Source organism: Bacillus sp. CH_48, assembly GCF_038008465.1.
Lineage (GTDB): Bacteria > Bacillota > Bacilli > Bacillales > Bacillaceae_G > Bacillus_A > Bacillus_A thuringiensis_S.
On sequence record NZ_JBBOZF010000001.1, the window covers coordinates 57,672 to 173,014 of the forward strand.

The window sequence follows — 115,343 nt, forward strand, 5'->3', positions numbered from 1 at the left end:
TATTTCCAACTCCGTTCTTTCTTTAATATTTGTTTATACATTATTAATACAACGAATTCATACCAACCATTGTATTCATTCAGCTGCACAACTGTAACCATTATAGTTACACCTTTACAAAATAGTCAACCTTAAATGCAATTTTGCATGTAAAATCATACATACTTCTACCAACTTACTCCCAATTATTTCAAGAGAAGTTGAACTTCTATCATTTTGAGTAATTGCATATATATAATATAAAACATATAAGGGGGGTTAAAACGTGGTAATCTCAAGACAAGATTCTTGGACTGATGATAACGATTTACTTCTCGCATCAACAGTACTTCAGAATATTCGTAACGGTGGCACACAGTTAGCTGCATTCAAAGAAGTAGCAAAACTACTAGCTAGAACACCCGCAGCTTGTGGATTTCGTTGGAATTCATATGTGAGAAAACAATACCAAGAAGAAATACAACAAGCAAAACAAGACCGAAAAATGGGAAACAACATTCCCCTATCCCCATCAGAAAAAGAAAAAAACTCTTTGTCTATTACATTAGATGATATTATTCTCTTTCTACAAAATTATAAAGATGTGAATGAATTGACAAAATTACAAAATCAAATTGAAGATTTAGAAACAGAGAATCAATCTCTTCTACAACGTATAACTATGTATGAAGAAGAGTATCGTATGTTACTGAACCATATCGATAAGACAAGAAATTTAATTGCAGTGGATTAAATAGCATAACTATAATGACTTTCCAGTAGGATCTTCGCGCGCCAAAACCACCATCAATAAAGAAAATTTAGACTATTATTGGTGATAATAATTAAAAATACACATACATAATGTATGTGTATTTTTAATTTGACTATTATTAAAAGAAATATTTAGTCTATGTTACATCTTTTCTAATATTTCTTGCCTTTCACACCATTTTGTTAGCTTTTCTAATGCTTTTTTAGATAAACGTTTTGTTTTATAATTACAAAACCTAGATAATGTAGACGGAGAAATACTCATTTCATCTGCTATTTCACGAATGCTTACCTTTTTTTCATTGTGTACTTTCAGTATTTGGTCACGGATCTTTTTCTCTATTTGTTCGACTGATTCTACAGTCTTCTTTATCTCTTTAACAACTGTTACTTCGGGTAATTGCTCTTGTGGTTCCTCTACAATCTTCTTTCCTATTACCCTATCCATTGACTGTAGCATTTCTTCAGGTGGCAAAATCGTTATTCCTAAGTTAGTGTAATAATTTTTAAACCAATTACGTTTCCCAATTTGTTGTTCATCCAGTGGGTCACTATACTCCCAATGAGAGATTACTTTTTCATTTTCTAAATCCATTAGAACGTTTTCTAACTGTTCTCTAATACGATTAGGCTTCCAATCTTTCGGGATATCCATTACTGCTAGCAGGCCTTTGTCCCCACCTATAGAATATGGCTTTTTCAATGATGAATACATTTGTCTAATTCTCCATTGCCATGTTAAGTATCGTATTAACCTTTTATGATATTTGTGTCTATAACTATTGTATTCAAGTGCTTTTTTAGACAATAATGCTGTTGTATTATTTGATCCGTATAAATAATTGGTTAAAAAGCTGCCTGGCTTAATACGACAAGATTCAATACCCATATATTCATTTGTAACACTATGTCTCCACAATACAACCGAATCTAATACAAATAATCGTTTAACAACCTCACGCTTTAATTCTAGTCGTTCCCCTTCATCTTCACGGTCATTTAATACTACGACTTCATTCTCATCATTTAAATAGATAAAAATACTTGCTAAAGCTGCAATTCTTTTTGCTATTTTAATTTTATCTTCCGCTCTATAGTATTCCTTATTTTTGACTACTGTTTTTGGAATGTTGCACATCTCTAAAACTTGCTCATAAGAAAAATCAATGAATTCGTCTGGAGATTTTGCTTCGTTTATCCATTGTATTGTAATTGCATCTAAACAATCTGCCGTTAAATCATCCATATTACTCATTACATCATCAACAAGAGTATTCCATCGAGCAGCTTCTTCTATATTAGTAAGTCTTAAATCTTCATCTTTGTGTGAAGAAAGCTGGGCTACACCATTAGAAGATTTTGTTTCAATAGGATATTGTAAAACCTTACTCAGTTCATCTTCTTCAAATTGATTTTTTGCAATCCCATCTCTTAGCTTATAATAAACAGCAGAGTTATTTACCTCATAATAATCCTCATGGTTTACTATACTTGTCTCTTCTATATTTTGATCATTTTCTACTATTATGGAACTTGAAGAAGCTATATTTTGGAATTCTTTGTCTATAAATCCTTCAATTTCTTTATATATTTCTTCCTTATAGGAATCAATTTTGGCATAAATTTGTACTAATGTAGTACCGGATTCTTGTTTTTTCTCTAGCCAAGACACTAATGCAGTAAATGATGGGGAAGCATGAGGTGATGTGAGTACTTTATTATTATTGTTTTCAACATCTTTAAAATATGCATTCCACTTATTCCATACTAGCTCGTTAGTTTTATAAATTGGCTCAGAGATTAACAATGCATCTCGAAACATTTGTAATAAGTTATCCACTTTCTTTTCCTCCCTAAACCATGGATCACAATTAAATAATTCTCAGTATAAAAATCTTAACTACTATTATATTTAATTTATTGTAACAGATATTTACAAATTTTTGTTTCTTTCTTCTCTATTCTGCTTTTCTTGCATTCCTTTTGCAACTTTCTTTCCTGAACTTGCAACATGCTGCTCTTTCTTTTCTCTATTTCTTCTTACTTGCATTTCTTTTGCGCCTTGCTTTCCTTAACTCCTTAACTTGCAACATACTGCTCTTTCTTTTCCCTATTTCTTCTTCCTACATTCCTTTTGCGCTTTGCTTTCCTTAACTCCTTAACTTGCAACATGCTGCTCTTTCTTTTCTCTATTTCTTCTTCCTACATTCCTTTTGCGCTTTGCTTTCCTTAACTCCTTAACTTGCAACAGGTTGCTTTTTTTCTTACCTATTTCCCCTTACTTACATTCCTTTTGCGCTTTGCTTTCCTTATATTTCTCAACTTGCAACATACTGCTCTTTCTTTTCCCTATTTCTTCTTCCTACATTTCTTTTGCGCCTTGCTTTCCTTAACTCTCCAACTTGCAACAGGTTGTTCTTCCTCTTACCTATTTCTCCTTACTTACATTCCTTTTGCGCTTTACTTTCCTTAACTCTTTAACTTGCAACAGGTTGTTCTTCCTCTTACCTATTTTCCTTTACTGACATTCTTTTTGCGCTTTGCTTTCCTTATATTTCTCAACTTGCAACATACTGCTCTTTCTTTTCCCTATTTCTTCTTCCTACATTTCTTTTGCGCCTTGCTTTCCTTAACTCTCCAACTTGCAACAGGTTATTCTTCCTCTTACCTATTTCTCCTTACTTACATTCCTTTTGCGCTTTACTTTCCTTAACTTTTTAACTTGCAACATACTGCTCTTTCTTTTCCCTATTTCTTCTTCCTACATTTCTTTTGCGCCTTGCTTTCCTTAACTCCTCAACTTGCAACAGGTTGCTTTTTTTCTTACCTATTTCTCCTTACTTACATTCTTTTTGCGCTTTGTTTGCCTTATATTTCTCAACTTGCAACACGTTTGCTCTTTCTCTTACCTATTTCTAATCAACTTGCAACACGTTTGCGGTATCCTTTCCCTATCTCTTTCAACTTGCAACAGTATAATTTTTTTCTCAACTAAGTAATTCTAAAAAAAATCATGTCATTTTAAAGTTTTTAAGCTATTTATCTCATATTTTTAATAAGTTACATACATAATATGCAACATGTTTGCGGTATCCTTTCCCTAACTTTCCTACCATTTTCACTCTAATCCTTTATATACCAAGGGTTTAGGTGCTTTTCTATTTACTTTTATACATATTACCCAACTTGCAACACGTTTGCGGTATGCATGCCCTTATTTCCCTCACAAGATGCAACACTGTTTGCGGTATCCTTTCCCTACTTTCATTCTATAAATGCCCACCAATCCTTTTATATCAAGGGTATTTATTACAATTCATTTTTAATGATTGCGTTCACTAACTTGCAACATGTTTGCGGTATCCTTTCCCTAACTTTCCTACCATTTTCACTCTAATCCTTTATATACCAAGGGTTTAGGTGCTTTTTCGCTTACTTTTATACATACCACACAACTTGCAACACGTTTGCGGTATCCTTAACACAAAAAAAAATCATGAAATTCTCTTATCCCTTGATACAACTAGCTTCATAAGCTGTTGCAAGTTGCTAATTTTCTTCTTAAAGGAGCACCTTTCATCATTTTTCGATTTGCTATAATCAAAATTGGTATATTTTATAGTATTTTGACATATATTTCTGAATTTGTAGAACGGAGGTGAAAAAGATGGGAAAATCATTTGTGATACGTAATCAACGTAGCTTAAATGCGAAAACAACAAACGCAGTTTTAGTAACACTAAAGTCTTGGCAAAAGTTTGTGGAAACATTTGAGGAGAAATACTACAGCTATAAAGATACATATTTAGAAGATATTTTGCAGCATATGACATACGAAGAGCGTATTGCGGATGTAGAAGGTTTTGTTGAAAAAGCCAAACCATCTTTTTCACGTCGGGCAATGTCTACACTTGCAGAAAAAGCAGGACGAAAACATAAATTATACGGTATTACGAATGCTGATCTTGAAGTGTTCTTGTACTTACATAAAAAATGCTATACAAACGGCGTCATTCCAAATGTAACCATACATATGATGTGGGAAGATTACAAGCAATATAAAGAAGAATTTGCTTATATCCAACACTCTCAATTCTATATCGCATTAAAGAAATTAAACTTACATAACATTATCTCCATCGAAAATGGAGTAGATGGCCGTTATACAATCAAACTCACTCATTTTATGAATGAGGAAACAGAAAAAGCAAATCCGTACGTATATATTAGTCCTGTTGTATTTACAAAGGATTTCTTTAAGCTATCTGTAGCAGCTAAGAAACTATTCTTAGACATCGCAATGCAACAACATACGGAAACAACATTAAAGCGTTCTTTAGACAAGCAGGACGAAAGAGGAAACAAAACTCACTTCGGTGGGATGTATCGTTTCTTACATAAAAAATATCCGCATCAGATCCGTGCGGTTATCGAGGAATTAACAACTGCATTACCATGTACGGGGAATCCCCTATTCAAAATTTGCAAAATGCAAAAAGGTGTAAAGCATACAAAACGATATACGACATTATATCTGTCTATCCATTCAGACTTCTTATGTTCGAAAGAAGCTGGAGAAGAACAACATAGGGATCCATTTACACCAAAAGCTACCTATGCTCGAAAAGCGAAATTTATCGAATCACTTCTACAAGAGATGAATATCGGTGAATTGTCTGCAGACATGAATAAATTCATTCATGTACTAAAGCATACTTGTCATCGTCAAATTCGCAGTGTAATTCACGGACTACGTGACATGGTTGATCGAAAAGAAGGATATCCAACGAAAATTGTATATACATTGAAGAAACTATTACATCAGACATCTCAATATCAAATTCTCGATACAGCAGCAAAAGAAGGTATCTACCCTCTTATTGCGCAGCATATACCAAAAGAGAGAAATAGCGAACGTGAGCAAGCTATCTTTAATTTCGGCCTACATTATTCTATGTACTCTCTTCGTAACATTAAAAAGATGTTTAAAAATGTGCATGCATTATTGAAGCAGAAGTTTGCGGTACCAGTAACAGAAGAGTCTTATCACCGTAATTATCTAAAATACCAGGAAGAAACGTTATTTAGAAAATATGCATATGATCAGGGAGTGAATCTCCATGCATATATCGCTTTAGAAATTGAAATGCGTGAAAAACTAAAAGTTCGTGGCCATAAAGAACGCACAATTCCAAGTGATGTGCGCGAATGGTTTATCGAGGCAATTGATAAGCTGCCACAAGAAAAACTTCGTGTGATTGAGCTACCAAAGCAGTTTAATTTACTAGAGTTTATGCGTACCTTCGAACGTTTAGTACGTGCTGGTGTAACAATAACAGCTCCAGATCAGGTGCTACACGCAATGGAAATAAAATAATAGTAACGAGCTCTCTATTTTTGAAAAAATCGAAATTAGAGGGCTATTCGTAGTTGTTTCATTCATACTCTTTTTCTACTACTCTATTTATAAATACAAAATCAGAAGGACTTCATGTAAAATGAAGTCTTTTTTTATGCACTTCTATACAAATTCTCTTCTAGCACTATATAACTCTCCACATAGTGCCAGGGAGTATTCTTCTAATGTAATAAAACATACCTCATAATACCTACAAAAAATCAAAAATAAAATTATAAAAACAGTGGATATGAGGACAAATATACTCGAATGTGAATAGTATTTTTCTGACATCATTGTAACTACTAGTATTGTTGTATATATCTAATAAAAATCATCAATAATAATGTGAGTTATGTGTAAATACTGAGTAATGTTAACAAATAACTACATTTTCTGAACAAAATGTGGATAATTGAACGTTAAATACTGCTTATTTACCAAAATAAAGTAAATGAAGCTTATTTCCATAGTTGAATAAATATAAAGTAATTTGTATCAATTTCTTTCCGATTTCATGTAGAAACATATGATTTTCTTTCTGCTTTTTTGTAGAATTGAAAGTCTTATAATTATTGAATCTACGGATACATTTTTTACTATTTATGATTTTTTACGTGCTAACATCAAATTTTCCCTTGTGGGAGTAGAGTTTCCCCCTATTTTTGATAACCTATAATAGTTTTATCTTTATTTCTTTTTAATATATAAGATATATATTTATAATAGATTTTATTATTAGTAGTATGAGTGTTAATAAAATGTCAGATCTAATCAAAAAAATTTAATAATGTCCATAGTATTTTTCTAAATGAAAAAAGCCTAATAGCTGTGCTAGTTATTCACATTATTTTTTAGTTGTAATATCTAAATATAAGCCCTCGTGCCTATTTATTTTAATATCTTTACTACAGTACAAGCGATGATAGTAAATTTTCTCTCATTACATATGTCTTGTAATGTTCTTAATACCATTTGTCCATTATGCATAAATTTAATTTGTTCGGATATATTTAACTTTTGAATGTTTAGATATTCCATACAATTGCAATCATAGATCGTTTCCTTTAAATAAACCCCTATTGTTTCATGAGAAAAACGAGCACAAATTATGTGCTTTTTCATTTAGTGTACTATTAGCCTCCGATGTTCTATATACAAGTGATTCCTAACTTGAATGCAACACAAAAAGAACTTCTTCAAGTCGATTAAATATGTGCATAGCAAAATAAGCTATATATACACTAATCGGCTCAAAGAACTCCTTTCACAATTGAAACAAGATGAAACTTGCTTATACAACTCAACTACAATAAAAAAAGGTGAAGCTTTTGATACAACTCCACCTTTTTAGTATACTTCCCTATTTTTTCGAAGAAACAGGATCCATTTTTAATGTTTTTATTCCTTCTTTTAATGTAAATGCATCTGCTCTTAATGTTTTCCAACTATCTTTTGCTGCATTCAGGTTAGGTTTTAAAAATTTAAATTTATTTTGATCTGCCTTTTGGGATGCTTTATCAATATGATTAAGTACTCCTGAATATTGAGAATCTAAATCATGCCATTGTGCTGACATATAGGTAAGAGCATTAATAGCTGATCCAATTGCATTTTGCATTTCAGCAATATTATTATACGCAACCCCAACTACACGATTTAATGTTATTTTATAGTCTACCGTTTGCCGTAATTGCGCTAATAACGGCTCTAACGTACCTAAATTATTTCTTGCTACCCCTATCATTACACCTCCAGCAATCCATGTAGGGATTGAGGGATATGATACAGTTATTATTCCATCCGATTCTACTTGTTTAAAATGTCTTATTTGCTCTAAAACATCATTTAGGCGTTTTTCATCTTCATCTATTCCAGATGCTTGATTTTTTAAAATCGATTGCAAGATATCTTTATGACCTCCAAATGCTCGGACATCTTCTCCAATACTATCTCTTAACTTAGCTAGTTCTTGTATTAAATTCTGTGTATATGCTTGGTTTTGTTTAATCTCACCTTGTAAATCTGTAATGCCTTCTTTTAATGTATCTGCATCTCCTTCATTAATTGCTTCTACTAATGTATCGTAATAATTGTCAAATGTGGTATCATACTCTACAATTCCTGTAAGGGTATCTAAAAGTTGTTTTTTTATGTGCGCATCCCATTTTGTAGCATGCTCTCTTGCATTCTTTTGATCTTGTGCAATTTGACTAGGTAGATTTGTATATCCTTTAATATCAATTCCTTCAAAGTTAACATCTGGATTATTAATTAACAAATAAGAGTAATCATTCATGGATTTTGCAAATACCCCAGCATCTTGCAAAGCTTTTTTCATCTTTTCACTGTTTACAGAAAGAGATATATCTTCCGTACTGGTTTGTTCTATTTTACTTTCACTTGCAAAAGCAGCTACTGGTGAAACTACAGTAGTTGTTGTCAGGGTTAAAAACGTCGATACAGCAAGTAGTTTATAAGGAAAATTATTATTCACTTTAATTCCTCCTATGAATATATATTAATTTTTAGTTTGTTTTTTCTTGTTTAAAAGCAATGTCTTTTGAAATGAATTCTGCGTCCTTATGAATGTCATTCCAACTTTGTTTAGCAGCTTTTAAATCGTCAGGTATTAACGAAAGTTTATGTTCTTGCATTTGATCGATATTATCATATAAATCTTTATAATTAGCCCCCATTTTATTCCATTGTTGCTGAATACTTGTTAGAGACATTATTGCTTGATCCACTGTCTGATACAAATATGTTAGAGTGTCTTTCGTATTAGTAAGTGAAATAACCGCTTGATTAGCCAGATCAGCTTTCATACTTAATTCTCCGATTTTATTCGAAATTTCATTATAAGAATTCATATGATTAGATGCCTCGACACCAGCTGCTGTTCCTAAACCGATACCAGCTGCTCCTAGAGCTGTAAGACCGCCAACAACAGCTGGTGTAGCTGTACCACCCGTCACAACAATTACTACCGCTCCTGCAATCGTTCCAATAACTAAAATAGCAGCTCCTAATCCACCACCAATTGACCAGGCTAATACATTATCAAAATGTGATTTCTGTGTAGAACGTAAATTCTCAATTTCGGCCTGAAGTTGTGGGACTAGTGCTTGTTTTCCCGCTAATATAGCTGTCAATCCGCCCTGTCCATCTGGACCACCAACATTATTTTTAAAATCTACAGTATTTGTATACAACTTTGTTTTAAAAGCCTCTAACATCTTAATGACTTCCGTAACATCATTTGAATTTGTATGAATTGTATCGATTAAATCCCCTATTCCTTCTTTGAGGCTCACCTTATCTTTCTTTTTTACAGTGTCTACTAATGTGTCGTAATAGTTTTGAAATTGCTCATCATAATTTACAATATTACGTGCTGTTTTTTGAATGTTTGGCTTCGCTGTATCTAACCAGTAATTTGCATTGATTCGTGACAGTTCCTGATTTAGGTGAATATTTTTAATTAATTCTCCTCCTCCGGAACCTAAATCAATGTTGGATAAATTTACATTCGGTTGCTTAATCATAGTTTTTGCGTACAAATCCATTACAAGAATATGAGAGCCTGTTTCAGCCAACGCTTTCTTTAATCCATCAGGTCCTAACGCATAATTTTCTATTTTCTGTTCCTGAGCTGTGTGTTCTTGTGCAAGTGCATGAATAGTACTACCATTCGTAGCAGTTATAACCGTTGCTAAAGTGGCTAAAGTTATAACCTTAAATGGAAATTTCATCATTTGATCTCCTCCTTATTTTCAGTTGCAATATAATCCTTTTGATAAACCTGTGTTCTTAATATTAGAATTTATAAACTTGCTCTTCGAGTTGAGTTGTTACACTTTTTAATCGTCTTAATGTATCTTTTTGAGACTGAGTGTTATTGGCATCAACTTCAGTCGATAATTTTGTAATACTATTATTTATTAGATCCAAATCCTCTTTGTAACGTTTCATTAGCTCAATTTCTCCATCTACTTGGTTAGCAAATGTATGCAAATCATTTTGCATGAAAAGAATCATTGATTTTTGTAAATCCGCTACAGTTAATTTAGTTGTTAAGTCATATAATTTCTGATTTTGTTTCTCTAAATCATTTAAATATGCACGTTGCTCTGCTGTTAGTTTATTAATTTCAGCAAAAGTATTATATGTTTTTTTTATTTTTTCAGGATCAATCACTTTCATAAGATCATACTCTTTCGTTTTTGTAACTGCAGCTGCAGCGATTTCACCTTTTTTACTTTTCTCTATTGCTTCACGTGCTTCTTTTTTGGCAGCCTCAATTTCTATAGCTGATTTTCCCTTTTCTTTTGCTTCTTGCTCTGCTTTCTTCTCTGCGTCTACAATAGCATTGTTTATTTCTTTTCCTTTGTTATACGCTACTACTGCTGTTTGAGCAGCCGGTTCAATGATATCTTTCGATAGACTATAAATTTCTTGGAATACCTTTAGCCCTTGTTCATTTAAGGCTCCTGGTAATAATGCTATTTGCTGTAAATCATTTTGAATTGATTTTTTTGTATCTAGCATTTCATTTTTTAACTTATCTATTTTTCCTGTTCCCTCTGAATTAAGGACACTCTGTGCTTTTGCCACATCAGTATCAAGATTTTTCACCTTTTTATCTAACTGTAGTTTTAGATCTGTTAACTCATTAATTTGACGTTGCACACTTTCTTGGTTTGTTATGGTCATGTCTTGAAGGACTTCCAGTCTATCTGTAAACCCTTCTTTATCTTCCCCATTATCTACAAATCCTTTTAATGTTGGATAATAACTATTAAATTTAGTTACAAATCCTTTACTTTTTGAATTTAATAGAATTAATTTGGGATAAAGTTCGGATGACCACTCTTTCATATCTTGTTTAATTAGAAATTGAGTTGTATTTAAAGATGGAACTTCTACAAGTTGTACATTCGGACTTGCTAAGGCTCCATCGACAAAGGTTTGTGTTAATTTGGAGTGTGCACCTATTTTTCGTAACGCTGAGGAAATATCTATATTATCTTGTTTTGTTTCTGCTTGAACGATTGGCGTTGCGAGAGTATTGATAGGAATAGTCGCCCCGGTAGCAATTGATGTTATTAAAAATCCTGTCATAATTTTATTCTTCATTCCTTACACCTCTTCACTATTGTTTTTTACAAGTTTTGATCGTAAATGTTGTACAACCTAACGTTAGGATTTCTTCACACACACTTGAGGATAAAAAATTTTTCAAAAGAGTAAGTGCATCTCGTTTTTTATTTGTTTTTGATAGAATATAAGGTCCTTACTTCCCCCCCATTTTAATCACTATGTTTTTCATAAGTAAACTAGAAAATTGTGTATCTAATGTTCGATTTTTCTGACATTAAATGTTTTATTTTTTTCTAATTATATTTAAAAAGTTTTTATACTATTATCACTTCATGAAGTGAAATAATTTTACTACTATAATTAAACATAAAATTTGTTGGTATCATTGAATCTTAATAAATATCATATAAAAAAATGTTATTACTATAATTTTATGGGATTTTATGTATTATGTACTTTATATGAATATGTACAATTGCATACTCATATAAAGTACTATCCTTGAATAATATACAAGGCAGTCACCATACATTCCTATCAACTTAAGAGTTTTTACTTCCCCAATTGTAAAAAAGTTGTTATTTCTAAAATTTAACTAGAAAAGATGATGTTTTTTATCCATCTTTCAATTCAAGATGAATTACAACTATTTTTTAAAGTTTGTTCGAACTGGAGAATACAACCAAATTAATCTAGATAATATAGTGACGAAGTTTTTTCTCAGAAAGCAGGAACTGATTCTAAAAATGCAATAACTTTATTGCTACTCAACAATTCCTTAATCGGTCTTTCCGTTCAGATTTTTTGGGAACTATAAGTATATCCCTTAAGATAAACAGATCCCAAGGGACAAAACATCGCAATTTTTTTAAAACGTCGAGACTTTATTTAAAAAACGACATTAAGAATTTTCTTCAAATCCAGGGGCATAACTTTGCAGCAAACAAAAGAACCATAAGTTTGCTGTTCCAGAAAACTTATGGTTCATATTACACTTATTTTGAAAGTTATTCATGCGAATCTTATGTTTATTTTTCTTCAGCCTATATTACCTTTAATTAAATTGGAATAGTTGATAAAATCAATCATTCCAAATGTTCATTTAATGTTGAACCTTTTTTAGTCATGTTAAAAAATCCTCTCCAAGTAATGGTGTAACATCAAAGTGTGTACATGGTCTTTTTTACATTGTCTACCTAAAGAGGATAATATCGATCATTACTTTGATTAAGTCCTTTTGTTTATATATATTTATTTTTAAACCGTCGTTTACAGCAGATTAACTACTACCTGTCTTTCTATCCACTTATCTAGCTTATTTTTCGTATCATCATTTAATCGTTTTCTTTTACCGGATAACATCCTTGAAAGTGTTGAATACGAAATATCTATTTCTTTCGCTAACTCACGAATACTTTTATTATTCTTCTCTTTATACGTGTTCATCTTTTCAATATAAAACTCAATACTATTAGGGGGTTCTTGATTTACTATACTTATTGGCTTCTCTTCAATTACCGGTGGCTTTTCTTCCATCTCAATGACCAAGGGTACTTGCTGCTTACTTTTCTTAGTAATCAACTCTTGTTGTAATTTAACAAGTTCATTTGTAGGAGAAATGCTTACTTTTAATTTTAACCAGTAGTTTTCAAACCAGTTTTTTCCCTTACATTTTTCTTCATCAATTTCGGGAGAGTATTTCCACTCTTGAATTACTTGGTCGCTCATAAGGTCATCTAAAGTCTTTTCAAAAACTTGTCTTATTAGACTTGGTTTTCTATTCATGCTTATCTCCATTACTTGTAATAACCCTTTAGGACCACCAATACTATAAGAATGTGTTAAATGTTGATAGGATTGTTGAATGCGCCAACGCCAACTTAGATATCTGGTTAATCTTTTGTGATATCTCTGTTGCTTGCTGTTATACTCTAGGGCTTTTTTTGATAATAAACCTGTTAGCTTTTCAGATCCATAGAGATATTTTGATAAAAAGCTTCCTGGTGTAACGTTCATACTCTCTATTCCTAATGTTTTATCCGTATCAATATCTTTTGCAATGATAATTTCATCCATTACAAATAACCTTCGAATTCTTTGCTTTTTATAAGTTAGGCTTTCATTTGGATCTTTTTCATTTAATATCACGATCTCATTATCTTCATTGACATAAATAAAAATACTAGCAAGAGCAGCTAATCGCTCCATAATTTTTAATCTGTCTTCTTTTCGATAATAAGACTTACCATTTTTGATTTGTTTCATATTACACATATCTAATATTTGTTCGTAATGTACAGGCACAATAGTCTTATCATTTTCCGCACTCTTTACCCAAAGTTCAGTTACAATATCGAGGCAGTCCGCCGTCAAATCGTCCATTACTCTTGTTAAAAAAGTAGAATCAATCAGTGTATTCCATCTTTTTAATTCTTTTCTTTGTAATTTCATATCACCATCATCGTGTGACGATACTACCACTAGACTATTTTGTTTATCCTGTAATTGAGCAATCCGTACATTCTTATCTTGGTCATCTGTAAACTTATTCTTAGCAATAGTGTCTGATAAATGGTACATAAACCCTGCATTACTTCGTTCTATATAATCACTCTTAGCCTCTGAATGTAAAGGTAATTCTTTTGCGATAATAGGCAGTTTAATTCCAAACTCCATATATAAGTCATCTCTTAGACATTCAAAAATTTCTTCCCTATGATTTTCTAGTTTTGGAAGAATGTCTATCCCTGATAATCCTAAAGCTTCCTTTTTAGAAACCCATTTTACTAGCTTTTCGAAAGTCTGTGATGAATAAGATGAGTTGTAAATTTCCTGTAGATCTCTTTCTACATCTTGATAGAATTGTTGCCATTTATTTAAAACCTTTTCACTTCCCTCAACTCCAGCTAAAAGAGGGTAAGCTATATATAAGGTGTTTTGAAATAGTACTTTTAACTTCTCCACTAATAATCCTCCTAATTGCTTCTAATACAATTATATCAATTGCTACTAATCATTCATACCATGTTAATTCTAATATATTTTAATGTCGTAAAAAGATAGCATACATAGAATACAACCATTAATTATTATGTATGTGACGGTTTTATTTAGTGCTTTTATAGACTCAGCTTTTCTTTCAAAAGAAATGTGGGGATTTGTACTATTAATAATTTTAATTTCAATTTTGTTTCCATATATTTTTAACATTTTAACTTTTGCTAGAAATAGATGGACTAAATTAGTTTGTTTTAAATTTTGTTTTGAGCAGATTTTAGATGAAAGAGAGAGTGAATGATTAAACGTATAAGAGATTGTGAACTCTTTATTTACAGTGTTTTCAATGTATACTTTTATTATATAAATTGAGGATATCAGGGGGTTCGGAGAGAAGTTAATATTTAAGGGGATTTGAAGGTAAACTAATAATAAAAAGTTTACATTGGAAAATAAGAAAAAGAAACTGGTTTTTAAGGTTCTTTTTCTTATTTTGATAATATTTGTATCTTATTGTAGTTAATATATCTTATAATTAGTTTATTGTAATTTATAGTTAAAGAGGGTGATTGAACATGACAGTGCAAAAAGAAAAAGTAACTAGGCGGGTTGTTTGTAGGAAATGTAAATCTGATCAAATAGTTGGTAATAAACGTGGTTATAATTTTAAAAGGATGTTTTTAATTATGTTTCTTATGTTAGCTACACTTATAGCTATTGGAATAGTTCCTCGACATTCTCCACTTCAGGATATGGCTGCATTTGTTGGTTTTTTAATGATGCTCCTAGGGGCACCGATAACTTTATTCAGTGGATTTATTGGTAGAAAAAATATTGTCAATGGTTGTATGAATTGCGGACATACATGGATGCCTAAAAAATAGAATGTCTATAGATCAAAAAAGAAAAGACAGCTGATTGATTGCTGTCTTTTTGCCTATTTTTGAGTAATAAATTAAAGTTTCTTAATTATTACTTGTTCGCCATCCTTCATAATGTCCTGTCCATGAATTTTTACTTACTTCAGTTACTCCTTTTAAATACCAAGTTACTCCATTCCACTCTTTTACAGTGGGTATTTCCCCTTTTGATTTGTAACCAGGAAAGTCTTGTTTTTCTTTTTTCTTAACAAAACTTTTTTTATTATCAATTGTTTTTAATTTTACACTTGTATCAGTAGGTGTTTCCGCAAATACTCCTCCAGCACCAGATAACATAATTCCAGTTGCTAATGTTCCAATTATTACTTTCTTAAACATGAAAAATCCCCCTTTTTTGGAATGAATATTACATAAATAAGAATACCATATTATTTGTATTTCCTAACATTTTAATTTATTTATAAATATTTAGTTGAATATTCAAAATATATAATTATTGTGAAATGTTTTGAAAATAATTAGTCCTATTAGTAGTGGATCTCAAGTGAATAATTGGAAGAAAACTAAATTATTTATAGGGTTAGAAGTATAGAATCCAAGCTTTTCCAATAGTCTCTTTTTGTTTACTTCTTCGTTTTGACGATCATGGAGATTATAGTGTTCAAAATGTGTTTGGATTTACTTTTATAATTATTGTATTTTTAGGATTTCCTGTAACAATATTCAGTGGATTTATTGGTAGAAAGAACATTGTCAATGGTTGCATAAATTGTGGACATACGTGGATGCCTAAAAAATAGAATGTTATAGGTGTCAAGAAAGAAAAGACAGCTGATTTATTGCTGTCTTTTTCCTTTCCTCGAGTGATAATTGAAAGTAAATCTTTATTGATTTTTGGGTTTTGAAATTACTAAAAATAGAATTGTATATAGTACCGTTCCTAGTATTACTATCAATAAGGACATTGAAATATCTGAAAGGATGCTAACCCAATCTTTATTTTAAATATATTTGATAATGTCTTTATAAAATATTAAGTTCATAAAGATAAACATTGGTAGACTCCAAAATAAAAAAATATTAAATAAATGGAAACTAATATTCAAGAATTAACTTTCGTATTTGTAATAGCAACAATACACTTAGTTTTTATTAGTTTGTAAACCCTTTTCACTAAATGGAAGTAAAACATGCAACATCTTTCCCATCTTGCGTACCCTTAGTCCAAAACAAGCAACATCACTCTCAACTTACGTACTATTCCACTAGAATAAGCAACACTAAACATTTAAATTATTTAATTTCAGGTGAAAAAGAAGCAACATTCTTCCCATCTTGCGTACTTTTTTTCTAAATAAGCAACGTTTTTCCCAAGTCGCGTACCCATTTTCCTGAAAAAGGAGCAACACCTTTCCCAAGTTGCGTACCAAAAATCAATTGAAATATCAATAAAGTATTGATATTAAAGGATTTCTCCTTTTCTCATTAAATAGCATCATACAAGAAAAGAGCAACATTCCTTCCCAAGTCGCGTACCAAAAATAAAAATAACAATTTTCTCTATCCCTTGTCGCTCTAAGACCCATAAGGTGTTGCCTTTTTTGAAATTCTCTCTTAAAGGGCACATTTTTACAAAATTCGATTTGCTATAATCATAATTGGTATATTTTATAGTATTTTGACATATATTTCTGAATTTGTAGAACGGAGGTGAAAAAGATGGGAAAATCATTTGTGATACGTAATCAACGTAGCTTAAATGCGAAAACAACAAACGCAGTTTTAGTAACACTAAAGTCTTGGCAAAAGCTTGTGGAAGCATTTGAGGAGAAGTACTACAGTTATAAAGATACTTATTTAGAAGATATTTTGCAGCACATGACATACGAAGATCGTATTGCTGATGTGGATGGGTTTGTCGAAAGAGCCAAACCATCTTTTTCACGTCGCGCAATGTCTGCACTTGCAGAAAAAACGGGAAGAAAGCATAAATTATACGGCATTACGAATGCTGATCTCGAAGTGTTCTTATATATACATAAGAAATGCTTTACTAATGGTGTCATTCCCAATGTAACCATACATATGATGTGGGAAGATTACAAACAATATAAAGAAGAATTTGCTTATATCCAACACTCTCAATTCTATATCGCTTTGAAAAAGTTAAGCTTACATAACATTATCTCCATTGAAAATGGAATTGATGGCCGTTACACAATTAAACTCACTCATTTTCTGAATGGGGAAACAGAAAAAGCAAATCCGTACATATATATTAGTCCTGTTGTATTTACAAAGGCTTTCTTTAAGTTATCTGTAGCGGCTAAGAAGTTATTTTTAGATATCGCAATGCAACAACATACAGAAATAACGCTAAAGCGCTCTTTGGACAAGCAAGACGAAAGAGGAAACAAGACTCACTTTGGCGGGATGTATCGTTTCTTACATAAAAAATATCCGCATCAAATCCGTGCGGTTATCGATGAATTAACAATTACATTCTCATGTACGGGTAGTCCCCTATTCAAAATTTGCAAAATGCAAAAAGGTGTAAAGCATACAAAACGATATACAACGCTATATCTATCTATCCATTCAGACTTCTTATGTTCGAAAGAATCTGGAGAAGAACAATACAGGGATCCGTTTACACCAAAAGCTACCTATGCACGTAAAGCGAAATTCATCGAATCACTTCTACAAGAAATGAATATCGGTGAATTGTCTACAGGCATGAATAAGTTCATTCATGTACTAAAGTATACTTGTCATCGTCAAATTCGTAGTGTCATTCGTGGGCTTCGTGATATGGTTGATCGCAAAGAAGGATACCCTACAAAACTTATATATACATTGAAAAAACTATTACATCAGACATCTCAATATCAAATTCTGGATACAGCGGCGAAAGAAGGTATCTACCCTCTTATTGCACAACATATACCAAAAGAGAGAAATAGTGACCGTGAGAAAGCTGTCTTTAATTTTGGTCTACATTATTCTATGTACTCTCTTCATAACATTAAGAAGATGTTTAGAAATGTACATGCACTACTGAAGCAGAAGTTTGCGGTACCAGTGACGGAAGAATCTTATCACCGTAATTATCTAAAATACCAGGAAGAAACGTTATTTAGAAAATATGCATATGATCAGGGAGTGAATCTCCATGCATATATCGCTTTAGAAATTGAAATGCGTGAAAAACTAAAAGTTCGTGGCCATAAAGAACGCACGATTCCAAGTGATGTACGTGAATGGTTTATCGAGGCAATTGATAAGCTGCCACAAGAAAAACTTCGTGTTATTGAGCTACCAAAGCAGTTTAATTTACTAGAATTTATGCGTACCTTCGAACGTTTAGTACGTGCCGGTGTAACAATAACAGCTCCAGATCAGGTGCTAACCGCAATGGAAATAAAATAATAGCAACAAGCTCTCTATTTTTGAAAAAATCGAAAGTGGAGGGCTATTCGTGTTTGGTTTATTCGGCCCTTTTTTTACTAATCTATTTATAAATACATAACTAGAAGGACTTCATGTAAAATGGAGTCTTTTTTTATGCATTTCTATATAAATCCTCTTCTACCTATAGTAGAATCTCCACACTACACATTAAGTATTCTTTACGTGTAGTAAAATATCCAATTTTATATCTACAAAAAATCAGAAGGATATTAATAAAAATAGTAGATATGAGGACAAATATGATCAAATGTGAATACTATTTTACTAATATTGTTGGGAATACTAGTGCTATTGAATTTATCTAATAAAAATCATCAATAATAATGTGAGTTATGTGTAAATACTGTGTAATGTGAACAAATAGCTACATTCTCTGAACAAAATGTGGATAAATAAAACCCGGACACCTCCCTATTTACCAAAATATAGAAAAAACACTCTATTTTAAAGGTTGAATAAATATAATATGATTTGTATCAATTTTTTTCCGATTTTATGTAGAAATATATAATTTTCTTTCTGCTTTTTTGTAGAATTGAAATTCTAATAATTATTAAATTTAGGGATACATTTTCTACTATTTATGATTTTTTACGTTCTAATATTAAATTTTTCCTTGTGAGAGTTGATCTCTTCCCCATTTTTGATAGCCTATAAAAGTTTTGTCTTTATTTCTTTTTAATATATAAGATATATATTTATAATAGATTTTATTATTACTAATATGATTGTTAATAAGATGTCAGACCTAATTGAAAATATTTGTAAAACCCGTTATAATAATGGTAATTAAACATATCATTACTCCCATGTAAAAGGACAAATCTACGAATCCTTATTAGGACGAGATTTGTCTTTTTTTCATTGAAAATAAAAAACAACATATCAAAAAGGAAAAGGGTTGTTTGTCCGTTTTCCTTTTTGATATGCCAGCAACCGAGCGTAGCAAAGGGCGGTAGCAGGTCTTTCACTTATTTTTTGTTATAATATATAATAAGAATTTAGGTGATTATAATGATCAAGGGTATTAGTTTAGAAGTAGCATTAGAAGCATTTTCTGCTTATTTAGCAGAAAATGGACGTAAACAATCTAGGGTTGAACGTTATAATTACGATATTAAAGGTTTTTATAAGTGACTAAGAGCAAATGAGAAACTCCTACATATCAAATCATGGAGTGAACTATCTAAAGAAAATTATTAGGAGTATTTCTATGAGCTAGAAAACAAGACACAGAATATGGCGGTTCTTAAATAAATTGAACATGTTTAAACTTCAGTATATGGTTTTCACCTCTCCTTAATTCCTGATCAATCACTAAGTGATAAGGATTTTATAATCGAAGCAGAAAAAAACTATTAAAACAAACTATACTTTCAACAAAAGGATTAACAGAAAGACAAGTTAAATATCGCCCTCTTATTATGGATAGAAACGCTTTTATAATAGATTTAGTAGTAAACTATGGGTTGTCCTTACAAGAGCTTGTATCGCCTAATATGAGCCATATACAGTTTGTTAGAAATACCTTAGTGGTTCGTGGTGAGAATGGCATAAATAGATATATCATTATAAAAGGATTATACGAAAATTATCTACAAGTACTTTAAAAAAAACCATAATTTTTCCTCCAGTTATATATATCGAATAGTAGCAAACAAACCTGATATTATAATTTACAAATATAAGTGTAACACACCTAAAACACTATAGGATGCCAAACAAAGCCTTAACCATTTGTTCCTCTATAGTTTAAAAAGAAAAAAGACATTGAAACAAACCGTTCAATGTCTTTTTTCTTTTTAAATGTTTGTATACTCAAAGTATAATTTTTCTGGTTTTCCATACATGTTAATTTCATTTTGATATAGGACAGCTAATGGCTGAGACATCTCAATGCTTTCCACATAGGATAATGAAGCAGTTGCTTCTATTTTTTCTTTAATCTCATTAGGAATGGCTGAGTAAGATAAGTTATTCATTTTACTTCCTAGTTTAGTATCTGTAGCAGCTTCATAATAAATCTCGGTAATTAAAAATTCATCATCTTCCGGATCATACATGTATCCTCGATTAACTGTAATCATATTATATAACTCCTCTCAAGTTTCATATTCTGATTCCTCGTGCTTTTAGCATTGCAACAAGTACTTTCCATATTTAGATTCCCTTTTTCTTCTCTTTCGAATGCCATTATGAATGGATACTTATTATCTTACTTCATCGTAAAATTTTGGAATTTCCAACAATATAAAGGTTTGATTTTATAGATAGTAAGTTCATAACTTTTAACGCGGTAATTAATTTTTTTCTTTTGAAAGTTTTAAATGATTTCCCCTATTGATAATGTTGGCTTATCTAAAGTAATTACATGTTCATATTTCATCATAAATATCCTCTTTTCTAAATAAAAAGCACGAAATATGTGCGTTTATCCATATTTTTTTATGCTATGCTCTGTAAAAATTCATATAATCTCCCCTCTAAATTAAACAAAAAGCACAAAATATGTGTTTTCTCATTTAGCATACTTTTAGTCCTAAAAGTTTATGTATAAGTGATTCCTAACTCGAAGACAACACAAAAAGGACTTCTTCAAGTCGATTAAAATGTGCATATCAAAATAAGCTATATATACACTAATCGGCTCAAAGAAGCCCTTTCATAATTGAAACAAGAATACAACTTGTTTCTAAAACTCAACCACAACACATAGGGTGTGGGAATAAACGGAATCAATTAAACAATAAATATAGATTTATATTAAACTATTTTTATATTATATTCAATTATTTTCAATAGAACAGGGATAAGAAGGAAGTTTATATGCAGATCCCACATGTATTGTATAATAATGCCCCTGAATCCCCTGCTATAAATCCCCTCTTATATTCAGTTCCTGGAGTTACTTCATGTACTGTATTTCAAAATATAGCTTTTCTGGCTTTTGATTTTGAACTAAATAACAAAGTATTTCCTTTATATTTATTTCTTCTACTTCAACACTTTCCATATAGGTCATACTTTCGTTTTCCTGGACCTTTTGAAAAATAGCAACAGGTACTTTAACTGCATCAAATACACCCATTTTACTGCCTAACTTTTTTTCTGATGTACCTTCATAGAAAATTTCATTTACTATTACCTCATTATCATCAGGATCGTACATGTACCCTCTTTGTATACGTAGCAATATAGTACTCCTTTCTTGTATATTCCTCCAATAAAATAACTATATTTGTATATAATGTTATTTGATTAACAGGTGTCAAAGAATATTATTTCGCAAAATCTGTGCTTTGTATAGAGGTAGATACAGGATTATTAATTTTGTTAAGTTTTTTTGAATACTCCAAGCTAATTATAAAATAAACAAGCCACCCTTAAAGCGAAAGCTTGTATGGTGGCTTAGTTTTCTATAAATAGCTTTGTATCTAATTGTTTGATCTCCCCTTCTGCAAGAGGTTGATAAAAAGCGTGTTGTAATCCTTGAAAATGTAAAGATTCCCCTATGCATAACAATACTTTACCAGGAATTAAATCAAGTAATAGTTCATTATTAATTTGCTTTGCTTGTTTTTTAGTAGAAACATAAATAACTAAGATTGTAGGGTTATTCCCTAAGTCCTGCATAATAACATCTTTTCCTGACTCTACAAAAGTCTGCCATCTAGCAATTATTCGTTTTAATCGATCCTTTTGATCAGATAATAAGGTGGAGTATACAACAAAGTTAAATTTACGTTCTTTTCCTCCATTTACTATAAAACTTAAAGAAGGGGTAAAAACCCCTTTACTAATAGATGGATGCATAATATGACCTAAAAATGAAGGAGCGTAGCGTAAATGACAAAGTAGGTCTATGTCATGCCAATAACGCAGGTGAACATATTTACCATGATTGTCAAGACGCTCTGGGGCAAAGAAGAACATATTTCCTTGCCAGTATTTTAGTAGTTTAAATCCATTATTGGATAAGGTATATGTTTCTTCAAAGATTTCCATATCAAAAATTTCTACTTGCCATTTTTCGATAAATTGATAGTAAAGTAATCCTTGAAGTGCATTGTTAATTCTCTTCCGCGAAAATTTATTCTTGAATAGATATAATAAATGATTAAACCGAACGGATGTATGAACACCAATAAAATTGAGTATAGCATATTGTTCCTCTGTTAAAAGCTGCTTAAACTTAACTAATTCGTCATAAGAGTGGAATACATAGGTTTTATCCAAATCATGTATCCGATATATTTGAAGTCCTTGTATATCCTCACTTGATAAATGAGGAATAGAAGGAATATAAGTAGACATTTGTTTCTCTATTGTACGCATAATCATCCATTAAAATTGGTAAATTGACGAATTAGATTTTTTACTTTGGCCTTGCGGATAATTTAGGATACGTACAGTTCCTCTTCTATTTTTAGCATCAATATTAAGCAGCTCACATGTAACAATTGTTTGGTTTACTGCGTCATCCACAGTTGGATTTGCCAGATTACGACCCTTTAGCCCTTTAAACTGAATACCTGGTGCAACTTCTACGAAAATCCCAGCAATAGCATCTACACCTACAATTTTACCTACAAAGCGGTCACGTCGTTTGTTTAATTCTAATAGTTTTTCCATTGGATCCGTTTCAAGTTTCTTTTTATTTCCTCTAAACTCATAGCGCCCATCCTTTTCCACTACTTTATCGATGATAAGCTCTACAACATCGCCAATAATAATATCCGCCGAACGAACGAATGAATGAGACCATTGCGAGTATCTTACTCCTACTGTTACACCATGAACTTCAACCAGAATAGTTTGTGCAGATGGAATATGTCCAGAAACTGTTCCTGTGTATACTTTATTCCCCTCTTGCTCTACTATTTCTTCATATAATTTTCTTTGCAGTGCAAGTTCTCCTGCAGTGATAGATACAACAGCAAAGTTCCCTTCCTCAGTTCTTTGGAAATGCTCAATAATAACGGGTTTTGTTTTACCTATCAGCCATTGAGGATTTTTAGGAATATTTATACCTGCCTCTGTAAGTGGACAATATGCTGTTGTATGAGTACCAATTTGCATTGTGAGCACTTGTATCCGCTCAGATGTCCCGTTTTTAGTTGGGAATAATTTTTCAGATACTATGGTAATTAAGCCTTTCCCTACAGTACGTTCACGTTTCATACGAGCTAATTCTTCTAATTCATATTCACGTATTCTTTCAAATTGATTGAAAGTTGATTCTATAAAGATGTCCTCTAGCGTGTTATCCGATTCAAATGCCATCCCTAGTTCTTTTGTAATATGAGTATTTACCTTATCTTCAACCATTATATTTTCCTCCTAGAACGTAAAAAAGGACACACCTGTACCGTTGGAATGGTACGTAAGGTGTGTCCTTCACGTAAGTCATGTTTTATTTGTATAATTATTAATTAAAATATAACGTTTTTATGTAATTTGTGCAAGTATTATTTTTTGAAAAGGGAAAAGTTAAAATACTATATCTAACCTTTCTTCCTAATTTAAGTTAGATTTTCCCTAAAAATATAATCTTGAATAAAAAGTTATTTTAGGTTTCTATAGGTATTAATCAAAAAAATCATCTAATTCCTTACTCATTACATTAGATGTATTTTTCTTTTGTTGCTGGTTTTTATTAAGTAGTGAATTTGTATTGTTATACGTATTCTTTTGTTTGGCTTTTAAGTTTTTTTTGCGTTCTTTATAGTCGATATGTTTATCTTCATGCTGCTCTTCATTATTTCTAGTGTTCTCTACCATATTCTTTTCTAAGTTTTGATGAACAGTAATGCTAATAGATTCGTAAACTTTTGCAACCTCTTCATCAAGTTTATTTTCTTTAGTGGGATTAACTGTTTTTGTAGCTGGTTTCAAATTAGTTTTCATATCTGTTTTTGTTTCCTCTAATACTGTGGTTATAAGTCCCTCTGTTAGAAGCTTTTTTTGCAATGGATGAGTTTCTACAGGAATTCCTAAATGAATTGGGTAATCTATATCCCTTTTTGGTTCCAACATAGTATTAGATACCTCTTTCTTCCGTTCTGCTAGCTCCATATTTTTTTTAGGACTTACAAGTTCCATATGTGTCTCCTTTGTTATATTCGGCAGCTCGTCATTCCGTTGTAAGGCATCTTGTAATCTTGAAGCACGTGTATAATCGATTTTAAATGCGTTCTGTAGTGCATTTATAGAAGCAGTCCCTGATTCCTTAACAAAGGATACTACATCATCGTATAGGATATCTTTAAAGAAGCTTGTTTCCTCTTGCTTGGCTTCTATGTCTTCGTTTGGAATGCTCTCTCCTCGTGAAGTTGTATTATCTAAATCTGTATTAGATGAAGGAGTAGTATTGATTTGAGAGCCCTTTAATAATATCGATGTACTATTATTGTTTGTTTCTATGGACTGATTTTGTCCTATTTTATCACCATGCATAGGTGGAAATGATTCTATCTGTTTTATATTATTTGCATCTACATGTTTCATAGGATTTGATTTTGCGATAGATTCTTCAATGAGTCGTAGACGTTCAGTTTCCCAATATTGTCCAGACTTAAGCTCTACTTGAATGATTGCTTGAGCAAATTCCTCTTTGGGTACAAAGTTACTAGTAATTTGTTGTACAGGTTGTACATGATTGTCTTGTACAATACGTGCAGCACAAATGAAGGCACCTTGTGCCATGATATCTCCTGGTGACATAACGACTTCTTTTAATTTTTGATATGTCGAACCTAAGCGACTAACGGGGTTCTCTTGCATAGGAGAGATCCCTTGTTCAGATTCGGATTCTTTAAATTCCTCTGTTTCACCAAACATGTCAGAGAAAATTTTCGCATCATATGGTGTTACATCACCAAATATCATCTTGTTACGGAACGAACCTAATAAAGTAAACATATACTGCTCTGTGAAATCTAAAGCTAATTGAGATAGTGTTTGACTTGCAATTGTCAGAATGACTTTATATTTACGAGATTGTGCAGGGAACTCTTTGAACGGGCGCACAACATAATCAGGGAATTCATCCACAATAATATGATGGTATGGTGAAATATTTGGTTCTCTTCGGAATACAGCATTTTGCATACTTAGTAATACGAATTTTCCTAGTACATTAGAAAGATCTGCAAGTTCTCCTTTGGCTGTATTTACTAGTAAAATACCACCTTGCTCTAAGTGAACATCAAAATCAAAATCTGATTTTCCAAATAAAACACGTCGTATTAAAACATTTGAGGCTAAATCTTTTAAGATGTTACGCAAACCTTTTACATATTCTTCTTCCCGGTCATAATGCATTGGTTTTCCACGATATTTTCCAGATTTATAAACGGCAGGTTCCCCATGGAAACCTGTTTTTTCACGAATGGTATTATCGAACCATTCATCGATACCTTTTATAATCTTATATTCGTTTTTTTGGTCACGTGAAGCAACACCACTTTGAACAAAATCATATAGTTTTTCTACCTGTACTTTTAATAGTTTGTGCATACGGTGTACACGTTCTACATCGTCGTACATATCTATTAAGTCATCAAAGGTCACATCTTTTTGTGGGTTATGTAGTTTTAATAAATAAATATGTTGCTTAAGGTGGTTCCGTTGTGCTTGTTCAAAGAATGCATTATTAGATTCCGACAAACCCTGGATAACCATTGCAAAAACCTCGGCTACTTTATCAACTGGTCCACGTAAAATATTAATGTTTTTGGTATCAGGGTTTGTGGGATCAATATAATAAATTGAACTTTCAGGAATCTTGTGTGCTTGTACTAATTTAAATACCTTTTGACATAAATCATTACTCGGTTCAATAACAGTTATCCCATTTAAAAATGTTCCTTTTACTTCTTCTGTATCATAATTATTCTTTTTATACGTATTTTCAAACTTATTTATAAAACGTACCATCCAGTGTAAATCTTGATTAATCATTGGAATAATTAAACTAGATGTCTTACCAGAACCAATAGGACCAATAATAATTCCATTTAGGGTTCTATCTTTCCCCTTAATTCGAATCATTTCTTTGTGCTTAATATGAGGACCTATCTCAACATCAGGATATATTTGTTCCTCTTGGCTATTAAACCACTTTTGCAACTTATGATTTTTATATTCGTATTTTTGTACCCACTTTAAGATTTCTTCTCTGTAACGGATAATATGGCCACTATACCAAAGAGTAAACAAAATCATAAATACGGTCGGTAAGAATACAAATATCATGGTGAGTGTATGGAAATTTCCTGTTAATACATCCCCTATTGCTTGATATTCACCAAAATTAACATGTTTTGCTTTATTCATAAGATAAGGAATAACTTTCGCATGGATAGGAGTAGTTGCAAACCATAAAAACTGAATATCTACTGCAATATGAGAAGCAATTAAAATTAATAACTTGCCATTTTGAAATTGTAAAGCTGGGATACGGCTGTAGAACCTAAAACTAAATTCTCCTAATAGCAAAGAGAAGAACATTAAAAATAGTGGTACATATGTAATTTCTATAGGATAAGACGGTGGTTCAAATGCATAGTAGAGTAACTGGATATAGTTTACTACACCAAATCCAAATGAAAGGATAAATCCGCTAATTAAGGCGATTGTAGTGTATAATGGTAATCTTTGCTTAGATGTCTCCATAAGGGTTCACCTACTTTTTAAAGACATAGTTGAGCTTTATGGTGTAATGTAAAACGATTATGAAGTTCTGGCTTGAATTGTTCCTTTGATTTTTTTAGAAAGAACTTCGCTGCATCTTCAGTTTGTTTTAAATATAAGTCAATACTATCTCCTTCACACAATTGGTTATATTCTTCTTGAGAAAGTACTGCAATATTTATCTCTAGTTTGTTATTCGCCGCAGTTTCAATTATTACATCGTACCAATAATAATTAGGTTTCCCTGGAATTTTGATATCTTGTAGGGAAACGCAAAATTTAGCTCCCCCTTCTGTAATATGTTTAAGGACTAGTTCTGGAGTTTTAAATGCTTCTCTTGCTGAGAGCACTCCCCCAGTAGTTGTTGCAAATTGTAAGTTCATTGTCATTTTCCACTTCCACCTTTCTCCATACAAAAAAAGGCAAGCGACACCCACTGTAAAAACAGCGTGTGTCGCTTGCCTTAATTTCATATGTTCTGATTTGATTGTAGTTTTGAGTGTTTAGTTCAAACGTTATTCTATCACCTTAAATAATAAAAATCAATAAAGTTATATAAAAACATATAAAAACATATAAAAACATATAAAAAATAAACGATTAATATAATTCTACAAGTTTACGTCTTTTCGGATTAACGTTATTTGCAGCATGTACCATGATCTGTTCATCGGTTGCTATATTTGTATTTTGAATGGATAGAAGTAGTACATTATCATAAGTGTCCATCAGTAGAATATCTCTAGGATTTTCACGTTTAGGATAGATAACTACAAGCGGAACGCCTTCATCTCCATCCCTTCTTGAAAACACGACATCATCTAATCTTGCAATCATTCGGTAATCATTTTCATTTCCAAAAATAAAAAAGAAATCTTGAATAGAAGCTTTATCTCTCTTGTATGTGCGTCGAAGGCCACCATCTATTGATTCTTTAAACGTTTGAATTTTTTCGACAAAAGTGTAACGCCAATTGACATCTCCTACTGTACGTTGAGATAAAGGAAAAAGAATATCTTGTTCCAAGTTTTGATTATCATTTGTTCCTAGAATGATATCTGAAATAACATCCCCAGCATCTTTCAATGAGCAAATGTGTACATTTAGATTTGGTATATTCATTAATAATTCATGATGCTTCCGCATAGAAAATAATAGATTTTTCATACGTATGTATGGCGGTTCTGCATCTTCAGCAAGGAACATTGATTTGTCGTACATAACAAAGACAACCGTTACATCCTCATTTGTTTTTTTTGCATATTCTATGTACTTCTCTACTTTTTCAACTAAGATAGAATTTGTCTCTTTGCACATGTCCATCTCAATATGGATATTTTTATCTTGGTATGAAATATGTTCATCAGGAATCAAGGCCAATTGGTTGTCCTCAATTTTTATATTTTTTTTCTGGTAAAAAGAACGAATATCCAATTCATATAATACTTCATTGGTTTGTGTCTTCTTTGTAGTCGCTAAAAGAGTACGGATCATGACTTCACGTGAACACATAGTGTGAAGAGAAGTTGTTCTTGAGTACCGTCTTTTTGAACTTTTTTTGGGAATTCTTCCTATTTCCAATAAGAATTCAATTGTCTTTTCTTTTAAGGAGAATAAAGCGCGTTTCGTAATACTGTCAGCCCTTTTATCTATTCTTTTAGTTAACATAGCTCCATATTGTGAGTACCGGTCAAGCTTTGTAAATATGCTAGCTTCAGAACATTCTCTTCCCTCAAATGCACTATATAACTGCGTGATTTGCCTTGTTGTAAGTGCTCTTTTGTAATATAAAACTGTAAAGACAAATATGTCAGCTTCTTTTAAGTGAAAATGTTTTTGGGTACCTGATCTTCTATATTTATACACTTTCTCGGACAATGCATACACCTCTTATATTGAATTAAACTAAATTAAATACTTATTATTTTTAATATACTATTACATTGATGTGGTGGTTGTAAAACCTGAAAAAATTAATAAGACATTTTAATTTTTAGAGGTACTTCATTTTGTACGTTGAAGTTGAGATGAAAACTACTCTTATAAATCTCTTATAAATTATTGATTTATAAGGCTCTATTAAATCGTTTGTTTTGTTAGGACGAGCTACTACTAGATACCTAACAATAGTTATAATGAAATTCTATTTATAAAATAATGTTATGACGTCCTAACATTTATTAGATAGCCAAACTACTATTTTAATTGATTAAAATTATTCAAGATTTATAAAAAGGTTTATTGATAATAAAGAATAATTTTTTCTATCCTTAATTCGAAATTCAACTTTTTATTAGTGATGAAACGCTCTTTTCAACTTCTACTATTTGCTCAATGTAAAATTCCAACTTTTTCTTTTATGTTTTTTTCTTGTATAGAATCATAAATTCACTTAGACAAATAATATTAATTGTTTATACCAAATCATAAATAAGTTAACAATATGTCTATAGATACTTAACATATTGGTTTTAGTCAATTGAATTACCTTCACTTTTTCTTCGTTAAACAAGGAGTTATCTTAACTGAAATAATAAAATTGAACAGTTGTTAATTTTATGTGAGGTTGTAATTGCTATCATCATTCCTCCTGCATTACAAAAAAATTTATTATAATGTAAGTATCACTTTGATGTTAATAAGATGAGATTTCACTTTTAATAATCTAGTTTGAACAAATGTATCTTTTTTATAATAGAGATGTGGTTGTTAGCCTACTACTTTTAGAATGTCAAAGTTGATTTATCCTAGTACTCCCTTTTTAATATGTTGAATATCAAGGGTATTGATGCTGTTCATATGAAATTAACAACCTCTTCTACTGGCTTTTGAGGAATGAATGAAATTGACAAGGAATTGAATTCAAATGAGGAAAAGAGGATGATTTTTCTTATAACATATATAATAATGTGAACTAACAAGTACTAAGTGAAGAACAGTACATTAACATAACATTAACAATGAGCGGTCTTATAAGTGATAAATCCCGTTAAAACAGCTAGGTAACAAAGAAAAACTTAGTGTGAATTGCTATAAGAATGTCTTGAAATCTCCCTAGTAATATAAATATACTCGAACAATATTTATTGTTGGAATATTAAAAAAAGTTTAGTTGAATTATATAAGCTTTATAAATACAGTTTACATACAAGTTTTATATAAGGGTCTTATATAAAACTTGTATGTAAACTAGATAATTTGTTTTTTTGATTTAACTACGATATAAAAGCATTATTTTATACATTTTATATGTAAAGCTTATATATAAGGTGTATAAGTTTTTCTGGAATTTTTATGCTAAAAAAATTGGTGGTTTTTTATCTGTTTTTTAGAATTTTGATTTGGTTTTTTTAATAATCTTTTTTGAAATGTCAATCACATGAAATTTAAGATTGATATAACATGTATACGCATTATATATAAGGCGTATACATAAACCCTTATAAAATATATATTAATTCTATTTTTAATTTTATAAGTCTTATATACAAGTCCTGTATATAAGTTTTATTTATAATGACTTGATATACGACGTGTAATGATGTACTATGTTTCTAGGAATAATTAACCAGTGTTTTAAGGGGGGGACGACTTGAACGAAGTTTTAAGTGAAAAATATCAAACAATCAAGTTTGCAGATGAAGTAGTAAACATGTTTGCTGATATACTTGAACAAGATGAGATACTCTATAGTGTATTTCTATACATAGGAAACATAGTAAATAAACAATTTCAAGAGACGAAGTACATGAGGGGCATATCTATTAATGAAATAGTGGAAAATGTAGTTATTGATAGGAGAGTAAAGAAAAAAAAGGGAAAATCCTATTCTTTAGAGGTTGAACGTACGAATATATCTAGACGTTCAGCTGAAATAAGTGTGAGTACACTATCATCAATGTCTTTAATCTATGAAAAAACCATGCACCCATATAAATTTTTGATCTCAACTTATAGAGGGCAACAAGTACTGATTGAGTTAGGGAAAAGAAAAAAGATAAATAAGGAGAGATAAAATAATGGCAAAAAACTTCTTGAAGAATGAAGTGGCAGTTAAAATGACGATGGTCGGTTTTGGTCAAGCTGGTACTAGAATGGTAGATAAATTTGCGGAATATACACATACAGATGGTACAGCAGTATATAATTGCTTAGCACTAAACAGTAATGATGGAGATCTAGCTGAATTAAAAAATGTACCCAAAAGTAATCAAGTTTCACTGAAATTAGGTGGTTTAGGTAAGAATCCTGAGCGTGCAGTAAAAGTCCTTGATTCAAATGAGGAAGCAAAAGAAAAGCTAAAAGAATTTATTACTGAACGAGTAAGACCTTCGGATGAACTTGTTTTATTTTTTGCAGGTTTAGGTGGAGGAACTGGAACTTCTACAATCATTAAGGCTATTGAAGAATTTTCGGCTTTTCATAACAAGCCAGTAATCAGACAAGAATTACAAAAAGTTGCGCAGCTATATCCAATGTCTGAAATCAAGGCGAATCAAGCGAAGTTTGCGAGAATAGCCTTTGAAAATGCTATTGAGCGCAAAGACTTTATTAAAATGGGGATTGTTGTAACTCTTCCCGTCCGAGCAGATGGGCCTGATGTATTACGACAAGTAAATAAATTTTCACAGGAAATTTGGAAATTAGCAAATGATAAATCAAAAGGTGTAGCATTTGTTGTGTTTGCTGATAACCAGCATTTTTACGATGAATTTAAGGAATTGAATGAAAATGAGAAAAAAGGTATCGCTAATTCACGAGATTATGCAAATCAACGTATTAGTGAAATTATTCATGAGTTAAATACCGCTGCTAATGGATCTGGTACATCTGTAATACTGGATTCTCAAGATTTTAAACGTATTTTACTTGAGAAAACGGGCTGTTTAGTAATTAATAAGGTTTCACGTAATATGAATCAAATAGAAAATAGCCATGCAATTATAGAAATGTTCCAAGAATCATTAAGAGGAAGCTCTTTCCATCCCCCGATTGATTTGATGAAGAAGAACGATGATGGTTCTGTTGAAGCATCAAAAGTACATCATTTTGGTATGCTTGCTATCCTAGATGAGCAAAAGAATATTAATGATTCCTTTATGGATGACGCTAAGGTAGAAGTTTCAAATAATTTACCTATAAATGGTACAGTTTTTAATGGATATTTGGTAAGTAAGAATGATTTCTTAGGAACTGTATATACCTTCTATAAAACCGATGCATTACCATCGAGATTATCTAAAGGTTTAGTTGAAGAATTTAATGAATTTAAAGAAAGACAAAGCCAAATTCAGTATAAAAAGTCTCAAATTAGTACGATTGAAAGTATAGATGAGGATGAGGATTTAGGTTTTGTATTTGGAGATTTTATTGATATGGGTAGTGACGAAGAAAATAATAATGCTGGAGCAAATGAAGATGAAGATCTAGCAGATTTTCTAGATCCAGATAAGATGTTTGGTACTACAAAATAATAAAAAAGTCTGGACTAAGTTCCAGACTTTTTTATTATTCCACTGAATCCATAAGAGATTTTATATACTCAATAATATTATCTTGTATGTACTGCTCTATGAAGAGTTGTTTTTTACTCAAGTCTTCCTCTTTTTTAAACCAGCCTGCTTTTCTAGTGCGCTCTTCCTCAGGTTTGTTATTCCATAAGCTCTCTGCTTGTTTTCTTAATTCCTGACGTGCCCTATGCTCAATAATAAAATTATCAAGCCTATCTTGGCGTTGGCGTAATTTTAGCGTTTCTACATCTTCTGGTTGTGGTAACTGCTTTAATATACTTTCTACCCTCTCTTCATAATGAGATTCAATATGTTTTATTTTTTCTTCTAACTGTTTAGTTACCATTTTTTCAATAATTTCAGCAGTAGCTTGAAGGTTTAATTCAGTGGATACCTCATTTGTTTGATGTTCTGGTGAAACTGGTCTTAAATCAAATTGGTGTGGTAAAAGGTCAATAATTGCATCTAGAGACCATTTCTCATCCCTTTTCTGCTTTATAAATAGAGCAATTTCAAGATCTAAAGCATTATAGAGTTTTTCATTTGTATTTTGAGTTCTTAAAGTTTCATGAAGTCCCTTTTCTTCTAGGATATTGAACCAATTATAAACTGTATTATGATGACGTCCTACTAGTTTTGAGAATTCTGTTATTCGCCATGCTTTTTCGAAAACATTATCATCTAATATATCATCATCGTTAATTTGATGGTCTTGTTTTTCATTTTTTTGCTCAATCATTGTAACTACCTCCTCAAAAATCAACTCATAAATAACTAATTATAATTAACATGTGAGCTGAGATTAACATGTTAGCTAGTATTTCGATAATATTTGTAAAAATCCCTACCAATCCAGTGAATTACATGAAATATAGAATTAACATGTAAACATATACTTGTTAACAAAACATTGATGTTTAGCGTAGAATTCGGTGAATCAGTAACTTTATTACCAATTTGAAATATATAATTGGTAATGTTTTGTTAATGGGAATATATATATTATTGTAGTAGCGCTACTGATAGTTGCTATGAGATTAACAAATTAGGCTACTTAATATTAATGATAAGGAAATAAAGCTATTTTGTAAATAAGTTATAAGGATATAATCCGGTTATATAACGGAAAATACACAAAGTAACGCTCAAAATCTAATTATCACGTATAAAAGCTAGCAAAAAGTAAATAATATTAATGTAGAGTTAGTATTGTTCAATAAACAAAACGGTATTTAAGGATATAGGAGTACAATCATAATGCTTCGAAGAGATTCGTCCTACTCCCTATTTACTTGCTACATACAAGTTAGGATCTATTTATGTATATTAATTTAGTATAGAATGTACAATTTAAGTTGTATATTGCATGTCATGATAGAAATTTATGTAGTCAGTATCAACAAAATGATCTTTATCAGTATTAAAGAACAGATTGAGCCTGTGAGTTGACATTAACATGAAACATGACATTGACATGAAATCAATACTACAACCACCTACTAATAACATACGAACACCTATTGTTAATGTTTTGTTAACTATAATAGATATAGATCAACCCTTTGTATACATGCTGATCTAAAAAGATTACCTTTTAACATGAAATGTGAACCATAAACGAAGGATTTTATAGATAATTTTGAGGAAGTTTTTAAGATACTAAGGTTCGACTTAGAATACTAGAATAGTCCAAGTGATGTATTTTGTAGATATCCGATTTCTGGTGTATGTTTACATATATTAATAAGATCATAAACAAGACAATGAGATTGATATGTTAACGAAAATTAGATAAGCATACTTCGAATATCCATAAAGATAACATTGACATAAAATGAGGTATTGCTATGAGATTAATACGACATTAACAAAAAAACACCCAAACAAAGGATAAATCATCCTAATTGTTAATGTCATGTTGATCAGAAATAGAAAACTGCCATTTACATTTAGAGATACTAGTTATTCTAATGGGTGTTTATGACTTAAATACCCATTAGAAAGTTAATAAAAGTAATTAGTAATAAAATATAGCATGCGCTGGTTTGTTAGTTATTACATTCCAGTAACTAATGATAATAAATGTAGATCTACTAATTGGTTTTACGTTAATTTATATCTGAGTATCATCGGATTGATATAACACATAAAATATCAATATGAAATTAACATCTGTACATTTTTATTTCCTTTCATATCAATGTCAATTGATATGTTGATTTCATTCGAGGGTATTAGTGTTGGTTAATTGTTTATATGACATTAACAATTTTGGGTTGTGTACTTCAAATTGTGTTAAAAATTAAATGGAGATAGACTTTCTTTGAAACCTTCTTGATCAAGGAGGTTTATAAAAAGAACGGTGTAGCATATTGGGAGTTTTGGTTATAAATAGCAGTTGTAATACTTAGGTATACGACTTATTTATTTGGGCATACTATAAGTATGAGTTCTTTTCTATGATAAAAAAAGTGCAGCTAATATCTTTACAATCTATAATTATAGATTGTAGTTTTTATAGTATTTGAGTAGAAGAAATGATTTTGTGTATCATTCCAATATAAGTATATATTAACTAAAAGTCATTTTAATTGTTACAAGAAAAATATGTTATGGATGTATATTCATTATTAGCGTGCTTTTTGTCTAATAACTAAAATAGGAACTTAAAAGCAATTTTATAATTTTTGTTTGCGAAATATGTAATTAATAAATTGGCTTAGGTATGAACTGGATGGTTAGTTTAACTTGTATTCATCTCTCAATATGAAATTTCATGTCAATGTCAGTTGATATGTTAATATCAACCGAACGAGTTTGTGTCGCTTTATTGTTTACATAACATTAATATGCTTTAGTCCTTTGCTGTTAGTTATGCTATGAGTAATATAAAGATTGTTTTATATTTAAAGTTCTCTAAGGTAAGGAATATATTAAATGAATGTTTTTTACTTTTGAAATTTAGTTGTAAATAAAAAAATCGAAATTTTGTTATGAAAATCCTATACTTAGATATACTAATAGTATTACCTGAATTAGGTTATTAAATGACATATGCAAAAAAGAAAAGGTTAATCAATTAGAAGCATTATTTTTGTGAGTTTATTTAATAATTGCGAAGTAGTATTGACATTTAGATATTATATAGATAATCTTATACATAAGTTTTATTGTTTAAAATTAATATACAAATCGAGAGATATTTAATTCTTGCTAAACGGACACACCGAGGGCATATACCTGCCATTGGTGTGTCTTTTTTTATTTAATAACTAGAAAATGATAAGGAGAGTATTAAAGAATGAATGAAATTATTAGTGAAAGTAAAAGAAGATTTGATAAATATTGTAAAGATAATCAAGTTTTTGAGGAGAGAATTAATTCTCTTATTAACTACTATTTTTTACTGCTTGCTGATCGTGTAAACATTTTACAAGATAGAGAATTTAATAACGAGGTCGAAGAGAAGCAATTTAAAAGCAATCTCAAAAGATTTGAAACATTATTCCCAGCTGCTGCTAAGAATGCATTTCTAAAAGGATATCAGCTTGGTTTAGAGTTTTTCAAACATCCAGAGACAGTGATTCCGGATTCTCTATTTATAAATCCTAATTTTGTACAAGATATTCCTTTTGCAATTGTAAATGCAGCGGAATTTAGCATTTATGAATTAGTTCGAACGGATGAAACACAAGAATTTAGTGTATTTGCTGTTCGAACGTATGAAGGCATTAAACCCATAATGGAACAAGTATTTTGTGAAATTGCATTGTTTGGTGCGGAAATTTCGCTTGAGCATGAACGTGAGGAAAGAGGACTGAAAGTAGTTGAAGGAAAAACAACTACTTTTACAAATGTTCCAGTAGATCGTTTATTTACGATTACTCCATCTGTAGCTGCTAATGTTGTGCATGCGGATGGCCGCTGTGAAATCTGGAGTCTAAACTGGAATACAAAATTAACTTTAGATAATCCTTTTATTGAATTAGCACAAGTAACCATTGTTTACAAAGACAAGACAGAAATACAAAAAAATCTTCAGGATGGATTTATATATGAACAGAGTTTATTTAGTGCGATGCCGTTAGAAGAAATAGAGGATCGTTTAGAGGTTAGAGTCAAATATAACCTTATTGATAATATGCCATGTAATTTGGATGGATTTGAAATAGAATCGCTTCTCACCGAACTATTAACAAAAATACAAAACGCAACAAAAGTGCCTTTTGAAAACATGCTATTACTTTAAAGTGATTTTCTATCAAAGAGGAGTTTTTTATAATGAAAAAGATTGTATTAGCTATTAGTGATACTGTGTATACGGCATATTTACGTGAGGATTTTGTTGGTGCAGGATTTGAAGTAGCTGATAGTGATGTTATGCACATAAAGTATTTAGATGAAATTCTAGATACGGAGCAACCTGATATTCTATGTATTAATGACAAACGATTAAATATTGATGCGGGACACGAAGATAAGCGAGAATTAATTATTTTACAGAAGTTAAGAGACATTCGCTTTCAGCGGGATATTCGCATTGTAGTATTTACAGAGCGTGAAAATAATGATGAATTTTTAGCGAAGCTGATTTATCTAGGTATCTATGACATTTTTAACTCTCGTAAAATTGATATTGATAATAAAGTCATCCCGCAGCTGCTACAGGAATCGGATATTAAAAATGTGGTGGAAATTGTAGGAGCAAGTCAAGCACCGCAACATACGAAATTGCCTGAAGTTCCTTTTGATGATGAAGAAGAGAAAGTATCAAGTGAATTAGAGGAAGGTAACAACAGTGAATCACACTCTACTTTAAAATTATTTAAAAACAAACAAAAGCGTAAGTCTATTCAGGAAGAAACGCCAAAAGCGCCAATTATAAAAAAACAGTATAAATTGGCTTTTGAGCCAGTATATGAGAAACAAATTGGTATTGCTATTCCAAGAAGAACAATTGTTGTGGCCAACGTGAATAGGAGAAGTGGTGCCACTTTTGTTTCACATCTTTTAGCCGCTTACTTAAATGAACTACAGATTGATGTGAATTATATAGAGAATTTATATGATGATGGTTATACGTATCCGTTATTAAAGGGATATACAGAAGCACCAGAAAACTATCGTAGTGAATTTATGTTGCAGAGATATAAAGAGATGCTACAGAAGGAATCTGATATATTATCAATTCCAAAATGGAAGCAAGGAAGAATAAATTATATCGTAAAGAATCCTATAGTTGACCAAGAGCTGAAAAACGAAACAGAGCAGGACTTTGACCATTTTATTAAGGTTTTATTGGCCAACCAAGAAGCATCTATATCTATTATTGATGCAGGGAGCGATTGGGATAAAGATTTATACAGTGAGATATGTGAAATGGCGGATTACATATTCTTTGTAGTGGAACCAGATCTGCATCAATTGCTAAAAATAGCGCATCCTCTTACACAAAAAGAGAGAAAGCTCGTTTCTTACTTAGCTTTAGAGAAAGTGAGGATCATTGGGAATAAGTTTTCTCCTGCACTTTTAAAGCATGAAATAGTAGAAGAATGCTTTGAAGATAAGGTATTAACTGCTTTACCACCATATGAAATAGAAGATGTGTTTGAGTCACAATTGAATAGTAGTACGTTACTATCAAGTCGCAACTATTATAAAGAGATAGAAGGAATAATGAAGGGAATAGCAGAGTTATTGCTACCAAATCAATTGTTGAATCCAAAAAAAAGTTCCATTTTAAGTGGATTTCGATTTCGAAAGTCTGAAAGTTAAGGGGGATGAAGAGGAATGCAAAAGTTTATTGTTGCAGCAAGTATGTTGCTGTTATTTGTAGGTTGTCTATTCTTTGTAACTGATATGGTGATTGGAGATACAACACATACTGATAATAAATCGTCTTTAGAAAGGGGAGGCGAGATAGCTGTGGCTAAGTCTGTAAAAGTAGGTACTCTGCGTGCAGAAGAAGAAATAGCTATTGATCCAGGAAAAGCGAAACAAGAGTTTGAAAAGGCGTATAACGGTAATGCGGATTTTAAAGATCCCGCTTCAAAACGTAACTTCACTGTACATGATGTACAGGAAAAACCAGCAATGATTGCTGTCGAAGGTGATGCAGAAGCTGCTAGTTATTTTAAGCAATTTGATGAAAAAAAAGAAACGATAAAGAGTAAAGCGAGAAGTATTATTATTTATGATGCGAATGGAAAAGAAAAACAATTAGGTGGAAACGTAAAATAAAGAAAAAGAGTAGGTGCATTAAAAATGCAAAATACAGTAACTACGGCTCTATTCCTTACCTTTTCTTTATTATTAATTAGCCTTTTACCCGAAGGCGTTTTGTATGGAATACAGTTAGTGAAAGCACATAACTTTGCTGCTGATATGGTAGAAAACGCAGAAAATAAGGGTGGATTTCAATATGATTACAATGGAAAAAGGGTGGATTTAGTCCCTGGGATAGAGAAAAGAATGAAAGAAGAAAAGATGGATGGATGGAAGTATGAGTATACAAAGGGACGCATCGATCATAATCAATCCCTTTCTTTTAAGGTGAAAGCAGAACACCATTTCTTCATATTTAAGCTGATTGGTGTAGATGGCATAAAAGCTCCGATATGGGCGAGTAAAGAGGGATTGGGACAAGTATATTTTAAGTAATGAAAATTCTAAGATTTGTACTATAAAAGACTATGCTGAAAAGTATAGTTTTTTTGTCAGGAAAATATACCTATATAGAACAGAAGTTATAAAAAATGTTAATTAATTAATTTATATGTTAAATTATCTGGATTTTATGTTTAAATTAGGTACAATAAAAGAATCTATGAAAAACTAATATATTTGGAGGAACAAACAATGGCTAACAAATTTTTAAAAACAGCAACAGCACTAACAATTATGGGTACATCATTACTAGGAGCAGGAGCATTTACTGCTAAGGCTGATAACACAGACTCATTAAAATTCAATGATGTTCCAGCAAATCACTGGTCTACAAAAGCAATTTATGATTTAACAAATCGTAAAGTAGTGCAAGGGTACGGAAATAATATCTTTGGCTTTGGTGATAATGTAACTCGTGGGCAAGTTGCTCGTATGATTTATATGTACGTAAAACCAGCAGATGCAGATGCTAGCTTCAAAAATCCTTTTACTGATATTAAAGGACATTTGTTTGAAAAAGAAATCTTAGCACTTGCTAAAGCAGGACTTGTAAATGGATTTGGTGATGGGAAGTATGGTCCAGATGATATTTTAACTCGTGAACAAATGGCACAAGTGCTTACAAATGCTTTTAAATTTAAGGCAACGAAAACAACAAAATTTGCAGATGTTGATAAAAATTCTTGGTCTTACGGTGCAATTAGTGCATTAGAGGAAAATGGGGTTACAATTGGTACAGGAGATAATATGTATTCTCCAAAAATGTTTGTAACACGTGAAGCGTATAGCCAATTCTTATATAACTCTATTAATGCAGTTGAAAAAGAAACAAAACCAGAAGTGAAGCCAGATCCAAAGCCTGAAACAAAACCAGAAGTGAAACCAGATCCAAAGCCTGAAACAAAACCAGAAGTGAAACCAGATCCAAAGCCTGAAACAAAACCAGAGGAAAAACCAGAAGTGAAGCCAGACCCGAAACCTGAAGTTCAATTGCCTGCAGGTATGGATTCTAATCTAGTCACAGAGAATATTGAATATTACCCTGAAGCAGTTGAAAAAATGCCAGTTGTAAAGCAACAAGTTTCGAATGAAGCACAAAGAATAATAAAAGAGGTTAATGGAAGATTCGGTACAAATTTAAAGTATAGTGAAATTAGTAACGATGTATCTTTACTCGATAAAAATATGTATCTTCCTGCAGGTACTATTGGAGCGCAATTTGTTGTGCAATCAGATAATGAAGGAAATTATAAAATTATATTTTTAGATAATAACAAAGCTACAGTATCTTTAACTAAAGAGTGGACGAAATTATTAAGTGGTTTGAACTTAGATAATGAGTTACAGGAAGCAATTGATACACAAAAAACAAAAGTATTTGAGAAAGATAATTTTAAAATCCGTATTGCACACTCAACTGCGGAACATATGATGTATGTTGAAGTGGAAAAGAAATAAAGTTGTTATTATCAGAGAAATTTGATATCATTATACACGTAATATAATAATAAAATAATTTTACGATAATTACGTAAAGGACACACCTTACGTACCTACTAAAGGTACAGGTGTGTCCTTTTTTGTTTTTTAGGGGGATAAGATATGAAATTAAAAAGGAAATTTTTAATTAGTTGTACGTCTGCATTGTTGTTATTACCTACATTGGCACATGCAAAGAATAGTGATGTACCCTTCTTTGATGGGGATGAAGAAAAATTTATGAAAGCAAAAGAACTGCAAATGCCAGGAAGGTTTTATCGTCCAGGAAGTGGGTATGCCGCAAAGGAATCACTATATTTAAGTGACTTACATTATCCAGCTGTATATAATGGTTCTTTTAGTTGGGATAATTCAAATGAAAACAAAGTACAAAATGAAGAACTCTCAGAACCTTTTGTTCGTATTGCTAATGAAGGATACCTAAACAATTCAGTTCCTGCAGGAGATCGTATGGTAACCGAAGTACAAAGAATTAATGATGACATAATAGCTAGTAAGTATTGGGGGAATCCTGAATTTGTTTTAGCAGAAATACTGAAGTATAGACTTTCGCAGTATCAAGGAAGTAAAGTATATGGCGATTTTTACTGGATTCGTGATATTGCCTATTTATCCGGAGGGTATGCTGGATCCGGAGGAAACGCTAATAAATATAATTTGTGGTTTGTACGTACAAGTAAGCCTGAAATAAAAGACATTAAAGCCTCTAGTAGCAAAAAAGATGTACCTGTTAAATTTATATTCAACGGTTTTGAATATGTAAGTAAAAATAAAGGATATAACGATCGAGATCCCAATGGAACAACAGTAAATCCTTATCAAAGAGCTGCAGGTGAACGTAATCGAGTCAAGTGGATTCTTGATATTATAAAAGATGGCGAAACTGTTCATCATCAAGAAAATTACTTACGTTCAACTCCACAAAAAGATAACCAAAAACCAAATGAAGGAGATGCAGGGCAATTTAAGTCAGAAGAACTAAAGTGGCAGCCACAAATGTGTGGCCGATATACTGCGAAAATTAAAGTCCTTGATGCTGTTCAGAGGGAATCAAACGAGAAAACTGTTGATTTCACCATAGATGGTAACTGTGGTACTGAAGTAACACCTAACCCAGATCCAGGAGATGAAGATGATTTTAAGTATAAAATTGATTTTTCTGCTGATCGAATTGAAGGAGAAACAGCAAGAGAAGGAAAGAATATCAAAACAAGAGTAGATGTATCACGTGATACATTTAAACTAGAGCGTAATCAATATAGAGCAAAGGTAAACAACAATATTAATAAGTCTCAACAAGAAATAAACAGCGCTGAATCTGATAGAGATAGTGCGCAGTCCAGTTTAAGTTATTGTCGTCGCAATCCAATTCATGAAGTAGATGCCGAGGGAAAGGATCACTATTATGATAGAGACTGCTCTTGGGAAGAAAATAAATTAGATAGTGCAGCAAGTAAGCTAGATAATGCAAGACAGAAACTAGAAAAAGAGAAGAATAAAATTAAAAAGTTAGATGTATTAGAAGAAAAATATAAGAATCCTGAAACAGTAGTTGTGTTAAAACATAACGGACAACAAGTATCATCACAAAAGGTAAGATTAACTGAGGGAGAAAGGAAAACCTTGAACCTTGACTGGCAACATAAAGGGAAAGGAACAATTCAGGCAGAAATTAACCCTGATGGTAATCGCATAGACATAGAGGAAACTACGTATAAAAATAATCCTATTAAAACCGCTATCTATGAGCCTTCAAAAGAAAAAGCAATGTGTGGTGTAACGAGTGTGAAAGGTGTAGTAGAGACAGTAGGTGAACGTGTGTCAAAAGAGGATACGGTGGGAGAAATGTTCTATGAAACATTAAGTGGAAGTATAGATAATTTGGCACCATCTAAGCTTCATTCTGGCTATGGGTTTTCGTATGAAGTAAACGGAACATATAAAAATCAGTGGAATGAAAATTATCTTGGTGTATTTGCAAAAGCAACGGCACAATATCCGTTTGCTGATGAGGGATTAAAATCTAAACAAAATTTAGAATCTAAGAAAAATACAGGTTCCATATCAAGTTTTTCTCCAAAAAATATGTATCTATCAGAGAAAACGGGCCATGTCTTCGATAGTAAAAGACCAACGAAGTCTTTATACTGGGATGGACAAGAGAAAATCATTGATGGTGGGCAAAAATGGTATACCCCAATGAAGACAAAAGATGGTGTATATACCTTTAATATAGAAACAGCTCCAGCAGGTATCAATGAAATGAGTCTATGTTTAATTGAGCAAGTAGAGATTAAAGGTGTTGCGTATGATGATTTCATAAAAAGAAGAGTATTTCCTGACGATCCATTCCCTGGAGGAAGTGGAGTTGGTTGGAATTGGGTTGGTAAGGAAGACGTACTTTATAAATTAACAGATTGGTATTACATGAGAAATAGGAAATGAGAATAAAATATAGTATAATTAGATGAATCGACACAATAAGATATCCTTCTTAAACTAGTAGCTGAATGGATAAACCAAAGGCACATCCCGTAATGGGATGTGTCTTTTTTTGTAGAAAGGGGAATATTGAATGGATAAAAAGAAAAAACAACGTATGAAACGTGTAATTTTCATTGGAATTATCGTAATGATTGCATCGTTATATATTGGAAGTGAATTTCAGGATCGGAATGGGAAAAGTTATGCTCCTGCAAAGTATTTTGAAACAGGAACAAAATTGATTTCGTTTTAATAATAATTTTGTCTCTTGTATCAACTATTGTGAACAGTATTTCCATGCGATCTCTTCTTTTCTCCATAAAATGAAAGAGAAAGGATAGCAAACGAACACCTTGGAATATTCAGTTGTGTTAGATTAATTACAACATATTTTTGGGATGCTTAATAGGTTAAAAACCTTGTTATAACAGGGTTTTTGGAGCGAAGTTAATTATCGATTACGTGTTTTTAAATAGAAAAAACAGATATTTTTTAGAAATGATTGACATGAAACTATATATATCATAATATTGAGATTGTAATATTAAAGAAAATAAATCCAACATTTTCATATAGACTTTAGATTAGCTAAAAGGACACACCTAAGGCGTTTTACGCCATAGGTGTGTCCTTTTTTGCGTTTAAAGGCTACATAAGGAGGAATATAAACATTGAAGCCGTCTAAGTTTCAAATGAAGCAGATTACAGCGGTAGGTTTAGCTGCTATAACAGTAGCGGGTATCTATGGATACAATCATTTTGCAGTAGAAAATGCAGTAAAACCAACAAAAGTTGTTGTAGCTGCAAAGGATATACCTGCGCATACAGAGATTAAAGAAGAAATGCTAGTGGAACGAACATTACCTGGTGATGGGATTCCTCCAAATGCATTACGTGTAAGTAAAAAAGAGGTTATAGGTAAGTGGACAAATGATGGGCAGCCCATCACCGAAAATAGCTATCTTTTTAAAAATAAAGTAGTAAAGAAAGAGGAGTTACCTGACTCTGCCATTTTAAATTTGAAAGATGGAGAAGTTGCATTCCCGTTACTCGTTGATTTGGAAACAAGTTCAGGTAATAGTATCATTCCTAACACTTATGTGGACTTATATTTTAAGCAGGTTGTGAAGGACGGGGAAAATGAGAAGGTAGTATTCGGTGGTCTTTTCCAACGTGTACGTGTTACGGCTGCAAAGGATAGCAATACAGAAGATGCATTTGTACTAGAAAAGAAAGAATCAAAAGAGGAACAAGAAGGAAAACAAAAGCCAAAGGTAACACGATTATATACATTGGCTGTTTCACCAGAACAACTTCAATATCTAAACCGTGCGAAAACACTTGGAGATGTAATTCCTGTTGCAGTTGGACAAAAGGTAGAACAAACAGGGAAAGAATTAGAAACAGCAGAAGGATTCTCGCAAATATCTGACCAGAAAAATATTTTAGACTATGTAGAGAAGCATTCAACCAATCCCATATCTAAAAGTGTAAAAGAATATGTTGCACAGTATCTGAACGAATCCAAATAAGGAAGGGGCTTTTAAGATGGACCGGCAAGTAAGAATGGTTGCCTTTTATGCGACAAACGAAAACGTAGGAAAAAGTACGTTAAGTATTGCGATGGCAAATGAGTTAGCTCATTTAGGGAAAAAGGTGCTTTATGTAGAAGCGGACCAAGTAAGACCAAACTTCGCGGTTGGAACAGGTCTTAGCCATGAGAGTAAAAACATGCTAGGGCTTGTAAGAAAAGAAAATGAATACAATCTCTTGCAATATATTTGTACCAAGCAAGATTTACTAGAAAAAAAAGTGAATCCAAGGCTGGCGCAAAAATTACACGATAAGATGGATTTTCTGGTGTTTCCATCAGGTTATAGCTTAAATCAATTCCCAGAGATTCAAAACAAAGAATTGTTTGTAACGACATTTATCGAATCACTTGTAGATACAGAATATGACTACATCATTCTATCGGTACCAACTGAATTATCCGAGGTGCTTAGTTACCCAATTCTATACCAATCAGACCTTGTTGTTCATGTGCTAAATGGCAACCCTCGTGGTGCGTTAGCAATTAAAAGAGAATTACAACTAATAGAAGAAGCAAAGCTAACATTGCCTCGTATGATTCATGTTTTGAATATGGGAGACGAGGACTATGTAGAAGATATTGAAAAGCTTTCTTCCCAAAACATTGCAGTGACAATTCCGTATGACAGAGATCGTACGAGTTATGAATGGGGGATGCAATTTGGTTCCCCGCAAATTAATGCAAAGGTCCATCATATTATGGAAGCAGCTGGTCTTAATATTCCATCCCAGCACTCCTCTATGAAAAAGGGTCTCTTTGGTTTACGAAATTAAAAAGGTGGCAAGTAGTATGTGGGGCTATTTACAGGGAAAACAAGTATCCTTAAAGCGAAATCGAGTGGATTTATATCACTTTGGTTATAGGATTCGTTCTAAATCGGTGCGAAAGTTAGGAACAACTACAGCTCAACAAATTAAAGATATTACGGATGAAATTCGTGCATTTTTAGTAAAAGAACATCGTGATATCTTAAGCGAATCCTTTATGAATAAAGAGAAGAGAACAGCTGTGGAGCAAATTATTAAAGGCTTTTTACTAAGCAATCAAGTCGTCGTTTCAGATGTACCTTCAGAACAGTTACTAAATATGGTGTGTGATGAAATTGTTGGATTTGGGATTATAGAACCTTTAAAAGAAGATAAGGATGTAACTGATATTTATATCAATGGCACAAAAGAAATCATTTACGAAAAAATCGGAGAGGGAGAATGTACATTTCCTTACCGATTTGAGACAGAAGAAGAAGTGAAAGCCCTAGCTTATAAGATGGTAAACAGTACATCAGAGTCATTAAATACAGCAAAGCCATATGTTGACTGCGTATTTCCGTATATACGTATCAATATTGCGTTAGATGAACTTGGGGGACTCGGAACAACGATAACGATTCGTAAGAATGCGGATCACCTTCGTGCTTCTGAAGAGCGGATGTTATCTACCAATCAAGCATCGAAAGAAATGTTGAACTTTTTGGCTGCAGCTGTGAAAGCCAAAATGAATATTTTAGTTGCTGGAGCTACGGGTACAGGGAAATCAGAGTTTATGAAATATCTTGCTTCTCACATTCCGAAAGGAAAGAAAAAAGAACGTACTCTTGTAGTAGAAGATAACCCTGAATTATATTTGCATCGCATTTTTCCAGAACATCATTTTGTTCCGATGCAGTGTAGGGCATCGGAAGTAGAAGAAAATGCAATCGACTTTGATAGATTGTTAACAAATGCTTTACGTCAAGGGCCCAAGCGATTAATTGTAGGGGAATCGAGGGGGAAAGAAGCGTTAAAAATGATTAACTTTTTCCAAACAGGACATCCTGGTTTCACCTCTGTCCATGCAAGAAGTGCAAAAGAAGCAGTTAGGCGTTTAATGCTTATGTGTCTGCAAAGTGGTGCGAATATTGATGCCCAGTATTTATATGAATTGATTTCACAGACATTTGATGTAATTGTCTTTTTGGAAAAGAAAGATGATGGAAATCGTTATATTACAGAGATGATTGAACTATTGGATTATCAGGAAGATATACAGTTTAATCCATTGTCTCAGTTTATGCCAACATATGAGAAACAAGATGAAATGAATGAAAGAATAGGGAAAATTCATGGCCAACATATTATTACAGGAAGAATATCAGCTGATATGGAGAAGAAATTCCGTTCTTCTACTGTAAATCCAGCTCTTTATGCACCATTCCTTTCAAAACAGGAGGTGCAATATGCGTAGTTTATTAGCCTATGGATGCATATTCTTGATATTTATTAGTGTAGTATTGCTCGTTTTACTTTTTGCAAAATCTAAGGGTTCTGCTCTCTCTCAATTTGTTCAAGAAAATGAGAAAGAAGAAAGGCGCTTGGAATTAAGAAATATCAAAGGGATACGAATGTATTTGCCACAATCCGTTATCCAAGAAGCCCAAAAGTACGAGTGGAAATTAACAAAAAGTATGTACTGGGTATATACGATTCTTTCCGGAATGAGTATTGCAGCAGTATTCTATTTTTCTTTTGGTAGAGATCCTTTTACACTGATTACCGTTTTATCTGGATTTTTAGTTCCAAGGTTTCTTCTTTATCGAAGAAAAAAACGTTACTACTTGGTTGTCATTGACCGTCTTTCTATCTATATGAAAGCTGTAGCAAATGCACTTCAAATTAGTAACAATGCAAAACGGGTATTAGTTCAGGTGAAGCCAATGATGCATGAAAGCATTCAAGAAGAAATAGAGAAAGTTTCTCTTTTATTAGAAGGTGGAACCACAATGCATCGTGCATTTAGAGGATTCAATGAAACGTTTAACTTTAGAGAATTGGTTTTCTTCCATGAAATGTTGGAAGTGTGCAGCCGAGAAGGTGGAACAAATTCAGTTCAAGTCTTACTAGATATTGCAGAAGATTTCGAAAAACAAAAGCTATACCTGGCAAGATTGCGTTCTAGTTTGTCGCAAGCGCAACGTGCCTTTGTACAGAACTGCTTAATTGCCATTGCTATGCCGATTGTTATTATGTTGATGTCAAAAGAAGCATATGGATTTTTAGCAGGTTCTATGATGGGAAAAATCGCGTTAGCGGTAAATATGTTCATTGTCTTTTTCTTAGCAACCCGTGTAGAAAAGATTGCAAATTATAACCCAACAGAAAGAGGGGAATAAGGTGGCTACGATTTTAGCTGTAGTGGTATTCGTTGTCATGTACTGGGTATTCTCTACCTTTCTACAAAGTAAAAAAGATAGCGGTAGCTTACTTACGAACTATGTAGAAAATGCAAAACGAATTGAAAAGAAGAATTTAAATCAGATGATGCTCGCGCCCTTCCAGTCGTTATCACATAAGTACCTGACAGAAGAAAAGAAAGAGCAGATTCAGAAAAAATTAGAAGAAGCTGGCCTGGATACGAAACCAGAAGAATATTTAAAGATGAAGGTAGCATATCCCATCATTTTCACCTCTGTTTTCTTGATATGTACGGTGTTCCATGATTACTACTTATTTAAAGTGGGAGTTTTGATTTCACCACTGCTTTACTTCTATCCTGATTATCTATTAAAGAGAAGAATCAAGCAGGCGATAGAAGCTAGGAAGTTCGAATTACCAGAGTATCTAATTCCTATGCTGCAGCTGTTAAAAACACATACAACATTAGAAGCAGTAAAAAAGGCAGAGATATATGCTGGAAGACATCTTCGTCCGTATGTATCTACACTTACTGCGGAATTAGAAATGTATGCTGGCTCGGATCAACCATTTCGAAACTTTGCTGCTGCTTTAAATAGTCCAGAAGTAAATACCTTTACGATTGCATTGCAACAAGCGCAAAAAACGGACAAGGTACAGAGTCTTCATATTATGGATGCACAGATTAAAATGATGCGTGAGTTAAAACATGAGAACTATAACCGTCTCATTCAAAATAAGCCGATGGAAATGAATAAATTTAACGTCGCAGTTATTGGATGTATTGTGATTTATCCAATGGTGATTGTTATTCAATCCTTAATGCAAGGATTTGCAAGTTTATAGTAGATGTTATCAAAAATGGAATAGGTAAAGGAGCATTACACATGTTAACAAAAATGAAGAATTGGTTAAAAAACGAAGACTCACAATTATCATCAGAAAACGGTATGTTAATCGCGTTAGCGGTGATTATCGTATTAGTAATTGGCCCGTTTGTATGGAAAGCAATTCAAGGCGGGTATGATACAATTCTAGCTCGATTTACAAAAGCATCAAACAATGCAGATGTGAATTCTTGGAACAAGTAATAGAAGTTTTAGATGAATGATGTTTATTACGTATAGCTCAAATAAATGGAGAAGGGAGATTCAATCATGTTAGCAAAAATGAAAAATTGGTTAAAAAATGAGGATTCGCAACTATCATCAGAAAACGGTATGTTAATCGCTCTGGCGGTAATTATCGTATTAGTAATTGGCCCATTTGTATGGAAGGCGATCCAAGGTGGTTATGATACGATCCTGGCAAGATTCACAAAAGCATCAAGCAATGCAGACGTAAATTCTTGGAATAAGTAATTAAAGATTTAAATAGATAAGTTCTAATTTTAGTAGATACTTAAAATTGATATATAAAGGAGACGAAATGAAATGTTAGCAAAAATGAAAAGTTGGTTAAAAAACGAAGACTCACAATTATCATCAGAAAACGGTATGTTAATCGCGTTAGCGGTGATTATTGTATTAGTAATTGGCCCGTTCGTATGGAAAGCAATCCAAGGTGGTTATGATACAATTCTAGCTCGATTCACAAAAGCATCAAGCAATGCAGATGTTGATTCTTGGAACAAAAAATAAATATAAAAATAAACGAGGGGGCTACTCTAAAAGTGGTTCCCTTTTTTACACAGTATTTTTATATGAAATTAAGAGGGGAGTAAAGAAAATGAGCCTGTATATCATGGGATTATTTCTAAGTTATATGGTACTTAATGTATTTACCGACTTAAAGTATAGAAAAACAAAAAATATATGGCATTTCATTTTTTTAGTAGTAGGTTTAGGTATCACGTATTTTGCTGGAATACGAACGGGAAAAGAGATTGTAATTGTACTAACTATGGCCTTAGTATGTGGCTTATTGTTAGAGACATTTAAATTTTCTTCACCCGGTGATACGAAAATGCTTGTGGTGGCAGCTCTATATGTTAGCGATGTAGCAGAGGAATCGGCTATGCTTACCGCTATTACATTAACAGCTTTCCATTTACTATTCTTTTGGATTGCTAGCGTGTATCGTTTAATTAAAATTCTAGGGTTTGTAGGAGCGATTAAAGACCAATTGGAGCATGCTGCTTCTATATTTGGGGCAAAACTACCAAAGAAAGAAATACAGCTGATACAGAGCTTTCCAGGGGCTTGTTCTATTTTATTAGGAGCAATTGTGTATATTGCTTTCACTATTTATCAAAATGGAGGTATCTTGGCTTGAACAGTAGAATCATTCATCAAAGAGAAACCTATATTTACTTTACAATTTTTGCTCTAATAGGCGTTATTATTTTAAACATGTTTATTAATATATTGTTTGTATTAGCATATCCTTTACTAATAGGATTAATTGTGCAGGTTATCTTGTTGCAGAAGATAAAGAAGCCATTTTATCGGAGCGGAAAAGAATTAACAGAACAGTTAAAACTAAAAAATATGTTTCTAGTAGAATCAAATATTTTAGGAGATGAAGAAGGAACAGTTTATGAGGTGCATCAAATGCCTTTTACAATCTCTAATGGATTAATTAAAAAAGATAAGACTTATAAAGTGATAAAACAAGAGTATGAGAGAAAAGTCAAAGAGGATTTAACGAAAATTTCTAAATGGCAAGTTACAACAAAAGCTAGACTTGTAACGACAACTCATTTTCGTTTATATACAATTTGGCAGAAAAATAGTACAGGCTATCAGCTAAAGAAGTTAGAAGATTGTATAGATCCATATGCCAAGATGAACTTTATTCAATGGATAATTGCTTCATTCTGTACGACTGGCCGTTTAAAGTATGATAAGAAGCCTAAAGAATGGGAAAGTTACGAATGGATAACCTTAAAATAAAAAGACAAAAGTTATAATACTTTTGTCTTTTTTTCTTGCTATTTCTTCTAACAGTTTCGTGAACTATACATGATTTTTAGCGAGTTCTATAAATGCTTGATATTTTGTCACATCACTAATATCAAGTCCGAAATCGAAAGCATCTATTTCTGCATGATAACCGTAAGATACTAAACCAAAATCTTTATGTGACTCAGGTAAATAAATAAGTACCTTTGCATTTTTATAGTCTTTTAAATTTTATAATTCATACATTTTAATGATTAGATATTTACCGATTCTATTAATTGCATTTGTTCCGCTTGTGATGTTAGAAATCTCATCATAAATGTGTAATGTATGATTTTCACTGTCGAAGATAAATAAAAAAAAGACACCCAAAGGTGCCTTCCTGCGACTTGAACCATCTTAATTTTAATAATATGTATTGGACGCTAATCCAAAGATAATTCTAACATGCTTTCATATAAATGAAAGCGGATTATTTAACTTACTTAATTACTTTGTCCATAACTTCTTTATATTTGTTAAATTGTGCATCTTCCATATCACCATTCATTTGTATAAGGAAGTTACCTTTTGCGTAAGTATGAGAGAATAGCATTTGATTACCATTACCTAAATCGTCATAGTATTTCTTAGCTTTTTCAAGATCTTCTTTGTTTTTAAACTCAAATATTCTACCACCACTATCTTCACCTAATGCTGGAACAAGAATGCGCTTTGCTTCTTTTCTAGTATTTCCAAATTCTTTTTCTGGTAGGTCACTAGGATTGTCAGCTTCTAATCCTGCAGCTTTAAATTCTTCAATTACCTTACCAACCGTGACATTACTTGTCATTGATTTAACGCTGTCACAAGCGGATAAACCAAATAATAATAGAGCTCCAATAAGTAATACTGCTAATCTTTTAAACATAGTTGTTCATTCCTCCTAATATAAATAAATCCTTAAATATAATAACAAACTATTTATCTTTATATTGTCAAAAGGAAATAAAAAAGAGAGCTGGAGCCTTCAAGGGCCATCTTGAAATTCAATACCACAATTCATTTTTGGGGAGTGTATTCAAGAACCTTTTATTTTTGGATTATAAGAGTGCTCTCACATTTACGACAAGCAATCTTCTCTTCCTCAAAAATGAATAAATTCTCAGCATCACATTCTGGGCATACAACCGCAAATGGTGTTTTTATATTTTTATAACATAGGAAAGACATGGCTGCCAGGAATAGAGCAGGTATAACAAGCATCATAAGTAAGAATAGGCCCGCAAAAACGCCTGCAATTATGGAAAGTGGTTTCATTAGTTTTCTACCTACAGAGTTTACTTGATTATCCTTTTTACGAAAAGCAGTAACAAGGTAAGTTTGGGTTTCTTTTACTGGCTCAAATGCATTTACCGTATTGTAATCTTGTTCATCCATAGTGGGATAGGAAGTGTTTGGTCCTTGATACCCTCGTTGTATATAATAGTTGTTTGACTCAGATATTCGTGGCATATACGAGATTCCAGTTCCAGGTATATAAGTTGTTGTTCTTGATTCAGGTGGAATGGAGTTCCCTCCCATACCTGTATATGTAAAGTTAATTTTCACACCCGGGGAAACTTGGATAATTCTACGAAACTTATAACCCATAATATTGTATCCTCTCCATCTAATTAATATAATCATTTACTAATTATAACAAATTTTTAACTTAAAATTAATATATTAAGTTAAAACAAACTAATAAAAAAGAGTAATATTGAAGTTGACTAATTTAAGGCGTTTTAGGAGTTCTTTTTTATAAAAAAAACACCCTAAGGTGCCTTCCTCTAACTTGGACTATCCTGTATTAATGCCATATTGATTAATACATTAATTTATAAAAATAATTAGTTATTCTTCCATGGACCCTAGCTGATATAATATATAAGGAAATTATTAGTTAATTAATACTGCACATATATTATAAGGGGAGGCAAATAAGTTATGCAGATATTGTTAGAAATTTTTTCTGCTATATGTGATTTCTTTTATGCTGTACAACGGATGAAAGAAGAGAACAAGCAAAATAAGGAAGGTACTGGTAGTATGGTCTATGTTTTTTCCGTACTTGTAATTGTAGTAATGATTCTTTTTGCAATGTTTGCAACGCAATAGATGTTCAATCAAGAAGAAAGTATTAGAGAAAACAAGATAGTGAATAATATACATAAGCACCTCACCATCTCCATAGGATGGCGAGGCTTTTTAATGTACAAAAAAAAGACGCCATAAGGTGCCTTCAGCCGACTTGATAATTGTATTTTATGTATGAAATCATCACTGTAGTATCTAAGATGAAGGTAAGCAGTTTATACCGTCTTGCTTAGGAAGGTATTACTATTGATTGATTGATTGTGAAGACCTGGCTACGATATTAAGTGCCATCAACATCTAAAACTGCAATATAGCTACCATTCTCGTAAACAGAAGTGATAGGTGTTCTATATGCAGCTCTCCACTCAGTTCCATTCCAATCTTTGTTAGGATAAAGTGTTTGATAGCGAGCTAACGTCAATTCCTTATCATCTAATACACAATAAATTTTTCAATGCGTTCCCAGATGCTTGGTCTACCCAATTCGTACTAAATGTTAATGTATCACCTGTGTAATAAGCAGGTTTGAACTGATTAATCCAAAAATCTGGTAATGCAGTCGTGCCTTTTGCTAATTCATAGAGGGTTTTGAAAGGCCAGTTGTCAACCGTCGGTGCTTTCTGTACATTTTCCGCTGCTGCCGCTGGCTTTGCATCCAGTGCCGCTAAACCTGTAAATCCACCTAAAGCTAAAGCTCCTGCTAATACTACCTTCGATAATTTTTTCATAATCCGTTTCCTCCTCAGGAATATAATAGTTTATGAGTTCAATTATGTGAGGTCTTAGATGAAAGAGAGTAGTTTATTCTGTCATACTCAGGACAGAAACGTATTACTTGTTGATTGTAAAGATATTACTTTGATAGAAATTGCCATCAATATTCACAACAGCAATGTAACGACCTGGCTCGTATACTGAATTAATATCAGTACTCCATACAGCTTCGTTAAGAGTGCCGTTATTTACTGGAATTGGATACATAGTTTTGTAGCGAACTAATGAGTTATTATCGAGAACACGATAAATCTTCATTGGATTGCCATCTACTCCGTTGTACCAACCCATTTTAACTGTGAAGTAGTCACCAGTTTTATAAGAAGGCTTAACATCATCGGATAAATAAGCTGGGAAATTCCAAGCAATTTGTGCTAAATCAAATAATGTTGCTGGGTCGCCCCAAGTTGTTGATGCTACTTGTACATTTTCCGCTGCTGCCGCTGGCTTTGCGTCCAATGTTGCTAAACCTGTGAAACCACCTAAAGCTAAAGCTCCGACTAATGCTAATTTCCCTAATTTCATAAAAAAAATCCCCCTAAATATTTCTATAATTATAATTAATTACTATATAATAATATAAAATTATGTATAATATTTCAAATAATTCCCAAAAAAAGTTATGAATATAAAAAAATCCCCCCTAAGGTGCCCACCTTCGACTTGAACCATCAAAACTTGAAATTTTTACATTTTTATAGAAATTATTAGGAGAATACATCCGATTTTTATGTTAAGCTATTTGAGCTAGTATTTGTATCAATATTAGGGAGATGAATAGTATGTTGGGCGATTTTAATATAAATTCTAGTAATTATGAAAATGGTGCTGAAATCTTAGAATTATTAGGCAGTTTAAGTCGTTTATTAATTGTACGTGAATTGATTGTAAGTGGGACCTTGACAGTTTCCCAGTTGAACGCTGCGACGCATATTTCGGAACCTATGATTTTACAACATTTACGAAAACTAACTAAAGGTAATATGGTAATTATCGAGCGCAAGAGTACAAAGCTTTATTGTAGAGTAGAAAATAAGAAGGTTATTGATATTATCGGTTTATTGGGATTATTATATTAAGTTCTATTCTATGTCTTTTTTGAATTCAAGCACTTTATAAATAAAACAATAAACAAAAAAAGACATCCCAAGGTCCCTTCCTCCGACTTGAACCACATTAATTTTAATAATATGTATTGGACTTCCATCCGAATATTGTTTTAACGTATTTATCCATATTTTGTTTACGAAAAAATGAAAAGCATAATATCTTATTACTGCTTGTTCATAGCTTTTATCTGTTCTTCATAAACATACTTAGTAGGCATGAAGTTATTAGGGAAGTCGTTGATTACTTTCTTCATAACGTTTACTTCTTCCTGAGATTTGAGTTCAATACCATTTAGATAATCAAACGCCTTAGATTGTTCATCTGCTAAATAATTCTGTGTCATGTAATCATCTGGGAAGTCTTTCTTTGCTTTTTCTTTGACTGCATTCATAGCAGCTGTTTTATCAATATTTTTTATAGGATTTGTGAATCCCGATGCAGATTGTTGAACATTTTGTTTAGGTTGTTCTTTCTTTTCTGGTTGAGTTTGAATATCTTGTTTAGGTTGTTCTTTCTTTTCTGGTTGAGTTTGAATATCTTGTTTAGGCTGTTCCTTCTTTTCTGGTTGAACTTGAACATCTTGTTTGGGTTGTTTTTGTTTTATTTCTTTTTTTGGTTCGGTTGGAGTTGTTGTAGCTTCTTCTTTAGTGTTTTTTCCGCCAACAACAATTACGACAACGGCAATGATAAACCAAAACCACCACTTTGTATAAAATGAGTTTTGCATAATTCGTTTCCTCCGAGTATTTGCAAAGCAGGGAATCGCAGTCCTGAAGAAGTGGATAGAAGACGTCATGCCGTTATGGCGGAGTTAAGAGAAATTCATCAATTACAACTGGAGGGGAAATGGGATTCCAAGACTTGGAACGGATTTGGAAAAGGAGAATTACACAATGGCGTTGCAGCAGGGAAAGTACATGAACAAGTCGCGTCATAACTTATATATTGCTTTAGAAGAGTTGGATTTAGTGTTTGATGAAAGCGAAGTGATTCAATTGAGAGAAATGTGGGATGAGGATAAAGATATTCTTGAAATAGCAAAAGAGTTAGGAAGGCATCAACTAGAAATCGCTGCATTAATTATGGATCAGGCAGATAAGAACAAAATCAAATCACGTCCAATGGGGTTAGGGGCATGAAGCAACTAACATTGGAGGATGTAGTCGGAAGTTTTGATTATACCGCAACAAGTACCGTGGACAAATTCTTGAAGCGTAATAGCGTTATGACGCATTTAAAGGGCAGAAACTCATTTGATTAAACGAGGCACCAGTAGGCGTCATAGCGTTAGTAGAAACGTTGGGATTATTGGAATCAGAAAGGAGAAATATGGGCCTCGGATTTACTGGCTATGGGTACTAAATAAAAAAAGGGTCCTTACTATTACGTAAGAACCCCATAATCGCAGAAAAAAAGTTGTATGTGAAACCAAGTGGGAATCACAATAATGTTTTAACATCTAAATATACAGTTGTCTATACATCAAATCGAACAACATAGTTATTTAAACGAAGGATCCCTAGATTTAGGGATCTAGGGCCTCTTGTGTTGGTATAACTCACACAATGTTATGAAAAGAAAAGAACTTACTGAAGATAACATATAAATATTTCGTAAATGTATCAAAAAAGTGAACAAAATAGTTATTTGAATGGAAAATGACAGCTGAAATATTAAAATCGTATCAGCTGTCACTAAAATAAAAATTCATTTTTATTAGTAGGTTTTTAGTTGGTATTTTTACTCTTCTTAGAAGAAATTGTACCAAAGATTGCTCCGGACATTGCGCCGATTAAAGTCATAAAAATTGCACTCCATACTGTAAATGACATAAATACACCTCCTAGAAATAAATTATTGTAACTATTTAAAACTATTGTTTCTTATTCTTTTTAATAGAAATGATAATTGCAACAACTGCTAAGAAAATAAGAGGAGACCACGAAAAGAAAGACATTTAGTATTCTCCTTTCAATATTAGTTTTAAATATTTTATAAACCAATTATTACATGTTTATAAATTGAACATATAGGATATGTAATATTGCATATGGAATTGTAGAATGTGAAGAAGCGAAGATGATAGTTGAACAAAAACACTGTTTTAATAGAGAACATTTAACAGGACCCGATTAGGGGGACGGGTCCTGTTAATGGAACGATAGATCTTTATGGGATTACCAAAACATTACCATAAAAGGTAATTGACTTCCATTGATTGGATGTTAAGAAAGCTTTTTATAAATGCTTTGTTTTACACAACAAAGCAGCTAGCCAAATTAGCTAACTGTTCGGTTCTCCAAGGGGGAACAAGGAGAAAATCTGATGTCATATACATTATTGACGGAATATTGAATTTTATTCACGAGAGATTATATTCTGAAATTTGGATTATGATAGTCGATATTCTCCATATTGACCAGAAAAGAACTAAAAGTTCTAGTGAAATTCCAAGGGTTCTTTTCTTAGTTTTTTGAGATTCTTTTATCAAATAGCCAACAGCACTAATTGCTATAAGAATGAAAAGAATAAGTTCGAGTGTAACTGGCATTCTATCTACTCCTAAAAATAAGTTTATATATAAAGATTATAAAATATTTTAATGGTTGGTAGTAAAAAATTCAACTGAAATCATCAAAAACCACGATGTTATCGGTATAGAGGATTTGCAAGTATCGAATATGTTAAAGAATCATAAGTTAGCAAAAGCAATTAGTGAGGTATCTTGGTCGCAATTTTGATCCATGTTAGAATACAAAGCAAAATGGTATGGCAAACAAGTTATTGTCGTATCGAAAACATTTGCTTCCAGCCAATTATGTTCTTGTTGTGGATATCAAAATAAAGACGTTAAAAATCTAAACCTACGTGAATGGGACTGTCCTTCTTGTCGTGCAAACAATGATAGGGATATTAACGCAAGTATCAATCTAAAGAATGAAGCAATAAGGCTTCTAACCGCAAGGACTGCGGGGTTAGCCTAATCAATTAGAGTTCGATAGAACTCTTTACTTAGGAATCCCTCACTTCTAAACGAAGTGAAAGTGGGGGTAGTTCAAGTAGTGATAAAGACTTTTTACGCTTATATGAGGCGAGAGAGAAGGCAATAAAAGATAGAATATCAGAAATAGAGACGGCAGAAGAAAAAGCTGCAAAAGAAGCTAGAATAGCAACTAAGATAGAGATGATTCACAATTTAATTAAAGTAGGTGTACCTATAGAGAAGATAGCGGAAGCCACTGAATTAAGTGTAGGAGAGGTTAATGAAATTTTAAAAAAATAAAGAGTAAATATAAATGATAAAAAACAGGTAATTGTGATTACGAACAATTACCTGTTTTTTATTCTTTTTGTTTGATGCCCAGTTTTTGATTACAACAATACTTTTTCTTGTTTTAGAGTTTCCTCTAATTCATAAAGAAATTTATTGTGTTGTTATTATAAAAAAAAGAAGATATCGATTAAAATGTCTTCTTTTACTTGTACACTTAGTGTTAAGAAGGTATTGTATTGCTTAAAAACCATAAAAAAATATAACAATCATCGAGTAAGTCTATTATAGCATCAATAAATAAAGTTTTATATGCAATATTACATATATATGGATTTATTTATATTTTATCTATATAATTAAATTGTCTGTTTCTTGTTTTAATTCGTTTGTTTATTTTGGAGCGCTCCAGCAATGGAGCCTTTTTTTATGTAATAAAACATTTCTTTTGGATTACTCAGTTAATCTATATTAACTTTATCTTCTTAAGTGATATCTATATTTTACCAAATAGTTATACGGATAACCAGTTTTTTCTAATAATCTAATGGATTGATAATTTTACTGTTATTTGTTAATCCTTATAGGAAAATTTATCATAAAATGAAGATTGAGAAATCAATAATTATAAAAAACTTATAGTATCTTTTGGGAAAAAATTTATAATTTATATATTAATATGTTATAATTTTATCTCTAAAACTACCCAAAAAGGACTGCCTAATGGTGGTCTTTTTTATATTGGTGAGATTGTACTAGTATGATAGAAGAGGATTAACTGTATATTGTGAGGGTGATTGGTTATCCCTTCTTTCCATTTGGAAGGAAAGGGGGTGATATACCTATGGGGTTTTTGTTCAAGCTTCTAAAAGAATTTGTGAAAGCCATTGTACGTGAAGTTTCTGCGTATGTTTTTAGGAAAAAAATTTTAGAAAAAGATAACAAAAAAACCACTCCTCGTCGCCGTCCAAAGCAAAAGGGTGGGTTTCGTAAAAAATAAATGATATAACCACCACCCTGACGGTAGCAGTTATTAGAAGAAATGTTAGCGCATCTCTTCTTTTATTATATACACAAGCAATTACTGTAATACTACTACAGTAATTGTATCAAACGTATATAGAAAATCAATGAGCACGTAATAGAGATAATGTACAAAAGAAAAGACAACTAAATGTGCCTTCCTCCAACTTGAATTACTTTAATTCTAAGAATATGTATTGGTCTCCCATTCAAGTATCATTTTTCTCAATGAATATTTGGAATATTTTAGGTTATTTTTTACTGTTTTTATGTTAAGATATTTTGGTTGTTATTCATCTTATTTTAGGAGGTTGGAAGATCTGTTACATGCTTTTCATATGGATTTTAGTTTCTATACAGAAAATATAAAAGTTTTGGGATTATTAGGGAATTCTACTCGTTTATCAATTGTTTGTAAATTGATTACATATGGATCGTTGTCAGTTTCTGATTTAAGTAAGCAAACAAGAATTACAGAGGATTTGATTGTACAACATTTGCGTAAATTAGCCTTTGGAAATATTGTAATTAGTGAACGTATAGGGAAAAGGCTTTATTTTAAAATAAAAGATAATAAAACAATTGAGATTATTAAGGTATTAGGGTTACAAAGTTAAATTTAATTACTTTCGCTACAAATGATTTTGCTATAAATTAATTGTGCAAAGTTACATTTAGCTCGCCTACGGAAATAGGTGGGCTTTTTTATATTGAGAAAAAGAAAAGACACCCAACGGTGCCTTTTTCCGACTTGATAACCATATTTTATGTATTAAAGGTCATCATAAAATTTTGAGAAAATATACGTTTACACAAAAAATAACTGTCCTCCTATTTGTTAAGGAAGCGGTTATTGAAATTATTTATTGATAGTAAAGAAGTCAGTTTTTACAAACTCACCTTTAACATATCCTACTGCAATATAATTACCTGCATCATAAGCATCTGTAATTTGCGCTTCAAATGTTGCAAAATTTTGCATTGAACCGTAATCATGTTCTTGTTTCCAGTTCATTGTTTGATAACGAACTAAGTTGCCACCCGGTAGGATTTTGAAGACTTTAATTTGTTCTTGAGATGTGAATGTATTTGTTTCCCAAGGTACAGTAATAAAAATAGGACGACCACCAGTTTTATAGCTGGATTGCATATTGTGTGTGTAAATGCTAGGCATCATTTTAGCTCCAACTTCCACGTCAAAAATTGTTTTAAAGCCCCAGTCCTCAGTTGTTACTGCTTTTTGTACATTTGTTGCTGCTGCCACTGGTTTTGCATCAAGTGTGCCAACTGCTGATACCCCCCCTAATGCTAAAGCTCCGACTAATACTAATTTTCCTAATTTCATTAAAAATCCCCCTAAATATTTCTATAATTATAAACAATTACTATATAATGATATAATTACTTGTATAATATTTCAAATATTTTCTAAAAAAAGTTATAAACATAAAAAGACACTCATATATGAGTGTCTTTTCCAATAGTTTTTTTAGCAGAAGCAACTGCATCCGATAATGATTAATAGAATAAATAATACAACTAATAAAGCTAACCCTCCAGCGAAACCGAATCCTTTACCGTAACTACCACCATATCCTATAACAATAGTGCCTCCTTTAGATTAGAGGATAAAACTAGGGTTTATTCCATGTATTTCAACGGGTTCACTTTACCTTATTTTTTAAGATTTAATTGAGCAGTTCTTTTTGAAAATAAAGAAAAGACGCCATTAGGCGCATTCCTTTTAGGTAGATTAGATTTTAGTTTTCCAATCTAAAGAAATTGTGTATCAGCTCTTTGAGAGTATATTAAAATACCTGATTGATTTATTATGCATTATTAATCTTCATTTAAATCCCTCTATTTTCCATTTGATAAAATAGAATCCCAATATTACCAAAAAGATAAACAAGTATTTATAAACATTCAAAATATTTACAAAAATACCAATTGCGATACATTTAAAGCGTAAGTTATAAAACTATTAAAGGGGGATTTATTATGTTCAAGAAATTAGTAGTAGGAACATTAGCAACTGGTATCGCATTAACCGGAGGGATTGGAGCAGCATCAGCAAGTACAGAAGGTGTAGATAATACTAAAAATTCAGCACCAATTATCCAACGTACCCAAATACTTAAAGATGATTTCAGTCTGATAAATGGTGAAAGAGAAGTGTCGTTCGAACATGTAAAAAAAGCGGATATGAGAGTTCATATGACTAACAATACTAAAGGCACGCTTGACTGGTTTTTAAAAGACTCAAAAGGCAATGTTATTGATAAGGGGTCGTTAGCAGCAGGAAAGGGTTTTACGAATACGTACAATACTCTTTCAAAAGGTAAATATAAGCTTAAAGTTACTCACAGAAATGGTGGTTCTGGATCATTCTATGCAGCTGCTCGTACTTTAGACTAATATACAAAGTACCATCTTAAGTGTATTGAAGAAGAACAATGAAGGAGCTTGAGAATTAGGGAGTTTTGTTATTATATCATCGTGCGCAAATGCAAAATCACAAATGGCCTATCTATGAATGAAGTGCACCTCAATTGTTAGACACATAATTAACAATTGGAGGTGTATTTTTTATAGCTAAATTTTCTTCAAAAGATAAAATACAAGCAGTAAAACGATATCTAGAAGGTACGGAAGGCGGAAAAGCCATTGCTAGTTCTATAAGGGTTCATCCTAGAGAACTTTATCAATGGATTAAACAGTTTGAATTTTCAGGGGAAAAGGCGTTTGAAAAACGCTATACAACTTACTCTCTCGAGTATAAACTAGATGTAATTCATTATATGAATGAAAATGGGACATCTCTGAGAGAAACAGCTGCTTTTTTTAATATTCCTTCTTGCGAAACACTTCGAAAATGGAAAGTAGCTTATGAAACAGAAGGATTAGATGCCCTAAAATCAAAGAAAAAGGGGCGTCTAACCATGGCCAAAGAAAAAGCTAAGCTACAACATTTAAAACAAAACGAAGTATCTCTTGAAGGTTCTATAGAAGCGCTACAAGCAGAGAATGAACGTCTGCGTATGGAAAATGACTATTTAAAAAAGTTGAATGCCTTAGTTCAAAAGAAGAAAAAATCACAGACCAAGACAAAGCGCAATTGATTTATGAATTAAGGCATAAATACAAGGTCGTTGACCTTGTGAAAGTCGCTAATATCGCTCGTATTACGTATTATTACTGGATGAAACAAGCGAAACGTCCAGATAAATATAAGAAAGTTAAAGAATTAATTAAAGAGATCTTTATTGAGAATTTTGGGAGGTATGGTTATCGTCGTATTACATTGGAATTACGTAATCGAGGCCATGCATTAAATCATAAAACCGTTCGACGTTTAATGAATATCCTGGGATTAAAATGTCTTGTTCGACTAAAAAAATATCGTTCATATAAAGGGACTGTCGGGAAATTCGCTCCTAATATTTTAAAACGTAATTTTCACGCATTAAAACCAAATGAAAAATGGGTAACAGATGTGACGGAGTTCCACTTACATGGTAAAAAACTATATCTATCACCTATTTTAGACTTATATAACGGAGACATTATAGCTTACAATATAGAACATAGACCTGCCTATTCCCTTGTTTCTAAAATGTTAAATAAGGCGTTTCAACGTTTGAATGATAAGGAAACTCCTATTTTACACTCGGATCAAGGTTGGCATTATCAAATGCGACAATATCATCAGTCGCTTAAAAAACATAACGTTATCCAAAGTATGTCCCGTAAGGGAATTTGCTTAGATAATGCAGTCATGGAAAATTTCTTTGGCTTATTAAAATCTGAATTACTTTATCTTAAAGAGTTTGAAAGTATGGAACAATTTAAGCAAGAACTAGAAACTTATATTCATTACTACAATCACAAAAGAATTAAAACAAAACTAAAAGGATTGTCCCCTGTGCAATACAGAGTTCAATCCTTAGTAGCTGCTTAATATATTTGTCTAATTTTTTAGGTTCAGTTCAAATAGGTAGGCTTTTTAATGTAGAAAAAAAGACACCCAAAGGTGCTTTCCTCTGACTTGATCCACTTTAATTTTAATAATATGTATTGGGCCCTATTTAAGTGTTATTTTACTGCATTAAGTAATGCCAGTTGTTAAAAAAAAGGCACTCCTTCGAGTGCCTTTTTCCTATTCAACTTTTAAATTAATTTCTTTACCTGTCATACCGCCACTTGCTTTTAAGAAAAGACCTTCAGCATCTTTTGGTATATCAAATACAATTTTACCTGTCTGTGTTAGACCAGGATTCAATTGTTTTAAGAAGAAGTCAGTTTTCCCACCATTAGCTAAGTCAAAAGATGTTTGACCTTGTGTTGAATATGTGAATTCACGACCTTTGCTATCTACTAATTTAAAACTATTAGCATCAACAGTGATAGCGTCTTTTTGATTATTAGTAAGTGTAACTTCTAAAATTTTAAAGACACCTTGTGCTTGTTCTTTTGTATATTCATTACCCACAGAATCTACTGTTTCCATAGATCCTACAGCGATTTTTACATCAGAAGATACACCTTCTTTTGATACTGCTTTAGTGTCTGTTGAAGTTTTTTCAGTTGTGTCTCCACCACCAGCGACCATAGCAATTATTCCGATTACAAATAAAGCTATAATGCCTAGGCATCCAAATTTAAATATTTTTCCCACGTTTGTTCCTCCAATTATGTAAAATATAAGATTGCCAAGATAATAATAACAAACTATATATAAAGATATTGTCATATTATGTCGAAAGGAAATAAAAAAGATAGTTTAGAATTTTCAGGCTGAAATTCCGTCTTATGACCTATTTTTTCTCGCATATTGGCAGTACTTCTTACTCATAAAAAAAGACACCCAAAGGTGCCTTCTTCCTACTTAAACCACTTTAATTTTTGGATCTTCTTCCTTACCGAATGGAAAGTAGAGATGATTCAATTATGTACCGATCTGGAGCGTCTCCTATATAGTCAAAAGGATAACAAGTTGTTAATGTTAATGTTGGCTCACTTTTTTCTACAATAACTGTTCGATCTTCTGAATCTGTTATCCAATGCTTGTTAATTTTATATGTATATGTTTTATTTTCATATTCCACAATAAGTTGGTCATTTTCCTTTAATTGACCAAGCTCGGTAAAAACAGTATCTCTATGTCCACTTAAAACTGTATGGCCATTTCCAGATGGTGTAGTAGTTAAGTCACTAACAAACATACCTACACCCTTTTTTAGTACTTTATCATCGGCTCCCCAATATATAGAGTATTTCTTTTGTATTTTAGGGATAATTAAATATGCTACTTTATCTCCTAACTGATGGTTTACATTTGAAGCGGGAATTTGTACAGGTTCTTCTTGTAATGAAGTGTCAGTCTTTATCTCTGTCTCTGTTTGATTGATGTTTTGCGTTTCATTTTCTTTAGAAGGTGTGGAGGTCTCATATTGTTTAGCCTCGTTAGTTGTTAACGACTCTGCTGATTGTCTAGCACTATACCATTCTAGAAAATAATAGGAAAAGATAGTAAGTCCAATAACAGTTAAACATAAGCCTATCCATTGTTTTTTATTCACTTTTATCACTCCATTTGAAAACGACAGGATTTCTCCTGCCGTTTTAAGGAACTATTTTATGCGTTTGTCTTTTTACGACGGAACATTAATACAGAACCAGCTAATGCTAATCCTAAGCTTGCTAACATCATTGTAACACCGTTTGATGCTGTATTAGGTAATTTTTCACCTTGTTTTTTTGTTTCTTTTTTCACAACTGTATTAGTATTTTTCTTTGTTTCTTTTGCAGTTGTTTGAGGCTTAGTTTGTTCTTGTGTAGTATTTGTTGTTTGGTTATTTTGTTTTGAATTCTCTTGCTTAGTGTTTTCTTGTTTAACAGGTTCTTGTTTAGTGTTTTCCTGTTTAGTATTTTCTTGTTTAGGTTGTTCTTGAGGTTTAGTAGTTTCTTTATTTTCTGTTGTAGTATTTGTGCTCTTTGGATATTTATAATCTTCACATGGAATGCCGTCTTTATCATTATCTAAACGGTGTGGATCATTTCCAACACCATATCCATTTTGATCCCAGAATGCTTGAGCATCTTGTTGACTTTTAAAATGGCCACAGTTTTTTGTATCATTCGGACTCTTAGCTGCAAATGCAGAAGAACTGTACCCCACTGTTAATAGTGTTACCGCTGTTGCTGAAACTAATAATTTTTTCATAATTTTCTCCATCTCCCTAAATGGTATGTATTTACATTGAAATATTTTACATTTAAAAAATTAAAAATACAATAATAATTTGTAGATAAATGTAAGATTTCTAGATAATAATAGCAAATTATTAATTTGCATATTTTCATATTATGTCGAAAGAAAATAAAAAAAAGACAACCTAAGGTACCTTCCTCTGACGTGAACCAGCTTAATATTAATAATATGTATTAGGACTCCTATCCGAATATTTTTTAACATGTAAAGATAAAAGGTGACATTAATTCTAGGATGATAACACCAGCTGAACGGAATGGAATAAGCCAGTCGGCCTTCTTCAAACAGGTCAAAAATGGTATGAATTCATATGAAACAGCAAAGAAGGGAAAAGTGTACGCAGTGCATTTGAAATTAGTGAGTAAGAAAGGCAGTAAGAACGTTCCTTTTTACTCAAGGGTTAAAAGAGGGATGAAGATGCTACCTACTAGGAATAAAGCTCCCAGCAAAATTAAAGAATCAACTAAAACCAAGAACCGGTTTATCTGAGGCTTTCGAAATTTCTTCAGTATGCTAAAAACTGCACTCATTCCGAAACAAATATATTACAAAATCATTATTGTCTCTAATATATTGATAATTTAATTATATACTGAAAAATATGTACATATAAATTTTTAAAAAGTCCTTATTTGAATAAAAAATGGTCCTTACATTACGTAAGAACCCCATAATCGAAGAAAAAAGTCGTATGTGAAACCACGTGGGAATCACAATAATATTTTAACACCTAAATATATAGTTGTCTATACATGGTTGGACAAAATAGTTATTAAAACGAAGAATCTCTAGATTTAGGGATCTAGAGATTCTTGTGTTGGTATAATCCACACGGTTTATGAAAAGAAAAGAACTTACTGAAGATAACACATAAATGTTTCATAAATGTATCAAAAAAGTTATTTTATGTAGTTGATTAGGTAAGATGAGGAAAACGTCCATAACGGTTGCTTTTTTCCTAGTTATACCTAGATGACACATTAAACGTATTTAATGTGTCATCTAGGTATAAAGATAATCGATAATCATACAATGATATGGAAGGGTCTTTTCTAACGTGTTAGTTACCTCAAAGTATATGTATCTTTTGGCGCCTGGGCGAGGGTGCTTTTTTTTGCACATTATGATAAGGACAAGCATATAATGTAATAGGACGAGTTCTTCGTGTCCTATTCAATGCTCAGAATAAACCCCAATTCACATTGAGAGCGCCAATAGCGAGGGTGCTCTCTTTATATTGAAAATAAAACATAAATATATATATAATATGATTAATGGATTTTCATTTTAATCTGAGGGGTACAAATTCGATGCGACGTAAAAAGGATTTGTTGAAACAATGGAAGGTAGATTTGCAGGCTGTTCAAGAAGAAAAGAGGATGAAGAAAAAGACTAAGAATAAGAAATATAGCATCCCTGGTAATACAGCCGGATTCATGAATGGGAAGAATACTTATCGTAAAGAGAATGGGGTATGGAAGCAAAGAAATAAATGATGTTAGGGTAAATATTCTTGATTAAGTGTATAGGAATTATCGTGGGCGTTGCCATAATTGGGATGGTATCTTGTTTGTTGTTAAGGAAAGATAGGGCGTGAGATAGACTTGCAAATTGAAATATTATTAGTTTGAAACATGGACTAATAAACAAACTATTTCTACCTTTTAATCATAGAATATGATGAATTCTATTTTAGAGGAGGGAATCATATCTATGGGATGGGATAATAATTTTGGACATTCTCGAGATTGTAATAGATTTTGGGATGATTTAGTATTTTGCGGTTGCGGCCGTAGACGAAGAAGAAACGATTTTAACGACTGTCATTGTAGACGTGACTGCGATTGTGATGAGTGTCGTCGTAGACGTAATCATGACCACGATCGTGAGCATGATCATGGTGACCATCGAGATTGGTAAAGTCTTTTGAAAGAGTGCATATTTTAATAGCACTCTTTTTTATTATTTTTTTTAATTACTACTTATTAACTAGAAGGATGCAGTTTCAATTTTATTTAACATTTTACAAAACAAACGAACACAAAGAACGAAAATAAATTTCAACTGTCTAAAAGTTGATGCTTTTAGATGATGTGGGGAAATGCTGTGAAAAATTATTAAAATCTTACCTTATATTTATCTAAGAGTTAGTCTGAAATAGAGTATATAAAACAATGATAAATTTTAAATAGTATTAGGGGATGACTGATGAAATTAGTGTGATATGTACGAGCTAGTATAAGAGAGCAAGATTTACAATTGCAATTTAACACGGTAGAAACTTATGGTTCTACAAAAATATTCATTGGAAAGTAGAATGGAGCGAAAAATCTTAAGGAAATATAAAGTTGTTGAAATTTTTATGTGAATTCATTAATATGTAATTGTATTTATTGTTTATTTGATTCTGTTTATTCTCACACTTTATGAGTTGTGGTTGAGATGTAGAAGCAAGCTGCGTCTTGTTTTAATTCTGAAAGGGCTTCTTTGAGCCGATTAGTGTATATATAGCTTATTTTGCTATATACATTTTTAATCGACTTGAAGAAGTCCTTTTTGTGTTGTTTCCAAGTCTGTTTGATTGGAGAACCCATTATCACATTGAGCAAAAATTTTTATTTAGGGGTATTTAATTATGATAAACGGTTATGAAGTATCGTTATTTTATTCTGTACATCCAGATGATCCTATTCAAAGTTTACGTGCATAACAAGCACTTAATCCAATAAAAGAGGATGTATTCTCTTTAACAGGTGTCAGTGTATCGTAATGAATAATTTACAGAACTATATGGAAGTATGCAGACAGAGGGAATGACAGAAATTTGTAGTGAAGAATTACTATGAATTTCTGTCTTTTATTTTATCAGGAGTAACAAAGGCACGCATGGAACGTAAGATTGACAAAGAATTCAAGAGAGCTACACAAATGTTGGCTTATTATGAAAAACAGGCGGAAAATTTGATGGAATATCTTATGAAGCGCAAGTGTCTATGTACTTTGATACAGCAATTAAGTTATATAAGAATAGAAGCAAAAAGTATTAGTCTACAAATCACGAGATGTTTGCTAGAGCATTTGAAGCATACGTAGAATCGGATTTGCAAGATCAAGAACATAGAAATGATTATTTAGTTTGTAATGCGTATCCTTTTGTATATCCATTAGATGATTATACGTAATATCCTAATGTAATTATAAAAAGTTTAATCGAAGTAATAGTCCCATATATAATAAACAGTATATAAGGAGTGGGGAAAAATGAATTATAACATTCAAAAAGGACAGTTTCGTTTAACAAGTGCTTATCCGAGAGGTAGCTGGTGGGAGTTTTACCGTATACCTTGTCCAGTTTGTTATGATACAGGTAATTGTATGCTGCACGTTTCGCAAGATAAGGTAGCATGTACACGTGTAGAAAGTAAATGGATTTATGGAAAAAACACGGGCAATCCAAGCTACATTCACTACATAAAAGGAAAAGATAAATATCAATTGCCTGAGGTGGATGAAATTCAGATTCATGATAAGAAAAGTAATGAGGAATTAAATGTGTTTAATCGTAAATTAATGGAGTTCATACCATTACAAGAGCATCATCATGCACATTTATTAAAAGATAGAAAAATGAGCGAAGAACAAATACAAATACGTCAATATCGTTCTTTCTTAAAACAACAAATTGTGTTAGAGGAGGATAATACGTATACGACTGTTTGGGAGCAGCTATTTAAACAGATGGGGAATAAAAATTGCTGGCAGGGAATCCCGGGTTTCTATGAGATGAAGAAAGGTCAACGTTCTCTTCGTTTGATGTCAGGATCTCCTGGTATATTGATTCCTTTTCGGAATCAGTACAATCAAATTGTTGGATGGCAGGTTCGTGTGGATGAAGTGAAAAACTCCGTTCATGTGAAATCTGCACCTACTGGAGTTCAAGCAGAATTAATCGAACAGCCTAATGTTGTGAAGATAATTAAAAATGGTGATTGTATCTTTGAAGGCGAACTAGAAGTGAGCAAAAAGGTAGAGATTCCATTTCAAGAGGGACAAATTGTTGTAAAGATTCATAAAGGGCAAAAATATCTGTGGGTCTCATCAGCAAACAAAAATCAAGGAACTGGTGCAGGCGGTAGTGAAAATCCACTTCCTGTACATGTAGCTGTACCAAGTTCTCATTTGAAACATTGGAATTCTGGTACCTTACATCAAACCAACTCAGTAATGATTACAGAGGGAGCTATGAAAGCAGATCTGGTTGCTGATTTGCTTCCAGAGAGATTTAATAAAGAGGAGCTTTCTGAAATAGGAACAACGGTTCTTGCGATTCCTGGTGTAAATGCTTGGCGAATTACTATGCCTGTATTAAAGGATATGGGTGTAGAAAATGTCTATTTAGCGTTTGATGCCGATTTAGTAGAGAATCAAAAAGTAAGAAAAGCTCTTATAGACTTTGCGACAAAGTTAAAGACAGAGGGCTATAACGTAATCATAGCTGCATGGAATCCAACGCAAGGTAAGGGGTTGGATGATACAATGCAAGCGGGATTTAAACCTGTATTTCAGAGATTGTGAAGGTCATAAAGTAGGTTGATATTTTCATAAATAGGTAGATTGAAAAAGATAGAGTTTGTAATTCTATCTTTTTCTTATATCTAATTACTACAGAGGATAAAAATTCACTAAAAGAAAGGTAGAAGAGAATATGAATACATCTATGAAAAAAAATCTAGTAAATTTACGAGTTGATTTTGCTTTCAAGCGCTTGTTTGGAGTAGAAGGAAACGAGGGTATACTCATTGCTTTTCTTAATGCGGTATTACAATCTTCTTTAGATGAGGAAATTATTTCTTTGCATTTAGATGATCCACATCTTCCAAGGGAACAAAAGGATGATAAATTGTCTATTTTAGATTTGCGAGCTACTCTGAATAATGGTATAAAATTAAATATAGAGATACAGGTTCGCGACAAAAAAGACATGATTGAGCGATCTTTGTTCTACTGGGCTGGCATGTATTATTCTCAAATGACTCAGGGGATGAAGTATACAGAATTAAGACCAACTATTTGTATTAATATAGTGGATTTCATTCTGTTTCCAGGAGAAGAGGACTTTCATAATGTCGGTGTAGTCATGAACAAAAAATCGGAGCACATAATTTCAGAGAATATGCAATTGCACTTTCTTGAGATTCCAAAAGTAATTCGAGAATGGCAAGAAGATCGAATGGATCCATGGGAGGATATATTAGCACGTTGGCTATTATTATTTCCTGCATATGAAGATGAGAAATTAACTACAATCCTGGAGGGAATCGCGATGGAAAAAGATCCAGTTTTGAAAAAGGCAATAGAGGATTGGGAGCGTTTAAGTAGTGATAAAGACTTTTTACGCTTATATGAGGCGAGAGAGAAGGCAATAAAAGATAGAATATCAGAAATAGAGACAGCAGAAGAAAAAGCTGCAAAAGAAGCTAGAATAGAAATGATTCATAATTTAATTAAAGTAGGTGTACCTATAGAGAAGATAGCGGAAGCCACTGAATTAAGTGTCGAAAAGGTTAATGAAATTTTAAGAAACAAAGAGTAGATAGAAGTAGTGAAAAACAGGTACTTGTGAAAAACGCACAATTACCTGTTTTTTGTTTCTAATGAATAGTTTGATAAACACAAGGCTTAGACACTCCTTAATAGGTAGTATACTCTTATTAAGGAGCATAATAAGTTGTTGGAGAGATTAAAATGAATAAGAAAAAAGAAGCGAATACCCTTAGAGATAAAATTCCAAAATGGATAAAATAGAATCATGTTGCTCACTGAAAGAAGATATGAATGCTTTAGGTCTTAAGGACGGTAATATTTTTTTAATTCTTATAGTATGGTACGATCCTAACAAAGAGGGTATAAATAAAGGTGTAAACAAGGACTTGTTTTTATAAAAACGTATTGCTATAATATAAAAGTAATAAGATTTTACAATGAAAATATAAAATTAATCAGTTCGCATATAAGAGAAGACCTCAATATGCGCCATGTCCTTAGGGGACGTGTGCGTGTATTGAGGTCTTTTTGCGTTTTGCGAGCAAAAACACCTGGAGGTGCAGGAATTATGTTGAATTGGTTGTCTGCAAAACTTATGACAACATCTGTAGGAGATTTCTTACTGGCAAAAAGTAGCTTTACGAAGGGGCTTGGTGGTAGTGGCAGTGGTGCCAATGCTGAAACCGTCCAAAAAAGCATGAACACTTTGGTGAAAACCTTAATTGGTTTTGGGGGAATATGGGTGGCAGCTTGCGTTGTATTTGCAGCTATTAAACTATCTGGTGCACAAGGGAAGAATCCTGAAAACCGTACACAAGCTATGATTGGTTTAGCCTGCGCAGCAATTGGAGGCTTTGTCATGATCAAAGCTTACGATATCGCTGCTTGGGTTACGACAATCTAACATAAGAGTTTGTACAAGCTCTCCTCGATTTGGGGAGAGCTTCTCTTATACAAGGGAGGAAAAAGAATGAGAAAAGTAACTGTTCCTGTTGATATGACTTCGGAGCAAAAAACACTATTAGGTGTGCTGAGCAAACGCCAATTGATTTATCTATTGGGTGGCGGGGCATCCCTTTATTTATATGTACCATTCTTATGGCGGTTATTTGCACCTATTGATGCGGTAGTAGCATTTTTTATTTGCTTAATTTTAGCACTACCAACGGTAGTAAGTGTAATAGCGTTTGCGTTTATATATAAAGAAAAACAACACATGTATCTAGATAAGTATTTAATTATTAAAATGCGTAGCCGCTCCGAAAAAGGTAAGTGGAGAAAAGGGTACGAGCCAACTACATGGGCAAAGGAGAATCTGTAAATGTTAGAAATGATATATTTTGCGGCGATAGCCATTGTAGGATTTTTCTTTTATCGGAAAATGAATGGAAAACCGCTGTTTGGTTCTAAGAAAAAAGGGAAAAAGCAAGGTGGAGTAGAGAAACACACTACTGAAAAAGCTGGAAAGAAAAATAAAAAAAATATGTCTGCTGAACCGGAAATTGATGAGGATAATGTTGACTTCTTTCGTAATTTTGTAGAAGACATTAAGGAAATCGATAATCATATGATTCGGTATCATGATGACACATTTGTCCTGATTGCGGAAGCACATCCAGTTAACTATTATTTACTTTCCAATATGGAACAAGAAGCGATTGATATCAAAATTGAATCATGGTTAACCACATTAGAGTTTAATACGAAAGTATATATTCAAAGTAAGTTTGTAGATTTAACAGATCCTGTACGAAAAATGACAGAAACGATGAAAGGTGCGAAGGACCTTACACCAGAGACGGTTCTATATGGTCAAGAAGTTATTGATAATTTAGAGTACTGGCAACGTTCGCAACCTCGATATGAACAAAAACGTTATTTAATTTATCCATACAAGGTTGATATTAGTACAATTACGGCTGATACAGAGGACGAGTTAGAAGAAAAGATTGTAGATAAGGCATTTAACGAACTATATCGTCGTTATAATGCATCTCGAAATCTACTATCGAAAGCAAAAATTAATGTAGAAATGTTAACGAAAGATAAATTAATAGAACTTTTATATGTAGCATTTAACCGTCGTAAAGCTATAAAAGCTCGTTTCCAGGACTTAATTGAAAACGAGAATTTCTCCCTCTATTCAACAGGGGAAACGAATGAAAGAAAACTAGAGTTAATGAAGAAAGTGCTAGCGGAAGAAAAGGCAGAAAAATCAAATAACGGGGTGGCGTAAACATGAAGTTGTTCGGAAAAAAGAAAAAGGAAAAGAAAAAAATAGAAGCAGAAGAGAGGGACGAATTGGAGCTAGAGGAGGAAGAGTTGGAAGAAGAGGAAATACCGACGCAATTAGACAATCAAACAACAGTGTTTGATGTTATTGCTCCAGAAGGAATGAAAATTGATGCAGAAGATTATGGGGTCATTAAACAATCTTTAGGAAGTAATACGTTCTTTCGTCCGTTTTATATTCCACGTGATGGGTACCCGCGTATGATGCAAACCAATTGGCTCAACATGTTAACTTCGGCTGGGGAAGTGGATGTCATGATCGATATTCATAAAGAACCAAAAGCTAAAGCAATGCGATCATTAGATATGCAGCTGACGATGTTACGTTCCAATCTTTCTTTCCAACGTACACGAGGAAACATTGACCAAGAAAAAGACTTAGATGCAAAAATTCAAGATACAAACAATTTAATGGATGAAATCCAGTTCAATGAAAACGACTCCTATATGGTGAGTACAATGGGTGTTGCTTACGCAGAATCAAAGAAAGAATTGGACGTTTTATGTGAGTATATTGAAGATGAAATGCAAGCATCTCACTTTAAGATAGCAAGTACTTGGAACCGTGTGAAGAGTGGTTTGAAAGCTACTATGCCATTAGGTGCACCAAATACACTGCAAGATACCTATCGAAATATCGATAGACGTGCGTTATGTACGTTTGCACCATTTGTATCAGGATCGGGGAGATTTAATGGTGGCATACCAATAGGAAAGAATAAAATTACTGGGCAAGTAGAATTTTTAAATTCATTTGGTAATGCAGATTATCGCCCGCCAAACTATAACATTGGTGTAACAGGGATCTCAGGTTCCGGAAAAAGTTTACTTTTAAAAATGAAATTAGCTCGTGAAACGTCACTTGCAGATACGCATGCAATGATTATCGATCCAGAAGGAGAATTCGTAAAAATTACAAAACGTCTAGGTGGTATTAATTTAAATATTTCACCTGAAAGTAATATCATTATCAATCCTTGTGCAATCGCTGTAACAGAACTTCAGATTACGGATAAAGATGAAGAGCTAGAAGCACTTGAACAATATGATAAGAAAGAACTTGTAGAGCGTGATGGCATGAAGTATGTGAGATTTGTACCAATTTTAGAGAAAATCAATGAAATACTAGGTTTCTTTGACATTATTATTCGCGGGCAAGACTTTGATCAACCAGGATTAAATGTATTCCAACGTACTATGCTAGAAGATGCAATCCGTGAAGTGTTTGATAAACATGGTATTACTTCACATCCTTCCTCTTTATATACAGATGAAGTGAAGAAAGTGGATGGACAGTTAATTCAGTCTCAAGTGAGAAAGCCAGAGCCAGAGTTAAAAGAAATCTATGATGTCATAGTAGAACATCATGGAGACGATGTAAAAGCAGAAGAGTTAATTGCTGCGATTCGACCATTCTTACGCGATGGTTCAAAACCATTATTTGATGGACAAAGTCATTTTGGTCGTGGTGTGGAAACACAGTTAAATGAATCACGCGTTGTTAATTTTAACATTAGTCATTTAGAGGAAGGGTTTTTAAAACCAATCGCTTTCCACGTTATCTTGAACTATATTTGGGAGCATTGGATTAAGAGTCCAGAACACGCTATCAAGCGAAAAGTATTATATGTTGATGAGATGTGGCAGTTTATCGACTATGAACAAACGGTTAACTTCTTGGAAAAAGTAGCACGTCGTTCACGTAAAAGAAATGCCGGTATGTGTTGGGCAAGTCAGGACTTTGTTCGTATTTTAGAAAATGTAAAAGCTCGTGGTATCTTGCAATCTACTTTCTCTTATTTCTTCTTAGAACAAAATAAAATTGATAAGAAAAAGATCCAGGAGAACTTTAACTTAACTGCTGGGGAGCTTGATATTATTCTCAACAACCCTGGAAAAGGAGAAGGGATTTTCCGTGTCGGAGATAGTTCGGTTTGGATTCAAACTGATCCATCTGACAAAGAAATGATGTTCATTGAATCAAATGAAGCGGTACTACAAGAGCTTTTAAACAATATGAAGAAAGTACAAGGTTACGCAGGATAATGGCGTACTCTTAAAAAGGAAGGTGAAATTATGCTTGAGAAAATAGTAGAGTGGGTCGGAGGCTTAATTATTGCTATAGTAAAGGCTTTTCTTAGTCCGGTGTATGCAACTTTGGATCCGCTGCCAGTTTTAGTGTTTGGAGGAGAGGGAACAGAAGGAAAGGGGACAAACTTAGATTTCTTATTTTCAGGTAATTCTCTAACCAAAGTATTAGACACAGGCATGCCTGTCATGTTCAAGCTTGTTGCTTTTTGTGTCCTTGTCAGTGTAGTTATTACGGCGGCAAAATATTCGGCAACAGCTATTAATCCAAATAATAGAACAGCATTAATAGAGTATGCGAAGGATTTGATGATCATTTCAATTTTTCTTTGGCACCTCGATTACTTCTATACACTCATATTTGAAATCAATTCTTGGATAATAATAGAGTTTAGAGACGCTGTTAATGTAGCAAGTGGGGGGAATTTTGATCCAGATAAGGGTACTAAATTTCTACAACCTGGATTTGGTGGGGCTGGACTTACCATTACTGAGCTGGGTTTGAAAGGTCATGAAAATGACTATATGTTTATTATATTTGGTTTGTTTATAGAAGCTGGTCTCATCGTCTGGGCAAACTTTTACTACTTAATGCGAGCGGTGTCACTATACGTTTTAATGTTAATTGGTCCGTTAATGGTAGGCATGTGGCTATTTCCACAAAAGAAACAACAGACATTATATTGGATACGTGAATTTATAGGAGCGGTGTTCATACAAGCAATTCATGCGATTACCTTATGGCTCATTATTTCTTTAATTGGAGCAGCAAATAGTCCGTTAATCAAATTAATTTTACTTGCTATGTTTATCCCAATAGGTGAGATTGTAAAAAGTTTTATTGGCCTTAGTACCAATGCATCAGGTGGCATTCATAGAGCAGGTACGATGATGGGTATGGGTGCTTTAGCAAGTGTGGCTGGACTCGTTAAAGGTGTTCGTGATGACTACCGTAATTCAAAAGCAAAACCTGATGATAAAGGGGATAAAGAAAAGACAAAAGAAGATGCTGATAACCCGAAAGATGCATTAGGAGCGAATTTAGGTACAGATGTTGGTACAACATCTCGTGCAGCTCGTATGTTAAAAGCTGGTCAAATTGGAAGTTCAATTGGTAAAGCGGCTGGTGGACTTGCAGGTATGACAGCAGGAGCTGGTCTTGGACCAGAAGGAATGGCAATAGGGACATTTGCTGGCAGTAAAGCGGGCGGATTTACTGGTGCAGTTACTGGAAGATCTGCTGCTGCAGTTGGCGAAGGGGCTGTAGCCTTAGGAAAACATATTGGTTCGAGTGTAAAGAAGGGTGCGGATACGTATTCAAATCTAAATGACAAATCTTATCCAGAACTAACCGATGAAGATATTGCACAGGATTTAGCTACAAAAGATTTTGAAAATTGGAAAGCGGATAATCCCGATTCTGCAGTTGCAAGTCGCTTAAGACAAGCATTCCCTAGTGCTTCCGATGCAGAGATTGCTAAAAAAGTAGCGAAAACAAACAATGATCAGATGTCTCGTTTATCAAATCAGCGGAAACAAGATTTACAAAATATGAAGAAAACCGCTACACCATATGGAAATGCTAGAGAGTTAGTTAACGCTGCAACGAATGCATTCCAAAAGGGGTATGAGGCAGACCATAAAGATACGTTTATGAGTCAGTTACCAGAAAATATGTCAGCAGAAGAGAAAGAGAAACACTGGAGCGACCATCTGAACACAAAAGTACAAGGATTTAGAAACCACGCAGAACAGGCGGCAACAAAAGCGGGAGCTATGCCAGTTGATGCGAAGGATAAGCAAGGAAATAATCTGTTTGATAAATCCTATGTGAATAAAGATGCGTTTGCTTCTCGACTTGCATTAGGAAAAGTCGGAAAAGCAGTCGAGGATGTAAAAGAAGAAACGTTAGAAAGTGGCCATCAAAATATGGGACAAGTCGGTGCTCTTGTCGGTGCTTCTACTGCTGCATTTAAGAAAGTGTATAGTGCAGACCATAAGGCTGGATTTATGAAACAATTCCCAGCAGATATGCCGCAACAAGAAAAAGAAGCAGCATGGAATAAGCATTTAGATCAAAAAGTACAAGGATTTCAAAATCATGCGCAACAAGCGGCGGAATCAGCTGGTATTGTACAGCAAAAAGACGGTACAAACTATGCGAATAAAGAAGCTTTCGCTTCTCATTTATCACAACAGTTACAAAAAGATCCTGGGTTAAATGCTGTGGGTGTATCTAGCACAGCAGGCATTCAGAAGGCAGTCAACGGTGTGAAAACGCACGGTTTGAGAAGTGGAGCAGGAAGCCAGAAAGCGAAACAAGTAAGTAATGTTGAGAACCTGGTACAAGCCTCTACAGAATCCTTTAAACAAGGCTATGCAGCAGAACAACAGGCAAGCTTTATGAAAAAGTTGTCTCCAACTATGTCTCAACCACAAAAAGAGCAAGCTTGGCAGTCGCACCTGAATGAAAAAGGAAATGAATTTAAAGCAGTGGCACAACAAGCGGCAGTACAAGCGGGAGCGATGCCCGTACAGGCGAAAGATACGAGTGGTAAGAGTCTACATAATCAATCGTATATTAATAAAGATGCCTTTACTTCGCAATTAACGAAAGGATTACAAAGCCATGCAAATCTTGGAACAGTGAGTCAACAAGTAGGTTCTGGAATTACTAGTGCGATTCAAGGTGTTCGTTCACATGGTGTTGCAACAGGTGGCGCAATCAATAAAGCTGTATATGCGGCGACACAAACGCAAGCGAGTATAGCACATGCAGGAGATCTTTCCGTTGCGGAAATTGAACGCTCTTATGCAGATGCATCAACAAGTGTAGCAAATATTGCACAAAGTGCTGGTAAAATGTCTATCCCAACATCTGCAGTGGGACGTATGACACAGCAGAGTACAAAACTTGGCATGAGTGTAATGGAAGGTGCGAAACACCTTATGCTTGCGGATAGCATTGATACAGTATCAAATGCATACTATAGTGCTGCGAGTGCTGTACAACAATCTGGAGGGAATGCAGTACAAAGAGTGATAAGTGGAACTAATGCTGCTGTTAATACATCATTAGGAGGGAATGCAGCAGAGCGTCACTATAATGTGACAAAAGGCTTAAGTTACGCCGCAGGTGTGATTGGTGGTGCGGGTGCTTATCAAGCGACTGCACGTATGGTAAGTAAACATAATCCTTATAACAATGCTGTTCAAACAGAGGCAAAAGAAATTCAAGAGATTCAGAGAATGGTACCAACAACAACGGATGCTACTGGAAAACAATCGGTTGTTCAAGGTGCAGTACGTCTTGTTACGACAAATAATAAATCCTGGATTGAAGCAAAAGACGCTAGTGGTATGACGCAAGTTGTATCTCGTTATGGTAGTGGAGATAGCAGTATACGATCTGGACAAGTCGTATATCAGGACTTAAATATTTCAGATGGACAATTAACGCAGTATCGTAATGGTGCGAAAGCATCTCCAGCCTATATACAAGATTCAAGTGGTGGAAAAATCAATATCAATCGCTCGATCAATGTAAATCCAAATCAATTAGTAGGAAACCAAAATCAAAGACCGTTACAACAGAAACCGGTATTTAATGAACCACCACTTACGGTCAATCACAAGGTAGACAATGGTCACTTCTATATGTCTGATTTAGACCAAGGTGGTTATAAAAATGTACAAATGGTGGTAGAAAGAGATCGTAGTTATATGGTTGCGACAACAACAGATGGTACAGTGTCACGTATTTCGCCGTTTGGAAAAGGAGATACGCGCTTACAAGTAAACCAAAGGATTGAAAGAGCTTGTGAAGTGAAAGACAGTAGTATTAAGCCAAGAGAAGAAACCTTAGTAACACATACACAGGATGAAGTTGTTCGTACAGAGACGCATCTGAATTTATCAGAACATGACCCACAAAATCTGATTCCATTTGCGCCAAATCCTCGCTTAGCACAGCGAAGAGGAAGAAATTCTCAAAATGGAAAATATGGTGTGATAAGTCTATGAGTCAAAACCCTAACGATCCAAATGAACAGAAAAAAAGTAATCCTTTAAAAGATGTAGCTTCCCACTTTATTAAGAAAAAAGGGATGCAAGCGCGCGGGAAGATGGCAAAATTGGCAGGGAAAGCAGGAAAGGCGGCAGCGAAAGCTGCTGCCAAAATGCTAAAAGCAGGTATATTAAAAATTGTGGGTGCCGTTGTGGCAGCGGTTGGAGTACCTGCCGCTTTAATTATGGGAGTAATTATTGCTGTGTGTGTGATTTTAGTCTCTTTTGTACCTTTTACCGATGATGAAAGTAAGACAGAGGAACAAGTAAAAAAATATATGGAAGTCTCAATGGCTCTGAATGTGGATTGGAAAGAGGTTGTCGCCTTTGACATGGCGCGATATGATAATGATTTAACTGGTAAAGATCCGCATGATGCTATATCATATTTATTGGATATCCAATATGAAGAATATACGGAAAAAGAGGTATGCGAGGCGGGACCGAATGGTCCTTGTGAAAAAAAGAAAAAAGAGATGCAAAAAACAAAATCTGAAAGTTACTCCGGACCAGATGTAAAAAAGATATTAGGAGATACAGATTTTAAGAAAAAAATAGATGAGATTAATGCGAGTGGAAGTAAAAAAGTGACAACATCTTCTCATGGGCTAGAGAAAGCGATGGAACTCGCAAAGTTTAGTAAAAGTCAAAAAGAGCGTGCTCGTGAGATATTAGAAGCGGGGATGTTAGAAGGAATGTATGGACATCTTGCCCCTACTACTGGTGGATTTATTGGTGGTATGTGTGTAGGTAATGTGAGTCCTGGCGGGGAGCCTGTCAATCTTAATGCAAAAGTTACAGGATATCTTCCAAAGATTAAAGAAATGGCAGAAAAACATGGTGTTGCTCAATATGTTGGTATTTTGGCTGCCCAAATGATGCAGGAATCAGGTGGAGCAGGAAATGACCCGATGCAGGCTTCAGAGGGGCATTATGGAGACATGAGCCCATCTTGTGTAGGTGTCAAGGGGAACGCACGTGTAGGATGTATTAAAGATCCCAACATTTCTATTGAAGCAGGCGTACAAGAATTTAAAGATGTGTTAGCAAAGGCGAATGGAGATATAGCCCTAGCCTTACAATCTTATAATTTTGGATCAGGATTCATTAGCTATGCTTTAGCAAAAGGTGGATATTCAGAAGAAACAGCCATTGAGTTCTCAAGAAGTAAGAATCATTTAAACCCAGCAGGTTGCTCCGATCCGAATAATTTCAGGACAAAGGTTAATGCGTGCTATGGGGATTATACGTACGTTTCCAAAGTTTTGAAATATTACAAAGATTTAGGATGTGTGGCGGATGTATCTGGAGAATGGATTTCTGATAAAGGTTGGAAATGGCCAACGAAATCAGGTCGTATTACAGATACGTTTGAAGCAGTTCGTGGTGGAAAACAACATAATGCTGTAGATATTGGGGCCATGACCGCCGGAAAAGCTGGGGACCCCGTATGGTCGATGGAAGCGGGTATTGTAACAAACCAAACAGGAAATGTAAACGGTGGCGGTCTAGGTGTCTATGTAGACCATGGAAATGGTATTGTATCTCGTTACTTACATTTGAGTAAAATATCAGTTGCACCAGGAACTATGGTGACAAAAGGACAGATTATTGGGGAAATGGGCGGTTCTAACTTTGATAGAGATTCAGGTTTCCTTAATATGAATGGATACGCTGTCCATTTAGATTTCCAAATTCGTATTAAGGACCAACCAACAGATCCAATGAAATTCTTTAAGAAAAATGATGATCCAGGGTTATCATCTGGTGGCTCTCCTACAATGACAAATGCTAAACGACAAAAGGTACTGGAAGAAGCGAAAAAATGGCTGGGGCAAGGGAAAGTAAGCTATGTATCCGGTGCTAGAAATCCAGCTGCAGGTAGTGCAGATTGTTCTGGATTCACACAATATGTGTTTAAAACTAGTATAGGTGTCCAGCTTGGAGATTGGACAGGTGCTCAAATTGGACAAGGAAAACAGGTGCCAGATATCGGACGTGCACAACCAGGAGATTTAATTTTCTATGAAAATCCGAACCATGTATCTATTTATTTAGGGAATCAGAAAATGATTCATATTGGTGATAATAAGGGTGTACAAATTACAGGTCTAAACTATACGGCAAGAGGACAACATATGTCGCAAATCCGTAATGTTATAGACTGATTTGGGATGTGAAGAAATGAAGAAAGTCATGAATGTGTTAGCGAATCTGCCTCGTAAGTACTTAGTTATATTGGGAATTATAGTGTTAGTAGTAGGCGTTGCTACCTATAATACGATTCATCGTTACATGATGAAATCACAAGTACAAGAGGAAGAGCAAGTAAATCAAGATGAAATCGAGATGCTTGGAGATAAGCCTAAGGGATTTGATACAAAAGAAGAGGAATATATCGCAAAGACAAAAACTGTAGAGGATTTACTACGAAAAATTTCTAATAGTAGTTATGATGTACCGTACTTGTTTACAAAGGCTGGATTTGGTATTGAACCGATGAAAATGACCAGTAATGAGCGTATGCTGGCTACAGAAGCTGTACAACGATATTTCCTAAATGGGGATCAGTTTTACAATGCGCGAATTACAAAAATTGACCGTGGGAAAAAAGTTGATACGTTTCATATTGAAGTTTTAATTCAACAGGTAAACTTTTTGGAACCACGACAATTTAAAGTGCAGGTAAACAAATATGCACAAATTGTAACACCAATTGCACAAATTCCACATGGACAAGAAGAAGTACCTGTGGATTAAGAAGAAAATGAGGGTTGTGGAAGAAAAAACACAACCCTTTTATAAAAAATAAAGAGTACCTAAAATTATTTATTGAATATTCATAATTTTCTGATATAATAAAACCATGGTTAAAGGAAATTTGTATATAACGCTAAAATGAGATGGATATGGAGGAATACAAATGAGAATGTTAATTGGAACAGCTGCGAATTTTGTTTCGGGGTATTATATAGGACGAAATTCTGGATTATTAGGAACGTTGCTTGGATGGGCTTTTTTGTTGGGTGGTGGCTATCTGTTAATAGAAAATTGGGATAGTATCACAGTATGGATGCATAGTTTAAATATTGTACGAGGGCTAGATGGTTACGAAGATATGAGCAATGGCTTTATTTTTATCTGCTTGGTAGTAAGTGGCTTTATTTTTATCTTGTTGTCCCCGATTTTCATTATTTTAATAATAGTTTGTTTCGTTTTAATGAATATTGTTGCTTGTACACTTGTGTTATTAACATCACCAAGTACGTATATAAAGAAGAAAGATAAGGAGAATGAGTGGGAATGAGTACAATTCTAGTTTTAGGTGGATCAAATGGAAGAACGCTAGAGAAGTTGGCCAAAAAAAGAGACTGCCAGGTTATTTTCCATGATGGGATAAATCACGGAGGCGTAAAGAAAACCTTTCGAAGTGTTATAAAAAAATGCGATGTTATTGTCATTCAAAAAGGTGCATGTGGCCATGTATCTATTGATGTAGCAAAAGAGTACGCAAAGAAGTATGATGTCCCACTATTATTTAATCCAGGATTTGGTGAAACTGGTGCGCTTGAAATGGGATTAAAGCATTTGAAGGTTGCATGAGGTTTGATACATATCTGTGGAATTGTAATTGTTAAATCAATATATACCATTAAAAAGGGTGGAGGAAGAAGTAACAGTTTAATCGAAAAGGAGGAATGAGGTGGAAGAAGAGTGTTATTGTAATGCAGAGGAAGCCGAAAAATGATTATAAAAAGAATATTGCATACCAAAATGCAACTAATATAATCCAACCAACTATTAGAGCGATATATTTTATAATTCTCAAGTTTTACTCCTTTTTGACTATAGATTACTTTATCTGTCAGAAGTTTATTGTTATTTTAAAATTCCATTAGAAATGAATATGAAAATGCGATATTTTGATTTTGAAATACTAATAAAAATTAAAAGGACCTGAAATGGACAACAGGCCCTTCTACAAAAGTGCATAAGAGGAAAACAATGACTATTTATATATTATCAATGAATGTAATTTAATTCTAGGTTCCAGATATTGAGAAATAAATATTAGAAATGCTGTTAGCATAGCGGATGTAAAAATCATAATGAAAGAAATATTCTTACCTTATGAACGGATATTTTTGGGGCAAGTAAAAAAGAGCGCTATTGAACAACGCTCTTTCTCGGAGTGTGTAGAGTTGATCGAATAAAGTAGGTGTATGTGTGTATTATCATCCCGCCCAGTATAGACTATGAATTTTTTTAAAAAAGGTTACGAAAAATACAAAAACACTTATAAAAGTATTTTTGTATTTATTGCTACTACAATCAGCAGTAGCGAGAACATAATGAAAGTGGAGGATGGAAAAAAAGAATATGAGTAGTGGTATTAGATATAAATCGGGTTTCGTCATTTTGATTTATTTTGTTATGACACAATTTGTAGGGATAATAGGTGTACAATTGTTAGCGAAGACAGGTTGGTATGATATCCAGGGAAACCAACAGCAAGCAATCCAACAACTTCTTGTGCATTGGGAACTAATTGGATTTTCACTTACATTAATAATCATTTTTCTTATATATAGTAAAGAACTAATGAATGATCCCAAGTTATCGATTAAATTATCAAGAAATTCATTTGTATGGATTTTAGTTGGGATCATAGTAGTATTTCTTGCGCAGATGGTTGGTAGTGTTTTAGATAAGAGTGTATTTCAGTTAACTACGCAATCAGCAAATACGTCTAGTACAGTCGCTGCTGCAGCAATATCTCCTGTGGCACTTGTTTCAATTGTTCTTCTTGCGCCTTTAGTAGAAGAGTTTGTTTTTCGTTATGCGGCCATAAACATTTTAATGTCTAAGTTTAAGCAAACTTGGAGCATACTAATAAGCTCATTGTTCTTTTCTATCATGCATTTTGATTTTCCATTTATTTTTGGATATTTTTTATTAGGACTTGTGCTTGCTTTAGTATATGTGCGTACTAATAGGTTACTAGTATCATTTGTTGTTCATGCTAGTATGAACTTAATTGTTGTTATACTCCAGATTTCTTGATGAAAAAGCAGCGGATTTGTGCAACTTACTAGTGATCTAGTTTTGTATGTTTATGGATTTAAAATTATGATAAGATTAATAAGAATACATTTGAAAATGTGGGTTCAAGTTGCTGTATTGACTGAATTGCACCAAAAAAACCAATTCCATTACACGGGAATTGGTTTTTTTGGTGTGTGTTGTTAGCATAATTATTGACGGCCTAAAGGAGATTTGTTTCTTTGTAGTTTAGTATAACTTAAATAAAAAGAAAATTCAAAAACAAAATGATGAATCTTTACATATTTTTAAATTATAACACAAAAATGTAAAGATATGGTTTATAATGGGTGGTGAAACACTCTCCTATGTTTCTAGTGACTGTATCTTTTATCTGTTTTTGGTGCGAAATCTGTTGATAGATTTTGCACTTTTTTTTAATGTTTAATAGGATCAGAATGATATAGTGCCCCTATTTCTTGTAAACTCCTTTTCTCCATACCCACTCAATAGGACCATACCGGAAATATTTACTCCAAATCTTGCTGAATATAATTTGTACAAATATAATTAAAAGCCCGAAGGTACATAGTTGCCAGTAATATACGTGTGAGACATCTTTCAAGTACAACGAAAGAATGACAAGAGTTATTATACTTTGGCTAATGTAATTCGTTAAAGCATATTTACCTACGTTCATAAAGGGCTGCAGCCACTCTCTATATTTTTTATTCTCACAAACTCTAAGTAGGGTACAAATATAGAATATAGCTAGCGTTTTCCCTCCAAATAGAATCCATAGTTGTATATCCTGAGAGTAATAGACATTCGTTTTTATAAAGTAGTAGATAATAGGATACGAGAGAAGACATGAAATACATAACGAACTCCACTGTAAAAATCTAATTTGCTGTATTAATTCTGGTACCCTTTTAAAAATATTTTTCTTGCCAGCCCATAAACCAATTAAAAATAACCCTATATATTCCGGAATTCCTATTAGTAGTTGCTGAAATTCCTGGGTCATTAGAAAGAAAAGACGTGTTTTTACTTGATGTGAATAATGTGTAAATAGATTTACCGTGTGATTGGTAGTGTTGCCTGTAAACATATATTGATAGTAGTTTGGCACTTCTGGAATAGAAGAACTTGTTCGTAAAAATACAATAATATGTAATACATAACTAACTAGTAGGAAACTAAAACCAGCTATAAAAATAAGCTTAGTAGATCGCTTATAAAAGAATAATAGAATAAATCCAGCTAAAGCATACGCATGTAAAATATCTCCGTACCATAGAAAGGTGAAGTGGAGTAAACCGAAGACTAGTAAGATACACAGTCTCCGTATAAATAGTCTATACATGGGATACCCTTTTGCTTCTGTATTTTTCATAAAGATGTAAAATCCTACTCCAAATAAGAATGCGAAAATAGTATAGAACTTTGATTGAATAAATAAATCTACTAAAAAGCGAATTACTTTATCTATACCAATATAACCCGCTTGATTAAAGGGATCTAGTCCCGTCATAGTGGGTAGATTCGCAAACAGGATACATAGTATGGCTATACCTCTTATTATGTCTAAAGAATGAATACGGGCGTTTTGTTGCATGTTAATTCTCCTTTCTTACAAAGAAAAACGAGCACTATACTAGCTAGCGCTCGAATTACGTCTTGCAAAGAATCCATCATATGTAGCAGCTGAAACGGCTCCTTCTAGACGTTCAACTTCTTCACCTCTGTTATAAGCTACAACAACTGGAGTACCTGGAATGTCGAACTCTTGAAAGGCACTTTGATTTTCTGGTGTAGAGATATCAATACGATAAATGGTTCTATCATGCTTTTTCGACATACTATTGATGTCTGGCGCAGCCTTTTTACAATAATGACAGGTTGGTTGATAGTAATAAGCAATGAATTCTTCATGGGATTGTATTTTTTGCTTTAATTCATCTTTTGAAATATCTTTTATAATCTCAGGTGATACTTTTGCGTCTGCAGCATATACAATTGTTTTTTCTGGTGTTATAGTTTCTGTTTGGACTGATTCATTCTTAGTTAAAGTAAAAATCGCGATACAAGCAACGCATAAAGTTGTGATAACGGCTCCGATTTTATAGACTTTTTTCATAGTAAATTCCTCCTTGAAATAAAAAAGGACAAACCTCGCCCGAGTTAACAGGGCGTAAGGTTTGTCCTTCACGCTACGTACAATAGAGTATAAACAATGGAAACAAATTTTCTATCTATATAATACCATAAAATTTATATAGAATACTATAATAATTTTAAAAGAAAAACAAAGGAACAACTTAATCGTAAAATTTCATGTACCAGATTACATATTAAAAACAATAAACAGCACAACAAGGGGATTCTCTGTGGTGTATCCAACTGATAGGGACATCCAATAAGCATAAAATCATTCAACAAACACATCTCAAAAAGTGTGTGTACTTATGAAGTGTGTCTTAAGTACATTTTGATACCTTTTGAAGTAGTTTAAGCTGCATAGAATATACTATATCTAAAGGTGTACCTTTTGTTGCGTACGTTTTCTTTAAAATGTTGGCCGTACGCCTAATAAAAAAGAATGCACATTAAATGGAAGAAGGTCGTATTTCCTTTTAGCAAGGGTTTAAAGAATTTCTTATAATGATGCTCTGTTTTTGATTCATTATGTTTCTCGTGTATGGTGAAAGCCTGTTACAATAGTAAAGAATAACTTGGTTACAAATTGATAATGAAATGGGGAAATATGCTGGATGAAAGCAACCGGAGTAACTAGAAAAGTGGATGAATTAGGGCGTATAGTAATTCCAAAGGAACTTAGAAATACGCTTGGGATTAAAGAAAAATCACCATTAGAGATTTTTGTAGAAGGGGAAGACATCATTTTACAGAAGTATCAGCCTGGTGCTGTTTGTGTATTAACAGGAGAAGTGTCAAATCGTAACATAGCATTAGCAAATGGTAAGATCACATTAAGCCCAGAAGGTGCAGAACTATTAATAAAAGAAATAGAACAGTATCTTGTAAAATAAGTGCTCCTTTCAAGGGGCTTTTTTAGTAAAGATATTTAAAATTTCACGTACCGTGATATTTAATAAAAAACAAGATACATAATCAATAGTCTACATTGAATCTTATGTTGAACTCATCTGCTAAATGGAGTCCCTTCTCTTTTGTCCAGAATCCTGTAGACGTTTTTTTTAATTCCCACTCTTTAAAACGATTTGGATATAATTCATTCAACATATGATAAGGACGACTACCCAAAAATTATAGCGCATTTAACATAGCAAATGGACTTGATTTCCATAATTTTATACAAGGAGTTTGGAGTCGATGTTTTAACAACCATTTTTGTGAATATACATCTATTAACTCTTCACGAGACAAGTAAACGGACCTTTATTTAATACTTAAATTATCATTCCGATTTTTACCACAAATTCTTTTTAATTGTATAGCAGGTGAGAATTTTCTGTACTTATTTCGTTTTAGCTTCCATACTTTATGTATGTAGTGCATTCTTATCAATTTTCCCCATTACTTTAACTCGTAGGGGCATTAACTTTAGAACTCTACTAATGGATAAGCAAGTTAATAATTATACTTGAAAATGGAGTGATACGATGAATAAGACGTATGATGTCATCATTACCGGTGCTAGATGTGCCGGCTCTACCCTGGCAATTTATCTTGCTAAGGCAGGTTTCCATGTGTTGTTAGTGGACCGAGCGAATTTTCCAAGGGACACATTATCAACCCATACCTTTTTCAATAATACTGTCGCTCTTCTTCGAGAAACCGGTGTCCTGGACAAGTTATTGGAAACAAAAGCACCGCCGGTACGGGATATTAAATTTCAATTTGAGGATACCGTGATAGAAGGTCTCATCCCTGAGGTTTACGGAGAGGAAAGTTGTTATTGTATTAGAAGAACTTATCTCGATCATATTCTACTTGAACAAGCCAAATCCCAAATGAATGTAACTGTTTTAGAAGGATTTCGTGTGACGGATGTCATCCGTGATGACGAAACAGTGATAGGCGTGAAAGGTTTAGACGGCGACAACGAGAAACAAGAATTTTTAGCTCGCCTGGTAGTCGGGGCAGACGGCCGATCCTCTATTATTCGCAAGCTGGTAAAAAGTGAACTCAAAATAAGTATTCCGGCAACAGTCGGCATCTATTTCGGGTATTTCTCTGGATTTCGCCACGATAATGTCCCTAAATTTGAAGTATACAAGATAAAAGATAACACAGCCATTCTCTTTCCGACGAATGATGATTTATATGTAATTGTCGGCATTTTCCCATTAGAAAATAAGGAATTGATAGAACGGTTGAAATTAAATCCGGAAAGCTGTCTACGCAATTTCTTTACAGATAACTTTCCGAATACAACAATTGGGGCGCGCTTGAAAAATGCAGAACTAGTAGAACCGGTCAAAGGCATTCTGGGATATGATAATTACTGGTATAAAGGAATGGGAAAAGGATGGGCGTTGGTTGGAGATGCAGTTTGTTTTAAAGATCCTGGCATGGCGCAGGGTATCCATGATGCTATATGTGGAGCACGTATATTATCCAATATTCTATCAAAATATAAGGGACAATCCGATCAATCAAATCAAATGTCTGAAGAATATCAAAAGGCAATAGAAGATGAGTTTATGGTTCGGTTTCACATGGGATGCCAAATTTCGAAGAATGAACGCATATCTGAACAACAGGATGCTGTCAACAAGCTAATCAGTTCCCATCCAGAGGCTATAGAGAAGTTTTTAGGGATTTACAATTATGCAAACGAGCCCGCTGCTTTAGAAAAAGAACTCGCACGAATTATGCAATCGATCTAGCAATGATTTTAGAGATTAAGTAATTTAAGTACAAAAATAATTCACTATGAACCTCCCCCACTTACTCGCTTCCGCTTGAAGTGGGGATTTCTTAGCATCAACAAAGACAAGGTCCCATGAGAAGCGGATTTTCCATCTCCTCTCTGCACCTATGCAGGGACTCCTTTTCTTCATTTGACTAAGCAACTTCTGCACATGCAGAAGGGTGGGACCACACCGTCTACTACTTTTTGCTTACGCAATCCACAAATACTTTCTCTTCGTTTCTTCCGGGATATGACACATCTTTCCGTACAGTTCTTTTACCAAAATGTTGCGGGCACCGTGAATGTCCCAGTGTTCTTCGTAGCCGCACACACAAACGTAGTTACGTGTCCACACTTTCTTCTTTGGCAACAAGGGCATGTTTGAGAAGTGTATGCTTCGTCTACGAGAAACAATAGAGGTACCTTTAGCAATCTAACCTATTTCGATGCTGGAGCCAGAGTGACTTCGGGTGATGCTACAAAAGCCCTCAATAACCACCGTTTGGTAAATATTGTATCGCTGTGACCCATTTTTACACGTATCTCGGCTGAACCCCTATAGGGGTAGCTTCAGGAAAATGCAGATGCTTTGTGGGACTGTTTAACTGGATTTATAGGTCTTCCTATAACAATAGAATGGGAATTTTTCGAGAGTACTCAAAAAATGTTAGGACCTTATGCGGATTTAATTTTAAAAATATTTCAAGATGCACAAAATGAAATGCCAGGTAAGTTCTATATTGTTGTAAAATAATTAAAAGGATCTTAGGTGAAAATAAAAACCGTGGAAATATTTAATTTCTACGGTTTTTATTGTATCAATTAGGCTTTCTTTCATAGTGGCCCCTCATACCTCGAATCGTTTCCGTACCCCTACAATGTAAAACCAGAATCAATAACAAAAAAGCCATGCAAATGCATGACTTTGATTAATCAATATGTATCTCTGTTAAATCAAGACATTACGATTCTACGGGCACCGTATATACCTTCCCTAAGTTTCGTTAATAACATCGAATACAAACAAAAAGGTATATAGCTATAATTGATGAGAGGTCTGCTGAATAAACAGACCTTTTCATTTGAATTCCGCAAAAAATTTTGTGTCTATAATTCCAAAAGCGACTTTACAGGGGAATGGATTTTTTCCTTCTGAAGCAGCATGCATACAAGAAATCACCCAATATTCAAGTTCTAACGGTAAGCGGTATATTTGAAGGCTACCATCATTGTTTTTTGCTGTTACGATCGGTGCATTTACCCTGGTTGTAGCAAAACCATCCGTTGTTATCATTGCTACTGCATCATTCGCTTGAAAACCAGCGCTTAACACCTCGTAAATCACTCCGTCTTTCTCATTAATAATCATAGGTATATTTAGAAAGGGATAGCTATTAATATCATTATGAATAACTACTCCTGCTGTATTTTTTCTTATCTGATTCCCTTGCATTTTATAACCCCCTTTATAAGAATCTAACATGTTCGTTTACATGCTTTCTATTTTACATCTATTATATTATAAAATTGCAATTTCATCTTGTTATAAAAAGCATCCGTACATATGACAGCACTATTTGATGGATCAATATCAACAACAGTCATATAGCTAGAGAGCACATAACCATCTTCATAATATGTAATTAGTATTTCTTCTTCAGATAATAAGGAACATAACAACATGTTCTCAATTAGTTCTTTTTCTTCATCTGTTAAGATCGGCTGAGTTACCTTGCTTTTCTCCTTGATGATTTCACGAATACCAACAAACTGCTCTGGCATACTGGCGAACGGTTGCCATTTTACCATTCCTCTTCCTTTTGGCATATTAGCGTTATTCATGATTTATGTCCCCCTATTAGAGTGTTTCTATATCTAGCTGTAGCACTATTCGTGTAGGAAATCCCACGTAAAATACTGTTTTTCCCAAACTTAGTGCGTATTTCATCCATTACTTTCGTTAACTTCACTTCTTGTTCTCGTTGCGTTATGTTATCAAAAAGAGAAATTTGTTCCTCTCCTTCGTGGATTAGGTTCGTTAGAGAGATGTTTATGCTGCGAATGGGTTCGCCTGTATATTGTTGATATAAAAAGTATGTACAGATATGATAAATATCCATTGTTAAATTTGTTGGGCGGCCTAAAGTATGTGTTTTTCTAATGCCGCCTGTATAACTTTTGCTATAACCGACTGAAAAATGAACGGTTTGAGCAAGTTTATTTTGTCTTCTAAGCCGATAACAAACTTCTTCAATATGTTCCAGTAGAATAATCGGAAATTCTTCTATTGTGTAATCGCGCATGAGTATTTGGCTTTTCCCAACAGAAGTTGTGGCAGGAACATATTTTTCTGAAATGCGACTAAAGTCAATTCCGTAGCTATGTAAGTGTAATTCTTCTCCAATCTTACCGAAGCTCTGTTTTAAGTATTTAAGAGGATAATTGGCTAAATCTCCTATAGAATGTATTCTTTTTCGATTCAACTTTTCTTCCGTTTTGTACGAAATGCCCCAAAATTTATTGAGCGGTCGTATGCTCCATAATTTTGTTGGGACATCTTCATATTTCCAATAGGCAATACCGTTTTGATTCTTCTTTGCTTCAATATCTAAAGCTACTTTGCTCATTAAAGGGTTAGGACCAATTCCTATTGTGCACTCGATTCTTGTTTTCGCATATATTTCACGTTTAAATTTCAACGAAAACTCATGGGGATCGTTAGCAAATAAATGAATACTATCTGTAATATCCATGAAGAACTCGTCGATAGAATATTGGTGAAAATCCTCAATAGGAACGTACTGTAAAGCTAATTTTGTTATGTAATTAGAGCATTTAATGTATGTTCCCATAATCGGATTTACAACAAGAATGTCTTTTCTGCAAGGAATCTCGTATAATCTGGCCATCTTCTTTACACCCAATGCTTGTAATGGTGGAGTGGCAGCTAGAACGATTGAACCGTTTCTATTTACATCACCGACTACTGCCAATTTTGTATACATAGGATCTAACCCCATTTTGATGCAACTTACTGAAGCGTAAAAGCTACGTAAATCAACACATAAGATGATTCTATTCGGTAAGATAGAATAGTCATACACTGTTATTCCTCCCTAAATAAAAAGAACGTTTGTTCCTATTATATACGAACTTGTGTTCTTTTATAAAGAGTTTTTTGTTTGAAAATAATTTTTTGTATAAAGAAAAGACACTCGTATACGAGTGTCTTTCAGATAGTCTGCTTGTGGGAGCAGCAATTCTAATATCAATCAGCAATAAGAGGGAATAGATATATATCCTCTTACTATTATTTAAAGGCGCGAAACAACAAGAAGAGACACTATACAGTGTCTTTTCTTGTTGATATCGCTTTAAGTAAAATGTAGTGATTAATAAAAGAGTCTTGGATGCTTCTTGATTAATCTTAGTATAACACTAATTTTAATCTTGATATATGAAAGTTTGCATGTATTAAGGTGTATATTTCAATTGATACTTTTTGTTTCATGATCAAAAGAATACCGCCAGTATTTTGAAAAACCTCCACGTTAAGATTATGCACGATTTTATACAGTTTTTTGACTGATTCAGTAACAAACAAGAAACCTAAAACCGCACTTTAATAGGGATGTATAAAAAATTGTATAGAAAGATAGAACAGAAAAGGAGCTTCCCTTGTGAGAGTAGGGTTCCTTCTTTTTTCTTGTTACCAATAATAGGACGTTATGTTAACTTAACTTGTATACAATATACAAATCAAATCACAAAACATATTAGTTCTTCTAAATGGTACAATAAGGAAAAAAGGGGGTTCTAAATAATGCCTTTAGAAACGACTATTTTTTGCATCATTATTGCAATAATCATTGGTGCACTATTTGGAGGAATTATACGTATAATTCAGCGTAACAGTAATCAAAAGAAACAAAATCAAGTTGAGCAAAAATTAGATAGAGTTATTCAACTGTTAGAAAAACAAAACAAAGATTGACCTTACCTCCAAACAGAAGTGGTTTGCTATAAAAATCATTAATAGGAGCTAAAACATGAATTTTACAGAGAAAGAAATTAAGAAAACGAAACAAAAAGTGTTAATTATATTATTTTGTATAGCTGGTTTGTTCGTATACGGAGTTTATTGGGCATTCTTCAGTATGGATCGACTACCTACAGGTGAAAAGATTGCTGAAAAACAATCTCCTGACGGAACATATACATTTAAAGCTTATATAACAAATGGCGGAGCAACAACAAGTTTTGCTGTTAGGGGGGAGTTAGTATTTAATCATCGTGAATATTTCAAGACAAAGAATGTGTATTGGAATTACCGAGAAGATACGGCAAAGATTGTATGGAAAGACAATGATACAGTAATCATTAACGGACATATGTTAAATATTCCTGAGGATACATACGATTTCAGAAACGAATAACTGTAGACTTATAGATACATTGACTACCGTTAACGAATTTTACGTAAACTAGCCTCTCTTGTAGGAGCTAGTTTTTTCTTAGTATGGATTTTTTCCAAAATGCTGGCGATATCCCAACAAGGCTATTAAAAAAAGGGCTTATATGAATATCAATCTCCTTTAATTATGTATAATTATTTCACTGCTTCTTTTAATTCTTTTCCAGCTTTAAAAGCAGATGCCTTTGAAGCGGCGATTTGCATTTCTTCACCTGTTTGTGGGTTATGTCCTGTACGTGCAGATTGTTCACGTACTTCAAATGTACCAAAACCAAGAATTTGTACTTTTTCTCCATTTGCTAGCGTATTTGTTATTGTATCTAAAACAGTTTGTGTTGCTGCAACTGGATCCTTTTGTATAAGTTCCGTTTTTTCTGCTACTACTTTTGCTAATTCTGTCTTATTTATTTTTTGCACCTCTTCATATGTAATTAGGTGACTATTATAACGTGTGTATAATATTATGCATAGAAAAAGTACTAGCAAGAGATAAGGGACAATTTCTGTATGGTAGTAAGAAGAAAAATCTGTTAATGAAACTTCAGGGTTTTAGCTTGATGGGCATAGGTTAGTGTCAAGAAAATGCGGATTTACAGCGTTAAAGAAATTTCAATATTAAAAAGCCTAACTTCTCAATTTAATATGAAGAAATTAGGCTTTTTTCATTTAGTGGTGAAACCCATTATCACATTTCGTATCATGTGGCATAGGTCCGTCAAGGGAATCCAGAAAGGAAACGGTCTTTTTGAGGTTCCTCAAAAATAAATGTGCAAGATCCATGGAAAATCCATTTCGAACCACAACGCGCATAATCGTCACCGCTTCCATATCTGGAGGCAATGGGTAGGCAGGTACTTGCCAGCCGAACACACGCAATTGTCGAGATAAATCATAAAGATTCCAATTTGATGTGTAACCTTCTTTTAGTCGCCAAGCGAAAACCGGAATATCCGAACCATCGGACAAAAGTTCGAACGGTTCCATCTTCTGAATGGCTTTGCTAAGAAAAAGAGCGACTTTCTGGGAAGCCCTTTGTACATCATAGTACCCACTTTTTCCTAAACGCAGGTAATTGTAATATTGTAGGAGCACTTGTGCACCAGGACGAGAGAAATTCAGGGCAAAGGTCGGCATGTTCCCGCCTAAATAGGAGACACGGAAGATTAGATCCTCAGGGAGATCTTCAGCTTCCCGCCAAATTATCCAACCCAATCCAGGATAGACTAATCCATATTTATGTCCGGATACATTGATGGACTTCACCCTCGGTAATTGAAAATCCCAGACTAAATCTGGTTGAAGAAACGGTGCTATAAATCCTCCCGAAGCTGCATCCACATGCATGGGAATGTCAAGACCCGTCCTCGCCTGTAAATCATCCAACGCTTTCGCAATTGCGGCAACCGGTTCGTAAAGACCGGTATAAGTTTCACCGAGAATCGGTACCACACCAATCGTATTTTCATCCACGGCTGCGAGGACTCCCTGAGGATCCAATTGGGGATGTTCTGGACTAATCTTCACATAGCGTGGTTCAACCTCCCAATAATTCGCGAATTTTTCCCAAACGACCTGAACAGCCGAACTAAACACAATATTTGGACGATCCACTGGCTTCCCTTCGTTTTTACGTGCATTTTGCCAGCGTCGCTTTAAAGCAAGTCCACCGAGCATACATGCTTCCGACGATCCAGTTGTTGAAACGCCCATAGTCGTAAGGGGGCTGGGCGAATGCCAGAGGTTGGCTAAGATGCGGACACACCGCTCCTCAATTTCAGCTGTCTGTGGATATTCGTCCTTGTCAATCATGTTCTTGTTGAATGATTTTGCATATAATTGCTCTGCGGCAGGCTCCATCCATGTGCTAACGAATGTTGCAAGATTCAGGCGGGCGTTTCCATCAAGAGCAATTTCATCATGGACGATTTGATACGCTGTTTCTGGTAACATACCTTTATCAGGAATATGAAAGCGCGGAACGACGGATTCACCTTCGCGGGCAAACAGAGGATTTACAGAAAATTCGTGAGGTAGCTCTTTTTGCATGTGACGCGGTAGAGATTGTGAATTATCTGGCATAATCTCTTTTCTTTCATATGCATCCTTTTGAACTTCTGCTTTTCGATCCTGTGGCATACAAGTCCCCCTTAATTAATTTTTTAACAAACATATTATTTACAAAAACTCATTTGTTAAAACAAGGAACAATTCTATTGAATGACTCACCATACTCCCTACTTTAGCTTGGTTTTCGCAACTTCAGTAAGTGTGGGGCAATAGAACGTTGAAGATTTTACGGTTGCAACGTTTTTCTGCAACTAACCTCATATCCTCAGTTTTCGAAGAGCAATCTGTACAAGTAAATGATAGCAAACAGGTTGGTCTATGCCAACTGACATGAATCTTCCACGTCCTCACTTCGCGTTCCTTAAGGAAGGAGTCTTCTTGGCTAAAATGATAAATTATAAAAATATAGGCATAGGTAAATAGAGAAGAATATATCATTCTTTAAGAATGATATATATTAAAAGTTAATTAACTATAAGAAAAAGAATTTCATATTACAACTAAATATAATTAATTTATTTTACCTATGTGATGAAAAGAACAGTTGTAGAAAAATTAAACAATCATTTGTTAAAACATTTTTAGTTATGAATTAATGTGTGGGGATTATAGAGTTTTTTAGTTTTCTATTTAATAAATCTCTCATTTAATATATAAATTTTATACAACAATGAAAAAAGTATCCGCTATGGATACTTCGCCTAAAAATTTATCTCTACAAGTTTCTCTTAAGGATTTTTCTTCCTGAAAAGTAATTAACTTTTAAACTTTTTCTAATATTCGAAACCACTATCTGTAATCCAATTCATATTTTATTGATACCAATGTAGTTACAGGTATGTTAAAATTCACTTGAAACATTGCTTTTGGGAATACAATTGCTATCATAAACGCAATTTATTTTCTACAAACTGATTGGGTTTTAACCCAAATCGCGGTTTTATTCCGCAGTCCTTAATAAATTGTTAAGGACCTTTTTTATTTGTCTTTTAGCTGCGAAAAAATAAAATTTGCAAAGATATAAACTTTTCATAATGGGGGTACTTCATAACTTTATTTTGATAGCGATCTGCTGAGACTCCTTTTTATATGAATATAACAATGATATGGTTAATTTTTATTCATAAAAAAACAAAAAAAGAAGAGGGATATCTCCCTCTCCACCAACAAAATCAAACATATTTACAATTAAGGAAGGGCATACATTCATCAAGTGATGAATGGAACAATAATAGTTCACCTAGTGAATTATAACATAAAACAACTCCTATTAATAGGTAATATTACCATTAATGTAATTTATATGACAGATTTGTTAAATATCTTAATATTAAAAGGCTTTATATGTATGTAAATAGAATGTGGATAGTGTAGGGATAAAATATAAGGGGGATATATATGATGTTTAACAAAAAACAAAAATTAGTAACAACGGTAACAGCTTTAACATTAGGATGTGGATTTACTTTTGGATTAACACCAGCCTTTGCAGATTCTACTAAGATTTCCGCAAACAATACTCCTGTTCATTCTATTCAAAACCAAGAACAAGAACCTTTTACTGGATATGTCATTTCAATAGATAACAATTATTTAGTGGTTGCTGCTACTTCTACAAAAGATGAAGCACTTACTTATCAACATGATTGGTGGGATCTAGTTTCCCAAAACAAAATTTTAAGAGTTCCTGTTTCAGATAGTGAAAACTACACATTAGGTGAAAAATTAAACGTATATGCAGTTGGGTGGACTGCATCATTACCACCAATTGCTGTTATGCCTACAATCGAAAAATTAACCCAATAGGTAATAGTGCTTACAATAATAAAGGGCATCGTTCTAATTAGAATGGTGCCCTTTATTTAATAACAATTCAAACGTGATCACTCAAATCTATTATATTCGAAAATTGTAGTGTTAACTTATATAAAAAGTATTGGTACATATGACAGCACTATTTGACGAGTCAATATTGAAAACAGTCATATAATTAGAGCGTGTATAACCGTCCTCATGATAGGTAATCATTATTTCTTCTTCAGACAATAAGGAACATACTAGCATGTTTTCAATTCGTTATTTTTTTCAATTGTTAAGATTGGACGGGTTACTTTGTGTTATTCCTTAATCATTTCACGTTTAAATTTCAACGCAAACTTATAGAGATTCTTAGCAAATAAATGAATACTATCCGTAATATCCATGAAGAATTCGTCGATAGAATATTAAATCCTCAATAGGGACGTACTGCAAAGCTAGCTTTGTTATGTAATTAGAGCATTTAATGTATGTTCCCATAATCAGATTTACAACAAGAATGTCTTTTCTGCGAGGAATCTCGTATAATCTGGCCATCTTCTTTACACTCAATGCTTGTAATGGGGGAGTGGGGGAGTGGCGGATAGAACGATTGAACCATTTTTATTTACATCACCGACTACTGCCAATTTTTTATACATAGGATCTTACCCCATTTTGATGCAACTTACAGAAGCGTAAAAGCTACGTAAATCCACACATAAGAGGATTCTATTCGGTAAGATAGAATAGTCATACACTGTTATTCCTCCCTAATTAAAAAAGAACACTCGCTCTTATTTAATAAGAACATATATTCCTTTATGAAGAGTTTTTGTTTAAAAATAATTTTTTACATAAAGAAAAGACACTAGTATACGAGTGTCTTTCAGATATTCTGCTTGTAGGAGCAGCAATCCTACCATCAATCAGCAATAAGAGGGCATAGATATATATGAGGTAGCACCAACAAAACGTGAATTCCGTACGTTATTAAGAACAGAGTTTGCGTAATATTTTTCTTTATTTGAATAGAAGTAAATAAAGCACGATAAATGGTCGTTTTTGAAACTTGGGTTTTTACATGAATTCACTAAATATATCCCCTTCCATTTGTTATGGTTTTCAAAATAACTATTTACATATAATTTACACTAGTGTACTATTTGTCTAGTACACTAATACAGAGGAGGAAAGAAATGAAAACTGAGTTTTCTCCTAATATTCCTATTTATGTTCAGGTAATGGAATACATCAAAAAAGAAATTGTAACAGGACGTTTGGCGCCAGGTAAAAAAATTCCTGCTGTACGTGAATTAGCGGGTGAATTACAAGTGAATCCAAATACAATTCAACGTACGTTTCAAGAGCTAGAACGGGAAGGTATTGCTGAGACACGCAGAGGAACAGGAAGATTTGTAACAATGGATGAAGAAAAAATTACGGAGCTACGCAAAGAAATGGCAAAAGAGTTGCTTGATAATTTTATAAATGGAATGAATAACTTAGGATTTATGGAAGAAGAGGTTCTCTCAATACTCCATTCTTCTTTGGAAAGGAAAAAGGAGGGAAATGAATGAAAGAATTATTGAAAATTGAAAATCTATCGAAAAGATATGATTTAAAAACAGTGATTCGAGATGTAAGTTTAACAATATCAGAAGGGAAAATTATTGGTCTTGTTGGTGAAAATGGTAGTGGGAAAACGACATTATTAAAAATGATTTCGGGTTTACGCTTTCCTTCTATAGGAAGTATTACAATTAAAGATAAAAAGGTGGGGTTAGAAACGAAAAAAATCGTTTCATTTATGCCCGATAGTCCTGTTTTTGAAACATGGATGACCGTAAAAGATGCTTTGTTGTTCTATCGAGATATGTATACTGATTTTAATCTACAACAAGCAATAGATTTAATAGCTAACTTTAAAATCCCGCTAGAGGAGAATATAAGCATCTTATCAAAAGGGAAAACGGGGATATTACAGCTAATATTAACTTTTTCAAGAAAAGCAAGGGTATACGTATTAGACGAGCCATTAGGTGGAATTGATCTTGTTTCTAGAAAGCATATAGTAGATTTAATTCTTAACTTTTATCGTGAAGATAGTACTATTCTTATTTCGACTCATTTAATAGAGGAAATTGAAAATATATTTGATGAAGTAATATTTTTAAAAGACGGGAGTGTTGTATTGCATGAAAATGTAGAAGAAATTCGTTTTCACCATGGAAAAGCAGTACATGAGTTATTTAAGGAGGTTTTTGAGAAATGAACCCACTTTTTCGTTATTTGTTTAACTGTAATAGAAAAAGGATAGCTGTATTTTACCTTGGATTTATTACTATTTCATTACTTCTTTTATTTAAGATGGTGGGATTATCAAAGGTGACAAATCAACTTACAAAGGATATAACATTAGGTATATTTATATTCATCATAGGTGGCGCTGCATTTTTACTACTTTTAATAGCTTTGCCTTCTTTCAATAAAATGCTAAAAAATACGATGATTCGTTATACAGCTATCTCAGGAAAAAAGTATATATATGCAAATTTATTTTTTTTCACATTAATGTTTATTCTTTTATTAGTAATAGGCTTAATTTTTCTATACTATTTTTCTCAGAGTAACCTTGGAGAAAAAGTATCTGAAGGCTACCAACAAGAATTTCATAAGTTATATGCATATGGAGTTTTTCATCACATACTTTCCGTTTTTTTATGGGGAATCGATTTCATGAGTATATTAATTTCCTGTTATTTCATCATGGTAATTACAAAACTCATTCCTATAAAGTCATCATTGAGTAAAAGATTTTTATCAATGACTTTCTTTGTTTTATTTTTAATCATACAAACATTAGTATTGGATTTTTTAAGTAAATTAGGAGAATATGTAATCACCATAAAGAGTACGTGGTTCATAGATAAAAATGGTTTTATTGACACCTCACTGTATCCTAGTGAAGACTTCACTATTTTAGATATATGTTTTACTTGCTTATTCATAATTGTCCTAACAGCTATTACAGGTCGTATCATAGATAAAAAATTAGAAATATAAAGCTCCACTTTAAAGGTAGAATGTATTTAGGAGGAAACAATGAAAACAACCAATCCAATTTTAAAAAAAGAAAAATTTCATAAGGAAAAGACAAATGCATCTAAGATGACTATTAGGGGAACGATAGGCAAAACATTCATTTTACTTATTCTACTTTTTGCAGCGTCTGTCTATTCATACGTACAAATGACACAAGGGACAATGAAGATACCTGTATTAATTGGAATTGTAATAGTTACTCTAATTGTCGCATTTGTAGTTATATTCATTCCTCGTATATCACCAATTTGCGCACCGATTTACGCAGTATTACAAGGGATTTTATTAGGAAGTATTTCAGCATTTTATACAATGCGATTTGGAGATTCTATCGCTTTAACTGCAGTATTACTAACAATTTCAATTTTATTTGCCATGCTTTTGTTATACGCAACTCGAGTAGTAAAAGTAACTAAAAAGTTTCGTGCAGTTGTAACGGTTGCAACACTTGGAATTCTTATTATGTATTTTATTGTTTTCTTACTGGGTATCTTAGGGTTGACTGTTCCATATATTCATCAAGGTGGGACAATTAGTATCATTATTAGTACGATTGTAATTATTGTTGCAGCATTAGATTTATTACTGGATTTCGATTCAATTGAAAATGGTGTTCATAGTGGGGCACCAAAGTATATGGAATGGTACAGCGCAGTAGGACTTATGATGACATTAGTATGGTTATATCTTGAGATCCTTCGTCTAGTTTCTTACATTATGAAAAACAAAGACTAAAAAACATCCTGCATGGTTCAACCATGCAGGATGTTTTTTGTATCTCGTATTTTCAATTAAATTTATCATTTTAGCCAATAAGGCTCCTTCCTCAAGGAGCGTGAAGCGTTCAATTGTATATAAACCCATTTATGTTTAATTAATATTAGAGCATATAAAAAGACACTATGTATAATATAGTGTCTTTTTATAAGTTGAATTATTCTGAAAGAAAATGTAGTGATTAATAATAATTTGTTGGATACTTCTTGGTTAATTATATGATAGCACTGTCATATAAAAATGTAAATGCATTTATGTATATATATAATTTTATTGTATTTTAGATGCATTTGAATTTCATTCCATTTTCTTTGTTTTTATAAAAGTGATTTTGAACGTAAGGAATTTGTAAGGAAGAGGTAAGAAAAAAGAGATTTTCATTGTGTATGATTAAAATGTATAGAAGAGTGAGAGGAGGAACAAATACTGTAAATTTATATGAAAAAACAAATCGATTAATAAGACTTGTATGGAAGAAAAGAGACATTACAAAGGTTAACATACATGTAAAAAAGGATAGGCTATTTTCAGATCAAAAATTTGTTTGTGAAATAATAGGCATAAGAATGATTACAAATTCAATAGCGCCCTTTTGTCTTTGAGTAAGATGTAAGCTGTGTGATTAGTTGAAAAACAGCAAAAAACATCTATACGATATAAATAGGGGAGAGGAATATTTTGATGAAAAAGCACCGTCAAATTACATGTACAGGTTTAGCCCTTTTAATAACTGGAGGTTCCCTACTATATACAACTCCAACCTCAATTGTAAAAGCGGAGTCCATTCAAAATGTATCAAATTCGTTACAAAAAAGCAGTCAAAGGAATCATAATTCTGTCAAAAAGGCAATGGGGGATACATTGCAACTTGGATATCCAGGGATACTTGTTAAAACTTTTGAGGGTGGAAAAACATGGAGTCATGCAGCTGGGGTAGCAGATCTAAATACTAAGAAACCAATGAAAACAGATTTTCGTTTTCGAATTGGCAGCGTGACAAAAACGTTCACTGCAACAGTTGTACTTCAATTAGCAGGAGAAAGCCGCTTGAATTTAGACGATTCTATTGAAAAATGGTTGCCTGGTGTCATTCAGGGAAATGGATATGATGATAAACAGATTACTATCCGGCAATTATTGAATCACACAAGTGGTATCGCTAATTACACAAGGTCAAAGGATTTTAATATGATGGATACAAAAAGATCCTATACTGCTGAAGAATTAGTAAAGATGGGAATATCCATGCCTCCAGATTTTGCTCCAGGGAAGAGCTGGTCGTATTCAAATACAGGATACGTATTACTAGGGGGCCTAATTGAAAAAATAACTGGGAGCAGCTATGCGGAAGAGATTGAAAAACGTATTATTGAACCACTTGAATTATCGAATACATTCTTACCTGGGAATTCAAGTGTGATTCCAGGAACCAAGCATGCCCGTGGATATATCCAATTAGACAGAGCAAGTGAGCCAAAAGATGTTACTTATTATAATCCAAGTATGGCGAGCTCTGCCGGTGATATGATTTCAACAGCTGATGATTTAAACAAATTCTTTTCTTACTTACTTGGGGGGAAATTACTAAAAGAACAGCAACTAAAGCAAATGCTTACAACAGTCCCTACAGGAGTAGATGAACTTGGCGATTCCGGGCTTGGAATTTTTAAAATGAAGCTTTCAAATGGTGAATCGATATGGGGGCATGGAGGAACCATTCCTGGTTTTTTAACTTTTGCTGGGGGCACACTTGGAGGCAAGCATACATTGGCTGTCAATTTGAACAGCCTTAAAGCGGATACCCCTGATCCTTTTAAAAATATTTTACTCGCTGAATTTAGCAAGTAGGACAAAAGGGAAAACGGATAAGTTTTATCATATTTTCATAGTGAAACAATTGAACTACTCACCACTTAACGTCCTTACGGACTTTTTAAAGTGGGAGATTCCTGCGAACACCGATGTATCCACCGGTTATCTTAGTAGGATCTACCCGTAGTCCCTACGGTGAGAATATAAGTATCTTGTACGTTGACGCACTACACTCCCTACTTTAGCTTGGTTTTCGCAACTTCGACAAGCATGGGGCGATAGAAAGTTGAAGATTTTACGGTTGCAACGTTTTTCTGTAACCAACCTCATATTTTCAGTTTTCGAAGAGCAATCTGTACAAGTAAATGATAGCAAACATGTTGGCTTATGCCAACCGACATTCATCTCCCACCTAAAATTGGTGTTTCACACCCTCACATTTTTGAGGAAAGAGTCTTCTGTCGAAAAACGATAAATTTGTGAAAAAAGAGGCATTCTATAGCAGGTATCATACTTGTGTAGAATGCCTCTTTTTTCTCTTGTACAGAAGAATCTATATACAATGATGAGGAAAGAGCAGGTAGGAATAATAAGATGGAATAGGAAGTGAAGTTAATGACAAATGAACCTAAATTCGAATCATGTGAGACGTACGGCACTGGTATAATGTATGGTTTCAGTATACATAATGACTGTTAAGATAAGAAGGAACCTGAATTTGAATAATGGGAGATGTGAGGAGTCGATGTTGTTTAACAAATTATCCGGTAATTGAATAAAAGAATATGAATAGAAAAGAGCCCCCATTAATTTATCGGAGGCTCTTATTTTTTACTTCAGTACAGAAGGAGTCGTCTTTTCTAACCATAGAATGCCATCATATTGTTCTGTCGGAATCATGATTTCTTCTTTTAATTTATTTCCCCAATAACTTGCTGCAGTAGGAGTAAACATCCATGAAGTTTCTGGTCGGTTACTTTCTCCTTTTAAGTTAACGAAAACATGGGGACTTCCTACAGTGCTGATGATTTTTTCAACGCTTTGTTCTTCATGTTCATTATGTACAGGAATAACATTTTCATTAACATCATCCCAACTGCTTCCACTATACGCAAATACACCGATTGTGTACATTTGGTCTTTGATACGCTGTGGAAGATAATCCATCATATTTGGGCCAACATAATTGTATTGCTGCACCTTCGTAAAGTCTAATATCATTTTTGAATTTTGTTTTCGAATATGATAATTATGCCCCCACACAATAATTTTTTTATTTTTATATTGCATTTCAGTGAGCCATGCGAAATTTTGTGCCATTTTTTGATCTCGGATATAAAAAGAATAGTCTGTCAGGTTAGGTGAGGAGATGCCACCTCTGACTTTCATATCAGCATCTAGATGCGTTTTAATCGCATCAATCCGTATACTGATTGATTTCTCAAACAAATTCACATCATACGTAGGATGTGGTGCAACTTGAATCAATTCAGATTTATGATTCTGAATAAACATTCTAACCTTTTCAAACTTGTTAATTACGGGTTGTATTTCCATTTTAAATCGATCATAGGGATATGTTTTATTTTTATTGTAATACCTATCCAGTTCAATCAACTCTGACACTGCTGTATCAAATTCACTCGCCACTTCAGGATTTACTTTTTGCAACCATTCTTTTGCATAAGAGCGGAATGAAGATTTATAAAACAAATTCATATCAAAACCAGCTAATGTGAGTGGCTTCCCTTTTTCTTTTTGTTCTTTCATATAGGTAAATAATTGTTCAAGTTCCTCAGTTTGCCATACAGGGTATAAAGATTGTTTCATCGCTTCCGTAGCGGTTAAGTTATCAAAATTTTGTTGAACAGCTGCTGCTTCTCCAAGCCCTGTTTCAAATGCAATCACATCATATCCCATTTCTTCATGTAAGTACTTAATCATACGTATTTTGGATTGATTGATTTCCTTTGCACCATGCGTACTTTCACCAAGTACAACAATGCGCTTGTCCTGTACGGCCTCTTTAAGAAATGATAAATCCTCTCTTGTTTGGGAAGTTGGTTCATTTAATATTTTTGCATGTCCGTTTAACCATTCCTCCCATTTGGGTTGATCGACTGGTTTTTTTGCTGCGAATGCAACAGATGTAAAGGTGGTACAGGAAAGAAGGGTACTCATTAGTCCAAGTTTCCATTTATTACGCACAACAACGCCTCCAAGTATCATAGTTTACAAGCTGGAAAAAATAATACCAAAATTTACTAATATAACATTATTTATAATAATATATATGATAATCTCTAACAATACTAATATTGCGAAAATTTAAAAGTCACCTTCAGTGTAGTGAAGAAACCCTTCTTTCTATGTCACGTCTTGTAATCAAATATACACATTGCATGTACGTTTTCTGCATTCCTCTTGTGTGGAATCTGGAATGAGTACATGAATTTCAAAGTTCATTTTTATCCAAAAGGATCAAAAATCGTTAATTTACATAATGTATTTATCGTAAACTTATTAGTTTGAAAAAATGTATTAATCTATATATTAAATATATAGATATATTATGTTATAATGTGAAGTAGAAACTCGCGTGTTTCAAATACAACATTTTTATCTTCTTGATGGCCTCTTATCTTTCCGTAAGAGGTCCTTTTTTTATCCCTCCGTATTGCATAGTCGTTAAAATACTATAAAAAGATACTAAAGACTACTACATTACTATATTCTCTAGTATTTTTTCTTTACCTAGATTATCTACTGTTGAGCAAACGATAATTTAAGGGTTTTTTGTATAATTTTCACAAAATTACTTTGATTCATTATTTATTTCACTATAAAATAATAAAAGGATATATATAGTCAACGATTATAAGAATAGGTATGTCCTTTTTTGCAATGCTAATCCAAATTGAAGCCTAATACTGAAACGGTAAATGAGTAGAATTAGGGCTGAAACAGATAGTGAGGAAAGTAAAACAATAATAGCAAACAATACTTATAATGAAAACTTTCATAATGGACTGTCTATGGATGGAGAAAGAATACGAAAATATAAAGGGGTAAATGAATATGAATAGATCCTTCAAAGGTATTGCATTAGCAGGGTTAAGTGTTAGTTTCATGCTAGTAGGTTGTACATTAAATACATATGGACTTACACAGTCAGAGTATAGAAAAGTAGATAAGTATTATGATGCAGATAAAATGGTATCTGACCTAAAGAAATTGCACTATAGTGATGAGCACATTGAAAACCAACTAAGAAACGCATTGTCTAGAATTGAGTATGAAAAGGGAAGTAAGGAAGAAGAATCAAGTAGTAAAGAAAGTAAATCAAATGTATCAGACACGGAAGGTGAAAAGAAGGTAAAAGTATCTGAAAAAGATTACCCTTATCGTTTGACTGAACTGCACTTAGAATTCCAGTATCATTTAAAAAAACTAGAAAAGAAAACTGATGAATTATTTACAGAAAAGAGTGTCTACATAGGTGAGATAGATTCTTTAATTAGTCACATTAGTTTGGATATAAACCGTTTTGAAAAAATCAAGCCACCTAAAAAGTATGAAGACTACCAATTCTTAATACAAGAAGGGGTAGAAGAGATTAGAAAACACCTAATAAAAGTAGAAGATGCAGTTAGACAGTATGAGGACCGTAAGTATGATGGTGAATATAATAAGGATAAAGCAAAAGAAATCATACAAACCGGTATGTTTGGGATAGATGATGGTGTTTCTAAATGGGAGACAGTATTTAAGGGGATAAACGAGAAATACCCTGATATAGAGCAAGAGGTAAAGGAAGAGAACCAGAAACATGCGAAAGAGGGTCATCGTCAGGATGATTTAAATGAAAAAGTTAGTGGTTCAGAAGTTGATAAATACAAAGCAGCTATCGTAGAAAATACAAATATGATGGATGAAGTTATCAGACTGATACAAGATATAGGACATTCAGATGTAAAGGATTATGAGTCAAAGAAAAGTGAAATCCAACTGAGTTTGGATATGGCAAAAACACACGTAAGAGACATGAAATACCTTGAGGCACCTAAAGAGTTAGAAGTTGAACAAGAAAAGATAAAACAGGCAATGGATAATTACTGGAATGCTCTGCGATTACTTTCAGAAGCATTAGAAGAACAAAATAATAGTAAGTTGGAACAAGCAAATAACAAAGCAGAACAGGCAATGAAACTTTTTAAAAAAGCAACTGACAGTATTAAAAGTAAAACGAACTAATCATGAAAATGATCAAGTGGCGGTATCACTATTATAAATTAATAAATAAAATTGTAATTAGTTATTAATATTTTCCCGTTTATCCGTCACAATACTGTGACGGTCTTTTTGTGTATTTTAAAAAGAGTCTACGTAAGTAAAGAAAAAAGATAGAAACAATCCCTATTGAAATGATTAATTAAGTAACAACAGATTAAGGTTTATTGGATACTTATTGCATTTAAGGGGAGAGGTAAGATATCATCTTTTTTACATAAGTAAAATATTAAATAACAAATGAACTTTAGAAATTGCACTTAAATTAAAGGAGAGTACGTTATGAATACAATCATGATTGTAGAAGATGATATGAAAATTGCTGAATTACTGGGAACTCATATTAAAAAATATGGATATGAAAGTGTTATTATAGAGGACTTCGAAAATGTCTTAGATATATTTCAAGATATAAAACCAGATATAGTGCTATTAGATGTGAATTTACCTAATTTTGACGGTTATTATTGGTGTCGTAAAATACGGGCTATTTCTACTTGTCCAATTCTATTTCTATCTGCAAGGAGTGGAGAGATGGATCAAGTTATGGCTTTAGAAAATGGTGGTGATGATTACATTACGAAACCTTTTTATTATGAAGTTGTTATGTCTAAAATCCGTAGCCAGCTCAGAAGAGCATACGGTGAATATGCTCCTAAAGTAAAAGAACGAATAGTTGAGCAATCAGGGTTAATCCTGTTCCCAGAAAGAATGGAACTTCAACTAAATGATAAGACAATTTTACTTACTAGAAAAGAAACAACTTTATTAGAAATATTAATAACAAAGTCTCCGCTCCTTGTAAAACGTGAAGTGATTTTAGAACAACTATGGGATAGTTCATATATAGACGAAAATACATTGAGTGTAAATATAGGGAGAATTAGAAGGAAACTGCAAGATTTAGGTATTGAAAATGCACTGGAGACAGTTCGTGGTGCTGGATATCGTTTGCATGCTACTTGGAAAAAGGAAGGAAAGGAATAATGAAATTATTTTTACAAGAACATATTCCACTTATTTGTTATACATTTGCCCAATTGCTTATCATTCTTTTTATATATTGGTTTGATGGTTATCCACATATATTGACAGCATTATATTCTGTATTTTTGGGTGTTTTTTTATTAATGGGTTATTTAATCTATCGTTATTATAGTCATCGTTCATTCTACAAGCGTCTATCAACACCAATGGAAACTTTAAATGAGTCAATAAAAGATAGTGATTTGACTCCATTATCAATGGCCTTAGAAACATTACTACAATCTCAATATCAATATTATCAAAACCAATTAAAAAAATGGGAACGAAAACAACAAGAACAAATGACTTTTATGAATCAATGGGTTCATCAAATGAAAACACCTATTTCTGTTATTGAGTTAATTACACAAGATGCAGAAGACTCACGATTTGACAGTATTAATGAAGAAACAGAAAGAATCAAAAAAGGACTAGAAATGGTCTTATATGTTGCTCGCTTAGAAACATTTGAACAAGATTTTCAAGTGAACAGATTGCAGTTATTGGGAATGATTGATTCTGCTATTCATGAAAATAAACGTCTATTTATACGTAGTTATGTGTATCCAGAGGTAAAAGTAGATCCGAATCTTATTGTAGAAACAGATAAGAAATGGTTTCGATTTATACTCAATCAAGTACTGGAAAATGCAATTAAATATTCATCAAGTAAGAAAGAAAAAGTAATTGTATCGGCGTATTCAAAAGGACGAGCAATTATTTTAGAAGTAAAAGATTATGGAGTTGGTATTCCTACTGCTGATTTACCACGTGTTTTCAATCTATTCTATACTGGAGAAAATGGTAGGAAATTTAAAGAGTCTACGGGAATGGGATTATATCTTGTTAAAGAAGTATGTGAAAAATTAAATCATAAGATTGAGCTAGAATCTGAGGTAGGTAAGGGGACAAAAGTTAGAATCATATTTCCATATGCATCTCGTTAACCGATGAAAGGTATACCTTTCATCGGTTTTTCTTTTGAATCTTACAAACTTGTTAGATAAATGTTAGGGAAATCGATATGAGCCATACTATATATAAGTTACACTTCATGTATCGAAAAGAGAAATGGAAGGTGAAATACTTGTGGAGATACTACATGTTTCAGATTTAGGAAAGGTTTATCCTGGGAAAATTTCTTATACAGCATTATCCCATATTGATTTGAAAATAAACAAAGGTGAATTTGTAGGAATTATGGGACCATCTGGGAGTGGTAAAACAACGCTATTAAATATGGTGTCTACTATAGATGCTCCAACATCAGGAGAAGTATTAATTCATGGAGAAAACCCATATCTGTTATCTTCAGATCAGTTGTCTTTATTTCGAAGACGTGAATTAGGGTTTGTTTTTCAATCATTTAATCTCCTTAATACATTGACAGTGAAAGAAAATATTGTTCTTCCACTTACACTTGATGGTGTAAGCCCTAGAGAAATGGAAGGGAAAGTTGAAGCTATTGCTAAAAAACTAGGGATAACTGAAATATTAGATAAACGTACGTATGAAATTTCAGGTGGACAGGCACAAAGAACAGCAATCGCACGAGCTACTATTCATAATCCGAAATTATTACTTGCGGATGAGCCTACAGGAAATCTGGATTCAAAATCTGCTAGTGATGTGATGGAATTATTGACAAGGCTTAATAAAGAAAATAGCACAACGATGATGCTAGTGACACATGATGCAATGGCTGCAAGTTATTGTGATCGAATTGTGTTTATTAAAGATGGACAGTTATACAATGAGATTTATTGTGGAGATAATCGCAAAGTATTCTATGAAAAAATTCTAGAGGTTTTAGCATTATTAGGAGGAAATGCACATGACTTTTCGACAATTCGCATTTAATAACGTCATTCGAAGTAAACGAACATATTTGGCTCATTTTTTAAGTAGTACCTTTGCTATTATGATTTTCTTTACTTATGCATTACTTGCGTTTCATCCTAATTTACAAGGCGATCTTGCTGCCAGTGTAACAATCAATACATTTGCAAAGTCAGGATTACAGATATCACAGGGGTTAATATTTTTCTTCTCATTCTTTTTTATCCTATATTCTGTAAGTGCATTTTTAAAAACAAGAAAAAAAGATTTTGGAATTCTAATGCTACATGGGATGTCACGTTCACAATTGAACAAATTAGTATTTATTGAAAATATAATAATTGGTATCACTTCTATTTTAACAGGAATTACAATTGGAATGGTGTTCTCTAAGTTTATCTTAATTATGAGCAACAATCTGTTAATGATTGATAAAGGACTCCCATTTTACCTACCTCTTAAAGCAATTGGAATAACATTTGGAGCTTTCTTCTTACTATTTTTATTTATTTCACTTTTCACTTCTCGACTAGTAAATGTAGAGAAACTAGTAGAATTAATAAAAGCAGAAGAAAAGCCAAAGCCCGAACCAAAAGCATCATTTGGGCTATCTTTATTTGCACTTATTTGCATTGGACTAGGATATACGACTGTTTTCCATAGTGTTAACGCAATTCAGTACAAGGGTGCGAATTATGTATTTTTCATGATGGCGGCAGGGGTGAGCTTTGTTGTACTTGGAACGTACTTCTTATTTACCCAGCTCAGTGTGTATGTGTTACGTGCATTAAAGAAACGGGAAAATATTTTCTTTAAGAAAACAAACATACTCACCATCTCAGATTTAGTGTATCAATTAAAAGATAATGCAAAAATGTTTTTTATGGTCACTATTATTTCTACAGTTGCCTTCACTGCAGTGGGGACTTGTATGGGATTAGGCAACTCATCCATGGCTGAATCGGAAAGCCCTTTTGCATTTATTTATCAGTCTAATAATAATAACCATTTAGAAAAAGAACATTTAAAAAAAATAGAAAGCGAACTCCATGATGGTGAGTTTAATTTCAAACAGGTGACTTATTCAACAAAACAAATTCGAGATACTCTCTATAATAATAATATATTATCAACCGTTATAAAATTAAGTGATTATAATAAGTTAGCTAAGGCATTTGGTTTTGAAAAAGAAAACTTAAAAGATGAAAATGATAGTCTTGTCATACCTTCAAAAAAAGTTGCTAATACAAAATCTAATCAAAATAACTTTCAATTGTTGTATAGGGATATAAAAAAAGATATGCATGTAAATAAAATAGTTACTCCGAAAGAACTACAAGATACAATCAAAACGATAATTATTGTACCAGACGCTATATATAATCAAATGATAGCGGATCCAGAGAATTACTATTTTGAAACCACTATTAATGGTTTTATTGTGAAAGATTGGGAGAAAACAAAAAAAGTTGCAGAAAATATTGTAGCTGCTTTTCAGAAAGATAATACAAGTAAAATTGAGGATATAGTAGACAACGAAAAATATACATTTTCGACTTTAATTCTTACATGGATAGTGATGAAGCAAAGTTTTGGACTTGCATCTATCATGAGTGTATTAATAGGCATTGTTTTCTTTACGTTTGCTGCAAGCTTTTTATATTTCCGATTATACACAGACTTAGAACGAAATCAGCAGCAATATAAAATGATAGCAAAAGTTGGTTTAAGCAAACCGGAATTAAAGAAAATTGTGACACGTCAACTTGCATTGTTATTCTTTTTACCAATTGCAATAGCAATTACACATAGTGCGGTTGCTTTTATGGCCTTACAAAAGTTAGCCAATTTTTCAGTCTTAGGTAGTTCCGTTATGGTATTGATTTGTTTCTTAGTTATGCAAATTATATACTTTTACTTTGTTCGTGCTCAATATTTGAAAAAATGTATAAAACAATCTTTTAATTTAAGAAAGGGGAATATAGGATGAAAAAAAGACTTGGATTATTAATAGTAGCTGGTATTTTGAGTACCATGTTAGGAGCATGTTCATTATTTGGTACAAAAAACTCCCCAGCAAATGGAATTTCAATAGAAGTAGGGGAGATAAACGAACAAACAAGAAACTCTATAATAGACTTGTACAAAGATATAATAACATCACAAGACCTATATCAAATAAAAGAAGGGACCATAGATAATAATAAGCTCAACGTAAAGCTTCCGGCAGAGTTTAAGGATGCTCCTAGTAATTTATTATTTATAAGCAGAACAACTGCTGAAAAAATGGACAAAAAAGGACTTATACGTGAAAGAGATAATAATAAGGGGCTCACCTCTTCAGTCCCTATTGATTCGTTACCAAAAATAAAAAAAGATGAAACTATCTTATTTGCAAATAAAGAATATAAAGACTTGAAGGAACTAACATTTGATGAGAAAAAAATGAATGTTCAATACAAAGGGGATGTATGGCTATCTCCATATCGTGGTGAATCCAACGAAATCCTATTAATTGTAGATGATACAGTATTTAAAGAAATAAATGGGAAAGAAAAAACAAGACAATTTCTATCTTTTAATAAATCTTTTGGGAATCTTAATTTGTCCTCTCAGGGGAAAGCACCAGAATTAACAAAGGAAATAAATAAAGTGAATGCGGCTTTGGCTACTGAGGAAAACAGAGCCGTCAATTTTGTAAATATCACTGAAAAGTAAACAATTACTTTTATATAGAATAAAAGTATAGAACATATTAATCATCTTTGAAAAAATCATTATTCTTAAAGACACAAATAAGTGGGATTGATTTTTTAGTCATAATAAAAAAATCAGTTCCACTTTTGAAATTATAACCATCATCTAAATTTATACCCTTGTTTTTCTGTGTCTAAAATGTGTCTAAACGTACAATTTTCCCGCAATGATATGGCGCCCCCCATGCCCATCAACTTAAGGGGGAAATAAACGAACCTTCATTCAGCCAGGTTAAAACATTCTTAAAATCTTCTACTTTAATAATTATTAATTCTTAATAACCTACATTCTAGCTCTATATTTACCTTTAACAGTGCAATTTTTTTGTTTGGGGGATACTTCAAAATGTTAAGTTGATGGGCATGTATGGTGATCCCTATTTGGTGATAACCGGCTTACTTCTGCATTAGTGGACCGTTTGGTCCATCATGCTCATATCATTGCATTCACAGGTGAAAATTATCGTTTGCGAAATGCTTTATCTTCTGGAAATACCAAAATTAACATTTAAAAAAATAGCTGCGCGCCTCTAGAATTTTTTCTGCATTTTTCAGGGATTGTTGCTTGCACGCCTCAGATTAAAAATTTAAAATAAAGAATAATTAACATAGCGGGAGGGGAAATACGTGATTACACTAAAGCCTATGGCCGAAGAGGAGTTTCAGCGTTATTATGAGAATGAGATTGAAGATTATGCGAAAGAGAAGGTTGCTGCTGGAAATTGGAGTGAAGATGAAGCTGTTAACTTGTCCAAAATAGAATTTGATCAGCTGTTACCAAAAGGTGAAAAAACGGAGTACAATTATTTATACTCTATCTTTCATGATCAAAATCTAGTTGGAATGATTTGGATTGCGCAAAAATCGCCTACAAGTAATGAGGAAGGTTTTATTTATGACTTTATTATTTTTGAGCAATATCAAGGGTTAGGATATGGTAAAAAGGCAATGAAAGAAATTGAAGTGATTGCTAAAGAATTAGGAATGAAAAAAATTGGACTTCATGTTTTTGGTCATAACAAAGTTGCTCGTGGATTATATGAAAAGTTAGGCTATGAAATTACAAATATAGATATGATGAAATCCATTTAAGAAAGCTATTTATAAGTATTAAAAGGGGACCTATGCTCATATCATTGCATTCACAGGTGAAAGTTATCATTTGCGAAATGCTTTATCTTCTGGAAATACCAAAATTAACATTTAAAAAAATAGCTGCGCGCCTCTGGAATTTTTTCTGCATTTTTCAGGGATTGTTGCTTGCACAAAACAGCGGTACCCGATCACTATCAAGCTAAGATAAATTTTTATCCATATGATGGGTGTTTTTATCAAATGGAAAAAAAGTAAGAGTAGAAATGATGAGGAACCAGGATTATCCTACCATTATGCTAGAAATATATATGTTATATTTTCTTTTCCACTACCTTTGCACCAAAACCAAAAAATACGCTATTCTTTCTGTAGAATCATAGGAAAGGATGGCGTTTTTGTATGTAGCTATCAATTTCTGACGAATTACAATTATTTGCTGAAGAATTATATGAACATCTTACCCCTTCATTTTTGGAAAATCTCGCTAGAGAGCTAGGTTTTGTAAAACGAAAACGTAAATTTTCAGGGTATGATTTAGCTACTATATGTGTCTGGATTAGTCAACGAGTAGCGAGTGATTCATTAGTCCGATTGTGTAGTCAGCTACATGCATCAACAGGAACTCTTATGAGTCCTGAAGGACTAAATAAGTGCTTTAATAAAAAGGCAGTGTTCT

Annotated in this window: 100 protein-coding genes and 10 pseudogenes (2 of these 110 cut by a window edge); 71 read left to right on the forward strand and 39 right to left on the reverse strand. The window is 33.1% G+C overall.

Annotation, left to right across the window (positions count from 1 at the left end; genetic code table 11):
* Positions 1–101 carry the 5' portion of a hypothetical protein gene (locus N2V92_RS00335; RefSeq protein WP_003308548.1) on the reverse strand. 28 nt of this gene lie to the left of the window's left edge, so the window shows 101 of its 129 coding nt (coding positions 1–101); the start codon lies at positions 99–101; the stop codon falls past the left edge of the window.
* 164 nt (positions 102–265) lie between these two features.
* On the opposite strand from N2V92_RS00335, the gene N2V92_RS00340 reads away from it, so the two are divergent.
* Positions 266–733 carry an RsfA family transcriptional regulator gene (locus N2V92_RS00340; protein WP_000237077.1) on the forward strand — a complete coding sequence of 156 codons (468 nt, stop codon included), beginning with the start codon at positions 266–268 and terminating at the stop codon, positions 731–733.
* Positions 734–895: 162 nt separating this feature from the next.
* Here N2V92_RS00340 and N2V92_RS00345 read toward each other — a convergent pair whose 3' ends face one another.
* Positions 896–2,593 carry a helix-turn-helix domain-containing protein gene (locus N2V92_RS00345; protein ID WP_000369384.1) on the reverse strand — a complete coding sequence of 566 codons (1,698 nt, stop codon included), beginning with the start codon at positions 2,591–2,593 and terminating at the stop codon, positions 896–898.
* A 1,827-nt stretch (positions 2,594–4,420) separates the two neighbouring features.
* Between N2V92_RS00345 and N2V92_RS00350 the strand changes: the two genes are divergently transcribed.
* Positions 4,421–6,130 carry a hypothetical protein gene (locus N2V92_RS00350; RefSeq protein ID WP_074790509.1) on the forward strand — a complete coding sequence of 570 codons (1,710 nt, stop codon included), beginning with the start codon at positions 4,421–4,423 and terminating at the stop codon, positions 6,128–6,130.
* Between the two features lie 1,384 nt (positions 6,131–7,514).
* Here the strand turns inward: N2V92_RS00350 and hblA are convergent.
* From hblA to N2V92_RS00370, 4 genes are all read right to left on the reverse strand, one after another.
* Complete coding sequence (gene hblA, locus N2V92_RS00355) at positions 7,515–8,648, reverse strand: hemolysin BL binding component B (protein ID WP_001063467.1); 1,134 nt, start codon at positions 8,646–8,648, stop codon at positions 7,515–7,517.
* Positions 8,649–8,679: 31 nt separating this feature from the next.
* The gene (gene hblD / locus N2V92_RS00360; protein WP_170264908.1) at positions 8,680–9,909 is read right to left on the reverse strand and encodes a hemolysin BL lytic component L1; all 1,230 of its coding nucleotides are present in this window, start codon (positions 9,907–9,909) and stop codon (positions 8,680–8,682) included.
* A 61-nt stretch (positions 9,910–9,970) separates the two neighbouring features.
* Entirely contained in the window at positions 9,971–11,290 is a 1,320-nt protein-coding gene (gene hblC, locus N2V92_RS00365) for a hemolysin BL lytic component L2 (RefSeq protein WP_170264907.1), read from the reverse strand.
* A 1,233-nt stretch (positions 11,291–12,523) separates the two neighbouring features.
* Positions 12,524–14,218, reverse strand: a complete 1,695-nt coding sequence (locus N2V92_RS00370) for a helix-turn-helix domain-containing protein (protein ID WP_170264906.1) — start codon at positions 14,216–14,218, stop codon at positions 12,524–12,526.
* Between the two features lie 608 nt (positions 14,219–14,826).
* Between N2V92_RS00370 and N2V92_RS00375 the strand changes: the two genes are divergently transcribed.
* Complete coding sequence (locus tag N2V92_RS00375) at positions 14,827–15,135, forward strand: hypothetical protein (protein ID WP_170264905.1); 309 nt, start codon at positions 14,827–14,829, stop codon at positions 15,133–15,135.
* Positions 15,136–15,216: 81 nt separating this feature from the next.
* Here the strand turns inward: N2V92_RS00375 and N2V92_RS00380 are convergent, their stop codons facing one another.
* A complete protein-coding gene (locus N2V92_RS00380; protein ID WP_000475236.1) occupies positions 15,217–15,510 on the reverse strand; it encodes an LCI fold-containing protein in 294 nt (97 codons plus the stop codon).
* A 1,341-nt stretch (positions 15,511–16,851) separates the two neighbouring features.
* On the opposite strand from N2V92_RS00380, the gene N2V92_RS00385 reads away from it, so the two are divergent.
* Positions 16,852–18,561 carry a hypothetical protein gene (locus N2V92_RS00385; protein WP_170264904.1) on the forward strand — a complete coding sequence of 570 codons (1,710 nt, stop codon included), beginning with the start codon at positions 16,852–16,854 and terminating at the stop codon, positions 18,559–18,561.
* Between the two features lie 1,056 nt (positions 18,562–19,617).
* Positions 19,618–20,211, forward strand: a pseudogene (locus N2V92_RS00395) (integrase); the annotation flags it as partial.
* A gap of 194 nt (positions 20,212–20,405) precedes the next feature.
* On the opposite strand, the gene N2V92_RS00400 reads toward N2V92_RS00395, so the two are convergent.
* From N2V92_RS00400 to N2V92_RS00430, 7 genes are all read right to left on the reverse strand, one after another.
* The gene (locus N2V92_RS00400) at positions 20,406–20,690 is read right to left on the reverse strand and encodes a hypothetical protein (protein WP_000633825.1); all 285 of its coding nucleotides are present in this window, start codon (positions 20,688–20,690) and stop codon (positions 20,406–20,408) included.
* An 818-nt stretch (positions 20,691–21,508) separates the two neighbouring features.
* Positions 21,509–21,796: a hypothetical protein gene (locus N2V92_RS00405; RefSeq protein ID WP_098506809.1), complete on the reverse strand. Its 288-nt coding sequence runs from the start codon at positions 21,794–21,796 to the stop codon at positions 21,509–21,511.
* A gap of 215 nt (positions 21,797–22,011) precedes the next feature.
* Positions 22,012–22,938, reverse strand: a complete 927-nt coding sequence (locus tag N2V92_RS00410; RefSeq protein ID WP_170264909.1) for a hypothetical protein — start codon at positions 22,936–22,938, stop codon at positions 22,012–22,014.
* A 9-nt stretch (positions 22,939–22,947) separates the two neighbouring features.
* Positions 22,948–23,931, reverse strand: coding sequence for a hypothetical protein (locus tag N2V92_RS00415; protein ID WP_016078247.1), 984 nt, complete (start codon positions 23,929–23,931; stop codon positions 22,948–22,950).
* A 258-nt stretch (positions 23,932–24,189) separates the two neighbouring features.
* Positions 24,190–27,279, reverse strand: coding sequence for a TraM recognition domain-containing protein (locus N2V92_RS00420; protein ID WP_074790536.1), 3,090 nt, complete (start codon positions 27,277–27,279; stop codon positions 24,190–24,192).
* 17 nt (positions 27,280–27,296) lie between these two features.
* Positions 27,297–27,770, reverse strand: coding sequence for a hypothetical protein (locus tag N2V92_RS00425; RefSeq protein ID WP_002006391.1), 474 nt, complete (start codon positions 27,768–27,770; stop codon positions 27,297–27,299).
* Positions 27,771–27,897: 127 nt separating this feature from the next.
* Complete coding sequence (locus tag N2V92_RS00430) at positions 27,898–29,175, reverse strand: replication-relaxation family protein (protein ID WP_001291941.1); 1,278 nt, start codon at positions 29,173–29,175, stop codon at positions 27,898–27,900.
* Positions 29,176–30,889: 1,714 nt separating this feature from the next.
* Here N2V92_RS00430 and N2V92_RS00435 point away from each other — a divergent pair.
* Both N2V92_RS00435 and N2V92_RS00440 read left to right on the forward strand, forming a co-directional pair.
* A complete protein-coding gene (locus tag N2V92_RS00435) occupies positions 30,890–31,312 on the forward strand; it encodes a hypothetical protein (protein ID WP_001006726.1) in 423 nt (140 codons plus the stop codon).
* A gap of 4 nt (positions 31,313–31,316) precedes the next feature.
* Positions 31,317–32,771: a cell division protein FtsZ gene (locus tag N2V92_RS00440; RefSeq protein WP_098505510.1), complete on the forward strand. Its 1,455-nt coding sequence runs from the start codon at positions 31,317–31,319 to the stop codon at positions 32,769–32,771.
* A gap of 34 nt (positions 32,772–32,805) precedes the next feature.
* Here the strand turns inward: N2V92_RS00440 and N2V92_RS00445 are convergent, their stop codons facing one another.
* Positions 32,806–33,546: a MerR family transcriptional regulator gene (locus tag N2V92_RS00445; RefSeq protein WP_000572539.1), complete on the reverse strand. Its 741-nt coding sequence runs from the start codon at positions 33,544–33,546 to the stop codon at positions 32,806–32,808.
* 2,562 nt (positions 33,547–36,108) lie between these two features.
* Between N2V92_RS00445 and N2V92_RS00450 the strand changes: the two genes are divergently transcribed.
* From N2V92_RS00450 to N2V92_RS00530, 17 genes are all read left to right on the forward strand, one after another.
* Positions 36,109–37,056, forward strand: coding sequence for a hypothetical protein (locus N2V92_RS00450; protein WP_001002553.1), 948 nt, complete (start codon positions 36,109–36,111; stop codon positions 37,054–37,056).
* A gap of 32 nt (positions 37,057–37,088) precedes the next feature.
* Positions 37,089–38,582, forward strand: coding sequence for a hypothetical protein (locus N2V92_RS00455; RefSeq protein WP_098505511.1), 1,494 nt, complete (start codon positions 37,089–37,091; stop codon positions 38,580–38,582).
* 15 nt (positions 38,583–38,597) lie between these two features.
* The gene (locus tag N2V92_RS00460) at positions 38,598–39,047 is read left to right on the forward strand and encodes a hypothetical protein (protein ID WP_097919464.1); all 450 of its coding nucleotides are present in this window, start codon (positions 38,598–38,600) and stop codon (positions 39,045–39,047) included.
* A gap of 24 nt (positions 39,048–39,071) precedes the next feature.
* Positions 39,072–39,467, forward strand: coding sequence for a DUF4320 family protein (locus N2V92_RS00465; RefSeq protein WP_001181729.1), 396 nt, complete (start codon positions 39,072–39,074; stop codon positions 39,465–39,467).
* 198 nt (positions 39,468–39,665) lie between these two features.
* A complete protein-coding gene (locus N2V92_RS00470) occupies positions 39,666–40,931 on the forward strand; it encodes an S-layer homology domain-containing protein (protein ID WP_098518171.1) in 1,266 nt (421 codons plus the stop codon).
* 144 nt (positions 40,932–41,075) lie between these two features.
* Positions 41,076–43,418, forward strand: coding sequence for a hypothetical protein (locus tag N2V92_RS00475; RefSeq protein ID WP_098505512.1), 2,343 nt, complete (start codon positions 41,076–41,078; stop codon positions 43,416–43,418).
* A gap of 130 nt (positions 43,419–43,548) precedes the next feature.
* Complete coding sequence (locus N2V92_RS00480; protein ID WP_000358416.1) at positions 43,549–43,710, forward strand: hypothetical protein; 162 nt, start codon at positions 43,549–43,551, stop codon at positions 43,708–43,710.
* A 418-nt stretch (positions 43,711–44,128) separates the two neighbouring features.
* Positions 44,129–44,989 carry a Flp pilus assembly protein CpaB gene (gene cpaB / locus N2V92_RS00485; RefSeq protein WP_098505513.1) on the forward strand — a complete coding sequence of 287 codons (861 nt, stop codon included), beginning with the start codon at positions 44,129–44,131 and terminating at the stop codon, positions 44,987–44,989.
* Between the two features lie 16 nt (positions 44,990–45,005).
* Positions 45,006–45,824: an AAA family ATPase gene (locus tag N2V92_RS00490; RefSeq protein WP_098505514.1), complete on the forward strand. Its 819-nt coding sequence runs from the start codon at positions 45,006–45,008 to the stop codon at positions 45,822–45,824.
* Positions 45,825–45,840: 16 nt separating this feature from the next.
* Positions 45,841–47,274 carry a CpaF family protein gene (locus N2V92_RS00495; protein ID WP_000264624.1) on the forward strand — a complete coding sequence of 478 codons (1,434 nt, stop codon included), beginning with the start codon at positions 45,841–45,843 and terminating at the stop codon, positions 47,272–47,274.
* Entirely contained in the window at positions 47,267–48,199 is a 933-nt protein-coding gene (locus tag N2V92_RS00500) for a type II secretion system F family protein (protein ID WP_170264903.1), read from the forward strand. The genes N2V92_RS00495 and N2V92_RS00500 overlap by 8 nt, the downstream gene beginning before the upstream one ends.
* 1 nt (position 48,200) lies before the next feature.
* The gene (locus N2V92_RS00505) at positions 48,201–49,067 is read left to right on the forward strand and encodes a hypothetical protein (RefSeq protein WP_170264902.1); all 867 of its coding nucleotides are present in this window, start codon (positions 48,201–48,203) and stop codon (positions 49,065–49,067) included.
* Between the two features lie 41 nt (positions 49,068–49,108).
* Positions 49,109–49,312 (forward strand): hypothetical protein, encoded by a 204-nt coding sequence (locus tag N2V92_RS00510; protein ID WP_000956352.1) that lies wholly within the window; start codon positions 49,109–49,111, stop codon positions 49,310–49,312.
* A gap of 66 nt (positions 49,313–49,378) precedes the next feature.
* Positions 49,379–49,582, forward strand: a complete 204-nt coding sequence (locus N2V92_RS00515) for a hypothetical protein (RefSeq protein ID WP_000879955.1) — start codon at positions 49,379–49,381, stop codon at positions 49,580–49,582.
* A 72-nt stretch (positions 49,583–49,654) separates the two neighbouring features.
* Positions 49,655–49,861 (forward strand): hypothetical protein, encoded by a 207-nt coding sequence (locus N2V92_RS00520; protein ID WP_000879960.1) that lies wholly within the window; start codon positions 49,655–49,657, stop codon positions 49,859–49,861.
* Positions 49,862–49,949: 88 nt separating this feature from the next.
* Positions 49,950–50,495, forward strand: a complete 546-nt coding sequence (locus N2V92_RS00525) for a hypothetical protein (protein WP_000061106.1) — start codon at positions 49,950–49,952, stop codon at positions 50,493–50,495.
* On the forward strand, positions 50,492–51,115 hold the full coding sequence (locus N2V92_RS00530) for a hypothetical protein (protein ID WP_061664717.1): 624 nt from the start codon (positions 50,492–50,494) through the stop codon (positions 51,113–51,115). The genes N2V92_RS00525 and N2V92_RS00530 overlap by 4 nt, the downstream gene beginning before the upstream one ends.
* 490 nt (positions 51,116–51,605) lie before the next feature.
* Here the strand turns inward: N2V92_RS00530 and N2V92_RS00535 are convergent, their stop codons facing one another.
* Together N2V92_RS00535 and N2V92_RS00540 are read right to left on the reverse strand one after the other, a co-directional pair.
* Positions 51,606–52,034 (reverse strand): hypothetical protein, encoded by a 429-nt coding sequence (locus tag N2V92_RS00535; RefSeq protein WP_000476458.1) that lies wholly within the window; start codon positions 52,032–52,034, stop codon positions 51,606–51,608.
* Positions 52,035–52,195: 161 nt separating this feature from the next.
* Positions 52,196–52,756, reverse strand: coding sequence for a DUF4236 domain-containing protein (locus tag N2V92_RS00540; protein ID WP_089607999.1), 561 nt, complete (start codon positions 52,754–52,756; stop codon positions 52,196–52,198).
* A gap of 336 nt (positions 52,757–53,092) precedes the next feature.
* Between N2V92_RS00540 and N2V92_RS00545 the strand changes: the two genes are divergently transcribed.
* A complete protein-coding gene (locus N2V92_RS00545; protein WP_170264901.1) occupies positions 53,093–53,263 on the forward strand; it encodes a hypothetical protein in 171 nt (56 codons plus the stop codon).
* Between the two features lie 259 nt (positions 53,264–53,522).
* Here the strand turns inward: N2V92_RS00545 and N2V92_RS00550 are convergent, their stop codons facing one another.
* The 3 genes from N2V92_RS00550 to N2V92_RS00560 form a co-directional block, all read right to left on the reverse strand.
* Positions 53,523–53,663, reverse strand: a complete 141-nt coding sequence (locus N2V92_RS00550) for a DUF5065 family protein (protein ID WP_257147543.1) — start codon at positions 53,661–53,663, stop codon at positions 53,523–53,525.
* 7 nt (positions 53,664–53,670) lie between these two features.
* Positions 53,671–53,970, reverse strand: a complete 300-nt coding sequence (locus N2V92_RS00555; RefSeq protein ID WP_257147544.1) for a DUF5065 family protein — start codon at positions 53,968–53,970, stop codon at positions 53,671–53,673.
* 103 nt (positions 53,971–54,073) lie between these two features.
* Positions 54,074–54,541, reverse strand: coding sequence for a DUF5065 family protein (locus N2V92_RS00560; RefSeq protein WP_025689478.1), 468 nt, complete (start codon positions 54,539–54,541; stop codon positions 54,074–54,076).
* 257 nt (positions 54,542–54,798) lie between these two features.
* Here N2V92_RS00560 and N2V92_RS00565 point away from each other — a divergent pair, with 257 nt between their 5' ends.
* Positions 54,799–55,095, forward strand: a complete 297-nt coding sequence (locus N2V92_RS00565; RefSeq protein ID WP_098506744.1) for an ArsR family transcriptional regulator — start codon at positions 54,799–54,801, stop codon at positions 55,093–55,095.
* A gap of 194 nt (positions 55,096–55,289) precedes the next feature.
* Here the strand turns inward: N2V92_RS00565 and N2V92_RS00570 are convergent, their stop codons facing one another.
* Positions 55,290–55,853, reverse strand: a complete 564-nt coding sequence (locus N2V92_RS00570; protein ID WP_016078556.1) for a hypothetical protein — start codon at positions 55,851–55,853, stop codon at positions 55,290–55,292.
* Here N2V92_RS00570 and N2V92_RS00575 point away from each other — a divergent pair.
* Genes N2V92_RS00575 through N2V92_RS00585 form a run of 3 tightly spaced genes read left to right on the forward strand, consistent with a single transcriptional unit; the run spans position 55,848 to position 56,387 of the window.
* On the forward strand, positions 55,848–56,063 hold the full coding sequence (locus N2V92_RS00575) for a hypothetical protein (protein WP_061664723.1): 216 nt from the start codon (positions 55,848–55,850) through the stop codon (positions 56,061–56,063). The two genes, N2V92_RS00570 and N2V92_RS00575, sit on opposite strands and share 6 nt — an antisense overlap.
* The gene (locus tag N2V92_RS00580; RefSeq protein ID WP_016078555.1) at positions 56,020–56,265 is read left to right on the forward strand and encodes a hypothetical protein; all 246 of its coding nucleotides are present in this window, start codon (positions 56,020–56,022) and stop codon (positions 56,263–56,265) included. The genes N2V92_RS00575 and N2V92_RS00580 overlap by 44 nt, the downstream gene beginning before the upstream one ends.
* The gene (locus N2V92_RS00585; protein WP_254912702.1) at positions 56,262–56,387 is read left to right on the forward strand and encodes a hypothetical protein; all 126 of its coding nucleotides are present in this window, start codon (positions 56,262–56,264) and stop codon (positions 56,385–56,387) included. Before N2V92_RS00580 ends, N2V92_RS00585 begins: the two co-directional genes overlap by 4 nt.
* A 466-nt stretch (positions 56,388–56,853) precedes the next feature.
* Here N2V92_RS00585 and N2V92_RS00590 read toward each other — a convergent pair.
* Together N2V92_RS00590 and N2V92_RS00595 are read right to left on the reverse strand one after the other, a co-directional pair.
* Positions 56,854–57,040 (reverse strand): annotated as a pseudogene (locus N2V92_RS00590) (hypothetical protein).
* Positions 57,041–57,488: 448 nt separating this feature from the next.
* Positions 57,489–57,677 carry a hypothetical protein gene (locus N2V92_RS00595; protein ID WP_001145518.1) on the reverse strand — a complete coding sequence of 63 codons (189 nt, stop codon included), beginning with the start codon at positions 57,675–57,677 and terminating at the stop codon, positions 57,489–57,491.
* A 64-nt stretch (positions 57,678–57,741) separates the two neighbouring features.
* Here N2V92_RS00595 and N2V92_RS00600 point away from each other — a divergent pair.
* The 4 genes and pseudogenes from N2V92_RS00600 to N2V92_RS00615 form a co-directional block, all read left to right on the forward strand.
* Positions 57,742–58,110, forward strand: a pseudogene (locus N2V92_RS00600) (RNA-guided endonuclease TnpB family protein); the annotation flags it as partial.
* A 71-nt stretch (positions 58,111–58,181) separates the two neighbouring features.
* Positions 58,182–58,409 (forward strand): annotated as a pseudogene (locus N2V92_RS00605) (Rpn family recombination-promoting nuclease/putative transposase); the annotation flags it as partial.
* A 775-nt stretch (positions 58,410–59,184) separates the two neighbouring features.
* A complete protein-coding gene (locus tag N2V92_RS00610) occupies positions 59,185–59,397 on the forward strand; it encodes a hypothetical protein (protein WP_142331089.1) in 213 nt (70 codons plus the stop codon).
* A 361-nt stretch (positions 59,398–59,758) separates the two neighbouring features.
* Positions 59,759–60,037, forward strand: coding sequence for an ArsR/SmtB family transcription factor (locus tag N2V92_RS00615; protein WP_000347619.1), 279 nt, complete (start codon positions 59,759–59,761; stop codon positions 60,035–60,037).
* 242 nt (positions 60,038–60,279) lie between these two features.
* Here N2V92_RS00615 and N2V92_RS00620 read toward each other — a convergent pair whose 3' ends face one another.
* Positions 60,280–60,765: a DUF5065 family protein gene (locus N2V92_RS00620; protein WP_098506556.1), complete on the reverse strand. Its 486-nt coding sequence runs from the start codon at positions 60,763–60,765 to the stop codon at positions 60,280–60,282.
* Positions 60,766–60,909: 144 nt separating this feature from the next.
* A complete protein-coding gene (locus N2V92_RS00625) occupies positions 60,910–61,020 on the reverse strand; it encodes a YjcZ family sporulation protein (protein ID WP_098506557.1) in 111 nt (36 codons plus the stop codon).
* 401 nt (positions 61,021–61,421) lie between these two features.
* Here N2V92_RS00625 and N2V92_RS00630 point away from each other — a divergent pair, with 401 nt between their 5' ends.
* Together N2V92_RS00630 and N2V92_RS00635 are read left to right on the forward strand one after the other, a co-directional pair.
* Positions 61,422–61,838, forward strand: a complete 417-nt coding sequence (locus N2V92_RS00630) for a hypothetical protein (protein WP_061663057.1) — start codon at positions 61,422–61,424, stop codon at positions 61,836–61,838.
* Between the two features lie 173 nt (positions 61,839–62,011).
* A protein-coding gene (locus N2V92_RS00635) for an IS3 family transposase (RefSeq protein WP_098506555.1) occupies positions 62,012–63,381 on the forward strand; the annotation gives its coding sequence in 2 pieces (ribosomal slippage) (positions 62,012–62,477 and positions 62,477–63,381; 1,371 coding nt in all).
* Between the two features lie 198 nt (positions 63,382–63,579).
* Here N2V92_RS00635 and N2V92_RS00640 read toward each other — a convergent pair.
* From N2V92_RS00640 to N2V92_RS00650, 3 genes are all read right to left on the reverse strand, one after another.
* The gene (locus N2V92_RS00640; protein ID WP_061663059.1) at positions 63,580–64,098 is read right to left on the reverse strand and encodes a DUF4352 domain-containing protein; all 519 of its coding nucleotides are present in this window, start codon (positions 64,096–64,098) and stop codon (positions 63,580–63,582) included.
* Positions 64,099–64,339: 241 nt separating this feature from the next.
* A complete protein-coding gene (locus N2V92_RS00645) occupies positions 64,340–65,002 on the reverse strand; it encodes a class D sortase (RefSeq protein WP_340864003.1) in 663 nt (220 codons plus the stop codon).
* Between the two features lie 56 nt (positions 65,003–65,058).
* Complete coding sequence (locus tag N2V92_RS00650) at positions 65,059–65,646, reverse strand: excalibur calcium-binding domain-containing protein (RefSeq protein ID WP_086396969.1); 588 nt, start codon at positions 65,644–65,646, stop codon at positions 65,059–65,061.
* Between the two features lie 1,358 nt (positions 65,647–67,004).
* On the opposite strand from N2V92_RS00650, the gene N2V92_RS00655 reads away from it, so the two are divergent.
* The 15 genes from N2V92_RS00655 to N2V92_RS00730 all read left to right on the forward strand — a co-directional run bounded on the left by N2V92_RS00655 (position 67,005) and on the right by N2V92_RS00730 (position 84,747).
* A complete protein-coding gene (locus N2V92_RS00655; RefSeq protein WP_001253140.1) occupies positions 67,005–67,190 on the forward strand; it encodes a hypothetical protein in 186 nt (61 codons plus the stop codon).
* 217 nt (positions 67,191–67,407) lie between these two features.
* The gene (locus N2V92_RS00660; RefSeq protein WP_074625675.1) at positions 67,408–67,614 is read left to right on the forward strand and encodes a hypothetical protein; all 207 of its coding nucleotides are present in this window, start codon (positions 67,408–67,410) and stop codon (positions 67,612–67,614) included.
* Between the two features lie 1,142 nt (positions 67,615–68,756).
* A complete protein-coding gene (locus N2V92_RS29935; protein ID WP_002006325.1) occupies positions 68,757–68,876 on the forward strand; it encodes an LPD1 domain-containing protein in 120 nt (39 codons plus the stop codon).
* A gap of 79 nt (positions 68,877–68,955) precedes the next feature.
* The gene (locus N2V92_RS00670) at positions 68,956–70,269 is read left to right on the forward strand and encodes a DUF3854 domain-containing protein (RefSeq protein ID WP_098506571.1); all 1,314 of its coding nucleotides are present in this window, start codon (positions 68,956–68,958) and stop codon (positions 70,267–70,269) included.
* Between the two features lie 130 nt (positions 70,270–70,399).
* The gene (locus N2V92_RS00675) at positions 70,400–71,287 is read left to right on the forward strand and encodes an Rpn family recombination-promoting nuclease/putative transposase (protein WP_061662887.1); all 888 of its coding nucleotides are present in this window, start codon (positions 70,400–70,402) and stop codon (positions 71,285–71,287) included.
* A 435-nt stretch (positions 71,288–71,722) separates the two neighbouring features.
* Positions 71,723–72,142, forward strand: a complete 420-nt coding sequence (locus tag N2V92_RS00685) for a hypothetical protein (RefSeq protein ID WP_016083212.1) — start codon at positions 71,723–71,725, stop codon at positions 72,140–72,142.
* 66 nt (positions 72,143–72,208) lie between these two features.
* Positions 72,209–72,559, forward strand: a complete 351-nt coding sequence (locus N2V92_RS00690) for a PrgI family protein (RefSeq protein WP_001233534.1) — start codon at positions 72,209–72,211, stop codon at positions 72,557–72,559.
* Positions 72,560–73,474: a hypothetical protein gene (locus N2V92_RS00695; protein ID WP_061662886.1), complete on the forward strand. Its 915-nt coding sequence runs from the start codon at positions 72,560–72,562 to the stop codon at positions 73,472–73,474.
* A 2-nt stretch (positions 73,475–73,476) separates the two neighbouring features.
* Positions 73,477–75,576, forward strand: coding sequence for a VirB4 family type IV secretion system protein (locus tag N2V92_RS00700; protein ID WP_061662885.1), 2,100 nt, complete (start codon positions 73,477–73,479; stop codon positions 75,574–75,576).
* A 30-nt stretch (positions 75,577–75,606) separates the two neighbouring features.
* On the forward strand, positions 75,607–79,641 hold the full coding sequence (locus N2V92_RS00705; protein ID WP_170264916.1) for a hypothetical protein: 4,035 nt from the start codon (positions 75,607–75,609) through the stop codon (positions 79,639–79,641).
* A complete protein-coding gene (locus tag N2V92_RS00710; protein ID WP_170264915.1) occupies positions 79,638–81,851 on the forward strand; it encodes a lysozyme family protein in 2,214 nt (737 codons plus the stop codon). Before N2V92_RS00705 ends, N2V92_RS00710 begins: the two co-directional genes overlap by 4 nt.
* A gap of 16 nt (positions 81,852–81,867) precedes the next feature.
* A complete protein-coding gene (locus N2V92_RS00715) occupies positions 81,868–82,443 on the forward strand; it encodes a hypothetical protein (RefSeq protein ID WP_033699716.1) in 576 nt (191 codons plus the stop codon).
* Positions 82,444–82,606: 163 nt separating this feature from the next.
* On the forward strand, positions 82,607–82,990 hold the full coding sequence (locus tag N2V92_RS00720) for a hypothetical protein (RefSeq protein WP_074790578.1): 384 nt from the start codon (positions 82,607–82,609) through the stop codon (positions 82,988–82,990).
* Positions 82,987–83,286: a DUF2325 domain-containing protein gene (locus tag N2V92_RS00725; protein WP_170264914.1), complete on the forward strand. Its 300-nt coding sequence runs from the start codon at positions 82,987–82,989 to the stop codon at positions 83,284–83,286. The genes N2V92_RS00720 and N2V92_RS00725 overlap by 4 nt, the downstream gene beginning before the upstream one ends.
* 777 nt (positions 83,287–84,063) lie before the next feature.
* Positions 84,064–84,747, forward strand: coding sequence for a CPBP family intramembrane glutamic endopeptidase (locus N2V92_RS00730; RefSeq protein WP_098506574.1), 684 nt, complete (start codon positions 84,064–84,066; stop codon positions 84,745–84,747).
* Positions 84,748–85,198: 451 nt separating this feature from the next.
* Here N2V92_RS00730 and N2V92_RS00735 read toward each other — a convergent pair whose 3' ends face one another.
* The gene (locus N2V92_RS00735) at positions 85,199–86,344 is read right to left on the reverse strand and encodes a DUF418 domain-containing protein (protein WP_170264913.1); all 1,146 of its coding nucleotides are present in this window, start codon (positions 86,342–86,344) and stop codon (positions 85,199–85,201) included.
* Between the two features lie 39 nt (positions 86,345–86,383).
* Positions 86,384–86,866: a thioredoxin family protein gene (locus tag N2V92_RS00740; protein WP_000758638.1), complete on the reverse strand. Its 483-nt coding sequence runs from the start codon at positions 86,864–86,866 to the stop codon at positions 86,384–86,386.
* Between the two features lie 634 nt (positions 86,867–87,500).
* Between N2V92_RS00740 and N2V92_RS00745 the strand changes: the two genes are divergently transcribed.
* Together N2V92_RS00745 and N2V92_RS00750 are read left to right on the forward strand one after the other, a co-directional pair.
* A complete protein-coding gene (locus tag N2V92_RS00745) occupies positions 87,501–87,779 on the forward strand; it encodes an AbrB/MazE/SpoVT family DNA-binding domain-containing protein (RefSeq protein WP_000648342.1) in 279 nt (92 codons plus the stop codon).
* Positions 87,780–88,373: 594 nt separating this feature from the next.
* Positions 88,374–89,603, forward strand: a complete 1,230-nt coding sequence (locus N2V92_RS00750) for an NAD(P)/FAD-dependent oxidoreductase (protein ID WP_001044754.1) — start codon at positions 88,374–88,376, stop codon at positions 89,601–89,603.
* A 302-nt stretch (positions 89,604–89,905) separates the two neighbouring features.
* On the opposite strand, the gene N2V92_RS00755 is transcribed toward N2V92_RS00750, so the two are convergent.
* Complete coding sequence (locus N2V92_RS00755) at positions 89,906–90,061, reverse strand: zinc ribbon domain-containing protein (protein ID WP_119782053.1); 156 nt, start codon at positions 90,059–90,061, stop codon at positions 89,906–89,908.
* 142 nt (positions 90,062–90,203) lie between these two features.
* On the opposite strand from N2V92_RS00755, the pseudogene N2V92_RS00760 reads away from it, so the two are divergent.
* A pseudogene (locus N2V92_RS00760) lies at positions 90,204–90,383 on the forward strand (barstar family protein); the annotation flags it as partial.
* Positions 90,384–90,707: 324 nt separating this feature from the next.
* On the opposite strand, the gene N2V92_RS00765 reads toward N2V92_RS00760, so the two are convergent.
* From N2V92_RS00765 to N2V92_RS00775, 3 genes are read right to left on the reverse strand one after another with little or no spacing between them, the layout of a single operon-like run.
* On the reverse strand, positions 90,708–91,082 hold the full coding sequence (locus N2V92_RS00765) for a hypothetical protein (protein WP_088060535.1): 375 nt from the start codon (positions 91,080–91,082) through the stop codon (positions 90,708–90,710).
* Between the two features lie 47 nt (positions 91,083–91,129).
* Positions 91,130–91,471, reverse strand: coding sequence for a YolD-like family protein (locus N2V92_RS00770; protein ID WP_097892106.1), 342 nt, complete (start codon positions 91,469–91,471; stop codon positions 91,130–91,132).
* On the reverse strand, positions 91,468–92,733 hold the full coding sequence (locus tag N2V92_RS00775; protein ID WP_098506582.1) for a Y-family DNA polymerase: 1,266 nt from the start codon (positions 92,731–92,733) through the stop codon (positions 91,468–91,470). Before N2V92_RS00775 ends, N2V92_RS00770 begins: the two co-directional genes overlap by 4 nt.
* A gap of 719 nt (positions 92,734–93,452) precedes the next feature.
* On the opposite strand from N2V92_RS00775, the gene N2V92_RS00780 reads away from it, so the two are divergent.
* On the forward strand, positions 93,453–93,623 hold the full coding sequence (locus tag N2V92_RS00780; protein WP_086423436.1) for a DUF4083 family protein: 171 nt from the start codon (positions 93,453–93,455) through the stop codon (positions 93,621–93,623).
* Between the two features lie 55 nt (positions 93,624–93,678).
* The gene (locus N2V92_RS00785; protein WP_097892111.1) at positions 93,679–94,065 is read left to right on the forward strand and encodes a DUF5412 domain-containing protein; all 387 of its coding nucleotides are present in this window, start codon (positions 93,679–93,681) and stop codon (positions 94,063–94,065) included.
* A 173-nt stretch (positions 94,066–94,238) separates the two neighbouring features.
* Here the strand turns inward: N2V92_RS00785 and N2V92_RS00790 are convergent, their stop codons facing one another.
* Together N2V92_RS00790 and N2V92_RS00795 are read right to left on the reverse strand one after the other, a co-directional pair.
* Complete coding sequence (locus tag N2V92_RS00790; protein WP_097892127.1) at positions 94,239–94,511, reverse strand: HU family DNA-binding protein; 273 nt, start codon at positions 94,509–94,511, stop codon at positions 94,239–94,241.
* A gap of 258 nt (positions 94,512–94,769) precedes the next feature.
* Positions 94,770–96,239, reverse strand: a complete 1,470-nt coding sequence (locus tag N2V92_RS00795; RefSeq protein ID WP_098506581.1) for a glutamate decarboxylase — start codon at positions 96,237–96,239, stop codon at positions 94,770–94,772.
* A gap of 1,332 nt (positions 96,240–97,571) precedes the next feature.
* Between N2V92_RS00795 and N2V92_RS00800 the strand changes: the two genes are divergently transcribed.
* Positions 97,572–97,976: a DUF3221 domain-containing protein gene (locus N2V92_RS00800; RefSeq protein WP_061664494.1), complete on the forward strand. Its 405-nt coding sequence runs from the start codon at positions 97,572–97,574 to the stop codon at positions 97,974–97,976.
* Positions 97,977–98,043: 67 nt separating this feature from the next.
* On the opposite strand, the pseudogene N2V92_RS00805 reads toward N2V92_RS00800, so the two are convergent.
* Both N2V92_RS00805 and N2V92_RS00810 read right to left on the reverse strand, forming a co-directional pair.
* Positions 98,044–98,302: pseudogene (locus N2V92_RS00805) on the reverse strand (YolD-like family protein).
* Positions 98,300–98,728, reverse strand: a pseudogene (locus N2V92_RS00810) (Y-family DNA polymerase); the annotation flags it as partial. The pseudogenes N2V92_RS00810 and N2V92_RS00805, both read right to left, overlap by 3 nt.
* 438 nt (positions 98,729–99,166) lie before the next feature.
* Here N2V92_RS00810 and N2V92_RS00815 point away from each other — a divergent pair.
* The 5 genes from N2V92_RS00815 to N2V92_RS00835 all read left to right on the forward strand — a co-directional run bounded on the left by N2V92_RS00815 (position 99,167) and on the right by N2V92_RS00835 (position 103,697).
* Complete coding sequence (locus N2V92_RS00815; RefSeq protein ID WP_000845512.1) at positions 99,167–99,547, forward strand: GntR family transcriptional regulator; 381 nt, start codon at positions 99,167–99,169, stop codon at positions 99,545–99,547.
* Complete coding sequence (locus N2V92_RS00820) at positions 99,544–100,242, forward strand: ABC transporter ATP-binding protein (RefSeq protein ID WP_000661366.1); 699 nt, start codon at positions 99,544–99,546, stop codon at positions 100,240–100,242. The genes N2V92_RS00815 and N2V92_RS00820 overlap by 4 nt, the downstream gene beginning before the upstream one ends.
* Positions 100,239–101,033, forward strand: coding sequence for an ABC transporter permease (locus N2V92_RS00825; RefSeq protein WP_070183932.1), 795 nt, complete (start codon positions 100,239–100,241; stop codon positions 101,031–101,033). Before N2V92_RS00820 ends, N2V92_RS00825 begins: the two co-directional genes overlap by 4 nt.
* Positions 101,034–101,072: 39 nt before the next feature.
* Complete coding sequence (locus N2V92_RS00830) at positions 101,073–101,807, forward strand: Bax inhibitor-1/YccA family protein (protein ID WP_098506580.1); 735 nt, start codon at positions 101,073–101,075, stop codon at positions 101,805–101,807.
* Positions 101,808–102,530: 723 nt separating this feature from the next.
* Positions 102,531–103,697 (forward strand): serine hydrolase domain-containing protein, encoded by a 1,167-nt coding sequence (locus N2V92_RS00835; protein ID WP_098506584.1) that lies wholly within the window; start codon positions 102,531–102,533, stop codon positions 103,695–103,697.
* 795 nt (positions 103,698–104,492) lie between these two features.
* Here N2V92_RS00835 and N2V92_RS00840 read toward each other — a convergent pair.
* Positions 104,493–105,869 (reverse strand): erythromycin esterase family protein, encoded by a 1,377-nt coding sequence (locus N2V92_RS00840; RefSeq protein ID WP_142331108.1) that lies wholly within the window; start codon positions 105,867–105,869, stop codon positions 104,493–104,495.
* 864 nt (positions 105,870–106,733) lie between these two features.
* Here N2V92_RS00840 and N2V92_RS00845 point away from each other — a divergent pair.
* The 10 genes and pseudogenes from N2V92_RS00845 to N2V92_RS00885 form a co-directional block, all read left to right on the forward strand.
* Positions 106,734–107,915: a DUF7018 domain-containing (lipo)protein gene (locus N2V92_RS00845; RefSeq protein WP_098506578.1), complete on the forward strand. Its 1,182-nt coding sequence runs from the start codon at positions 106,734–106,736 to the stop codon at positions 107,913–107,915.
* Between the two features lie 318 nt (positions 107,916–108,233).
* Complete coding sequence (locus N2V92_RS00850) at positions 108,234–108,938, forward strand: response regulator transcription factor (protein ID WP_098506577.1); 705 nt, start codon at positions 108,234–108,236, stop codon at positions 108,936–108,938.
* A complete protein-coding gene (locus N2V92_RS00855) occupies positions 108,938–109,924 on the forward strand; it encodes a sensor histidine kinase (protein ID WP_098506576.1) in 987 nt (328 codons plus the stop codon). Before N2V92_RS00850 ends, N2V92_RS00855 begins: the two co-directional genes overlap by 1 nt.
* Before the next feature lie 142 nt (positions 109,925–110,066).
* Complete coding sequence (locus N2V92_RS00860; protein WP_016078492.1) at positions 110,067–110,837, forward strand: ABC transporter ATP-binding protein; 771 nt, start codon at positions 110,067–110,069, stop codon at positions 110,835–110,837.
* Positions 110,812–112,806, forward strand: coding sequence for an FtsX-like permease family protein (locus tag N2V92_RS00865; protein ID WP_170264912.1), 1,995 nt, complete (start codon positions 110,812–110,814; stop codon positions 112,804–112,806). The genes N2V92_RS00860 and N2V92_RS00865 overlap by 26 nt, the downstream gene beginning before the upstream one ends.
* Positions 112,803–113,534 carry a lipoprotein BA_5634 family protein gene (locus N2V92_RS00870; RefSeq protein ID WP_086398107.1) on the forward strand — a complete coding sequence of 244 codons (732 nt, stop codon included), beginning with the start codon at positions 112,803–112,805 and terminating at the stop codon, positions 113,532–113,534. Before N2V92_RS00865 ends, N2V92_RS00870 begins: the two co-directional genes overlap by 4 nt.
* Positions 113,535–113,949: 415 nt before the next feature.
* Positions 113,950–114,084 (forward strand): annotated as a pseudogene (locus N2V92_RS00875) (ATP-binding protein); the annotation flags it as partial.
* A gap of 115 nt (positions 114,085–114,199) precedes the next feature.
* Positions 114,200–114,664, forward strand: a complete 465-nt coding sequence (locus N2V92_RS00880; RefSeq protein WP_000631398.1) for a GNAT family N-acetyltransferase — start codon at positions 114,200–114,202, stop codon at positions 114,662–114,664.
* Between the two features lie 31 nt (positions 114,665–114,695).
* Positions 114,696–114,779: pseudogene (locus tag N2V92_RS29940) on the forward strand (ATP-binding protein); the annotation flags it as partial.
* Between the two features lie 299 nt (positions 114,780–115,078).
* Positions 115,079–115,343: pseudogene (locus tag N2V92_RS00885) on the forward strand (IS4 family transposase); it runs 1,160 nt beyond the window's last position.

Coding starts and splice junctions, on each gene's coding strand:
- N2V92_RS00745 (WP_000648342.1), top strand. CDS start 87,501: ATGAAAGCAACCGGAGTAACTAGAAAAGTGGATGAATTAGGGCGTATA.
- N2V92_RS00400 (WP_000633825.1), bottom strand. CDS start 20,690: ATGATTACAGTTAATCGAGGATACATGTATGATCCGGAAGATGATGAA.
- hblD (WP_170264908.1), bottom strand. CDS start 9,909: ATGATGAAATTTCCATTTAAGGTTATAACTTTAGCCACTTTAGCAACG.
- N2V92_RS00800 (WP_061664494.1), top strand. CDS start 97,572: ATGTTTAACAAAAAACAAAAATTAGTAACAACGGTAACAGCTTTAACA.
- N2V92_RS00510 (WP_000956352.1), top strand. CDS start 49,109: ATGTTAACAAAAATGAAGAATTGGTTAAAAAACGAAGACTCACAATTA.
- N2V92_RS00460 (WP_097919464.1), top strand. CDS start 38,598: ATGCAAAAGTTTATTGTTGCAGCAAGTATGTTGCTGTTATTTGTAGGT.
- N2V92_RS00720 (WP_074790578.1), top strand. CDS start 82,607: ATGAGAATGTTAATTGGAACAGCTGCGAATTTTGTTTCGGGGTATTAT.
- N2V92_RS00730 (WP_098506574.1), top strand. CDS start 84,064: ATGAGTAGTGGTATTAGATATAAATCGGGTTTCGTCATTTTGATTTAT.
- N2V92_RS00570 (WP_016078556.1), bottom strand. CDS start 55,853: ATGCAAAACTCATTTTATACAAAGTGGTGGTTTTGGTTTATCATTGCC.
- N2V92_RS00670 (WP_098506571.1), top strand. CDS start 68,956: ATGAATTATAACATTCAAAAAGGACAGTTTCGTTTAACAAGTGCTTAT.
- N2V92_RS00795 (WP_098506581.1), bottom strand. CDS start 96,239: ATGCCACAGGATCGAAAAGCAGAAGTTCAAAAGGATGCATATGAAAGA.
- N2V92_RS00655 (WP_001253140.1), top strand. CDS start 67,005: ATGCGACGTAAAAAGGATTTGTTGAAACAATGGAAGGTAGATTTGCAG.
- N2V92_RS00750 (WP_001044754.1), top strand. CDS start 88,374: ATGAATAAGACGTATGATGTCATCATTACCGGTGCTAGATGTGCCGGC.
- N2V92_RS00500 (WP_170264903.1), top strand. CDS start 47,267: ATGCGTAGTTTATTAGCCTATGGATGCATATTCTTGATATTTATTAGT.
- N2V92_RS00685 (WP_016083212.1), top strand. CDS start 71,723: ATGCGCCATGTCCTTAGGGGACGTGTGCGTGTATTGAGGTCTTTTTGC.
- N2V92_RS00410 (WP_170264909.1), bottom strand. CDS start 22,938: ATGCGTACAATAGAGAAACAAATGTCTACTTATATTCCTTCTATTCCT.
- N2V92_RS00765 (WP_088060535.1), bottom strand. CDS start 91,082: ATGCAAGGGAATCAGATAAGAAAAAATACAGCAGGAGTAGTTATTCAT.
- N2V92_RS00690 (WP_001233534.1), top strand. CDS start 72,209: ATGAGAAAAGTAACTGTTCCTGTTGATATGACTTCGGAGCAAAAAACA.
- N2V92_RS00715 (WP_033699716.1), top strand. CDS start 81,868: ATGAAGAAAGTCATGAATGTGTTAGCGAATCTGCCTCGTAAGTACTTA.
- N2V92_RS00870 (WP_086398107.1), top strand. CDS start 112,803: ATGAAAAAAAGACTTGGATTATTAATAGTAGCTGGTATTTTGAGTACC.
- N2V92_RS00385 (WP_170264904.1), top strand. CDS start 16,852: ATGGGAAAATCATTTGTGATACGTAATCAACGTAGCTTAAATGCGAAA.
- N2V92_RS00855 (WP_098506576.1), top strand. CDS start 108,938: ATGAAATTATTTTTACAAGAACATATTCCACTTATTTGTTATACATTT.
- N2V92_RS00740 (WP_000758638.1), bottom strand. CDS start 86,866: ATGAAAAAAGTCTATAAAATCGGAGCCGTTATCACAACTTTATGCGTT.
- N2V92_RS00535 (WP_000476458.1), bottom strand. CDS start 52,034: ATGTTTAAAAGATTAGCAGTATTACTTATTGGAGCTCTATTATTATTT.
- N2V92_RS00830 (WP_098506580.1), top strand. CDS start 101,073: ATGAAAACAACCAATCCAATTTTAAAAAAAGAAAAATTTCATAAGGAA.
- N2V92_RS00490 (WP_098505514.1), top strand. CDS start 45,006: ATGGACCGGCAAGTAAGAATGGTTGCCTTTTATGCGACAAACGAAAAC.
- N2V92_RS00700 (WP_061662885.1), top strand. CDS start 73,477: ATGAAGTTGTTCGGAAAAAAGAAAAAGGAAAAGAAAAAAATAGAAGCA.
- N2V92_RS00495 (WP_000264624.1), top strand. CDS start 45,841: ATGTGGGGCTATTTACAGGGAAAACAAGTATCCTTAAAGCGAAATCGA.
- N2V92_RS00710 (WP_170264915.1), top strand. CDS start 79,638: ATGAGTCAAAACCCTAACGATCCAAATGAACAGAAAAAAAGTAATCCT.
- N2V92_RS00585 (WP_254912702.1), top strand. CDS start 56,262: ATGAAGCAACTAACATTGGAGGATGTAGTCGGAAGTTTTGATTATACC.
- N2V92_RS00480 (WP_000358416.1), top strand. CDS start 43,549: ATGGATAAAAAGAAAAAACAACGTATGAAACGTGTAATTTTCATTGGA.
- N2V92_RS00565 (WP_098506744.1), top strand. CDS start 54,799: ATGTTGGGCGATTTTAATATAAATTCTAGTAATTATGAAAATGGTGCT.
- N2V92_RS00770 (WP_097892106.1), bottom strand. CDS start 91,471: ATGAATAACGCTAATATGCCAAAAGGAAGAGGAATGGTAAAATGGCAA.
- N2V92_RS00520 (WP_000879960.1), top strand. CDS start 49,655: ATGTTAGCAAAAATGAAAAGTTGGTTAAAAAACGAAGACTCACAATTA.
- N2V92_RS00470 (WP_098518171.1), top strand. CDS start 39,666: ATGGCTAACAAATTTTTAAAAACAGCAACAGCACTAACAATTATGGGT.
- N2V92_RS00350 (WP_074790509.1), top strand. CDS start 4,421: ATGGGAAAATCATTTGTGATACGTAATCAACGTAGCTTAAATGCGAAA.
- N2V92_RS00455 (WP_098505511.1), top strand. CDS start 37,089: ATGAAAAAGATTGTATTAGCTATTAGTGATACTGTGTATACGGCATAT.
- N2V92_RS00845 (WP_098506578.1), top strand. CDS start 106,734: ATGAATATGAATAGATCCTTCAAAGGTATTGCATTAGCAGGGTTAAGT.
- hblC (WP_170264907.1), bottom strand. CDS start 11,290: ATGAAGAATAAAATTATGACAGGATTTTTAATAACATCAATTGCTACC.
- N2V92_RS00630 (WP_061663057.1), top strand. CDS start 61,422: ATGTTCAAGAAATTAGTAGTAGGAACATTAGCAACTGGTATCGCATTA.
- N2V92_RS00420 (WP_074790536.1), bottom strand. CDS start 27,279: ATGGAGACATCTAAGCAAAGATTACCATTATACACTACAATCGCCTTA.
- N2V92_RS00540 (WP_089607999.1), bottom strand. CDS start 52,756: ATGGGTTATAAGTTTCGTAGAATTATCCAAGTTTCCCCGGGTGTGAAA.
- N2V92_RS00525 (WP_000061106.1), top strand. CDS start 49,950: ATGAGCCTGTATATCATGGGATTATTTCTAAGTTATATGGTACTTAAT.
- N2V92_RS29935 (WP_002006325.1), top strand. CDS start 68,757: ATGTTTGCTAGAGCATTTGAAGCATACGTAGAATCGGATTTGCAAGAT.
- N2V92_RS00785 (WP_097892111.1), top strand. CDS start 93,679: ATGAATTTTACAGAGAAAGAAATTAAGAAAACGAAACAAAAAGTGTTA.
- N2V92_RS00675 (WP_061662887.1), top strand. CDS start 70,400: ATGAATACATCTATGAAAAAAAATCTAGTAAATTTACGAGTTGATTTT.
- N2V92_RS00380 (WP_000475236.1), bottom strand. CDS start 15,510: ATGTTTAAGAAAGTAATAATTGGAACATTAGCAACTGGAATTATGTTA.
- N2V92_RS00620 (WP_098506556.1), bottom strand. CDS start 60,765: ATGAAATTAGGAAAATTAGTATTAGTCGGAGCTTTAGCATTAGGGGGG.
- N2V92_RS00865 (WP_170264912.1), top strand. CDS start 110,812: ATGACTTTTCGACAATTCGCATTTAATAACGTCATTCGAAGTAAACGA.
- N2V92_RS00515 (WP_000879955.1), top strand. CDS start 49,379: ATGTTAGCAAAAATGAAAAATTGGTTAAAAAATGAGGATTCGCAACTA.
- N2V92_RS00465 (WP_001181729.1), top strand. CDS start 39,072: ATGCAAAATACAGTAACTACGGCTCTATTCCTTACCTTTTCTTTATTA.
- N2V92_RS00825 (WP_070183932.1), top strand. CDS start 100,239: ATGAACCCACTTTTTCGTTATTTGTTTAACTGTAATAGAAAAAGGATA.
- N2V92_RS00815 (WP_000845512.1), top strand. CDS start 99,167: ATGAAAACTGAGTTTTCTCCTAATATTCCTATTTATGTTCAGGTAATG.
- N2V92_RS00440 (WP_098505510.1), top strand. CDS start 31,317: ATGGCAAAAAACTTCTTGAAGAATGAAGTGGCAGTTAAAATGACGATG.
- N2V92_RS00725 (WP_170264914.1), top strand. CDS start 82,987: ATGAGTACAATTCTAGTTTTAGGTGGATCAAATGGAAGAACGCTAGAG.
- N2V92_RS00415 (WP_016078247.1), bottom strand. CDS start 23,931: ATGGTTGAAGATAAGGTAAATACTCATATTACAAAAGAACTAGGGATG.
- N2V92_RS00545 (WP_170264901.1), top strand. CDS start 53,093: ATGCAGATATTGTTAGAAATTTTTTCTGCTATATGTGATTTCTTTTAT.
- N2V92_RS00595 (WP_001145518.1), bottom strand. CDS start 57,677: ATGCCAGTTACACTCGAACTTATTCTTTTCATTCTTATAGCAATTAGT.
- N2V92_RS00445 (WP_000572539.1), bottom strand. CDS start 33,546: ATGATTGAGCAAAAAAATGAAAAACAAGACCATCAAATTAACGATGAT.
- N2V92_RS00560 (WP_025689478.1), bottom strand. CDS start 54,541: ATGAAATTAGGGAAATTAGCATTAGTCGGAGCTTTAGCTTTAGGTGGT.
- N2V92_RS00850 (WP_098506577.1), top strand. CDS start 108,234: ATGAATACAATCATGATTGTAGAAGATGATATGAAAATTGCTGAATTA.
- N2V92_RS00425 (WP_002006391.1), bottom strand. CDS start 27,770: ATGAAATTAAGGCAAGCGACACACGCTGTTTTTACAGTGGGTGTCGCT.
- N2V92_RS00780 (WP_086423436.1), top strand. CDS start 93,453: ATGCCTTTAGAAACGACTATTTTTTGCATCATTATTGCAATAATCATT.
- N2V92_RS00695 (WP_061662886.1), top strand. CDS start 72,560: ATGTTAGAAATGATATATTTTGCGGCGATAGCCATTGTAGGATTTTTC.
- N2V92_RS00660 (WP_074625675.1), top strand. CDS start 67,408: ATGGGATGGGATAATAATTTTGGACATTCTCGAGATTGTAATAGATTT.
- N2V92_RS00615 (WP_000347619.1), top strand. CDS start 59,759: ATGGATTTTAGTTTCTATACAGAAAATATAAAAGTTTTGGGATTATTA.
- N2V92_RS00705 (WP_170264916.1), top strand. CDS start 75,607: ATGCTTGAGAAAATAGTAGAGTGGGTCGGAGGCTTAATTATTGCTATA.
- N2V92_RS00375 (WP_170264905.1), top strand. CDS start 14,827: ATGACAGTGCAAAAAGAAAAAGTAACTAGGCGGGTTGTTTGTAGGAAA.
- N2V92_RS00820 (WP_000661366.1), top strand. CDS start 99,544: ATGAAAGAATTATTGAAAATTGAAAATCTATCGAAAAGATATGATTTA.
- N2V92_RS00650 (WP_086396969.1), bottom strand. CDS start 65,646: ATGAAAAAATTATTAGTTTCAGCAACAGCGGTAACACTATTAACAGTG.
- N2V92_RS00735 (WP_170264913.1), bottom strand. CDS start 86,344: ATGCAACAAAACGCCCGTATTCATTCTTTAGACATAATAAGAGGTATA.
- N2V92_RS00475 (WP_098505512.1), top strand. CDS start 41,076: ATGAAATTAAAAAGGAAATTTTTAATTAGTTGTACGTCTGCATTGTTG.
- N2V92_RS00555 (WP_257147544.1), bottom strand. CDS start 53,970: ATGAAAAAATTATCGAAGGTAGTATTAGCAGGAGCTTTAGCTTTAGGT.
- N2V92_RS00450 (WP_001002553.1), top strand. CDS start 36,109: ATGAATGAAATTATTAGTGAAAGTAAAAGAAGATTTGATAAATATTGT.
- N2V92_RS00835 (WP_098506584.1), top strand. CDS start 102,531: ATGAAAAAGCACCGTCAAATTACATGTACAGGTTTAGCCCTTTTAATA.
- N2V92_RS00580 (WP_016078555.1), top strand. CDS start 56,020: ATGGCGTTGCAGCAGGGAAAGTACATGAACAAGTCGCGTCATAACTTA.